Below are 111,912 nucleotides of genomic sequence, written 5' to 3'. Positions count from 1 at the left end.
CGGGCACGAGCGGCGCGGGGAGCACCTCGCGCAATCGGGTGGTCGCGGCATCCGTGTCGAATCGGGACTGCGGGTCGACCGGCGCGAGGTACCCCACGAGAACGCTGTTTCCGGCGGGGGTGCGCTGCACGACGGTCGCGGCGCCGGCGACACCCGGGAGTGCGGCGAGAGCGGCGTCGATCTCGCCGAGCTCGATGCGGCGGCCGCCGAGCTTCACCTGGTCGTCGGCACGCCCCTGGAACACGAGGCCCTCGGGGTCGAAGCGCACGAGGTCGCCCGAGCGGTAGGCGCGAGCCCAGCCGAGCGACTCCATGGGGGCGAACTTCTCGGCGTCCTTCGCGGGGTCGAGGTAGCGCGCGAGACCGACGCCGCCGATGATGAGCTCGCCGACCTCGCCGGGGGCCACAGGGTGGCCGTCGGCGTCGACGACCGCGAGATCCCAGCCGTCGAGGGGCAGACCGATGCGCACGATGTCGGAGCCGTCGAGGAGCGCGCCGCACGCGACGACGGTGGCTTCAGTGGGTCCGTAGGTGTTCCACACTTCGCGGCCGTCGACGGCGAGGCGCTCGACGAGCTCCATCGGGCACGCCTCCCCGCCGAAGATGAGCAGTCGCACGAGTTCGAGCGACTCGACGGGCCACAGCGCGGCGAGGGTCGGCACAGTCGAGACGACGGTGATGCCGTGCGCGATGAGCCACGGGCCGAGGTCGACACCCGACCTCACGAGCGAGCGCGGAGCCGGAACGAGGCACGCTCCGTGGCGCCACGCGAGCCACATCTCCTCGCACGAGGCATCGAACGCGACAGACAGTCCGGCGAGAACGCGATCGCCGGGTCCGAGCGGTTCGCCCTGCAGGAACAGTCGCGCCTCGGCGTCGACGAGGGCCGCGGCCGAGCGGTGGGTGACGGCGACACCCTTCGGCACGCCCGTCGACCCCGAAGTGAAGATGACCCACGCGTCGTCGGCGGGCGTGACCTCGGGGAGGAGAGTGATCGCCGCGGTCATCGGCGTCGTCGCGGGAATCGACTCTGCGGGGGCGGCGTCCGGGATGCCCGCACCCTCCCGCCGCGCGAACACTCCCCCGGCGCCCACGACACCGACCACTCCCGCTTCGCCGAAGACGAGGTCGGCGCGGTCGTCGGGATCGTCGGCATCCACGGGCACGTAGCTCGCCCCCGCCCAGATGATCGCGAGGATCGACACGTAGAGCGAGCGCTGCCCCGACGGGGCACGAACCCCGACGCGGTCTCCCCGCCGCACTCCGGAACGCACGAGGTCGACGGCGGCGTGCTGCACGAGGCGCACGAGTTCGCGATAGCTCACGCTGCCCTCGGCATCCGCGATCGCGGGCGCCTCGGGGTTCTCGGCCGCGGTCGCGCGCAGGATGTCGACGAGGGTGCGCGGTTCGGGAGCCCGCTCGCCGGCGAGCAGAAGACCCGTGCTGCCAGACCCTGTGCTGCCAGACCCCGTGCTCCCAGACATCCTCACGACCCCTCCGCCAGAGCGTTGGTGCTCGTGCTGCGCCGGGAGTCTATCCAGCCCCGGTGACGCGGGAGTTAACGGCGCGGCGGGCGACGCAGAACGCGATCGCGATCGCCGATCGCGCTCGCCGATCGCACTACCCGATCGCGGTCGCGACCACGCGCGCGAGCCTCTTGCGCACGAGATGGTCTCCCGCCTCGACCTTGTGCACCGACACGTGGCGCATCTGCTCGATGATGCGCAGCCCTCCGGGCATGAGAAACGGGTCGAGGGTCCCGTAGACGACCTCGACGGGAATGCTCACCGAGGCGATGTCGCTCACGCTCGTCTGCGACTCGATCGCCTGCTGGAGCGAGAGCACGAAGGCGTTCCAGTTGCGTTCGCTCACCTCGAGCACGTTCTTGATGGGCGACATCCGAGCGAGGAACGTCGCGTTGCGGATCGTGAACTCCTTGTTGGTACGCAGGTACTCGTAGGCCTTGAGGTAGAGCCCCATCGCGGCCCGTTCGACAGGGTCGCCGAGCGCATCGGGGTCGACGTAGACGGGCGGGCTCACGAGCACCAGTTTCGCCACGTGCCTCTTGTGGGTGGCGGTGTAACGGGTCGCGATGAGACTGCCCATCGAGTGCCCGACGAGCACGAACGGCCGCCTCAGCCGGAGCGAATCGATCGTGTCGCTCAGGGTCTCGACGTGCTCCTCGATCGTGAACGTGGCCGACTCGGGGGCCACCGACTCCCCGAACCCGAGGAGGTCGATCGCGACGACCCTGTGGGTGTCGAGGATCATCGGGATCAGCTTCTCGAAGGTGACCGACGACGACGCGATGCCGTGCACGAGGATGACCACGGGGCCGCTGCCCTCATCGAGAGCGATGTGCAGCGGGGGTGTGCGCCGGGATCGCCACCGATCTCGCGCGCGCTCCCACAACCCCATGCCCCGAGTATGGCAAGTGTTCCGAGAACAGGGTCCAGCGCGGCGTGCCGCGGCAGCGGTCGTATCACGCCGCATGTGCCGCTCAGTCGACTTCGGGCACCGCGAACCAGGGCGGGTGCACGGCCACGCGAGGTGAGTGCGGGGTGTCGGCGAGCATCTCGCGCACCAGACCCCGGGCCCGATCGTTCGCGACACCGATGAGCGTGATGGCCTCGAACGGCACGGCGTGCTCGACGAGCAGCTCGGCGCGGTGGACGGCGGTCTCGTCGCGCGCGAGCCGCGCGATGAACATCGACGCGGTCTCCTCCGTCGCCGCGAAACGGCTGCGCGGATCGGCCGCGTCACCCTCCGCGACGACGAGGGGGGTGTCGACGGCATCCCGAACGAGCGCGACGGTCGTGACGAGGATGACGAACTCCGAGGCGGGGAGGGCGCGCACGGCGTCGCTCACGCGGGGGTCGTTGCTTCCGGCCCGCATGCCCGTCCACACGGTGCCGTCGGGGCTGAGCGAGAACGGAACATGCTCGGCGACCGTCGCGGAGCCCTCTCCCGCCACCCGCGCCAACCTCCGGATCGACCGGTTGTCGGGCGACGACGCGTCGACGACCGGCGTCGCGAGGATGTCGGCGACGATCGACCCTCCCGCGAGGATGCCCGGGAGGTTGCTGATGTGCGTCACGTGGTGCAGGCGCTGGGCGGCGACATCCACGGGCTTGGGGGCGGTTCCGGCGATGCGACCGGTGGACGAGGCGCTCGAGCGGCTCTGCGCGCGGCCCGCGGTTGCGGTGCCGGCGGTCGTTGCTCCGTCGCTGCGCAGCGACGGGGTGGACCGCAGCGACGTCTTCTGCACTCTCGGCGCGCGAACGACGGGCGCAGACGGCGCCGCGACCTTCGGGCTGCAGATGTCGCAGAGCGCGGGATCGAGCTCGTGGATGCACTCGTCGATCACTCGGTCACCTGGCACGCGGTCGTCGAAACGGAGCGGGAACAGCTGGGCGGGGACGTCGGATGCAGGGTCATGCGGGGGGAGCTCACACAGTGACTTTACGCGCGGTCTCGGGCGTCGTGTGACGGTCGCCCGACCATCCGAGCACGGGCGAGATGTGGCGCACGACCGAGTCGAGCAGGCTCGCGTTGAAGTCGACCCCGAGCTGGTTCGGCACCGTGATGAGCAGTGTGTCGGCGGCGTCGATGGCCGCGTCGTTCGCGAGCTCTTCGGCGAGCACATCCGGCTCACCGATGTAGCTGCGACCGAAGCGCGCGAGCCCCCCGTCGAGGTGACCGACCTGGTCTTTGCCCTCGACCTGGGCGCGCAGCCCGAAGTAGCGGTGGTCGAGTTCGGTCACGAGGGGGATGATGCTGCGACTCACCGACACCCGACCGGTGCCGGGGTGACCGGTCGCGGCCCACGCCTCGCGATAGATCGCGATCTGCTCGGCCTGCAACTCGTCGAACGGAACCCCCGTGTCTTCGGTGAGAAGGGTCGAGCTCATGAGGTTCATGCCCTGCTCGCCCGCCCAGCGCGCCGTCTCTCGGGTGCCCGACCCCCACCAGATGCGGTCGGCGAGACCGGGCGATTGCGGCTCGATCGCGAGAAGCCCCGCGGGGCCCATGCGCGGGTTCGCTTGCGCCATCCCGGCCCCCGAGATCGCGGCGCGGAAGATCGCGGTGCGGTTGCGGGCGTCGTCGGCGTCGGTCGAGCCCTCCGCGGGCACGTAGCCGAACGACTCGTAGCCGCGGATCGACGTCTCGGGTGACCCACGGCTCAGGCCGAGCTGCAGTCTGCCGTCGCTCATGAGGTCGACCGCCGCCGCCTCCTCCGCCATGTAGAGGGGGTTCTCGTATCGCATGTCGATCACGCCCGTGCCGATCTCGATGCGGCTCGTGCGGGCCGCCATCGCGGCGAGCAGCGGAAACGGCGACGCGAGCTGCCGGGTGAAGTGGTGCACGCGCACGTAGGCGCCGTCGACACCGATCTCCTCGGCGGCCTCGGCGAGCTCGACGGACTGCACGAGGGCGTCGCGCGCGGTGCGCACGTGCGACCCCTCGACATCCTGGTAATGGCCGAACGACAGGAACCCGATGCGCTTCATGCCCTCCTCAGCGTCGACACGGCTCGCGCTATTCCCACTCCTCTAGGCTCGAAAGTCATGCGCCTGCTTCTCATCCGCCACGGCCAGACCCCCTCCAACGTCGACGGTCTGCTCGACACCTCGCGCCCCGGCGCGCCCCTCACCGGTCTCGGCGAGCAGCAGGCGGCCGCGATACCCGAGGCCCTCGCGGGTCAGCGCATCGACCACCTCGTCGTCTCGCCGCTGCTGCGCACGCACCTCACCGCCGCACCGCTCGCCGCCGACCGCGGACTCGAGGTCGGGACGGATGTTCCCGTCGTCGAGGGACTCGAAGAGATCGGCGCCGGCTCGCTCGAAATGCGCAACGACCCGGAGGCCCACCGCGCCTACCTCGAGGCCGCCTTCGCGTGGGGTGCGGGAGACCGGGATATGTCGATGCCCGGCGGTGACGACGGACACGCGTTCTTCGATCGCTTCGACCGTGCCGTGCGCGAGGCGATCGCGGGCGCGGGCGCCGGTGCGGCGGGGGCCGACCCCGACACGACGGTCGCGATCGTGAGTCACGGAGCCGCGATCCGGGTCTGGGTCGCGGCGTGGGCCGACAACATCCACCCCTCGTTCACGGCCGAGAACGACCTGCCCAACACGGGCATCGTCACGCTCGAGGGCTCGTTCGAGTCGGGCTGGACGCTCGCCGACTGGCTCGGCACACCCGTCGGTGGCGCGGCCCTCGACGATCCGGCCGCCGACGACTTCTCGGGCGAGACACTCGACGAGGTGGAGTCCGACGCGCACCCCGACGCGGCCGTCGATCGGCGTACCCTCGACTGACATGATCACGAGACGCGACGCGGCACAGCGACTGGACATCCCGCTCGAGATGGCTCAGCGCCACGGCATCCCGTCGCGGCTCTCGGAGGCGGACCTCGCCGCGATCGAGGCGAACCCGCCCGTGTGGCTCGCGCAGTCCCGCGCCAACCGCACCGGCAAGAAACCCGTGTGGGTGCAACTGACGTGCAGCATCTGCGGGGCAACCGAGTCGGCGAGGCCCAAGAAGTGGTGGCCCGAGTTCACCTACCTCAGTTGCGAGTTCCACGATCCGAGCGAGCTGCCGACCGTCACGGCGGGCTACATCCGTGCCGAGTTCGACGGCGTCGGCTCCCGTTTCGTCGGCATCGTCGACGACCCGCACTGACCCGCCCCCACTGTGCGCAATTTCCGCGAGCGTGCGTCGGATCCGACGTACGCTCGCGGAAATTGCGTACTTGGGCTAGACGCCGCCGCCACCCCCGCCGCCACCGCCGCCGCCCGCCGAGATGCCGCCGCCGGTGCCCCCCGAGGGGCTGCTGTAGCTCGACACGCTCGTCGAGACCGACGAGATGGTGGATGCGAAGACCGCCGCGTTGAAGGTCGTCGAGCCCGAATACCACCCGGGTTCGGTGCCGTTCTGCTCGTAGAAGCGTCCGAGCTCCGCCGCCCACTTCTTCTCGACCCCGAACAGCACGGCGTAGGGCAGGAGCTTCTCGTGCAGACGCACGACCTCGGCCGGGTCGTCGACCGAGACGCGCGCCCGCTCCGCACCCTCCGGCGACTGCAGATAGCGCAGCCTCTCGGCTTCGGCGAGGTCGATGTAGGTCTTGAGGCCGAGCAGGTGGTCGCGCACGCGCACACCGCGCGCCCCGAGCGGAACCTTCGTGACGGCGGTCAGCGCGACGACGATCGCGGCAGCGGAGGCGAGGAGGAACAGGATCGGCACCCCGCCCCCGAACGCGCCGCCGAGCGAAACGGCGGCGAAGACGGCCGACACTAGCCCGGCGACGAGCGCGACGGTGAACGCGATGCCCGGCAGGGCGTGCGAGACGCGCTTGAGCGTGTCGTCGGTTGCGGCATCCTTCTTCACCCGCTCGGCGAGTTTCGTGAACCGCTTCGCCGACTTCTCGTTGGCTTTCTTGAGGCTGCGGTTCTCCCCCGGGGTCAGGGTCGCCCCGAAGAGGGCGTGCAGAGCTTCGCGCTGATCGGGCGTCGCGCCCTCGTCGGTGAGGTAGTCGAGGCGGTAGCGCGGTTTGGATGACGTCGACTCGTCGACGATGCGCACGTGACCGGTGACGGCGAGGTCGAGGATCTGCGCCGTCGTCGCGACACTCTGCTTGTGCAGCACGAGGGCGGCGACGGCCACGCTCGCGTCTTTCGGGGGGAGGTATTCCGCGACGATGGTGCCGCGCCCGGGAGCGTCGGCGAGCATGGTTCGCCGCAGCACGAGCGCCCACACGGCCGCGGCGAGCGCGACGATCATCGCGACGAGCGAGATGGTCGGCCACGGTGCGGCCCCGAAACTGTTGTCGCGAGGCACGAACGTCTCGGGCTCGAAGGCGATCGCGATGGTGAGGGTCTCTTCGGGGTCGAGGTCGGTCGCGCTCGCGACGAGGCCGTCATCGGTCGCCTCGACGACCGCGCTCGAGTCCGATGTGATGTTCGCGTTGCTGAGGGTGGCACCGGTCTCGCCGGCGATCGCGGCGATGTCGCCCGTGAGCGAGTCGACGAGTTCGGGGTCGACGACGACCGTCGCCGACACCGAGTCGAACGGTTGCGCCCAGTCGACGCCGTTGACGTCCCAGTAGAACTCGTCGACGCCCGTGTCGTCGGCGAACCGCGTCACGTTGCGCGCCTCCCACGTGATCACGTAGGTCTGCTGACCCCGCACGAAGTCGTCTCCCGCGATGGTGACCTCTCCGCCGTCTTCGCTCTCCACTTCGCGCGGCTCCGCCGATTCGTCGGTGACCGAGACGATCTCGAGGTCGATCGGATGCCCGTCGTAGCGATCCGGGATGACGCGGAAGATTCCGCGGTTCTGGTCGAAGTCCGGAAACTCGGCGACGATCGTCTCGGTGACTCGCAGCTGCGAGCGGCCCTCGTCGTCGGCCGAGAGCTCGTAGACGGCGTCGAAGCTCGAGAACGTGAAGTCGTCGACATCCGCGCGAAGCGAGCTCGCCGACGCCGGTGCACTCGCCGCACCTCCCCCCGTCAGGAGAGCAACGAACCCCAGTGCGGCGAGGGCTGCTGATGATCGGGTGAGCACGGAGCGAGCGGACATGCCCCCGAGCCTAGGGGCCGGGCGCTCCGCGCCCGCGAGTCGGGCGAGCGTGGCGGCACTGCGAGACTGGGGGCATCGACCCCACAGATCTCGTTCCCGACTGGTCGGCGCTGTTCTCCCGCGCCGATCCGATCGACGTGCCTCCGACGGTGCTCGCGGTCGTGCTCGTCGCGGCCGCGCTCGTGAGCGTCCCGAACGCCACCTGGCGGTATTTCGGCCTGTTCACGACTCTCGTGCACGAGCTCGGGCACGCCGTCGCGGGGGTGCTCACCGGTCGCACGGTGCGCGGCATCCGCATCCGGCGCAACCACTCCGGCGAGGCTCTGAGCAGCGGGCGCGGAACAGCGAGCGCCGTGGTGAGCGGGGTCTTCGGCTATCCGGCCCCCGCGATCGTCGGTGCCGCTCAGCTGTGGAGCGTGTTCGCGGGCTACCCGTCGCTCGCTCTCTTCGCGGGAGGTGTCGTGCTCGTCGTCACCCTGCTCGTGATCCGCAATCTCTTCGGCGTGCTCGTGGTGCTCGCGTCGATCGCGGCGAGCGCCGCACTGTGGTTCTTCGCGACACCGGAGTGGCAGAGCTACGCGCTCCTCGTGCTCGGGGTCGCTCTTCTCGTGGGGTCGGTGCGTGCGCTCGTGGGCGTCGCGAGCGTGCACGTGCGGCACCGGTCGCGTCTCTCGAGTTCGGATGCCTACCTGCTCGCGCGTCGCACCGGGGTGCCCTCTGCGGCTTGGCTCGTGCTCTTCGCGCTCATCATCGGGGCGAGTTGCGTGTTCGCGGTCGCCTCCTACCTGGGTTCTGCGGCCGTCTAGGACTGCGCGTGCGGGGCGAGCCTCAACACCATGAAGACGCTGTACGGGTCGAGCTCGTACGAGCCGAACGGTTCGGTCTCGACGAAACCCGCGCGCTCGTAGAGTCGTCGGGCGGGCGCGAACTCCTCGGGCGTTCCGGTCTCGAGATAGATCGCGCGGTGGCCGCGGTCGACCGCGAGGTCGACGAGGTGTCGGAGGAGTGCTGCCCCCACGCCGCGACCGCGCGCGGCGCCACGCGTGCGCATCGACTTGAGCTCTCCCGTGCCGTCGCCGAGGTCGGCGAGCGCGCCGCACGCGAGCAGCTCCCCATCGGCGGCCCGGACCGTGACGAACGAGATCTCGGGGGCCTCGAGCGCCGACACGTCGAGGGCGTGCACGCTCTCGGGCGGCGAGGTCGCGTGCATGTCCGCGAGGTGCTCGAGCAGGAGTGCCGTGACGTCGGGAGCCGACGGACTGTCCGACCCGATCGTGAGGGTGCGGTCGGTCATGCGTCGATTCTCGCCGACAGCTACCCCGCGTTCGGCAACCGCACCTCGACCTCGCCGTGAACGACGCGCGTGGTGAAGCGGGGCTGGGGTGAGGTCGCGGGTCCGTGCACGACCTCCCCCGTCGTCATGTCGTAGACGCTGCCGTGCCACGGATCCGTGACGAGCGGGGTGTCGGTGTCGACATCCGTGAGCCGTCCCTCGTCGAGCGGCCCTCCGAGGTGGCTGCCCACGTTCGACAGCACGTCGACGCTCTCGCCGCGTCGCAGCACGAGCAGCGGTTGCCCCGCGACATCCACTCGCGTGAGCTCTCGGTCGGGCAGGTTCTCGAGCGAGGCGAGAGGATGCCACCCGGGCGGGAACACGTGGGGCACGTGCTCGACGTGGTTGGCCCCCGCGGCCTGGCGATAGCTCAGGTGGCCGCCGAGAAAACCCGAGCCGGAGACGACCGCGAGCCCCGCGTAGGCGAGCACTTTGCCGCTCGTGTGTTTGCCGCGCTTGCGCTGCATCCACGACGCCCCGTAGAGCACGATCGCGACGGCGTTGGCGGCCGCGTGAACGATACCGACGCGTTTCTGCTGCGGGTGCAGCTCCGACCAGTCGGTGAGCCCCGCGGCGGATGCCGGCACCGCACTGAGCACGCCAAAACCGACGAGCGTGCGCGCCGCCCGCGTCGTCCCGGGCACGACGTCGAGCACGGCGGTCGACACCCACGCGCCCGCCGGGAGCAGGATCGCGAGGGGGTGGAACGCGTGGCCGATCGGCACCCCGTGGAGGGCGTCGCGAACCGGTTGCGGCTGGATGACGCGCATGACTCCCCCGCGCACCTTCGCGATGAGGGGGTCGAGGGCGTTCGCGTTCTCGAGCACTTCGAGGGCTTTGACGATCCGGAGCTCTTTCATGGTCCCAGACCACTCGCTCGGCGGGCATCTGACAAGACCCTTGTCTTCCGCGGCGCACACACTACGCTTGCCGCCCCGTGCATCGCACCCCCTTGCTCGCGACGTCGAGATCGGCTGAGCTTGATCCAGTCCGATAATGAACGACCGCGACGAAGGTGACGACGATGAGTGATCCCGACATCCAGGCTGTCGAGTTGGACGGCGGCGTGCCGAACGCCGCCACCGACGGAGACCTCGAGGCAGCGACGAACGACGCGCTCGGGGAGACCGACGCGACACTCGACGACGAGTCGCCGGCCGTCGACTCGCCCGCGGCCGACTCCCCCGAGGCCCCGTCACCCGACGCCGTCTAGGCGCTCCGAACGCTCGCACCCCCGGGCCCCGCACGGTCGGCCCCCGCCGAGGTGCGAAACTGTCGGTGTGAACGACGAGAGACCGCGCCTACCGACCACCCGTTTGCAGGTCGTGCTCAACCTGGGTGACAAGAGGGCCGCGAAGCTTGCCCTGCCCCGCACCCTCGACCACCCCGAGCTCGATGCCGAGTGGGACGAGGAGACGAGGTCGACCGCCGTGTCGGTCGACTTCGCCCGCGGGCAAGTGCACCTCGATGTCTCGGACGACGGCATCGAGCACCATTTCCACACCGCTTCGGGGTCGGCGACCGACCGCAACCCGTTCTCGCGGTCCGACGCCGACGCCGTTCTCACGTGGGCGCTCGCGTTCGCGGCCGACGTGCACGCGCTCATGCCCGGACTCGAAGAGGATGCCGGTGAAGCGGCGGCCTGGCACGACGAGGGCTACACGATCTACGTGTGCGAGACCGAGCCCGCGCAGCTCGATCTGCTCGAGATCGACATCGAGGGCGAGATCCTCACCCTTCCGTGGCTCGGCTCGGGGCAGGTCGACCAGCAGCACGTCGAGGGCGACAATCACCCCATCGAGTTGCTCTGGCACCCGACCGGCGAACCCGACCGACCGATCGCGCGCGCGTGGCTCGACCCGCGCACCGAGGAGCCGAAGTGCGCGAGCATCCCCGGCGTCGACTGGACCGAGGTCGGTCTCGCCGAAGCCGAAGTTCTCACGTGGCTCGAAGACATCTACCTCAACCACCACGTGATCGAAGACCCGGCGTCTGCCGTCTTCATCGCGGCTCTCGAGCGCATCGCGGGCATCGACGGGGCCGAGCGCGACGAGGCGTAGCCGCCGCGGCAATCAGTGGTCGACGATCTCCTTGCCGAGGGGCAGGAGCGCGACGGGCACCATCTTGAAGTTGGCGATGCCGAACGGGATGCCGATGATCGTGATGCACAGCGCGATGCCGCTGAAGATGTGGGAGAGGGCGATCCACCAGCCGGCGAGCAGAACCCAGATGACGTTGCCGATCGCCGACCACGCACCCGACCGGGGCCTCTCGACCACGGTCTTGCCGAACGGCCACAGCGAGTAGACGGCGATGCGCGCCGACGCGATGCCCCACGGGATGGTCACGATGAGGATGCACATGATGACGGCGGCGAGCATGTATCCGAGGAAGAGCCAGAACCCCGAGAGCACGAGCCAGATGATGTTGAGCAGTGTCTTCATGATGCGGCCAGTCTGACAGGCGGGCCTGACAGCGAACAGGCGGGCAGGGTCACCCGTCGCTAGCGGGCGTCACCCTCCCGCGCCATGGCCGCGAGTTCGGCGAGCTCGCGAGACAGCGCGGCGATCCGGTCGGCGAGCGTCACACCGGGCGACCCGGGCTCTCCGGGCGCAGAGGTCACGCCGGGCGCAGACGTCACCCCGGGCGCGGCGGCGACGTCGTCGAACGCCGCGGTGCGCGCATCCGATCCGGGCACGACGTCGATGTCGAAGACGACCCGGTCGGCGCGGTGCCACGTGCGGAACACCTCGACGGGCCGGCCGTTCTGGTCGACGCTCGTGCCTTCGAGCAGCAGGAGCGGCGCCCCCGCCTCGATCTCGAGGTGGCGGGCGAGGCTCGCGGATGCCGCGACACCGCGCACCTGGCGTCGACCCGCCACGACGGTGACACCGCGGGTCCGCTTGAGCGTCGCGTGCAGCGAGGCGTCGGTGAGCTCCTCGGCACCGAGGTCACCCGCGAGGGCGCGGGGCAGCCAGGTGTGGATGACCGCGATCGGTTCGCCGTCGGTCGAGCGCACGCGGCGCAACTCGACGACCGTCTCGACACCCAGTGCCTCGCGAGCACGCGTGTCGTCGGCCTCGCCGAGGGAGAGCACGCGAGTGGTCACGTGGGCGAGCTGCGTCGAGAGACCGGAGATGCGCTGCACGAGCCTGTGGTGTTCGCCGCGCGGCGCGACGACACTGCCGCGCCCGCGACCGCGGGTCACGAGGCCTTCGGCCGAGAGGGCGAGGAGCGCTTGCCTCACGACCGAGCGAGAGATGCCGAACTTCTCCTGGAGCTGCGCTTCGGTGGGGAGGCTCGAGCCCGCCGGAAGCGATCCGTCGGTGATGCGCGCGCGGAGGGCGGCGCTCAGCTGCTGGTGCAGGGGCGCTCGGCTCTGCGGGTCGAGGGCGTCATCCGCGAGTTCGTCGAGCCACACGGGCGCCTCCTCTTCACGGTCGGACATGTCGTCGTCGTTCGGGCCGACGATCGGGTGCGTCCGCGATCCGAGCGTACAAGGCGGCGAACTCCCCCGAGGGACCACATGTCCGGACCGGTTTCTCAGGATTCACCTGTACGTTAGCCGGGTGTTTACCGGGATGAGTGCTGCGCGGATCGGCTTCGAGCCGACCCACCGCGTTTTCGGGTGCCCCGGCACCAACGGGTACCTCTCGACATGGGGCGCCATTCTCGCGGGAACCTCCCCCCACTCGATCGTCGCGTCAGCGTCGATCGAAGCTCACTAAGCGCCTCGCGCGAGTGGGCGGACCCCCGTCTCGGGTTCGATCGGCAGCAGTTCTCTGTCGTGTCAACCCGAATGGTCTCCGTTGCTTCTCGCCTCCCTCGCGCTTCTCGCTGCCGCGTGCATCGCCGCCGCCCTCCTCGGTCGCGCCCTCGGGCGGGAGAACGGCTTTCTGCTCGCGGCACCCCTGCTCGCCGCCGCCGGGCTCCTCGCGGCGGCGAGCACGGGCGCATCCGGCTCTGCGGCCCCCGAGCAAGCGTGGTCGTGGATGCCGTCACTCGGCATCTCGTTCGCCCTGCGGCTCGACGGCCTGAGCCTGCTGTTCGCCCTCCTCGTGACCGTCGTCGGCGCGGGGGTCTTCGCCTACGCCGCGCGCTACCTCGGCAAGGGCGGTCACCGGCGCTTCTTCGTGCTCATGTCGGTGTTCGCTCTCGCGATGCTCCTGCTCGTGCTCGCCGACGATGTCGTGCTGCTGTTCGTCGCGTGGGAGGCGACGACGCTGTGCTCGTTCTTCCTCATCGCGCGCTCGGGCGAGCACGCCAACGAGCCGGCGATCCGCACGCTGCTCGTGACGGCCCTCGGCGGGCTGAGCCTTCTCGGCGCCGCCGCCACGATGGCCGTCGCGGCCGGCACCACTCGCTTGAGCGAGATTCTCGCGGCCGACTTCTGGTCGGATGATTCCGCGCTCACCGCGTGGGTCGTCGTTCTGCTCGTCGTCGCGGCGTTCACGAAGTCGGCCCAGTTTCCCTTCCACGCGTGGTTGCCCGACTCGATGGTCGCGATCACCCCCGTGAGCGCCTACCTGCACGCCGCGGCGATGGTCAAGGCGGGCATCTACCTGCTCCTGCGCTTCTCACCCGTGCTCAACGACAACGCGCTCTGGTCGACCCTCCTCATCTCGAGCGGCCTCATCACGGCGATCATCGGCGGCATCGCAGCGCTGCGCTGCACCGACCTCAAGGCACTTCTCGCCTACTCCACGATCAGCCAGCTCGGGTTGCTCGTCGCGCTCATCGGGGTCGGCACTCCCGCCGCCCTCACGGCCGCCGTCGCGCACACGGTCGCCCACGCCCTCTTCAAGGCGGCCCTCTTCATGATCGTGGGCATCCTCGACCACCGAGCGGGAACGCGAGACATCAACGCTCTCGCGAAACTGCGCATCCGGATGCCCGTGACCCTCACGGTCGCCGCGATCGCGGCCCTCTCGATGGCCGGGGTTCCGCCGCTGCTGGGCTTCGTGAGCAAAGAGAGCATGTTCGACGCCCTGCTCGAGACTCCGGGGCCCGCGTGGCTCGCGGGTGTCGTCACGACCGCCGTCGCGGTGACGGCAGTGCTCACCTTCGCCTACGCCGGTCGGTTCGTGATCGGCGCGATGGGCGGGCGCACGGGCCGCATCGTGCGCGAAGCCGCCCCCTCGTTCTGGATCGTGCCCGCCCTGTGTGCCGCCGCGGGCCTCGGTCTCGGTGTCGCCCCCTTCCTCCTCGACCCCCTCGTGAGCCCTGCGACGACCGACGCGAGCGGAACGGTCGTCTCCGCCGACCTCGCCCTGTGGCACGGCCTCAACCTCCCGCTCCTCATCTCGGGCATCGTCATCGCCTCGGGTGCCGCTCTCGTGGTCTTCCGCTCGCGCGTCGAGACGGTCACCGCGCGCATGACGTTCCCGTTCTCGGCTCTCGCGGTCGTCGACAGCGTGCGCGCCGGCATCATCGCGGCCGGTGGTTTCGTGGGGCGTCTCACGGCGACCGACGCCCCCCGGCGCCACCTACTCCTTCCCGTCGTGAGCCTCCTCGTGATCGCGGGCGCCGTGTCGCTCCTCCTGCGTGACCTGCCGGCCGTGGTCGGAGACCCGACCCGCCCGCTCGACTGGGTGCTCGTGGCCCTCATCGCCGTCGGCACGGTCGCTACGGTGCTCGCGCGCACCCGCGTCGCGGCCGTCGTCGTCGTGGGGGTGACCGGTTTCGCGATGACGCTCTGGTTCTTCTGGTTGGGTGCGGCGGATGTCGCGCTCACCCAGCTCCTCGTCGAGATCCTCACGGTCTGCGTGCTCGTGCTCGTGCTGCGCCGACTGCCGCGGACTTTCCGCCGTGACAGCACGCGTCGGCGCGTGTCGTCGGCCGTCGTCGCGGTCGCCGCGGGCGTCGCGACCTTCGCGGCCGTGCTGGCCTTCACGGGTCGTCGCGAGCTCTCGAACGCCGCCGACTATTTCCTGCGCAACGCCGAGGCCGAGACGGGCGGGGCCAACATCGTCAACACGATCCTCGTCGACTTCCGTGCACTCGACACACTCGGCGAACTCGTCGTGCTCGGGTTCGCGGGCGTCGCCCTCGCGGCCCTGCTCTCCTCCCGCCGCGCGATCTCCCCGCCGAGCGACGACACCGAGGTCGATGAGACCTCGCCCCTCGCCGACGCTGAGAGCAACGCGGTCTTCGCGCGCTCCCTCACGCGCTGGGCCGGCCCGCTCATCATCGTGCTCTCGATCGTGCTGCTGTGGCGTGGGCACCAGGAGCCGGGGGGCGGGTTCATCTCCGCCCTCGTCGGCGGGGCCGGGTTCACCCTGCTCTACCTCTCGGCCTCGACGGATGAGAGCGCCCGCATCCGTCTGCCATACATCCCGCTCATCGCGGCCGGGGTCATCGTCGCGACCGCGACCGGTATCGCCGGGTTCACCGAGGGCTCCTTCCTGCGCCCGCTCGAATTCGAGGTGCTCGGCTACAAGCTCACGACGGCGCTCATCTTCGACATCGGGGTCTACCTCGCGGTCATCGGAGTCGTGCTCGCCGCGCTCAACCTGCTCGGCGTGCACCGGCACGATCCACCAACGACTCGCGACGACGACACCGACACCGCCACCGCCGAACCGACACCGACCCCCGAGAGGAGCCTCACATGACACTCGCCATCACTGCAGGAGTGCTCGTGTGCGGAGCGGTTTACCTCTTGCTTCGGCGCGAGCTGCTGCGCGTCATCCTCGGCTTCGTGCTGCTCACCCACGCCGTCAACCTCATCCTCTTCGCCGCGGGGGGCACCGCGAATCGCGACGCACCGTTCGGCACCTTCGACGACACCGCCGGGGTCGCCGACCCTCTGCCGCAAGCGTTCGTGCTCACGGCGATCGTCATCGCGTTCTCGATCACGATCTTCCTGCTCGGCCTCGCGGTGACCGGTCGCGTGGACGACGACACGGTGGGTGACGACACGGTCGACCCCGATGCCGACGAGGACGCCGACGCGGATGCCGCCCACGCGGATGTCGCCGCCGCAGATCGGGCGGACACTGCTCGCCCCGCCGACCCCCGGGAGCGCACCTCGTGACGACCGCGCTGCTCCCCCTCTTCGTCGCGGCCCCGATGCTCGTCGCGGTCGTGCTGCTGCTCCTCGGGCGCCGCCCGCGACTGCAAGCGGGCATCCTCCTCGCGGGGTCCCTCGCCTCGATGGCGGGAGGCATCGCCCTCATCATCGCCGTGAGCGACGGCGGCGCCGTCGGGCACGGCGTGGGCGGGTGGCCCGGAGGAATCGCCATCCCCTTCGTCGCCGACATGTTCACGGCGCTCATGATCACGGCCACGGGGTTGCTCACGGCCGTGTGCTCGCTCTTCGCGATCGCCGCGGGCACCGCCGACGGGCGCTATTTCACGCCCCTCGTTCTCGTGCTCATGGCCGGGGTCAACGGCTCGCTCCTCACCGCCGACCTCTTCAACCTCTTCGTCTTCATCGAGGTCATGCTCCTGCCGTCGTACGCCCTGCTCGTGCTCGCGAGGCCGGGCGAGGGTCGCGCTCGTCAGGTGCGCGGCGCGCGGCTCTATGTGACCGTGAACCTGCTCACGTCGACGATCTTCCTCGCGGGAGTGGCGTTCATCTACGGCACCGCGGGCACCGTGAACCTCGGCGAGCTGCAGGGTGCCGCTCACGAGTCCGACTCGGTCGCCGCGGCGACGGGCATCGCCCTCTTCGCCCTCGCGATCAAAGCGGCGATCGTGCCGGTGCACGGATGGCTCGCCCGCGCGTATCCCTCGACCTCGCCCGCCGTCACGGCGCTGTTCTCCGGCCTCCACACGAAGGTCGCGATCTACGCGATCTACCGCATCTACGCCCAGGTGTTCGACGGCGACGACCGCTTCCTCACGATCGGCATCGTCGTGTTCAGCATCACGATGGTCGCGGGGGTGTTCGCCGCCGTCGGCGAGACGACGACACGGTCGATCCTCTCGTTCCACATGGTCAGCCAGATCGGCTACATCCTCATCGGTGTCGCGCTCTTCACCGGGGCGGGGCTCGCGGCCGGAATCTTCTACCAGATCCACCACATGGTCGTGAAGGCGGCACTCTTCCTCTCGACGGGCGCGATCGAAGTGCGTTACGGCTCCGGCACTCTCAAGAGACTCGGCGGCATGGCGCACCGCGAACCCGTGATCGCGGCGGTGTTCTTCGTCGCCGCGCTGTCGATGGCGGGCATCCCCCCGTTCTCCGGGTTCGTCGCGAAACTCGCCCTCGTGCTCGCGTCGCTCGAAGCGGGTCAGATCGCGGTCGTCGTCATCATGCTCGTCGTGAGCCTCATCACGCTCCTCTCGATGCTCAAGATCTGGTCGGGGGTGTTCTGGGGGCGCTTGCCCGACGACCACGAGTTCGCCCACGAGCACAGCCACGACGAGCAGGCTCGGCCGCCTCAGAAGGTCGGGGTCGCCCTCGCGGCTCCCGCGATGATCCTCGCGCTCATCACGATCGGGCTCGGACTCGGGGGCGAGGGGCTACTCGGTCTCGCCGACATCGCGGCCGAGTCGCTGCTCGACACGACCGACTACACCGAGGCGGTGATGGGCTCGTGAGCTGGCTCACCTGGGCGCCGCGCCTCGCCGGCTTCGCCGGATGGTTCGGCGTGGAGATCGTGCGCACCAACGTCGCGGTGCTCTCGGACAACCTGACACCGGGGCAGAACTCCGCACCGGGAATCGCGCGCTACGACACGCGGTGTCGCACCGAATTCGAGATCACCCTCCTCGGTTCGCTCATCACGCTCACGCCCGGCACCCTCACGCTCGGCACGACGCGAACGGATGCGGGCGACTGGGTGCTCTACGTCCACGGGATGTACAACGCCGACGCCGACGACCTCCGCTCGTCGCTGCACCACATGGAATCGCGGATGCTCGGAGCCGTGCGAAGGAAGGGGCTCACCGAATGATTCTCGCGATAGACATCGCCATCGCCATCATCGTGCTCGTCGGCATCGCCGCGACCTATCGGATGCTCGCGGGGCCCACCGACGCCGACCGCGCCGTCGGTGGGGACCTCCTGCTCTTCGGCCTCATCGGCCTCGTCGCCCTCGTGGGTGTGCGCATCGGCAGCACCGCGACCTTCGACATCGTGCTCGTCGCCGCTCTCCTCGGCTTTCTCACCGCGATCTCGCTCGCCCGCATCCTCACGAGAGGCAGACGATGACCGCCTTCGACATCATCGGCAGCGTGCTCGTCGTTCTCGGCGCCCTCGTCTTCGCCACGGCAGCACTCGGCGTGCTGCGATTCCCCGACGTCTACACGCGCGCCTCGGCGGTGGGCACGGCGGGCGGCCTCGGAATCGTGCTCGTCGTTCTCGGCGCCCTCGTTCTGCAACCGACGGTCGCCGATGCGGTCAAGGTCGTGATCATCGTGATTCTGCAGCTCGCGACATCCGCGATCGGCACCATCGCGATCGCGAGGTCGGCCTACCTCACGGGCACCGAGGCGAAACGACTCGAGTTCAACGAGCTCGAATCCGACGAGCTCGAGCGATGACCCTCTCCGTCGCGATGGTGCGGCACTGGCCGCGCTGGGCCCTCGACGGGCGCCACCGCTGGGGATACAGCAGGCTGCGATCGAGACGCTACGGAGCACAATCGCTCGCCGTGCACGTATACCAGCCCGGTGAGCCCCGCGTGCTGCGCCGCTGCGCACACTTGAGCCGCATGTGGACGCCGATCTCGGCCGTCGGCACCCTCACGACGGCCCCGACGGTCGCGGTGGTCGCCGAGATCTCGATGCTCTCGGCGAGCGCGGGGCCTCTCGCCCTGCTCATCCTCGCGGGCACGTCGCTCAATCGCATCTCGGCTCCCGTGCGCGCACGACTCATCACCGTATCGGCGAGACGCGCGGCGGCCCAAGGCGATGTCGCGGCCGACGCCGAGTTCCACGCGGTGCACGACATCCTCGACGCGCTGCGCGACGCCGAACGCCAACTCGACGCCGGTGCCATCACCGGCGCCGAGTTCGACGAGACGTGGGCGGGCGTCGCCGCGCGGATACCCCGCTAGTCGGCTCCGCCCGCCCAACGCGCGCCCGACGCGCTACTCGGCGGCGTCCATCTTCTGCGCGGTGCGCCACACGTGGTCCCACCCCGGGGCGAGGGCTGCGGCACGCTCGAGCGAGAGCACGAGGCTCGCCTCGCGCGCGATGCCCCGGCCCGCGATGTCGAACGCGGTTCCGTGGTCGACCGACACGCGCACGACGGGGAGCCCGACGGTGATGTTGACGCCGTCGTCGCCGTAGACGGCCTTGAACGGCGCGTGACCCTGGTCGTGATAGCAGACCACCACGAGCTTGAATTTGCCGCGCACGGCCGCCGGAATGAGGGCATCCCCGGGGAGAGGCCCCTCGACGGTGAGACCGCGCGAGCGCGCCTCCTCGACGGCGGGGGCGAGGATGTCGGCGTCTTCGTCGCCGAAGAGACGGTTCTCGCCCGCGTGGGGGTTGAGGCCCGCGAGGCCGATGCGCTCGTCGGGGGTGCCCATCGACTTCGCGAACGCGCCCGCGAGCTCGAGCACGTTGACGGTGCGGTCGAATGTGATGTTCTCGATCGCTTGCCGCATCGACACGTGGGTCGTGAGATGGAAGAAGTAGAGCTCGCCCGCGCTCAGCACGAGGGAGAAGTTCTCGACGCCGAACTCGTGGGCGAGCAGCTCGGTGTGGCCGGGCCACTTGTGCCCGCCCGCGTGCATCGCGGCCTTGTTGAGGGGCGCGGTGACGATGCCGTCGACCTCGCCCTCGCGAGCGAGACGGCAGGCTTCGACGACGAATCGGTAGGAACCGTCGCCGGCCTGGGCGCTCAGTTCGCCCAGCTTCACGTCGGCGAGCGACGGACCGGTCTGGATGAGCTCGATCGTGCCCGGCGTGTTGGTGGCGTCGGAGACACGCTCGATCACGCGCACGACGTCGGGGTCGCCGCCGACGTTCGAGACGCCGCGGCGCATCGCCGCCTCGTCGCCGATGACGACGGGAATGCACTTCTCCCGCACATCGTCGTGCCCGAGCAGTGATTTCGCCGTGATCTCGGGACCGATTCCGGCCACGTCACCGAGGGTGAGGGCGAGGCGGGGCAGCGGTGTGGTGGTGAGAGACGAGGTGGGGGTCAAGGTGTTCTCCTAGCGTCGAGCAGTGAAGCGGTGTGGTCCGCGATGTCGAGGGGCACGGCGGTGAGCGGCATGGCGGCGAGTTCGGGAACGATCTCGGTGAGGGATGTCTCCGTGCCGAACCCTCCAGCCTTCGTGACGACCGTGAGGCCGTGGGAGCGTCCACCCTCGACCACCCCGATGGGAATCCCCTCGCGGATCGCGTCGGTCACGCGCACGGCGTCGGCGTCGAGGCGCGCGAGCACGGCTCGAGCACCCTCCCCGCCCATGAGCACGAGGGCGTTCGCCGCGGTGTGCGCGATGACGGCGTCGGTGATGGTCGCGAGCCCCGCGGCGACGCGTTCGCTCGCGTCGGGGTCGGTTCCCCGCTCGGCGGGGGCGAGAACGGCGACGGCGGTGAGGCCCGAAGCTGTGCCGGGCACGCCTGCGCCGGGCACGCCTGCGCCGGGCACGCCTGTGCCGGGCACGCCTGAATTCAGGGCGTCGAGCTCGGCGCGGATCCACCGGGTCGCGGCATCCGTCGAGCTCACGTCGTCGAGGGTCGGGGCGAACGTGTGCACGGCCGTCGAGCTCGCGGCGAGGTGCGCGTGCTGGGCGCGCGAGACATCGTGGAGGGAACTGACCTGCACGACGACGACGCCGCCGGCGCCGGTCGACGGCGGCGGCGGGGTCACCGCGCTCGTCGAGGCGCCCGAACCCCACACGCTCGCCATGACCACCGCGAGACCGGCCGACCCCACGGGCACGACGCGCGCCCCGAGCGCGAGGATCGCGTCGCCGATGGTGTTCACTTCGGTGTCGGTGACCGCGTCGACGACGATCACGCGGTCGCCGTCTTCCGCGACCCCCGCGATGAGGTCGGCGAGCTCAGCGGCGCCGCGGCCGGCGGCCGACACCGAGGTGCTCGACGGGATGAGGTCGGCGAGCACGCTCGTGGTCACGGGGGTGACGGGGTCACGCCCGACCGACGTCGTCTCGACACCGGCTCCGTCGACGAGCAGTCGCCCGCCATCGACCGTGCGCCCCATGGCCGGATAGGCCGGGCACACGACGGCGATGGCGTCCGGGTGAACGAGGGTCCAGGCGTCGAGAGCGCCCTCGATCTGCGCGCTCACCGTTCCGCGCATCGTCGAATCGATTTTGAGGAAGACCCGGTCGATGCCCGACGCCGCGAGGGCGTCGACGGCGTCGCGTGTCTCGCGCTCGGCCTGGGGAGCGGAGTGCGCTCGCGCGTCGGTCACCACGGCCGTGACGCTGCCGTCCGCGGTCGTCACGCCCGCGGGGTCGGTGAGCACGAGCCTCGCGCTCCACCCTCGGCGAGAGAACTGCACCGCGGAGTCGTTCGCTCCCGTGAGGTCGTCGGCGACGATGCCCACCGAAACGGGCGCGGTCGTGTCGGCGAGCGCAGCGGTCTCCGATCGCTCGACCACGGCACTCTCCACGGCGCTCTCCTCGGGGCGCCCCGCGCGATGTCGGCCGGTCACGCGGTGTCGCCTCCGCGCGCACGACGGTCGCCGTCACTGTCGCGGTCGCGGTCGGCCTCGGGAGCGGGAGTGGTGTCGGTGTTGAGCGCGCTCGCGTCGGACCGCGACCCGAGCGCCGCGGCATCCGCCGCCACCTCACGATCGGTCACGTCGTCATCGGCGCCGGCGACGGGCGCATCCCGCAGTCCGCCCTGCTTCTTGAGCACCCACGCGGCGAGCAGCGGGGCGAGCACCGCCGACACGAGCACGGCCGCGGCGACCTGAGCGGTCGCGACCTCGACGAACGGCGCGAAGGTGGGGTCGGCCGCTCCGACGATCGCGGGGGTCGCGATGGCGTTGCCCGCGGTCGTGGCCGAAGCGATGCCGATGCCCGACTCCTTGCCGCGGCGCAGCAGCCAGCGGTAGCCGAAGTAGGCGATCGTTCCGGTGAAGAGGGTCGCGACGATGCCGACGAGGATTCCCGAGAGACCCCCGGTCACGACGTTGCCGAGGTTGATACCGGTGCCGAGCGCGAAGGCGAAGAACGGGATCACGATGTTGGGCACGGGTCGCATGACCTCGGTCCAGCGGGCGTCGAGGTTGCCCACGATGATGCCCGCGATGAGCGGGATCACTGCCGCGATGAGGAGGGTGATGGGGATGTCGGCGAGCCCGGCGACCCCGAGGAAGAGCAGCGAGAAGAAGGGGCCGTCGTTCACGGCCGAGGCGATGTAGGCACCGCGGTCGCGCTCGCGACCGTAGCGACCGGTGAAGGCGAGCCAGAGGCCGCCGTTGCTGTTGTCCATCGCGACGAGCAGGGCGAGGATCGAGACCCCGAGGATGCCCTCGATGCCGACGATCTGGCCGAGGAGCACGACGATCGTCGCGGGGATGATCGACTTGCAGAGCAGGAGCACACCGGATGTCGCGAGCACCGGCCCCGAGGTGCGGAGGGTGATCTGCATCCCGGTCGCGAAGATGAGCACACCGATGAGCGGGAGAGCGCTGTCGCGGAAGAGCGCCGTCGTGAAGTTGCCGAGTTCGAGGAATCCGGGTGCGAACGTGCCGACGATCGATCCGAGGATCAGGGGGATGAGCATGAGCCCGCCCGGGATCTTGTTCATCCCGTCGAACAGGGGGACTTTGCTGGTGACGTGCGATCCGGCTGCCATGGCGAATCTCCTCGAGTTGTGGCGTCTCTGCCTCGGTCGCGCCGTCGTTGTACGGACACGATGTACTGACATTAGGTGGGGTGCGGCATCCTGTCAACGCACAGCCGCACCCCCTTGCGGTCGCCCCTCCGATCGACTGGGCTTGCACGGGCGCGGGTGGTTGCGATCAGACCGAACCACCAGCACCGATTCATAAGCAGCACCGATTCGTAACCAGCACCGATCCCTACCTCCGAGAGGCTCACCCATGAGCGACACGACCGTGAACATCCCCGACGACGCCGACAACCCGCTCGTGCAGCCCGGAATCGACAAGCAGACGGTGACGAACGACGCCGTCGCGGGCGAGACCGTGATCGACACCGGTCACTACGCGGGCCCGACGGGCTCGGAGCCCCTCGAAGGAACCCCGACCCTCGGCGAGAACGACCTCGCGGGCGAGGACATCGACCTCGACGACGGCGAGTAGAGCGCACCGCCACGCCGCGCCGGGCCGCTAGGGCACTACAGTGTGATCATCCGGCCCAGCCCCCGCCGTTTCGCAACGGAGGGGACTCGCCATTCTCACGACATTCGATCGACTGGTCGCGCGTCCTCTCGTGCGCCTGTGGCTCCGGCACTCCTCCGACTCGTGGCAGCGACTGCCGGTTCCGCACGACTCGCCCCACGTGCACACCGTCGGCAGTGATGCCGATCGCGTGCTCATCGCGGGAGACGGCGCGGCGACCGGTCGCGGCGTCGTCACCCACGACCTCGGTCTGCCCGGATACCTGGCGCGCGCCGTATCGGAACGCACGCGGCGTGCGACCGACGTCGACATCGTCGTCGCGGGAGACATGACGGCGGCGGCGTGCCTCGAGTCGATCGCGAACCTCGAGCTCTCCCGCTTCGACTGTGTGCTGCTCGCCGTCGGAGGGGTCGAGGCCCTCGCGTTCACGCCGATCGAGGCGTGGGAACGCGACCTCGGTGCCCTCCTCGACCGCATCGACGCGGATGCCGCCCCCTCGACCGGCACGTCTCTTCTCTCGATCCCCCTCTTCGAGCCGCGACATCTCCTCCCGCGCTTTCTCGCGCGGGCCGTCAACCGTCGGGTGCGACTCATCAACGACGCCACGCGGCGCGTGCTCGCCGATCGTCGAGACGTGCACCTGATCACCGTCGGGCACACAGAAGTGCTCGAGTCGTCGGGAGCCCACACCTACGCCGTGTGGGCTGCGAGCGTCGCCCCCCACCTCGCCGCTCAGCTGCCGCTCGGCGACGAGGAGAGGCGCTCGCGTCGCGAAGAGACCACGAACGAGGCCGCGAGGCAAGCGGCCGTCGATCGCCTGGGCGCGCTCGCGAGTCGCGGGGACCCCGTGCTCGACGTGCTCACCGCGCGGGCGCGCGGACTCTTCGGCACCGCATACGCGGCGGTCACGATCATCGACGTCGACACTCAGAAGTCGGCGTCCACCGCCGGAGCCACAGACCTCGCGATGCCACGCAGCGAATCCTTCTGCGAGATGACGATCAGGCGGGCCGAGCACTTCGCCGTCGAAGACGCGACCCTCGACCCCCGGTATCGCGACTTCCGGTCTGTGACGGGTGACCCCCACTTCAGGTTCTACGCGGGATACCCGATCGAGTCGATGGACGGCGAACGCGTGGGTGCGCTGTGCGTCATCGACACGGCGGCGCGCGAGTTCACGCGCGACGACTCCGCGCTCCTGCGGTCACTCGCACTCCAGGCGCAGGAGCGCGTGCAAGAGCTGAGCGAGCCGCTCGACCCCTGACCGCGCGGTCGGGTCGACGCTCGCCCGGCGGCGCGAGGGAGAGTACCGTGGACGTCAGGTTCATGCCCGCCCAGATATCGCGTCATGAAAGCCCCCATGTCCCACCCGTTCGATCGCATCGTCGCGAGGCCGCTCATCGCGCTGTGGCTGCGGTTCTCGCCGCACTCGTGGGACCGTCTGCCCGTTCCGACCGACGAGCCGCGGGTCTTCGCCCCGGGGCGCGACCCCGACCGCATCCTGATCCTCGGCGACGGTCCGGCGACCGGGCGCGGGGTCATCACCTACGACCTCGCACTCCCGGGGGCGCTCGCGCGCCGACTGTCGGCACTCACGGGGCGCGGTGTCGACATCGAGATTTTGGTCGACGCGCGGATGACCGCCGCCGCTAGCCTCGCGGCGCTCGACGGGGTCGACCTCTCGCGGTTCGACGCGACCGTCGTCTCGGTCGGCCCCGTCGAGGCGCTGCGGTTCACGAGCATGGGCCGATGGGTGCGTGACCTCACGGCACTGCTCGACAGGCTCGACCGCGCGGCCCCCAACGCCATCACGTTCTTCATGGGGGTTCCGTTCTTCGACTCGCACCGCCACTTTCCGACAGCGCTCGCGCGTGCCGCCGACCGTCGTGTCGAGAGACTCAACCGGGCCGCGCGCGCCATCATCGCCCGGCGTCGCTCGACCGTCTTCGTGCCGATCGAACGCACGGCGTCTCTCGAAGCCGCGGATTCGGCGCGCTACATCGACCCCGCGACCATCGTCGCCGAGCACATCGTGCCCGCGCTGCCACCCCACGAGGTGAGGGAGGCGATCGCCGCGCGCACGCTCGCTGCCGACGGCGCCGCCCCGGTGGATGCCGCCACCGCGGCCGCCGCTGACGACGCCTACGAGTCGCAGCGCCTCATCGCGCTCGGCGCTCTCGGAATGACCGCGTCGATCGACGACCCCGTGCTCAACGGTCTGACCCGTCGGGCGCGCGAGCTGTTCGGCACGTCGATCGCGATCGTCAACCTCGTGGGTGAGCGCCGACTCACCTCCGCCTCGACGAGCGGCTATCCCGCCCTCGACGAACCGCGCGAAGAGACCTACTGCGACCTCACTATCCGCGAGGCCAAGCTGCTCGTGCTCGAAGACCTCGAGTCGGATGAGCGCGCCGCCCACTTGCGGGCCGAGTCGGCCAGGCACGGGGTGAGGTTCTATGCCGGCTACCCCATCGAGTCTCCCGACGGCCATCGCGTGGGCGCGTTCTGCGTGCTCGACTCGCAACCGCGCACCTTCTCCGACGACGACGCGATACTCCTCCGGTCGCTCGCGCTCGAAGCGCAGCGGCGACTGTGGGAGCTGTCACGCCGCCCCAGCGCCGACTAGCGCGCGACCGAGCGCCGGCTAGCGTTCGACCATGCCCGACGATCCGAGCACGCTCGTCACGGCGATCTCGATGACGACGCGCTGAGGGTTGATGCGGGGTTGCCGGTAGCGGCCGGCGTAGAGCTCCACGGCGTGGGCGACGGCATCCGGGTCGCGGTTGATGGTCGCGGTTCCGATGAACGAGATCCAGCGCCCCCCGTCGACCTGGCCGACGGTCGCGTGGCCGCCGCGTTCGACGTTGAGCACTTTCTGGGTGCCGTCAGACGTGATGATGCGCACGACACCGTTCTCCACGGTGAACCCCACGGGCACCGAGTGGATGCTCCCGTCGGTGCTGTGCGTCGACAGGATCGCGAGGTGGCGGTCGGTCGTGAATGCGACGGCGTCGGGGGTGAGCTCGAGAGTCACGGTGCTCCTGGGGTCGGGGGTTCCTCGGGTCGGGGTTCCCCGGCTCGGGGTTCCATTCTCGCGGTGCGCGCCTGGGCGCTCGCGATCGGCCCGCTACGGCAGCAGCGCTCCCGCCACCATCGACCACAGCATCGGACCCACGGCAGGCACGGCGATGAGCGACGCCGCCACGACCCCGAGCCCCCACATCACGCGCACCCGGCGTGCTGCCCGCACGGAGCGGTGCAGTCGGGCGAACTCCGCGACGGCGTGCGGTGCGGCCGGGGCGTCGTCGCGCCAGTTGCCCGGGCTGTCGAGTGCCGCGACGGTGGCGGCGAGGGCGTCGGGTGCGAGCATCCGCTTCTGTTTCATGATCCAGCGCCGCAACCGTGCCGCGTCGAGCACCGTCACGTCGGCGGGAGCGGCTGTGATGCGCAGTTGTTTCGCCCCGACGACGGCGATCACGCCGCGCGCGGCGGGCGCTGCGGGGAGTCTCCGGCGCAGTGTCGCGGTCACGCCCGCGGCTTCTCTCGAGGATCTCCGGATGTGCGGCTGCCGCTGACCCGACACCATGAAGGTTGTTCCGGCGACCCACACGTTTCTGCCGCGGTGGTGTTTGGTGTTGATGGTGAACACGCCTCCCGGGCCGACCACGAGGTGGTCGATGTCGGCGCGTCCGGTGCCGACGGGCACGGAGTGGAACACGGTGTAGTCGTCGGGCAGGGCCGCGAGCATCCGTCCGACCTCGAGTTCGCCGAGCGCGCCCTGATACCAGGGGTGCATCTCGTCGCTCAGGGGCGGCATGCCGGGGATGCGTGCGAGCAGCCGTCTCATGTGGGTCCGCCGTTCGTCGGATGTCGAGCAGCGCCCGTCGTCTGTGGGTGAACGACTTCGTGACCGCACCCCACGCGCGGCGATCCCTGCTGTGCGTCAGCTCACCACACGCTGTGCGTGCGCGGATAGACCCACGTGAGGGGGTCAGCGACGCGGTCGGTGATGGAGCGTCACACGCTCCCGCGCGCCGTTCCAGGTGACGAGTAGACAGTCGACGCTCGGTGGGGCGGGCGACATGACGCGAGCACAACTGCGTCGGGTGCGGAAGGATGGAGAGGGGCACCGTTGCGCTCATCCTGCCCGACGACGTGGAGGCCGCATGACCGACCGGTTCGAGTTCTCGCCGTGGGATTTCTGGCGCGGTGCCGACGCCTCCGCTCGCGACGCACAGCTGACGCGACAGGGTGAACTCACCTCCGGTCCGTCACCGATTTCCCTCGGTGAGCGGTGCTTCGTCGCGCGCGGGGCGGCGGTCGACGTCGACGGGCTGCGGCTGGGTGACCGGTCCTACGTCGCGGCCGGCGCCTACCTGACCGGCGACCTGACCGTCGGCGACGATGTGAGCGTCAACCCCTACACGGTCGTGCGCGGCCGAGTGACCATCGGTGACGCCACGCGCATCGGTGCGCACACCTCGATCCTCGGTTTCAACCATCGGATGGACGACCCCGACCTCGAGATCTTCCGTCAGCCTCTCGTGTCGAAGGGCATCGTGATCGGCAGGGACGTGTGGGTGGGGTCGCACGTGGTCGTGCTCGACGGCGTGACCGTCGGAGACAAGGCCGTGCTCGCGGCCGGAGCGGTCGTGACCAAAGACGTTCCCGCGGGCGCGATCGTGGGCGGCAACCCCGCGAAACTGATCCGATGGCGCGTGGCCCCCGCGACACCCGAAGGTGGCGAGCGGGTGTCGCACGCGCCCGCCGATCTCGCCGAGCGGCTCGCGCGGTTCGGCAGGCGCGCTCGCGACGAGGCGACATCGGTTCTCGAGCGAAGTTGGGACTCGACCCTGCGCCTCTTCGTCGACCGCCCGGGCGACGCCCCGACGGTGCGAGCGCAGTGCGACGCGGTCGAGCTCGCCGACCTGCTCCTCGGCAGCGCACCGCCGCAGTTGCCGAGAGCCGAACAGATCGACCGTCTGCTCGGCTGGCACGATCCGGCGAGCGGCCTCGTCGGGCGGCTCGACACGACGCGGGGGTCCGCCACGGTTCAGCAGTCCGCCACGACGCTGCCTCCCGACCCGACCGACGGCGACACGGCCTACCACGTGCTGTGCGTGGGCTACGCGCTCGACCTCCTCGGCGTCGACCTCGGCGCTGACGCCCCCCGACCCGAGCTGCTCGACGCACCGAGCGCTGAGGTGTTGCTGCGGTCGATCGCCGCGTTGCCTTGGCACGACGACCCGTGGAACGCGGGCCACTGGGTCGACGCCCACGGGACCGCGGCGCTCCGCCGGGCGGATGCGGCCGACCCGCGACTGTCGGCCCTCCTCGGGTGGCTCGTGCTCAACGCCGACCCGCGCACGGGCATGTGGGGATCACCGGATGCTCCCGGCGGGCTACGCCAGCTCGTCAACGGCTACTACCGCGCGACCCGGGGGACTTTCGCGCAGTGGGGCGTGGCCGTGCCGCATCCCGAGCGGGTCGTCGACACCGTGCTCGAGCACGCTCGTGACCCGCACTGGTTCGCTCCCGACCGCCTCGACGCGTGCAACGTGCTCGACGTGGCCCACCCGCTGTGGTCGACCCGCGCGAGCGGGCACCGTCGCGCCGAGGTGCTCGCCGTCGCGACCGCGCTGCTCGAGCGCGAGCTCGACGGCTGGGTGGAGGGGGCGGGGGTGTCGTTCCGCGCGCGAACACCGCAGACCGCGAGCCTGCCCGAGGCGCAGCCGGGGCTGCAGGGCACCGAGATGCATCTCGCGATCGTCTGGTATCTCGCCGACCTGCTCGGGCTCGCCGGCTCGCTCGGATACCGCCCGCGCGGGGTGCACCGGCCGGAGCCCGCGCGGCGCACTGGGTGAGCGCTGCCGGGCATCCCGGCAGGAGCGGGTGGCTACCGCTGCGCCATCCCGCGGCTCTCGGTGATCACGGCGGCGAGAGCGTCGAGTTGTGAGGCGTCTTCGAGCGCCGAGCCGACGGCCGCCACGCGCACGCCGGCCTCGAGAAACGTGGTGACGTTTCGCGCGTCGAGACCGCCCGTAGCGACGAAGCGCACGTGCGGAAAGGGGCCGCGCATGTGGCGGAACCACCCGGCACCGAGCCACTCGGCGGGGAACGCCTTCATCCAGGTGAGGCCGAGCGCGACCGCGGCCTGCACTTCGCTCGGTGTCGCGACGCCGGGCAGAATCGGGATGCCTCGCTTCTGGGCCGCGCGCACGATCTCGGGATCGGTGCCGGGCGAGACGAGGTAGGCCGCACCGCACTCGGCCGCACGATCGACCTGATCCGTTGTCAGAATCGTGCCCGCACCGACGAGCTTGCCCCGCAAAGCGCCGAGACGCACGACCTCCCGGAGGGCCCGCTCGTCTTCGTCGGTCTGCAGCGGCACCTCGACGGCATCGATGCCGAGATCCCACGCGGTGGTCGCGAGCCGCACGGATCGCTCGAGCCCCATCCCCCGGAGGATCGCCATGATCGGGGCGCCGGCGAACGCCTCGTCGAAGAACTCGGTGCTCATCGTGGTGCCTTTCGTCGGGCTGTCTCGGTCTCTGCTGTCTCGGTCGGTGCTGTCTCGGTCGGTGCGGGGCTCGTCGATCGAGTCGCCCCGCGTTCTCAGGGTCGTCGCGGCACGGGCGTGACCGGCTCGCAGCCGGTCGCTCGGTGGTGCGCCGGCGAGGAGCGCGGCGAGGTATCCGCCCGCGAAGGCGTCGCCCGCGCCGACGGCGTCGACGACGTCGACCCGCTCGCTCGGCACGAAGAAGACGTCGTCTCCGATGTGCGCGGATGCTCCGACGTGGGCGTCTTTGACGATGACCTGCGGCACCTCGGCGAACCGCGCCCGGATCTCCGATGCCGTGGAGTCGCCCCACAGCGACTCCGCTTCATCGCGCCCCACGAGCAGAGCGTCGGCGCGACGCGCGAGCGCCTCGAGAGCGCCCGCGGCATCACGTGCACCCCACAGCGCCGGTCGATGGTTGACGTCCACGCTCACGAACACGCCGGCGTCACGCGCGCGCACGATGACCTCGTCGAGGAACTCCGCAGCTGAGGCGGAGAGGGCGAGAGTGATGCCGGAGATGTGCATCACCGCGACCCCCTCGAAGTCGAGGCCGCGCGCATCCGCCGCCGACAGGGTCGACGCCGCCGACCCCGCGCGGTAGTAGCGCACGGGCGCACCGGGGTCTTTGACGTAGAGCCCCGTCGGATGCTCGCGATCGATGATGACGCCGCGCGTGTCGACTCCGCGGCGGGTCAGCTGGTCGAGGATGCGCGCGCCGAGCGCATCGTCACCGAGGCGACTGAACCAGCGAGCCTCCCCTCCCGCTGCCGCGACGTGGGCGGCGACGTTCGATTCGGCACCCCCGGCATCGACGAGGAACGTCTCGGCCGTGCGCACTCCGCCGTCGACCGCGGGCGTGACGACCGCCATCGTCTCGCCGATGGCGAGCAGTGCGCCCGTGAGCGCCACCGTCATCTCAGCTCGGTGACGGGCGCGGCATCCATGTCATCGAAGGCCTGGTTCTCTCCCGCCATCGCCCACACGAACGAGTAGGCCGCCGTGCCGACGCCGGAGTGCAGCGACCAGCTCGGCGAGATCACCGCCTGCCGGTCGGCGACGACGAGGTGTCGGGTCTCCTGTCGTTCGCCGAGCAGGTGGATGACGCGCGCCTCCTCCGGCAGGTCGAAGTAGAGGTAGCACTCGGTGCGGCGATCATGGGTGTGCGCGGGCATGGTGTTCCACATCGACCCGTCGTGCAACTGGGTGACGCCCATGACGATCTGGCACGAGCGGATGCCGTTCTCGTGGATGTACTGGTTGAGGGTGCGCCGGTTCGACGTGCTCTGGTCGCCGAGCTCGCGCACCGTTCCTTCGCCGGGCGAGACGAGAGTGGTCGGGTAGCTCGTGTGCGCGGGCGCAGAGAAGAGGTAGAACTGGGCCTCGCCGTCGCCGTCGGCGAACGAGATGTCGCGCACACCTCGACCGAGGTAGAGGCACGCGCCCTTCACGAGCGTGTGGGTCTCGCCGTCGGCGGTGACCGTGCCGGTTCCGCCCACGTTGATGACGCCGAGTTCACGGTGCTCGAGAAAGGTCTCGCTGCGGATCTCGGGGTAGCCGGTGAGCTCGAGAGTCCCGCCGGCGGGCACGGCGCCCCCGAGCACGATGCGATCGTGGTGGGTGTAGGCGAGTCGGATCTCCCCCGCGACGAAGAGCTCGGGCAGCAGGTACTGCTGGCGCAATTGCGCGGTGGTCCAGCCGGGGATCTGCTCGGGGTTGGTCGCGTAGCGCTGTTCCATGTCTGTGGTTCTCCTTGCGTTGTGGTTCGAGGTCACCGGACGAGCCAACCGCCGTCGACGGGAACGATGGCGCCCGTCACATAGGAGGCGGCGTCGGAGGCGAGGTAGACGAAAGCGCCCTGCAGGTCTTCCGCCTCTCCCCAGCGCCCCGCGGGGATCCGACCGATGATGGTGCGCTCCCGTTCGACATCTGCGCGGATGGCCGCGGTGTTGTCGGTCGCCATGTAGCCGGGCGCGATCGCGTTGACGGTCACGCCCGAGGCGGCCCACTCGTTGGCGAGCGCCTTGGTGAGGCCGGCGACGGCGTGCTTGGATGCCGCGTATCCGGGCACGAGGATTCCGCCCTGAAAGCTCAGCATCGACGCGACGTTGATGATGCGACCCGAACCGCGGGCGAGCATGTGTCGCCCGGCCGCCTGCGAGAGGTGGAAGACGGCGTCGAGGTTGACCGCGAGCACCTCGCTCCACGCGTCGGCGGGATGCTCGGCGGCCGGCGCCCGGCGGATCGTGCCCGCATTGTTGACGAGGATGTCGACGGCCCCGAGTTCGGCGATCGCTTCGTCGACGGCGGCCGCGAGTTCGGTTGCGCCGGCCGACGCGAAGTCGCGGCGGATGAGGTGGACGCGGCGCCCGAGCGAGCGGATGCGCTCCGCCGTCTCGGAGGCGTCCCCCCGGTCGAGGAGCACGACGTCGGCACCCGCCTCGGCGAGACCGACTGCCGCGGCCTGGCCGAGCCCCTTCGTCGATCCTGTGACGAGGGCGACGCGCCCGTCGAGTCGAAAGCGGTCGAGGATCATGATCGGACTCCTTCGGTGCGGGGCGCAGCGGCCGCGAATCGGGTGGTGAGTTCGCCGAGACCGGCCACACGGATGGTGACCGAGTCGCCGTCGGCGAGGGGGCGATGGGCCGCGAGGGCGTCGGGTAGTTTCTGCGGGCTGCCCGTGGCGATCACGTCGCCCGGTTCGAGCACCATGACCTGGCTCAGGTAATGCACGATGAACGCCATTGGGAACACGAGGTCGGCGGTGCTCTGCGACACGGTGACGAGCCCGTCGCGCACGACTTCGACCGTGAGATCGTGCGGGTCTGCCACGGCGTCGGATGTCGTGATCCACGGGCCGAGCGGGCCGAACCCGTCGAAGCACTTGCCGAGCTCCCACTGGCTCGAGCGCCCCTGCCAGTCTCGCGCCGACACGTCGTTGAAGAGCGTGTAGCCGGCGATGTGCGATGCGGCGTCGTCGAGGCTCACCGCGTCTGCCCGTCGACCGATGACGAGGGCGATCTCCCCCTCGTAGTCGACATCGTCGCTCACGCGGGGCAGCGTGACGACATCCGCGGGCCCACGAAGCACGTTCGGAGTCTTGACGAAGACGTCGGGGTACTCGGGGTCGGGGTCGCGCTCGGAGGCCCCGGCGCGAACGTGGCCGCGGTAGTTGTAGCCGAGGCACAGGATGCGGCCCGGTTGCACGGGGGCGAGCAATCCGACCTCGGCGAGCGATCGCGTCTGCTGCCCCGCGGTTGCGAGCTCGCGGGCTTCGGCGAGCGCGGCGGTGTCGGCGAGCAACGCCTCGAGACTCTCGGCGATGCCGCTGAGGTCGACGACCCGCTCGCCGTCGACGACCGCCCCGGGCCGAGGGCCGTCGTCGGAGCGATACGTGACGAGCCTCACCAGTAGCCCCGCCAGTTCGGTCGGGATGCCCGAGTGAGCGCCTCGAGGTAGAAGTAGTCGCCCCACAGGCTGCCCTCGTCGACACCGACGCTCTTGGGCAGGTCGTAGACACCGTGGAGCAGCAGCGCGTCGGAATCCTCGGGGTGCTCGGGGGTGTAGTTGGCGATGAGCGACCCGAGGATCGCTCGCGCGGTGTCGACCGCCCACGCGGCCCGCTCGGGGTCGGTCTCCACCTCCGCGAGGGTGAACAGTCCGCACACGGCGATCGCGCCCGACGAGCTGTCTCGAGGCGCATCGGCGCCGTCCGTGAAGACGAGGTCCCAGAACGGAACACGGTCGGCGGGCAGGCGGGAGACGAAATAGTCGGCGCACCGACGAGCCGCGTCGAGCAGCCGCGGGTCGCCTGTGGCCCGAAAGTTCATGGCGAAGCCGTACAACCCCCAGGCCTGTCCGCGGGCCCAGCACGATTCGTCGCCGGCACCCTGCTCCGTGCCTCCCCGGAGCGCCTCCCCCGTCTCCGCATTCCAGTAGAACGTGTGGAACGTCGAGTCGTCGTCGCGGAGGATGTGGTCGTGCAACTGCACGGTGTGTCGCCTCACCGCGTCGGCGTACCTGCCGTCACCGGTCTGCTCGGTCGCCCACGTGAGCAGCGGCATGTTCATGAGGCTGTCGATGATGGTGCGGCCGCGCTGCTTCGGATCCTGCAGGTCGCCCCACGCCTGGATGATGCCGGCCGGTTCCAAGAAGCGCCGCATGAGGTGGTCGGCGGCGAGCACGCCGGCATCGCGCGCGTCGCTGTCGCCGTCGAGGCGCCACGCCGCAACAGTGGTGAGGCTGTAGAGAAAACCGAGGTCGTGGGTGTAGAGGTCTTCTCCCGCCCGCACGCGCCGCGAGAAGTCCGCCGTGTCGACCCGCGCCGCCTCGCGGAAGCGGTCGTCGCCGGAGAGCTCCCACGCGAGCCACCGCAGTCCCGTCCAGAAGGTCGTGGTCCACCCGCGGTTGGCTCCGAGCGCGAACCCCTGGCCGGCCGGCCGGAGGAGATACCGGTCGTCCGTCGTCGTGTCGTCGGGAAACTGCGTGCCGAAGGTGGCGATGTTGCGGCGCACCGAGCTGAGAGCGTCGGTGATCGCCCTGTCGAGCGTCGCCGGATCGAGGGCGGTGCCCGTTGCAGGCGTGAGGTATGTCATGGTTTCCAGTCCTTGGTCGAGAGCGTTGATTGCGCGAGCACCGCTCACGCGGTCGCCGGCTCCACGTGCAGCACGGGCTGCAGGGCGAAGCGGGAGTTGGCCCACGCGAGATAGAGGGCCGCAGACGCGGTGATGCCGATCCCGATCGCCGGCAGGTTGACGAAGAGAGCGGCTTGCGTGGCGATGATGAGCAGGGAGACGACGGTGAGATACCACCGGCGCAGGGCGAGAACCGCGCTCGCCGCGAGAACCGCCCCGAGTCGGGCGCCGGGCACCTCCGAGATCGCGACGAGAGCGAGTAGGCCGACGGAGACGGCGAGCACAGCCAAGACGCCGAGCAGCGGCACCGTCATGACCGCGACATCCGTTCCCGCGAGCAGGCTCAGGTCGACCAGGAGCACGACGACGACCGCGACGACCATCGCGCCGATGGCGAGCGATCGACGCCAGCCGTCGCGAAGCCCCGCGAGGTAACCGCGCACGGGTCCGAGCCCTCCGGCAGCGTGCTCGCGGAAGGCGCGGAACGCCGCGGTCACGGCCGGCGCCGCGAAGACGGCCGCCACGGCCAGCACCGGCCACGACCGCGTCGGGTCGGTCGTGATGAGCAACACGACGAGGGGCAACGCCGTCACGAGCATGAGCGCGTTGACGAGGAGACCGAGCGCGACCACTCCGATGGTGCCGGAGACAGCCTCGAACGAGATGCGTCGCATGCGCTCAGCCCTTCAATCCGCTGGTGGCGATGCCCTCGACGAAGTACCGCTGGCCCAGCATGAAGATGATCGCGATGGGCACGATCGAGATCGTGAGTCCCGCGAACAGGAGGGCGTAGTTGGTGTCGTAGAGGTTGCTGACGAAGCTGCGCAGACCGAGCTGCATCGTCCACAGTTCCGGGTCGCGCAGGTAGATGAGCGGGCCGAGGTAGTCGTTCCAGGTGTTCACGAACGTGAGCAGCGCGAGACTCGCGAGCGCGGGCACCGACAGCGGGAGCATGATCTTGCGCCAGATGGCGTACTCGGTCATGCCGTCGATGCGGGCGGCCTCGCTCAGCTCCTCGGGGATCGTCTCGTAGTACTGCTTCATCAGGAACACGCCGAAGGCGCCGAAGGCCTGGAGCAGCATGATCGAGATGAGGCTGTTGGTGAGGCCGGCCTCGGTGAGCAGGATGAACTGCGGGATCATGTAGGACTGCCACGGAACCGCGATGGTTCCGATGTAGAGCAGAAACAACACGTCGCGACCGCGAAAACGCATCTTGGCGAAACCGTAGGCGGCGAACGATCCGGTCAGCACCTGCAGGAGCGTCACGACGGTCGACACGACGAGAGTGTTCCGGGTCCACGTCACGATGTCGGAGCGCGACCAGATCTCGATGTAGTTGCTCCAGATGAACGTCTCCGGAAACCACTGCACGGGCACCGAGAAGACCTCGTTCGCCGACTTCAGCGAGCTCATGAGCATCCAGAAGAACGGGGTGAGCAGGGCCGCCGCGAAGATGATCATCGCGATGTAGCCGATGGCCCGGCCGACCCGATAGCGCGCGGTCTGCTCCCGCGGGGTGCGCATCGGGCGCGGATCGTCGAGCTTGCGCAGGGTCTGCTGCGTGATGTTCCGATCGAGGAGTTCAGACATCAGACGCTCCGTTTCTTGTTCCAGAGGAACTGGACGACCGTGACGGCGATGCAGAGGAAGAAGAGAGCGACGGCAGCCGACGAGGCGAAGCCGAACTGGTTCTCTTCGAAACCGCGACGGTAAATGAACTGGGAGATCACGAGGGTGGACTGCCCGGGGCCGCCACCGGTCATCACGAGGATGAGGTCGAAGATCTTGAGCGAGTTGATGGTGAGCATCACCATGACGAAGAACATCGTCGGTCGCAGGCACGGGAGCGTCACGTTGACGAAGCGCTGCCATACGCCCGCGCCGTCCATGCGAGCGGCCTCGTGCAGTTCGCGGGGCACGGTCTGCAACCCGGCGAGGAACAGCACCATGTAGTAGCCCATGTCGCGCCAGGTGCCGACGATGACGACGGCGGGCATCGCCCACTCGGGCGATGTGAGCCACCCGGGAGGTTCGGTGATGCCGATGAACCGCAGCGCCTCGTTGATGGGCCCGGAGTCGGGGCTGAAGAGCAGGTTCCAGACCACGGCGATCGCGACGATCGAGGTGATGTAGGGGAAGAACGCGGCGGTGCGGAAGAACGAGATGCCGCGCAGCTTGTTGTTGAGCAGCAGCGCGAGCCCGAGCGACGCGACGATCGTCAGCGGGATGTGGAGAACCGTGTAGTAGAGCGTGTTGATGAACGAGATGCGAAAACTGCCGTCGCTCATCAGGCGCTCGTAGTTGGCGAACCCGACCCAGTCGGCGGTGCCGAAAGCGTTCCAGTTCGTGAACGACATGTAGAAGAGCACGACGATCGGGATGAGCGTGAGCAACCCGAACCCGATGAAGTTGGGCAGGATGAAGCTCCAGCCGACGATGGTGTTGTGTCGGCGGAGCTTCGAGCCCGGTCGATGCTGCGGAACCTTCCGCGACGCCGGCGCTGCGGCGGTTGTGGCGCTGGTCGCCATGGGGTCCTCCGGTTATCTGACGATGGTCGGTGCAAACGGTGGTCGGTGCCGGCCCGGGCGATCACCCGGGCCGGCGGGGTGGGTTATTCGGTTCCGACCTCGCTTGCGACTCGCGCCTCCGCCTCCTCGATGGCGGCGTCGATTGGGGTCGAGCCCGAAAGGATCGCGCTGTGCATGTCGGCGAGGATTCCCTGGATGGCCGCCGTCTGGCTCGACGTCGGGTTCTCCGGAAGGGTCTCGTGCTCGGCGAAGGCGAACGTCGAGAGCTCGTCTGTCGGGGCGCCGTCGATCGAGAAGTAGGTCTCGACCACCGAGTCGTTGAGAAGCGCCGGGGTGATTCCGATGCCCGCGAGCACCTGAGCGGCATCCTCACTCGCAGCGAACTCGAGGAACGCCTTGGCGGCGTCGATCTTGTTCTCGTCGATGCCCGCGTTGATTCCGAAGCCGGTCGGGTCACCGAAGGTCACGGGCTCGGCATCGAGTCCGGTCGTCGATGCGTCGTCCTGAGGAATCGGGGCGATACCCCACTCGAAGTCGTTCGCCTCCCCCGATTCCTGCTGGGCGATGAGAGTCGCGACGTACCACGTGCCCATGGGGAGCATGGCTGCCTTCTGGGTGCCGAACTCGCCCTGGTAGGTGAGCTGGTTCGCGGTCGCGGTGTTGAAGGCGACCTCGGAGCCCTCCTCCTCCATGGCCTGCACGCGCTCGTAGTACGGCGCGAAGTGTCCGAAGTCACCCTCGAGGATGTCGGCGCCGCTCTGCGCGCTCGCGAACCCCTGCACCGTCGACTGCCACGTGTGCAGGTAGGCACCCTTGACGTCGGCGGTGGTCAGCTCGGCTGCTGCAGCCTCGTAGTCGTCCCACGTCCACGAGCCGTCCGGCTGCTCTACGCCCGCGGCGTCGAAGAGGTCTTTGTTGTAGAAGAGAACCCAGGAGTCCTGGCGATACGGCACGGCGTACGACGCCCCGTCGATCTCGTACGACGACGTGCCGCCGACCTCCTCGGGCAGTTCGACGTCGGAGACGTCGAGCAGCTGGCCACCCTCCTGGAAGGTCGAGACGAACTTGACCTCCTTCTGGGTGATGATGTCGGGGCCGGAGCGGGCCGCGAGGTCCGCTGTGAGCAGGGTGTTGTATTCGACCGGGTCGTATCCGACGAGGTCGAAGGTGATGTCGGGGTTCTGCTCGGTGAACGCGTCGGTGATGGCCTGGAACTCGGGGGTCGTGTCGAGGCTCCACCCCGACAGGGTGAGCGTGACGGGACCGTCGGGGTCGCTGGCCTCGGAGCCGGAACTGCACCCGGTGAGAACGATCGCCGCGGTGGCGACGACGCCGGCGACTGCTGCGAATGAACGCTTCATAGTTGATTACTCCTTCGTAATGGATGGATGTGATCGCCCGCGGCGCGGACGCTCGGTGCTACCGGTCTGCCGCCTCGGCGGGTCCGGGGGTCGGGTTGCGGCCGGTGGTGACAGCACCGTCCGGCCAGGTGATGGTGGCGACGCCGTCGACGAGGTCGACACCGGTGTCGGTGACCTCGACTCGATCGATTCCGCTCAGTTCGATGAGGCTCGCGGTCCACGCGCCGACGGTCACCGGCAGCTCGAGCACGGGCACGGCGGAGTCGGGCCCGAGCGGGCTCGCATCCGCCCGACGGACGATGGCTCCACGAGCGTCGTCGATCGAACCGACGGGCAGCGAGCCGACGGGCAGCGAGCGGATGCGGCTCCGCACCGCGCCGCAGTGAGCCTCGGCGGTCGCACCTTCAGCCGAAGCCTTCACGGTGTCGCCCGATACGGCCCACCCGCCGATGCGGAGGCGCACCTGCGCGGGTTCGACGTCGAACCCTTCGAGCCCGCGGAGCGCATCGACGCGAGCGAGTCGCACCTCCCACGCTCGACGCACGAACGACACCACGGTGATGTTTCCGGCGATCTCGATGTCACCCTCGATGCCCGACCCGTGGCGGTGCGCGGCGACGCGTGCAGACATCCAGTGGGCCGGCCACGTCGAGGCGGCGACACCCACGGGCTCGTCATCCTCACCCTCGATGCGCACGTCGAGGAGCGTCATCGCCGCGCGATGGGTGGCCCTGCCCGCGTCGTCGACGAGTGCGACGGACTGTTCGAGAGGGTGCTCCCAGGCCGCAGCATCGGCGAGAGGAGCCGCCGCGGTCGCGTAGCCGATGCGCGCATAGAGCGGGGAGTCGCCCGTCACCGCTCCCTTGAGCGCGTGGTCGGTGCCGTGGTTGACGACGCGCGCGATTCCGTCGTCGGCGGTCGTCGCGATGATCCACCCCGCGGAACGCACGGCCCGCAGCGCATCCGCTTCGCTCACCGGAAGCGGCTCGGCTGCGGCCGTCCAGACCGGATGCTCGGCGGGCAGAATGAGCCCGAGAAAGCCCTTGACGGCCCAGTAGGGCGAGCCCGGGCCCGAGTAGGACTGCGCGAGTGCGGGCCACGCGTGGTGCCACCCGAGGGTGAGCTGCCCCTCGTCGGTCGGCGCCCCGTGCTCGGCGAAGTGCCCGACGATGCGTTCGGCGATCGTGCGGAGGCGCCCGGGAGACACCGACGGGACGTCGGCGATGGCGCCGATCCAGAACGGCGCCGCGGCGGCGAAGCGGTAGATGAGGCTCCGCCCCTGAATGAGAGGCGACCCGTCGGCACCCACGAGGTGGATCGCATCCTGCAGGTACCTGTCGAGGGCGGCGACATCGCTCGCGGTCCGCCCGCCGGCAAGGTCGGCGGCCCCGCGCATCCGCGACCAGAGCACGGGATACGTGTGCAGGGCCCAGCCGACGTAGTGGTCGTAGGAGCGCTCGACGCCGTCGGAGATCCAGCCGTCTTCTCGCGCGAGCTCGTCGTGCAGCGCGAGGTCTGCCGCGACATCCGATTCCGACCACGGGCCGCCGACCGAGCGCAGGAAGGTCTGAACGACGATCCGGAACCAGAGCCAGTTCGTTCGCGGGTAGGTGTCGTCGCCGACCACGGGAGCGAGATAGTCGATGACCCGCTCTTGCGTGAGGGCGTCGAGGCGGTCCCAGATCCACTCCCGGGTCATGTCGAGCACGAGGGCGATGGACGCGGCTTCGACCTTGGCTTGAGCGTGCTCGTCGAGGCGCACCCAGCGGTCGGGGGCCGCGGGGTCGACCCCCGCGGTGATGCCGCGTCGATAGAAGTCGGCGAGTTCGTCGAGTCGCGAGTCGTGGGGGGCGTCGATCGATTCCGCGGAGAGACGGAAGCCGGCGAGGAGCAGGGTGCGGGCGAAGCCTTCGAGCCCGTCGACGTCTCGTCCGTAGCCGCCGACCTCGCCGGGAGGGATGATCTGTGAGCCACTCGGCGACGCCCACGCCCGTGCCGCATCGAGGAGGCGATCGGCTGCCGCAGCCCAGTCCGCTCGGGCCCAGCTTGTCGCTGGTCCGGCTGCTGCGTGCACGACGTCGTCCACGAATCTCCTTTGATCGAGCTCCGGTCAACCGGAACTAGAAAGGACGATAACAATCACTTTCGTCATGTTCAAGACTTTTATCGATTGGTTGTGATCGTTTATGATCGCTTTATGGTCATCCCGAGCGACGAACCGTGACGCCGACATCCGCCGACGGTCGCTTCGCGGGCCCGCTCTCGGCGCAGATCGGGATGTTCGCCGACGCCGACACTCTCGCAGATGCCCTGCGTCTGCATCTCGTCGACCCCGCCGAGTCGCTCGACATCCCGCACGATGCCGAGGCGTGGAGTGAGGGCGGGGTCGCCGACAGGGCGACGCTCCTCCACCTGCTCGACCTCGCGAACGCCGAAGCCGCGACACCGTGGCCTCAACCGCTCGCATCTCTCGCCGCGCGCGTGCACGACGACGGCGACCGCGATCGCTGGGAGCAGCGCGCGTTCGAAAGGCAGCGACGGCTGAGTCGAGCCGTCGTCGCGGCTCTCGCCACAGACGACGACCACCCCCTCGAGGCCGTGCTCGACGGGGTCATGCTGCTGTGCGAGCAGAGCTCGTGGTGCTGGCCCGCCCACGACGACGTGCGAGATCAGACCGGTCACGTGCTCGCCGACGTCGAGCGCCCCTTTCTCGACCTCGGGGCGGGCGAGGTGGTCGGTCAACTCGCCGCACTCGATCACGTGCTCGGGCAGCGCCTCGAGAGGCGATACCCCGGCACGCGCGCGCGGATCCGGCTCGAGGCGAAGCGGAAGATCATCGACCCCTTCGTCTCGCGTCGGGATTGGCACTGGATCGGCCTCGACGGCGACGTGCACAACTGGAACCCGTGGATTCACGGCAACGTGCTCCTCGCGGCGCTGCGGCTCCTCGATGATCCCCGGGATGCCGCCCTGCGCGTGCACGTCGTCGACCTCGTGATCGAGGGGCTCGACCGCTACCTCGTCTCCCTGCCCGACGACGGCGCCATCGACGAGGGCTACGCCTACTGGTGGAACGGCGCGTGCCGCGCGATCGAGGCGGTCGACGCCCTCGATCACGCGCTCGGTCGTCGCCTCCGCATCGCGCAGATCTCCGCGCTACGCGAGACCGTGGCGTTCCCTCACCGCATGCACCTCGGTGCCGAGTGGTATCTCAACCTCGCCGACGGCCAAGCCCGCCCCTCGGCCGACCAGCCCTGGCACGCCCTCCATCGAGCCGCGCGAGCGGTCGGCGACTCCGACGCGCTCGCGCACGCCGCGGCCCACCGCACACCGGACAGTCCGGCGGCATCCGAGCACGAGGGTCTGCCGCGATTGCTGCGCGGAATCACCGACCGCGCGTGGGTGGACGCCCTCCCGCAGGCATCACCGCTGCCCGCCGAGGTGTGGTTGCCGTCGACCGAGGTGCTCGTCGCTCGCGAGACCGCGGGCGACTCCCGCGGCGTGTGTCTCGCGGTGAAGGGCGGGCACAACGGCGAACACCACAACCACAACGATGTCGGCTCTTTCGTCGTTGCGTCCGACGGCGTTCCGGTGATCGTCGATGCGGGCCGCCCGACCTACACGCTGCAGACGTTCGGGCCGGAGCGGTATTCGATCTGGACGATGCAGAGCGGATGGCACAACACGCCCGTGCTCGCCGGGTCGGAGCAGCGCGCGGGCTCCGATGCGGCCGCGCGCGACGTGCACCGAACGTCGTCGCCTGACGCAAGCCGGTTGAGCCTGGACGTTCTCGCCGCGTATCCTGACACCGAATTTACATCGTGGCACCGCACGGCGGCGCTCGACCGATCCACGGCGACGATCGTCGTGGAGGACCACTGGACGACAGGGGACGACGCGGGTGCTCCAGATGGCACGAGCGTGCGGATGCTGATCGCCGGCGAGGTCGAGCTCGGCGAGGGCACAGCGCTCATCACCCCTCTCGACGGGGCGAGCCCCCTGCGTGTCGGCTGGACCCCCGCGGCTCCGGCGACCGTCGTGGTTCGCGAGCTCGACGACCCTCTGCTCACGGATGTGTGGGGCCCTCGTATCCGGCGCCTCGACCTGGATGTCGCCGGCCGCGACGGGCTCACGGTCGTCATCGAGCAGGCCCGCACCACGGAAGGGCGCGTTCGATGACCGATCAGCCTCCGCTCGCCTCCGAACGCCGGTCGCACGTGCTCGCGACTCTCGCTCGCGACGGTGCCGTGCGTCTCTCCCAGCTGATCGACGATCTCGGTGGTTCGCCGGTGACGCTGCGCCGCGATCTGGCTCAGCTCGAGCGCGAGGGGCTGCTGCAGCGCGTGCACGGGGGCGCCGTGGCGACCGAGGCGACGGCCGGTAGTGTGCGCGCCGCGCGAGCTCAGGGCGGAGCGATCGCGGTGCTCGTGCCGTCACTGAACTACTACTGGCCGGGTGTTCTGCGGGGGGCGGAGCGCGCGGCGAAGCGGCACGGTCTCGATGTTGTTCTGCGCGGGGCGTCGTACGACTTGCAAGACGAGCGCCCCGTGCTCGAGCGGCTCGTGCGCGACGAGCGGGTGCGCGGCCTCATTGTGGCGCCGAACACCGACACCCCTCACGCTCACGACGTCGTGCGGTGGCTCGCCGACGCCGCCGTGCCGAGCGTGCTCGTGGAGCGGGATGCCGTGCTGCTGCCGGAGGGCACCCCCGTCGAGTCGGTCACGACCGACCACGCACTCGGGGCGGTGCTCGCGGCTCGGCACCTGGCGAACCTCGGGCATCGGCGGGTGGGGCTCATCAGTTCGCGCGACTCGCCCACCTCGCGCAAGATCCGGGCCGGCTGGGAGGCGGCGTGTGCCGAGCTCGGGCTCACCCCGTCGGATCACTTCGAGACGGTTCTGCCGCCCCGATCGAGCCAGGATTTCTCCACCGTCATCGAGCAGACCCTCGACACCGCGCTCGGCGCGCGGGTGAGCGCTCTCGTCGTACACTCCGACCCCGAGGCGATGGCGTTCGTCGACCTCGCGCTCGACCGCGGCATCCGTGTGCCCGACGACCTGTCGGTGATCGCGTACGACGACGAGGTGGCCGAACTGTTCACCCCGGCGCTCACGGCGGTGAGCCCGCCGAGGTCGGATGTCGGTGCCGCCGCGGTCGAACTGCTCGCGCAGCGTCTCGACGACCCGAACCGGCCTGTGCACCGCGTCGTGCTCAACCCGAGCCTCAACGTGCGCGGTTCGACGGCGCCCCCACCTGCCGACTGACGGGGCTGACCTCACGCCGTCACGCGGTCACGCCACGAGCTTCGTCCGTTGTCGCCCGAGTGGCCGCCAGATCTGATCCGGGTCGAGCCAGGGTGGTGCCAATAGTCGGGGTCTGCCCCGGATCATCGCCATCGTGAACTCGGACGCATGCAGCATGTGGTGATGCGCCGAACACAGCAGTGCACCGTTGTCGATGTCGGTCGGACCACCGTTGGCCCGTTCGATCACGTGGTGGGCTTCGCACCATGACGGGGGCGCCTGGCACTGCGGCCACACGCACCCACCGTCGCGAACCGCGAGCGCTTTACGTTGGGCGGTGCTGAAAAACTCCCGCTTGTGGCCTAAATGAAGCACTTCGCCGGTCTCCCCGAGCAGGATCGGCTGATACCCGGCGTCGCACGCGAGCTGTTGCATCGTGACGGCGGAGACGGGTTCGGCGACGTCGTCGAGCCACCCCACTCCGCGCCCGGTCTGCAGCGCGTCGAGGGTCGTGACCGCCATGACCGTGACCGTCGGCCGCAGACCTCCTCGAGTGCTCTCCGCGGCCCGAAGCCCGGCGGTGAGTGTGCCCATCACGATGTCGTACTGCCGCTGCTCGCGAGTCCGAGGGTCTCGCACGCGCTCGACGATAGCGGCGTCGGCGTCGGCATCGCCATCGCCGTCGGCGTCAGCCCCGGTGCCCCCATCCGTTTCGCCCCCGTCCTCTGCGCTCAGAAACCGCGGGGTGACGCCCGGCGCCGAGCCGTCGGCGAAGACGGCGCGCAAGAGCGCGCCGCCGACCGAGTCGCACGTGCCGCTGAAGCGGGTGAGCCCGTTCATCTCGCGCCCGAGGTGAAAGCTGCGGCGCTCGCGAATCTCGGCGTCGCGCGGCTCGGCGCCATCGGGGTCGAGGGTCTCGCGCCAGGCTCGCGCCTGCACCGCGACGAGGTCCGCCGACTCGGTGCGGGCACTCGTCACGAGCGCGCGCTCGGCCGCGGCGACGCTCTCGGGGCCGGCCGTGCGGGAGGCCTGCGTGAGGCTGCGGATGATGACGGATGCCGCCTCCACGCCGATCGACCCCAACCGCAGCGCCTGCGCCACCGCCGGATATTCGCGCGGAAGCTGCTCGCCCTGCAGCGTCGACCTCGGCGACACGGCGGAACCGAGCCGGATGCGTCTGGCCGCCTCCGCTTGCGACACCCGCGTGTAGGCCTCGACGAGGTGCACTCCCTTGGCGTGGCCGAGGCGCTGGGCGAGGCCGTCCTGGCCGAGGCCGTATCGCGAGCGAGCGTCGACCTCCGCCGCCGCAACCGCGCGGACACCGTCGACGAGACGGCCGACCGCTTCGGAGCGCGTCATGAGGGCGCACGCATCCTCATCGCTGAGCTCGCGCAGAGCTGCGCCCGAGCTCACCCGCGCGACGCGCGCGAGCAGCTCTTCGGCCTGCTCGAGGAGGGCGATCGCTTCGTTCATGGTCATACTGTGACAGTGGCCACCGACATTCGAATATCCCAGGCCAGAAGCCTGTTTTGCTGTGGACAATACGAGAAATACGAACCTGTGGAGGAGAAGAGCGAGGCCACCCGAGCACGGGCCCGCGACCCCCGATCGCCGTCAACCGCGCCCCCACCCCCACCCGCTACCCTCCCCTCATGACCTACATCGGCGTCGACCTCGCGTGGGGTGAGGGCACCGCGGCCAAGCGCGCGAACGAGACCGGCCTCGCCCTCCTCGACGAGTCGGGTGTCATCCTCGATGCCGGCTGGGCGCGCGGCATCGACGCCGTCACCGAGTGGGTCGTCGACCGCGCGGGCCCCGGCACGGTCATCGCCATCGACGCTCCCCTCGTCATCCCCAACGAGTCCGGCATGCGGCTCGCCGAGCGCCAGGTGGGCATGGCCTACGGCAACAGGAAGGTCGCTGCGAATGCGAGCAACACGGCGATGGGCTGGCAGGGCGGTGTCGCGCTGCTGCAGAGACTCGAGGTGGCGGGATTCGCGTACACCGACGGCATCCGTCCTCCGACCGACGAGACCCCGGTGTTCTTCGAGTGCTACCCCTACACGACGCTCGTCGGGATGGCGGAGCTCGGCTACGACGTCGAGCGCCCCCGCTACAAGCGACTCGACAAGACCCTCACGGCCCCTCTCGGCAGGGAGCGTCGAGCGCGGGAGTGCGACGAACTCATCAGGCGGATGCTGACGCTCGACGATGCTCGCCCGCCGCTGCGGTTGGCGTCGCACCCCCTCACTCGCGAGCTGGCCGTGACGCCGTCACCGATCGATGACGTGCCATACAAACACCGCGAAGACCTTCTCGACGCGGTGCTGTGCGCCTGGACGGCCGCCATCTGGCACCGCTTCGGCGACGAGCGCACCCAGATTCTGGGGGCCGACGACACTCCGGATGCCCGCGGCCGCCGCGCCACGATCGTCGCCCCCGCTCGCCCGGAGCAGAGGGTCGCGGGCCGCCCGATGCGGGCACCGACGGCCCGCCGCGGCCCGACCGTTCGCCACCCCGTTTCCGCGCGGCCCGCCCGACCCGCGACAACCGGCTCGCGCACGACAACCGGCTCGCCCGCTGCTCCTCCGTCACCGGACTGACGCGCCGAACCACCCTGCCGACACCGCGAGCAGCACGCCGACATTCACGACGACCGACAGCCAGAAGGCCCACTGGAAGCTGGCTTTGCGCGTCTTGTGACGCAGGATCTGCTGCGCCAGCACCGCGCCGGGCCACCCGCCCAGCAGTCCGATGACGATCAGGGTCGTCTCAGGCGTGCGCCATCGGCCGTTCTGCGCCGCCGACTTGTCGACCGCGTAGGTGATGACGGCGAGCAGGCTGAGCGCCAGGTAGCCGAGCGCGACACCGACTGGCACTGCTCGCTCGAGAACGAGGAAGCCGAGCAGCACCCCGAATGCCGCGACCACGACGAAGGGCAGCGCGCTTCGCTTGCCGCTGAGCTTCTTCGCCGGCGAGCGAGCGGGCGCGCGCCCCGACCCGACTGACCGCCCCGACCGCTCAACCGCCCTGGCCTGCTCCTTTCCGTCGGATGTCAGCACCGTCTCGTAGCTCACCACCTCGCCGACCCGCGGGGTGGGCGTTCTGGCCGCGAACGAGGTGATGTGCACGAACACGTCGCGCCCACCACCCGTCGGGCTGATGAACCCGAAGCCGCGTTGCGCATTCCACGTGACGACCGACCCTTCGACTCGGGTCGCCCCCACTGCCACTACCCCTCCACCAGCCGGATGAATGCGCTCAGCTGCGCGAGCCCCGCCACGTTCGTCGGCAGATGGTCCGTCAGCCCGGGCGAGTAGATGAGGTAGGCCGCCCACTGCGCCCGCGAGATGGCGACGTTGAGCCGGTTGGCGAGCAGCAGAAACTCGAGCCCGCGCGGCACGTCGTGCGCCGACGACGCCGCGAGCGACACGATGGCGATCGCCGCCTCCCGACCCTGGAACTTGTCGACCGTTCCGACCGGAACCGCCCCGAGCCCCGCCGCCGCAAGCCGAGCGCTCACCAGTTCGACGTGGGCGTTGTACGGCGCCACGACGATCACTTCGGTCTCGACGAGCGGGCGCGACATCCCGCCCTCCTCCCACGACAGCCCGAGCACCGACTGCACGCGCGCGACCACCGCGTCGGCCTCTTCGGGTGAGGATGTCGAGTTGCCGCCGTGCTCGAGCGGCACCGCGTGCAGCCCCGGTTCGACGCCGGCCAGGCGCCGATCGGAGGCGTGTGATGTGAGCCGGCCGAGGTACGACAGGTCGGAGACGCGCGAACAGAGGGCCGGATGCATCCGCCAGCTCGTGTCGAGAAAGAAGCCGTATTCGGCGGGCAGGACGTCTTCTCCTGCCGACAGCCACCCGAGGGCGGACTCGTCCACAGGCTCGGGGTGCGTGCCCTGGCTCACCTGGGGCAGCTGCTGCGGGTCGCCCAAGAGCAGCAACCGCGACGCCGCGACCGATGCGGCGATGGTGCTCGCGAGCGAGAACTGCCCGGCCTCGTCGACGACGAGCAGGTCGAGGGATGCCCGAGGCACGGTGTTCTCGTTGCTGAAGGTCCACGCGGTGCCGCCGAGCACGAACCCGCCGTCGGGCAGCGCGGTGGGCGAACCGCTCCACTCGACCTCGATCGACTCGTCGCCCTTCTTCGGCTTCTTGGCGACGCGGGCGGGATCGAGTCCGGCCTTCACGACGCCGCGCAGCATGTTCTCGACGGCCGCGTGCGACTGCGCGACCACGCCGACGCGCCAGCCGTGGTTCACGACGAGGTCGGCGATCACGCGCGAACCCGTGTAGGTCTTGCCCGTTCCGGGCGGGCCCTGCACGGCGAGGTAGGAGCGGTCGAGACCGAGCAGGGTGTCGCGAATGGCGTCGACAGTGGAGGGGCGGCGGATGATCGCATCCGCCGCTCCAGCCGCCCGCGGCGGTGTGCGCCGCAGGATGTCCATCGCGGGGTCGGCCAATATGCCCGGAGCGGCATCCAGCACTCGCTGCCCCCACTCGGCGATAGCTGACACCTGCGTTCCGGGGTTGGGGCTCGGCGCGGGGGTGATCGCCATCGGCAGCTCGGCGTAGGGCGGGGCGCCCTGCTCGAGCTTCTCCTCGAGAATGAAGCTCGTCGCACTCAGCACCTCGACGATCGCCGTGCGGTTGTGTGCGGTGCGCGCTCCGGGCGTCGTGCTCGGTCGGATGGGCGGCAGCGGCGCGTCGTAGAGCACGAAGAACTGGCTGTCGCCGGCGCGGAGTGCGCTGCCGGGCGCGATGGTTCCGGTCACCCGCAGGTGGCGTCGATCCTGTCGCTGTCTGCCCTCGCGAAACCAGTCGCGCTCGACGTCGATACGGTCGATCACAACCACACCGCGGGTGTCCGACCACTCGTCCACCGGGCTGCTCAGACGCGTGAAGTGCTCCCACCAGAAACTCTTCGCCTCGCGGCGGTGGTAGTCGATCGCGGCCGCGGCGAGCGCGAGAGCCGTGTCGTCGGCGGTGCGGTCGGCGAGGGGGATGTCGGCGAGAAGGGCTTCGAGCGCGAGGTAGACGGGGTCGGGCTCCCGCACCGGCACCTCGAGGGGCAGCTCGGCCGCGGCGGTGGTGGCGATGGCGGCGTCGGAGCCGAGACCGCGCGCGACCGCCCGCAGCCAGTCGCGCAACCGCAGTGTGGAGATGCAGTCGTAGGTGTTGTAGCGCTCGATGTCTGCCAATACGGTTGCCGCCGCATCCGCCTCCCCCGCGTCGAGCAGGTCGCGATACCGCACGTATTCGCTGATCGAGTCGGCAGCGTTCGCGACACCCGAGCGTTCGAGCGATCCCATATAGAGGGGCTCGAGTTTCTTCAGGGAGTAACTCGGGCTTCCGATGCGGAGACCCTGCCGCACGACGGGATAGAGGTCGACGAGCACGTTGTTGCGCAGGAGGTCGTCGACCGTCTCCTCCCCCACCCCGTGGCGCGCGGCGAGGCTCAACAGGTGGGTGCGTTCGTAGGCGGCGTAGTGGTAGATGTGCATGCCCGGGTGGGCGGCGCGGCGGGCGGTGACGTAGTCGAGAAACTCGATGAGCGCCCGGCGCTCTTGAGCGAGGTCGTGGGCCCAGAACGCGCGGAACGTCTCATCCGGTTCGACGAGGCCGAACAGGTAGTCGAGGCCCCACACCGGCCGCGCACTGTCGCCCTCCTGGTGCAGCGGATCACCTTCGAAGTCGAAGAAGATGTCGCCGGCATCGGGTTCGGGCAGCCCGTCGAGCCTGCTGCGGTCGAGCACGCGCCAGGCGGGGCGGTCGGGGGTGGACTCGAGCTGCACCGCAGCCTGGTCGCGCAACGCGGCGAGGGTCGAGGCCGACATGTCGGCGACCGGATGCGTGCGTTCCGCGAGTTGCTCGATCGTGAGCACCCCCGCAGCGTTGAGCCGTGCGCGCTGGGTCAGGCGGAGTCCGGCGACGAGCAGCACGTCGCGGTGGGCGGCGATCTCGGCGGAGCACGTGTCGCAGTGCCCGCACGCGGTGTAGCGCGGGTCGCCCCACTGCACCGGCTCGAGGTCCGCCGCACCAGCACCAGCACCAGCACCAGCACCCGCATTCGCACCGGCATCCGCACCAGAACCGATCCGCGACGCGATGAGCTCCCCCAGTCGCTCCCGCCGATGGCGATACACGGGGAGGATGTCGCGAATCTGGTGCGCGCTCGTGGAGCCGTCTCCGAGCAGCACCGACACCGTGTCCGACCGTCGGATGCCGAGTGCCCCGAGCTGCTCCCAATACGCGGCCAGTTGCAGCAGCGCGGTCACTTTCGCCGAGCGGGCGAGCTTGGTGTCTTGCACTTCGTAGCTGCCGTCGGCGGTGCGCACGATGAAGTCGGCGAACCCGACGAAGCTGCCGTCGAAGAAGGTGGCCTGGAACACGACGTCGGCCCCGCCCGCGAAGGCCGCCGTGGTCTGGGCCACCGCCTCGGCGAGCGACGCGCGGTCGCGCACATCCGGCCTCTCGATCTCGACGACTCCCGCTCCGAACTTCTCCCGAAGCGCATCGAGCACCCGCTGTTCGTGCACGTCGCCGAGGGCGCCGGTGCGGGCGAGCATCTCGTCGGGCACCGTGTCGACGGCGTCGATGCGCCCGAGCTTCACGTCGATGCCGCGCGCGAACGCGAACTCGCACGCCGAGGCGGCGCTGAGGTCGCTCGCGCTCGTGATCACGCTGCCGTCGAGAAAGTACATGGCGCCTTTCGGGGAGTGGCGCTCATGAAGCGCGGGCCGGATGTCTGCACCGTATCCCGTGCGGGCGACAGCGGCGTGCCGGTGCGATCAGGCGCGTTCCACGGGAAGCCACAGTTCGCACGTGGCGGTGCTGAAGTCGTCGGAGCGGTCGAGCACCGCGACGATCGAGGGGCCCGGGCGAAGCTGCCAGGGGTTGGACGGAAACCATTCCGTGGCCGTGGCCGCCCACGCCGATTGCAGCGCGCCCGGGTGCTCACCCTCGGTGCGGAACACCGCCCACGTGCCGGCCGGCAGGTCGATCGTGTCGAGGTCGTCGGCGACCGGCGTCGCCTCGTCGACAGCAACGCCGTGCAGATAGGTCAGTTCGCTGCCCTCCGTGTAGTCCGGGTCGACGTCGGCGCTCACCTGGAGCAGTCCCGGCGGCTCGGTGTTGCTCAGAGCTGTGAGCCTGGCGTGCTCCGTCGCGGGCAGCGACGTGATGTGCGCCTGGATGTGGGGGTTGATGCCCTCGTGGATGAGCGGAACCCGGGCCGCGTGTCCGATGAGGCGGAATGCCGGGCGTTCGGTGATTCGAGTGTCCATGCTCGTGTTCCCTTCTACTGTCAGGCGAACCCTGAGCTGCGATTGCGATCGAAGGGGGCCGCCATCTCTACGAACCTCGGCGGGGCCGACGCCGTGCACCGAGCGGAAGGCCCGACCGAACGCTTCGGCCGAGCCGTAGCCGTATCGGGCAGCGACGCTCAGCAGGGTGTCGCCCGCGACCACGTCTGCTGCCGCCACGGTCATCCTGCGCCGGCGGACGTATTCCGACAGCGGCATCCCCGCGAGCGACGAGAACATCCGGCGCACGTGGTACTCGGTCGTGCCGAGCCCGGCCACCAGTTCGGCCACGTCGACGTCGTCGGCGAGACGATCCTCGATCTGGTCGATGAGCTGGTTCAGTGCAGCGATCACGGCTCTCCCTTCGTCATCCACACTGCCGGGTGGCGTGGCTCGGCACCCTACTATCGCGGTCCGATCGGATCGTGGTCGTGGTTGCGGTCGCCGCTGCGGTCGCATCTGCCGCCGCGGCCCGCTGTTCGCAATGGCGGGCGTCAGCGCACCCGGCAGGGTTCGGCACTAACGCGGATGCTGGCGCAGACGTGTCGAGTCACGCACGCGCATGCGCTGCTCGAACAGCCCGATCCCGAACGCGGCCGCGAACCCGCCGATGAGGGCGACGAAAGGGATCAGCAGAAGCGATTCGGGGCTCTCGGCCCAGTCGCTCGAGAGAACAAGCAGGCACGTCGTGGCGGCCAAGGTGATCGCTGCACCGACGCCTGCGGCGATCATCCGGTATCGGGGAGGCTTCTCTCCCCATCGGTCGGCGACGAGCAGTCCGACGATCGAGCCGACCCCCGCGACTGTCGCGATGACCGCCCCGGTGGCGCCCGCAACGATGATGACGATGATGAAATACGCCAGGGACCAGGTGATGAGCATCAGGGCGTATCCGGCAATCGCCCCGAGAACTGCCCCGGTGGCGATGCCCAGGCAGAACAGGCCGGCCACCCGCTGAAGAGACCACCCGGGCCCGGCCTCGATCGTGTGTTCGCTCACCCGCTCAGTCTCTCCCAGCAGAACGAACTCGACCACGCCGACTCTGCTGAGGCAGCCGTCACACGGATGTCGGCGGGGCGGGCGTCTCGGGAAGGCCGGACTGCAGCGCTCGCAGCTGACGCACGAAGTCTCGGTGGCGCATCTGCCGCTCGAACAGTCCGAGGCCGAGCCCGGCGATGAGGCCGACGACAAGCGACGCGAAGATGACGAGCAACGGTGTCGACAGCCCGGCCGACCAGGTTTCGGCGCCGATGAAGATCCGGCACCCTGAGGCAACCACCCCCGCAGCCCCGATGCCCGCGGACACCATCCGATACTGCGGAGACCTCTCATCCCACCGATCGGTGACCAGCAACGCCGCGAGCGACCCGACGGCCGCGAGCGTGGCGACGAAAGCACCTGCGGCCCCGGAGAAGACGATGTAGAGAGGCGCGTCTTGCCATGACCCGGCGACGACCGCGAGCGCGGCCCCGGCAAGCATCCCGAGCACAGCTCCGCCGACGATGCCGAGGCAGAACAGGGCGAGCACCCGCAGTAGCGACCGCCCGCTGCGGGTCTGTGGTGCGTGCGGTGCGTCGTCGGTCACCCCCTGATTGTGTCGCGCTCGCGCGCCATCCCCCTAGCGACGTCGGCGGCTTCGACGCAGCTTCTCAGGAGCAATCACATTCGACTCTGGCGCGCGGCCGTCGGCGCCGCGAGAACCAAGCCAGCGTCCGCGCTTGACCCTCCCGTTACTGCAAGCCTCAGGATGAAGTCATGCCCATTCCGATCAGCGAGTTCGCGCTCCTCAGCCAGATGACCCCGCAGACCCTGCGGCACTACCACTCCGAGGGGCTTCTCGTGCCGGAGGTGGATTCCGACAACGGCTACCGTCACTACACGTTCGACCAGGTGCACCGGGCGGTCGTGATCTCGACACTGCGCGACGCCGACGTGAGCATCGCCGACATCCGCTCGGTGCTCGACGATCCGACCGAGCTCGCGGCGCTGCTCGAGCGTCACCAGCGCAAGCTCGACCTCGAGCGAGTGGCGCAGGACTCCGCGATGAGCCGAGCGCACGAGCTCGCGGCAGGGTGGCCGGCGGGAGCAGAGCGCCACATCGCCAAGTCGACAGCCGTGCGCATCCGTGTTCCTGGCGAGGCGATGGCGGCCGATGGCAGCGTCGTTCCGTCGCCCGTCGAAGACGCCGCTCACGCTCTGACGGCACAGCTCGCGTCTGCGGGCATCACCCCGCTCAGCGCCCCGTGGTGCACCTACGCGCTCGCGATCGCTGATGACCGAGCGAAGACGCGCACGACCGCAGGGCCGGATTGGTTCTGCTTCGTCGCAGTCGACAGTGCCGCTGACGAGCGGATGCTCTCGCCCGACGCAACGCTCGTGACGCTGCCTGCTCGCACCGAAGTGGTCATCTCCGTGGCCGAGGTGCCGAGCATGAACATCTTCGCCGCCATCCTCGACCACGTCATGCGCTCGACGATCGAGCGTGACCTGGTGCCGGATGTCGCGGTGCCGCGCTACGTCCTGGGCGAGGAGCGCGTCGAGGTCTGTTTCACCATCGAGCCGCTCACCGACGCTGACCGCGAGACGCTCTAGTTCAGGGGCCGCACGTGTGTTCGACGCGCTGTGGCGGCGAACCGGGCAGCTGCGGCGCGTCCGAGGGCGGCTGCCGCGGAGTCGGCCGCGGTCATGCCTGCCCGGGAGGCGTGAGACCGAGTCGGGGCAGGGCCTGCCGAAGGATTTCGGCCGCCGGGGTGCGGACTTCGTGCGCCGCGGTGGTTCCGCTGGCCTCGAGGTAGGCGGCGACGAGTCGCGAACCCGCGGCGTATCCCGCTCCGGTCGGCAGGCCGACCGGCTGACCACCGAACAACCGAGCCGTGGCGTCGCCGAGCACCCACGCTGCGAAATCCTGCATCCCCGTCACACCGAGTCCGGAGGCGACCTTCGCGAGCACCTCATCGCTACGCCGGGTCGCCGGGTCGACGAAGTGCGTGGGGCCGGTGTCGCCGAACAGTTCTGCGGCGAAGGTGTCGGCCAGACCCTCGGAGACGACGTGTTCACCGACCGTGACGGTGGCCGGGTTCCACACGACACCGCCGGGCGAATAGCGGATGTTGTGGTGCAGCTCATGAACCGCGATCGCTTCGAGGCGCTCGAGCACACGTTCAGTGGGCCACACGGTGATCGCGATGTAGCCGCTGATGCCGCCGAACCCCGACATCCCCTGAACCTCGTCGACGAAGTGCCTGTTGCGGGGGTCACCCAGCACGAGCAGCACCGTCAGGTCGGGCACTGTCACGCCCGGGTCGGCCGACCTGAGCGCTGCGACGCCCGCCTCGAGGGCGTCGCTGATGCGCGTCCAAGCGTTAGCCGCTTCGAGCGTTTCGAGGCCCTCTCGCAGCCGGTCGGACGAGTCGTCCCAGTCGAAACCGAAGTTCTGTCGGTGCACGTCGGCCAGGTCGACCCCGCCCGGGATGAAGTGGTACATCCCCGCCATGGGCGCCCACATCTCGCGCACGAGGGTCACACGCTCGTCGGAGGCGGCCCCCAGAATGCGCGCCATGGCCGAAGCGCTGTCGATCAGTGAAATGGTCATGACACCCGACGTTAGAGGGTGACGCTAGGGCAGGGTGCGCAGAACATCCCGAGGCACCGGAAACGGAACGGTGTAGTAGATCTGCGGAGCATCGATCGCACCCCAGTCGTCTTTCTTCACCCGGATGCGCTCGGGCGTCACTTCGGCCACTCGCACCCGCAACCAGTCGCCGTTCTCGAGCCGCAGCTCGTAGAGGTCGGCGAGGTAGCCGATGCCGAGCGCGTCGAGGGTCTCTTCGCCGACCAACCAGTCGATGACCTCGGTGCGGGGCCACCCGAGAAGGTCGATCGCCACAAATCCTTCGCCGACGGGCTTCATCCAGCCGAGCAATTCGCCGTCGGTTCCGCGTCGGTGCTCGATCCAATCGGCCTTCATGCCACCCAGTGTACGGATGCCGACACAAAACACTTGCCGCATCGGAAACTCTCTGTTTAGACTTGCCACCATGGAAAACGACTTCTCGAACCGACCGTCAGCCGCCGAGGCCGCCGCGAATCTCGACGACCTCGAACTCGACCGCCACACTCTCGCCGAGGGCGCACGGGTGCCGCGAGTGCTCACGGCAGCGCTCGGCGGTGTCGCCGCCTGGTGGGTCGGGATGGCGGCATCCACGACTCCCGGCGCCGACTACGAACCCCCGAACACCGCGTGGCTGGCCGTGGCCGCAGTTCTGGTGATCGGCTACTTGATCCGCCGCGAGCTCGGAGTGAAGTTCCGCGCGATCGGCGCGAAGGCGGTCGGCGCCCTCATCGCCATCCTCGTGCTGTGCCTGGCGCTCTACTCGGTGTCGCTCGGTTTCGTCTCGTTCGGGCTCACGTGGGCGGTCGCCCTCACGAGCCTCGCCGCATTCGCGCTCGTCACCTGGCTTTCCGGCATCGCCTACCGGTCGGCCCTCGACCAGCTCCGCCGTGGCTGAGGCGCGCTTCGACGAGGTCATCCACGCGCCCATGCGGCTCCGCGTGTGCGGACTCCTCCGCCGCGTCGACGGCATGGACTTCGCCGTGCTGCGCGACACCCTCGAGGTCTCCGACGCGACACTCTCCAAGCACCTCAAAACCCTCACCGAGGCCGGCTACGTCGCCCTGAAGAAGAGCGCGTCGACTGCACGATCGGATGCTCGGCGCATGACGTGGGTCAGCCTGACGGGTGTCGGGCGCAGCGTGTTCGATGCGCACATCCGGGCATTGCGTGAGATCGCGGGCGCGGCGGACTAGCGGAACGGACCGGTCGACCGCCCACAGGGCTCCTTCAAAGTGGATCTATTGAGCGGACGGCCGCAAACCACTCATCTCGTCCATTCAACGCCATATTGGTCATGCCGCATCGCCGAACTCCACGAGCTAGCCAGTCATACGACCCGTGCGCGCCAGTAAAGTCTCGAGCACCGAAGACCGGCTCGACCGCCGGCCGAATTCGCGTGATGGACCCACCCGTACCATGGCGAGATCGCTCGTTCGACAGTGGCCTCCACCCATACGAGCTGCCAATTACGTCAGACCTGGTCGAATGCGACCCAATCTTGCAAGGTTTCTCTCATGACCCACCGCCCACGCACCCTTGATGTCTGACGAACAGCGTGCCGCCATCGTTGTTGTCGAGACGCCCATAGGCCTACTCGAATGCATGCGCAAGAAGACCACGCACATCCAATATGAGCCTGACACTCAACAAACCTGGCCAAAGAGAAACGCACGCAATCGAACTCCTGCCGAGGCGTTGCGGTGGCGATCATTCATGCCTCGGAAGGGCAATGGTGGCGTCCCCACGACTTATGACGTCGACCGCTTCCTACGCGAGACTACGAACGAACCCGAACTTGAGCTGAAGGTGCTCAGCGAGCTTAGAGAGCGTGCGTTGAACGCGCCAGCGGACCATCTCGGCGTTGGCGCAGTGGGGTTAGCCACGGTGGCAATTGTGATCACATCCGCCGCGGCGATCTCCGCAGACGGACTGCCTGCCGACGCCGTGGTGATTTACACAGCGGCAGCGACCAGCCTGTTTGTCCTGACAACTTCCGTTTCGCTCTACACCAGCGGGCGTGCGCGTCACGCCGCATCGTGGCTCGCCGCATACTCTGACGGTCTCCATCGCGGTCAATCTGCACTTCCTTGCGGAGTGTTGTTCTGGCGCCTCAACGGCTGGCTCAGCAGCAAACGCAAGCGCGCCCGATACGTCAATAAAATGCCAGCGGGCTACGGACCACGCGCCGGGTCAAACTGAAGTAAATATGCAGGGCCTAGAGCCCACCGCAGCGGGCGGGAAAGCGGTCGGACTGATAGATGATCTCAGACGGCTGACACTTCCGTAGCGCTTTGGTATCCGTTTTGGTTGCGATCGCGGTAACATTGTCTAGTGACGACGCGAGAAATTTATGCAAACCCGCCAATCGTCCTGATGGCTGTCGAGGTTCGCCACCCAACCTGCGATCCGCTTGAACGAAGGCAGATCAATCAGCTTTCAACACTTCTGCGACAGGCGTGGCCGCTGCCGGGCGAGATAAACGAGGTGTCCGTTGAATTCCAGGCTGGCGCCGGTGTCCCAGCTATGCAGCAGACGGTCGCAACCCACCCGCGATGGACGACCCGTGACCGGCGAACTGCGCTAACCGTTCGCCAGAACAGCCTCGTAATCGAAACGACCCTGTACGGCAGTTATGAACGCGTGCGCGGGCTACTCGAGCAGGCGCTTGTTGCACGCATCTCCGTCGCGCCACCGGCTGGAGTCGAACGCATCGGCCTACGCTATGTCGACGAGATCCGTGCGCCCGCCGAGAACGGCAATGCGATGCCAGATTGGATGAACTGGGTAGATTCAGCCCTGCTAGGACCCACTCACATTGGTGGTGAACTCAACTTGATTCCGGCGGCAAATGAAGGCGTCTTGGTCTTCTCAAGCCCACACAATCGCGCACTGGTGCTTCGTTACGGCGCTCAGGACGCGTACGCCGTGCAGTCAACTCCTGAGCTTCGCCGTCCCTTGCCGCCTCCCGGGCCGCTGTTCAAGCTCGACATCGACAGTTATTGGCAGTCAGACGACGAAGTCCCGGAATTCACCGTCGATCGGATTCTCGGGCAAACAGATGCCCTACACGAGCCTGTTCGAGGAGTCTTCGAAAGCTTGATTACAGATCGACTTAGGAAGGAAGTGCTGCGCCATGACTGAAGCCACTGTGCCAAACGCCGCCGTAGCCTCAGCGCTGACCAAGCCTGGTACCGCGGGAGACTCAATCACAGCCTCAGCGCTTTCAGAGACCCAGTTAATGGCATCTCGTCTCACGGAGGATGTTGGCGGGGGCCGGAACGAAGTAAAGGTCCTGCACCAGCAGTATGACGACCTGCATCAACGCAGCCATGACGTCGAGTGGCGCGCCGCAACGGCCGCACGAGCCAAGTCTGGCGTGACCACATTGTTGTCCGAGCTTGCCGATCTGGGATTTGCCTGGCGCGATATTGCGCGACTCGTAGGAGTCAGCGTCCCTGCTGTGCAAAAGTGGCGGAAAGGAGAGAAGGCCTCCGGCGAAAGCCGCAAGAGGCTCGCAAGCCTCTTAGCCACGTGCGACATCATCACCAACCATTACATGGTCGAGGAGATTGCCTCCTGGTTCGAAGTTCCCCTGTCATCGTCAGCTCCAATAACGCCGATCGATTTGTACGCGGACAATCGCGCAGACCTCGTATTCGAGTTTTCGAGCGGTCATACAGATCCTGAAGGCATCCTCACCCAGTTCCTGCCCGACTGGCGGGAGCAGTACCGTTCAGACTTCGAAGTATTTGAGGCGAGCGATGGCAATTTCTCCATTCGAGCTAAAGGCTGACCTTGGGCAAGGACCTCGAATCGCCGCATCCGAGAGGCAAGGCCGACTGGGATGCCCTTTATCGAGCGCGTGGCAATGAGGTTTCAGCTTCACGACCAGTTTTCACTGGGGACGTTTTTACCGGCATCGCATTGCCCGGAAGCACCGGCAAGATAAAGGACCGGACCGTGATGGTCATCCAGCACCCGTGCTCCATGCGAACCAACGGAGTTGACCTTGCTTGGCAGGTGCTTGTCGCAGAGGTCACGAACCGAAAGGAACTCTCCGAGGACGAGTGGACGACTGGACACTTCAACTTGATGCCGCTCCCTAGCCTGCGTCCAGAGCTGACGTCACAGGCTCAACACCAAGCCGCTAACTTCGACAACCTCTATATGGTGCCGCCTGATCGGCTAACTACGCGGATTGCAGCACTCTCTCCCCTTGGGGTCAACCTGCTTCTACAGCGCTGGGTCAATTTCAGTTCGCGCGTCATCGTCCCGTCCTACGACTTCCATGCGCAGACTGTGGTGTTTTACGAAGAAGCGGACCTTGTCGAAGAGTGGTGCGATGAAGTAGATAGTGGCGACCGACTCACGGACGCGAAAGATTGCATGAACTGGCTACGTGCAGACATCGGGCCCCGTTCATATCAGGAAGCATTGAAGGACGTTCAATCACACAGCGTCGTTAGGAAAGCGATGCGAGCCGAGCTTAAGTCGCGTCGCGAAACCTTCTAACTTCCCCCCGTAACCGCGAGCAGGTTCGCGAAGCGGCCACGACCGCACCCACACAGTCCGCAGGGAAGCCCGCCCTGCCGACCTACGGCCGCCAACCCTCCTGCTCGCGAATGGCCTTCTGAACCCGCACGCTGATCTCACGCAACTGCCCACGCTGCGCCTTCGTCAGCGGGTCGAGCACCAATTCCCTCACCGACCGAACGTGCGCCGGAGTCGCCGCCTCGAGCACCTCGAGCCCCGCCGCGGTAATCGTCGCCAGGGTGGACCGCCCGTCCGCGGGGTCGCGACTCCGCTCGGCCCACCCGCGACCTTCGAGCCGGGACACCGCCCGCGAGAGCCGCGAGAGCGAGCTGTTTGCGAAGCCCGCGAGAACGCTCATGCGCAGCGTGTGGTCCGGCGCATCGGCGAGCGCAAAGAGGATGCCGTATTCGAAGTGGGTCAGATCGAAGCCGCGAACCAGCGGGGCGTCGAGTGCGGGCGGCAGCCATTCCAACAGGGTCGCGAGCGACGCCCACGCGTCGAGATCCTCGCCGGTGAGACGCTGCGGGCCGTTGGGATCGCTCATGCCCCCAGCCTACGTCGTTAGTTGACTGAGCAAGCAAACATCCGTAGGTTGTCACTTGCTCAAGCAACTAACTCGGGCACCAAGACGAAAGGTCGATACGACCATGGACATGCAACTCACCGACAAGTGCGCCTTCATCAGCGGGTCGACCCAGGGCATCGGATACGCGATCGCCCGTGCCCTCCTGCGCGAGGGCGCCGCGGTGGTCATCAACGGGCGTGACGAGACGCGCGTGCAACAGTCGGTCGCGACGCTCCAGGCCGAGGTGCCCGGCAGCACCGTGACGGGCATCGCCGCCGATTTCGCGAACGCAGCCGACGTGCGCCGTCTGCTCGACGAGCTCGGCAGCGTCGACATCCTCGTCAACAACGTCGGACTCTTCGACGTCACCCCTTTCGCCGACATCCCCGACGACGATTGGGCGCGCTACTTCGAGGTCAACGTGATGAGCGGCGTGCGACTGTCGCGCGAGTTGCTGCCCGCGATGCTTGAGTCCGGCTGGGGCCGCGTCGTCTTCGTCGGAAGCGAGTCGGGCGTCAATGTGCCCGCCGACATGCTGCACTACGGCGCGACAAAGGCGGCGTCGCTCGCGGTGAGCAACGGCCTCGCCAAGCTCACCCGCGGCACCGGCGTCACGGTCAACACGATCCTCGGCGGACCCACCTTCTCCGACGGGGTCGCCGCCACGGTCGAGTCCATCGCCGAGACCCAGGGGATGCCAGCGGATGCACTCAAAGCGGCCATCATTGGACAAAACCGCACCACGCTGGTCGAGCGCTTTCTCGAGCCCGACGAGATCGCGAACCTCGCGGTCTACCTCGCGAGTCCCCTCTCGTCCGCGACGAACGGGGCGGCAGTCCGGGCCGACGGCGGCGTACTCACCGGGATGCTCTAGACGCAGGGGCGGGCCCCACAGTTCTCACGCCGACCGTCTGCACTGTCTACTGTGTCGCCATGACCTCTCGATTGCAGATGCGCCTCATCCTTATCTTCGGAGTCATTCTCACGGTGGCTGGCCTCGCGCTCCTCGTCGTGACGCTGTCGCAGCCAGTGATCTTCGGATGGTTCGGCTCCACGCCACTCTCGCCCAATGTGTTCGCGCCCGGCCTCAACGTCTATTCCACCCCGCAGGTTATGAGCGCCGCCGTCCTGATCATCGGCCTGTTGGTGCTGACGTTCTGGACGGGGTTCCGCGTCGGGAGTCACCGTCGGGTAGCCACCGGGCCCCGGTCACCGATTGACTAGTGGCATGACGAAGGCATCCGACTCCGCCATCTGGAACGCCGTCCACACCGAACGGCGCGCGTTGATCCGCGACCTGGAGTCGCTCGAACCGGCACGGTGGACCACCGCGTCGCTGTGCCCCGGGTGGGATGTGCACGACGTTCTCGCCCACCTCGTCGACTCAGCCAAGACGACCCGGCTGGGCTTCATCAAACGGATGCTGACTGCCCGTTTCGACTTCGACCGCGACAACGCGGCGGGAGTCGCCCGCGAGAGGGCGGCGGATCCGGCACGCACCCTCGACAGGTTCCGAGCAGTGAGTTCGAGCACGTCCACCCCACCGGTGGCTCTCGCCACACGCCTGGTGGAGGCGTACGTGCACGGCGAAGACATCCGTCGCCCGCTCGGTATCGACAGTGACTATCCGCCCGAGCACGTCGCGAAAGCGTTGACCTACCAACTCACAACGAGCGTGAAGATCGGCGGAGGAAAAGAGCTCGCCCACGGCTGGCGCCTGGTTGCAACAGACACGGAATTCGTGCACGGCGACGGACCGGAAGTGCGCGCACCCGCAATCACGCTGTTGCTCGGGACCTCCGGGCGCCCCGTGCCTGCCGCTGAGCTCGGCGGGCCTGGAGGGCCTGTCTTCGCCACAACGATCACGCAGCCGTCGTGACGGGGTAGCAGAAAAGCCCGCACCGAGCGGCGAATGGTTAAATCAGACCATGACCGACCCCGCCGGTGACGAGCTGCGGGCGCTGCGCCGCAGAGCCTATGGGCCCGCCGCAGACATCCACCTGGATCCCACGGCTGCGCAACGCCTTCGTGAACTCGAAAGCGGTGGGGCAACGTCGGAGTCTGCGGATGCCGTCGCCCCCGACACTGAGGCGAGTCGGATCGAGTCGCCGCCTGACGACACGGCACACGCCCCTTCCCCGGAGCACCAGTCAGAATCAGCAGCCTCGGAGGGGCGCACGATGCGATTCGCGCCTCGCCGGTCAACGGTTCTGATCGCGGTCGCCGTGGCCCTCGTGGCGGTCACGGCGATCGTGTCGCTCACGCTCGTGCAACGGGTGCAGACCGACCCGCTCCAGGTCGGCGCTACCCAGGTGGCGCGATTGTCGGTCGATCCCGACTACGACGCGCCCGCCATACTGAGCGGCGCTCGAGCCAGGGGCCTGGTCGCTTACGACGACTTCTACGGGCTCCGCGCCGTCGTGCAAGAACGCAGCAGAACCAGCCCGGACGACGAGTGCATGATCATCTACCAACCCGAGCTACTGGAGGTCTCGGACTCGGGCTACTCCTACTCGGGTCAGATGTTGCTCCGGGCATGTGCGGCAGGGGTCTTTCCCGCCGCTATCGCTCTCCCTGTGCCAAGCGACTTCCCCGAAGAGTTGCGCGAGGCCTACCCCGAGGGCACCCCGCTTCAGTTCGTCTACGACAGAGGCAACAACGAGATCGTCGTTTTCAAGGGGTAACCCAGTCGAATCGATTCAGCGCGCTCTCCGGGAACTCGAGACGACCGTCACGACCGACGCGAACACCAGCGCGACACCCACCCCCTGAACCCACGTGAGGGTCTCCCTTGCGGCGAGCCCGCCGATGAGCAGCGCGACGATCGGGCTGAGCAGGCCGAGGAATGCGGGCATCCGGGTCGGCAGCATTGCGATGCCCCGGAACCATAGGAGGTAGGCGAGGGCGGTGCCGACCAGGGTGAGATAGAGGTACCCGGCGATGTTCGTGGGCGACGGCGCGCTCGTAGGCAGAGGCTCGAAGACGGCCGTGAGCGCGGCGAGCAAGACTCCACCGGCGATGAGCTGCCACGCCGTGGTGGCGATCGGCGGGTGCCTGTCTGACCACTTCTTCGCGAGCACCACTCCAACCGCCATCGAGATCGCTCCAGCTACTGCCGCTGCGACACCGATGAGATCGAGACCGGCTTGCGAGCGCAGCACGATGAGCGCGACACCGACGAATCCCCCGGCTCCCGCCGCGATCACCGTGCCGCTCATGCGCTCGGAGAGCACTCGCGACGCGAGAATCGCGACGAGCAGCGGTTGGATGCCACCCACCACTGCGGCCACACCGCCGGGCAGACGGTCGGCCGCCACGAAGAGGAACGCGAAGAAGGCACCGATGTTGAGCGCCCCGAGCACCGCCGACTTCCACCACCAGGCACCCTGCGGCATCCGTCGCGCGACGCACAGCAGCAGCAACCCCGCGGGTACAGCCCGCAGGGTCGCCGTGAGGAGCGGGTGGTCGCTGATGAGAAAAGTGGTGGAGGTGAAGTACGTCGTTCCCCACAGCAGGGGCGCGACCGCCGTCACCATGAGAACCGACCAGTATTTGCTAAGCACTTAGCAATACTACCTAAGTACTTAGCGATATGATGGTGGGATGGATGCAGTCGATCGAATAGTCGAGCAGTGGCGGGTAGAGCGACCCGACCTGGACCCCTCCCCCATGGTGGTGATCGGACGCCTGAGCCGTGCGTCCGCAATCGTGGACGCGCGACTGGCCGCCACCTTCGCGACCCACGGCATCGACGCGGCGACGTTCGATGTGCTGGCAACCCTGGCGCGCCAGGGCGCGCCCTACCGGATCACCCCCGCCGAGCTCGCCGCGAACAGCATGATCACCACGAGCGCCGTCGCCCAGCGATTGAACCGCCTCGACAGCCTCGGGCTCGTGACCCGCGAGCCCAACCCCGACGACGGGCGCGGCAAGTTCGTGCAGCTCACTGCCGCCGGTCGCAAGCTCGTCGATGCCGTGCTGCCCGACCATCTCGCGACCGAAGAAGAATTGCTGTCGCCTCTGTCACCGGACGAGCGGAACACGCTCGCCGAGTTACTGTCTCGCCTTGCGACGCGGGGCTGAAGCTCCTGCGCTGGCCCATTTGGCGCGCCAGAAAGGTACTCAATGGGTCACCGCACCATGTGAATAGCGGCATGACGAAGGCGTCCGACTACGCCCTCTGGCCGCCGTCCACCGCGACGACGACCGCGAAGCATCGATCCACGACCTCAAGTCGCTCAATCCCCACCCTATGGACCACCCCGTGGTTGTGCCGCGAATGGCATTTGCAAGACGTTCTCGCCCACGCAGTCGAGTCGGCGAAGACGACTCGACTGCGCTTCTCCAGGCGGATGCTCTGCAGACTTCGACTTCGACCATGACAACGCTGAGCGCGCGCTGCGGTGGAAACACTCGACCCGACCCAACCCCGGGACAGGTTCCGAGCCCGAAGCTCCAGCACGTCCACCCCGCCGGTCGCCTTGGCGACTTGCCTGGTGAAGGCGTACGTGCACGGGGAGGACAGTCATCGCCCGCTCAGCATCGGGGCCGAAGGTACGGGCGCCCTTTATGAATCTGTTGCCTGCTATCTCGGGGCGCCCCGTGTCTGCAGCTGCGCTGACCGGCCCAGGAGCGCCCCGTTCGTCACCTGGTCGAACACCGCGCAACGATGACGCGGCCGAACTAAAGCGCATAACTAGCAATGGCGTTCAAATGACCCCACACGGAGGTGATGCATCACGAAACACATTGAGACCGCCAACAAGTTTTGACACGCTTAAGTTACGTGACACCACCTGCCGGGAAAAAGCAAGGGCGATACCAACTCTCAAGAGTATGAGCAACGGAAGCACGAACCTGGACTTTCGCGTCGTCGTACCCGCGCTGGCCCCTCAAACTGGGGGACTGATTCTGTCCGCATCTTGGGGGACCCCGGGTATTGTGAACCCAATCGCCTGCCGCAAGTACGCATATGCGAACACGCCCGGCAAGCCATTTCTGCATCAGTAAAGCCGAGTCCGGCGAGTGGGCTCTGAAGTCCTACATGTCGTTGACCCCAAGAGAGGCCCCTTGTGCGCACAGCCACCGTCGCCCCCGCCGTTGTTCTCGCCCTTACCATTGTCTTGACTGGCTGCACCGCCGCACCGGCGACTCGTGAATCATCGGAAAGCGCCGCAGCCACGACTGCCCCGACTCCAGACCCGGGCGCTGAACAGTTCGCGACCATCGAAGCTTTCGTAGGTGCAGCGTTCCAGGGACGTTACGACGAAGCTGCTCAGCACGCATCGCCCGGTTCCGCAGCGGAACGGTACGTGTCACATCAACGAGCTATGAACACGGGCTACAACGCCAACGGCGATGGTCAGGATGACCTCACAACACTGCCAACATTGAGCTTCGACGACGGTTTAGTGACGGTCGTCGAAGGCGATTCCGAACCGTACAACCTCAGTGACTTCACCTTCGATGACGAGGGGCTTGTTACTGGATGGGCCGGCAAATCCGGGCCTGTCGCTGAAGCTCTGTGGACTCAACCCTGGTCTGGGCAAAGCGGTGGAAATACGATCGACCTCACGTCGGCCTATAGAGCAAATAGCGGAAACCTGTTCGTCGTTATCAAGGTCGCAGCGAACGAACGGGCGACAGCGCCCTACAGCTACAGCGCGACGTACTCCGCCTCGGACGGAATCACATACAGCGCTGCATACGCATCTCAGCCGGACGAGATCGCAGCGGGGTCGGCAGGGTACATCGTCGTCGTATTCGAAGGTGCACCCTTTGGCGGCACCGTCAATCTTGACGGAGCCAGTCCCGACGACTTTTCGGCAACTTGGACCGCGTCCGTGCCGGTCGCTTAGGCCAATTCCCCTTAGTCTTCTTGGAGCTCTCGAAACCGAGTCGACTGTGTCGAGACACCCGTTATTCGTCCACCCAAAACTCGCCGGCCCGCAGGATGGAACGTGTCTGCCGCGCATAGCGAGGAAGTACGCAGACCCCAGAACCCTCAGCTCGCGTCGTCCCCATGCACCAGGTCGGAGATCTGCTTCTTGATCTCGTTGAACGCAGGCGAGTTCACATCGCGCTCGAGCTCGCGCGGCACCTTCACGATCTCTTTCACGTACCCCAGGATGCCGCGCGACGCTCCGCCGATCATCACGACAACCCGGTCGGCGAGAAACACGGCCTCTTCGATGCTGTGCGTCACGAAGATCACGGTGGTGCCCGTCGTCTTGTGGATGCGTGACAGCTCCACCTGCAGACTCGACCGGGTGAGGGCGTCGAGCGCTCCGAACGGTTCGTCCATGAGCAGCACCGAGGGCTCGTTCGCGAGCACGCGCGCGATGGCCACGCGCTGCTGCATTCCGCCCGAGAGTTCGTGCGGATAATTGCCCGCCACGCGCCCGAGCCTGACGACGTCGATGAGCCTGTCGGCGATCGTGCCCGCGTTCGCTCGAGCAGATTTACGCTGCTACGGCCCGCACATCACGTTCTCGCGCACGCTCAGCCACGGAAACAGCCCGTAGTCCTGAAACACGACGCCCCGCGACGCACCGGGGTTCGTCACGGCATCACCGTCGACCGCGACCGAACCCTCGGTAGGTGTATCGCAACGACGTCCTCTCTCCTGGCAGAGAATGCACTACGGCGAAGCGCCTCTTGGTAGGCACCACTTCTCCGAATTGAGAAACCGCAACGCGGCTCACTTCAATTCTCTATCCGCAACGTCGACCCTGGGCCTAGTCGATCCGCAGAATCTCCCTCGCCGATGGGTGCCCTGCGAAATTGAGGGTTGATCACTCATAGTTCCATCTCCACCTTAGAGATGAGCGACTGACGTACGTCGGCAGCTCGACTGACTCCGGCAGGGTGGCGTATGTGGGGTCGAGTGCGGTAGACCGCGCCATCCGCAGAGTGCCGTCACTCCAGATAGATAGGTTGCCCGAGTCAAAAAGTGTGTGTACGTCGGATCTGAGACAAAGCCCGTTCGATTTGTCGTCCGTACCCCCTCTCGACACGGGACGAATATGCGCCGCCTCCAAAACCGAGGTCGTCTTAGTGCCCGTCACCAAGCACACGCCGGAACTCGCTTTGAGCACATCACGTCGAAACTTGGCTTGACCCGGACGTGAAAGTATCGAGACAAGCTGGCGCGCGCGGTCAATCTCCCCCACCAAGTCATCAACTTCAGCTTCATGCACGGGCGCAAATGCCGGGCGAACGGTCGATGCCGACGGGACTAACGCACCTTCCGTGGACAGCCAGTATCTCTTCTGCGAGCCCTCGAACCGTAAAGTCATGAAACCGTAGTTCGCGAGGAACAGAAAGAACTCGTTGGCCATGCGTCGATCGTTCGCTCCGTTGAGGGGAGACTCCCATTTGTCAGGTTCCAACTCCCCGGCCCGGAAGTCGAGAATGGCGTCTGCATATTCCTGTAGCTCTGCCTTGTGCCCGGAAAGCGGCTGAATGATCAGCACAGCTTCATCCAACGTGAGGTAGCCCTCGTCACGGCTAGTTGTCTGCAATGATGCAGCAATCTGCAGAAGCAGAAGTAGAGGACGCACGCTCAAACCTGCCGCGGCCCAGGAGCGCTGAACACGAGCGGGTTGAAACACACTCGGCAATTCGCGTTCCAGTACAACTTGAGTCGCAAATTGAAGCGCAGTCAGATCCTTACGCGCATACGCCCGGCCGAGTGTTGTGAGTCGGATCGGGCTGGTATCGGCGAGAACTCCCGCAAACTTCCAGTACTGACCCGAGTTCCTTATCAAGTTGCGGTCTGCTTGCCTTGCGAGACTCACATTTGTGTCGACCTCGTCCTGCACTCTTTCGAGATCCGCCAATAAGTTAAGGTCGCTCGGGTGCTTGCCTTCGTTGTTTGCGAGCGCGCCGAGAACACCTTTAAAGACGGCAGGGTCGTTGAGGCCCTCAGTCGGCTGAAGAGTCGCCCACTGCCACTTGAAGCCGGCGAATGGAGGGCGACGAGGATCAGCTCCGTTCGCGAGCCTCAACGCTTACTCCTTCCGCGAACGTCGATCCGGCTGCGAGGAGTGCACTTCTGAGGGCGGTCGCAACCGCCTCAGCGACTCGCGGGGCTACTGCGTTCCCGATGAGTCGATATGCGGCTGACTGATTGCAATCGAAAAAGAAATCCAGGGGGAACGATTGGACGGTCGCTAGTTCTCTGACAGACATTCGCCGTTCGTTCGACGGATGATGCAGTACGACGACGCCCCCGCGATTGTCTCCACGCGCCGTGATCGTCGGCGCTGGTTTGTCCGGGTCAATCATGCGGTGACCGAGGTAGCCGTTGAAGCGCAATTTGTACTTCGAGTAAGTGTGGTTCGAGAGAGTGTGATGCAGGTCTGGGTCTGGCAGCGGCATCAGCGCTTGTCCTACGGAGACCCACTGCGGCAGTCCTGTGTCGCGCTCGTTACTGTGTGTGGGTTCCGGATATCGGAACTGCGCCCTCAAATCCTTCCGAAGGCCGACGATGAACACTCGTTCTCGGCGCTGGGGGACACCGTAGTCAGCAGCGTTCAGAATTTTCCAAACGACGTCGTAGCCGGCGAGCTCGAAATCCTGAACAATTCGGCGAAGCACTTCGCCGTCTTCCATATAAGTCAGGCCTTTGACGTTCTCGGCGACGAAGGCGAGAGGTCTCTTCGCCTCAATCACGCGAAGCATTTGCAGATACAACGCGTTGCGGGCGTCATCTGAACGGCGACCCGTGTTCGCAACGGAGAACCCCTGACACGGGAAACCGCCAAGCACAATATCGGCGTCGGGAATTTCGGAGGACGCAATGGTGCTGATGTCTGCGAGGACGCAGCCACCCCCGAAGTTGGTGTTGTAGGTCCGAACCGCGTCTGGGTCGTTGTCATTAGCCCAGGTGAGGACAAAACCAGAGGTGTTCTTGAAGCCGAGGTCCAAACCACCGGCTCCGGCAAATAACGACACAACCTTCATCTCAGGCCGCCCTTCCACTTTCGCTTGGAATCTGACGGTGCGCGACGCTTGCCGCCGACCCTAGTGCCTCTGCGAATTTGACCGCGACGGCGTTGCCAACCTGGCGGTAGGCGGACCCTAGTTTTCCTTCAAACTCGAAGTCGAGTGGAAAGGTTTGAACCGCGGCGCTCTCACGGACACTCATGCGTCTTGTTCCGTCAGGATGAGGCGTCGCGTTGACTCCTCCGCCTCCATTACCTCGAGCAAGAATGGTGGGAGAAGGTCGATCTGGGTTCGTAGCGCGATGACCGGTGAAGTCTCGCTCGACTACCCGGTATCGAGAATATTGCTGGTTAGGTACCGCCAGCGGAAACTTGATTGGATCTGGGACGGCGGCCAGGCATTCACCCAGAGTTCGATGCGGCTGCAAACCATCCTCAGGTCGGGACGAATGAGTCGGTAGGGGATGGCGAAGGTCCGCAACGTTCGGCAAGTCGATTCGGGTCCCCAAGAAAATCATTCGATACCGGTTCTGCGGAACCCCAAAGTCCGCTGCATTGAGCACCTTCGCCGCAACGCGATAACCTGCCGCCTCGAATCCGGCCACGATGAGCGCCAGGGCCGACCCGCCACCGAGTGACGATATTCCTCGGACGTTCTCGGCCAGAAAATAGAGTGGCTGTTTGTCAGTAATCACTCGAACGAACTCTTTGTAGAGCCTATTCCGCGGATCCTCGATAGTCCGTCTCAGATTTGCTTGCGAAAAACCTTGACATGGGAATCCCCCGACGATTAATTCCGCCTCGGGAATGTCGTTCGATGAGATCGCCTCTATCGGCGCATGAATGACGTGGTCACCGATGTTCTTCCGATACGTCGAAACAGAATCCTTGTCGAAGTCATTGGCCCAAATGAGTTCATGGCCCGTCGCGGCCAAGCCGAGATCGAGACCCCCAGCCCCAGAAAAGAGCGAAACCGTATCCAATACATTTCCTAACCGTCCCCACGAGAATAGAACGGCCCGCTGACATCCCTCGGCTCTGCGGTCCGACTATGTCGCGTGGCGCGAAAGAAAGGCCCCCACTCGACGTGACGACTTCGACATCGGAATTCGCAAATCTTCTCGGTACCCCCATAACTGGCCACACCCGACATCCGCTCACTATGGGAGGCTGAACTAGCAGTCGGCGGCCAGGGTCGACGCGTTCGGGGGAACGTCAGTGGGTGCAGGACATTCGGCCGCGGGGCAAGCCGCGCTATTTCAGCTTGAGGCGGAGCAACTCGCCTACGCGCAGCAGACCGCACTCGAGATGCACCGCCGGTATTCGGCTGCTGCAAGCAGCGAAGCTGCACTCGGAGCGGCGCTCGAACCACTCGAGGAGCGGGGCTTCCGGGTGTTCGCCGACCGTGCGTGGCCAGGCACCCGGAGCGGCGCGCAGGTCGACTTCGTCGTCGTCGGGCCGAGCGGGGTGTGGATCGTCGACGCCAAGAGTTGGCGCGACGTGCGTGTGCAGGGCGACCGCGTCTTTCAGGGGCAGGATGACGTCACCGAACGCCTCGACAACCTCACGTCGCTTATCGCCACTACCCAGAGCGACCTCGCAGAGATCGGAGTCGCACCGGGTGAGATCCACGCCGCTGCCGTGTTCACCAACAAGGGCGGGGTACTTGGCCGCATCAACGGCATCGACCTCGTCGGCATCGACCGCGCGCTCAAGCTGATCCTCGGGCGTGGGCAGCGACTCGGCCCTGTCGAGCTCGCAGCCACCGCGGACCGCGTCGAGCTGCTGTTTGCTCCGCTTGCCGAGCGGCGCAGGTTCTTTCGATCTGTTCCGCGGGAACCCGTGGTTCCGGTCAGCCTTCCGCAAGCGCTCATCACCGTCGACGAGCTCGAAGCGTCGCTCCTGGCCTTCGAGCGCGCCAAGCCGATCGAAGAGTGGATGGCCTTTCTTCACCCCGATCAGGCGCGGCTTGCGAAGCGGTCGTTCAACGGGCCGTCACGAATCCGAGGATCCGCGGGCACCGGCAAGACCGTCGTCGGGCTGCACCGAGCCGCCCACCTCGCGCGCACCACGCCGGGGCGCGTCCTCGTCACCACCTTCGTGCGCACCCTGCCCGACGTGCTCGAATCGCTCATGCAGCGGATGGCGCCGGAAGTTGCGCACCGGGTGGACTTTATGGGCGTGCACGAGTTCGCTCGTGAGGTGCTGAAGGACCGCGGCATCCGACTATTCGTCGATCAGAAGAAAGCCGACATCGCCTTCGATGCGGCCTGGCTCGCCACCGGCTCGACCGCGGTTCTTTTGCGGGTCGACCGCAGCGAGCGCTACTGGAAAGAAGAGATCTTCAGCGTCATCAAGGGTCGCGGCATCAAGCGGTTCGAGGACTACGCGCAGCTCTCTCGCGTCGGCCGCCGTCGCGGGCTGAACCCCGAGCAGCGTCACGCGGTCTGGGAGCTCTACTCCGCCTACGACTCGCTCATGAGAGCGCGCGGACTCAACGACTACGCCGACCTCATCCTGCGCGCCGAGCGGAGCCTTCGCGACGAACCGCTCGACACCTACAGCGCGGTCGTTGTCGACGAGGCACAGGACCTCAGCTGCTCGATGATCCGCATGCTGCATCACGTGGTGGGCGATCGCCCTGACGGGCTGAACCTCATCGGTGATGGCCGCCAAACGATCTATCCGGGCGGCTACACGCTGTCGGAGATGGGCATCTCCATCGCCGGACGCGGCGTGATCATGACGCAGAACTATCGCAACACCGTCGAAATCGTCGACTTCGCCGGAACCCTCATCGCCGGCGACGACTACGTCGACATCGAAGGCGAAACCTCGCCGAAGGATGCCGCGGCACTCGTCTCGCGCCGAGGTGCGGCACCGACCGTCACCCGGTTTCCCTCGCGGTCGGCGCACGACAAGGCCCTCGTCGCCCACGTGGTCGAGCTCCTGCGCACCGGATGCGCGCCCGGCGACATCGGAGTTCTTGCGCCGCACACCTGGGCGACGCGCGACATCCGCAAGGCACTCGAACTGGCGGATATCGCCACAATCGACCTGCTGAACTACCGGGGAGCCGTCGACGACAAGGTGAAGGTCGGCACGATCAAGCGAGCGAAGGGCCTCGAGTTCAAGCAGGTGCTCGTCGCGCGCACGCCGGCCGCGCTGCTCGACGACTCGAGCGTGGCGCTCGACTCGTCTGAGGGTGAGCGGCGTGAGTTGGATCGGCGCGAATTGTATGTGGCGATGACCCGGGCACGGGATGGGTTGTGGGTCGGGGTGGCTTAGGCGGCCAATCGCCTGCGGCCGTCCGGCAAATGAGGTTGGTATTGCCACTCGTCGCGTTTTCCTGTCCGAACTACTTGCGGCACATGTCGCGAAACGGCAAAAGTGGCGCGCCAGACGTCTGAGAAACGGCCACAACCTTCAGAACACTCAGGTCGCCTCCCGATGCGCGAACAACAGCTACGGACGGCGGCGCGGTGCGGTCACCACTCATTGAGGCCGCATTGCCGACGAGAACACCATTCAGCGCGACTTCGAGGGAGAATCAGGTTCATGAGTGTTCTTTACAGAGCGGTGTGGTCGGACACAACTACTGCGGATCGCGTGCCCGTAATCGAAACCCTCCGCAACTGCGTCGCTGTGTGGACTCAAGAGCGGTCCGATCCGGAACCGATGCCCGAGGGCGAGAGCCATTTCCAGGTTTCGCAGGGGCGAGATAGAACGGTGTCCCTCCGATCCATCGGTTCAGAGGCATTCGAGCTGACAGCGGTGGACATAGTTCCGGGAGACCCAACTGAGTGGGTAACGGCGATCCGCGCAGTCGCTGACGGCACCGGCATACACACCCTTGTCGAGCTGAGCATGTCGTCCGACGACCTTGCTCGCCGCGTGTCGGTCGGTAGGCCAAGGATCGTGCATGAACTGCTCGGAGTGGCGGCGAAGCCACATCTGGGCGGGAGTCGACTTGTGCGGGAGCCCCTCGCGCTGCCCTCCAACGGGATATCGATTCTGACGGATCTGCTCGCCGACGAAACTAGACGCCTCCCGATCATCGTGTGCGCCCAACCGAACGGTGAGAACACCGACGCCTGGCAGCGTGTCGCAGCCACGATCGCGTCGCGTGCCGAAGGGGTCGCAGTCGTTATCACCCTCGACTCGAGCGCTGTTACGCAATTCCGCGATGCGTTCGGTTCACTTGCAATCTGGGATGGGGGTGTGCGAATTTACGCGCCCGGCGCGGTATCGAAGGATTCTGACGGATGGCGGCATCGCTACTACGTGAGGTCGCGACTTGAAGGGGCCCGTCATTCGACAGTTGACCGGATCGTCTATTCCGTCGCGCAGCTCTCGACGAGGCGTCGTGTGCCTGACGCCTTCGCTATTTTCGGCCAGCAGAGCGGGCTTCCCCTGGATGCTCTCGATGAGATGGTTCCAGCAAGTGCGCTAGTCGAGGCGCGCGAGCGTTGGGAGTTCGACAGCGAGGTGGCTCGCGACGAGCAGAGCTCCGTGGAGAGAGAACTTTCCAGCGCCAACGGGCATCTGTCACGGCTCAAGAAGGTGCTCATTGACAGTGGGCAGGCCGACCTGCTGTGGGGTACTCAGCATGAGGATTCGGCGTCAATTCCCGACGCGGTGCAGTACACCTCGGAAGCGGCAATGGCCGCTCAGGCTTACCTATCTGAATGGCTCGTGCTTCCGGACTCCGCAATTCGAGAACTTGAAGACATCGACAGCTCGCCGGAAGCGTACAACTGGGGCAACAAGACTTGGCGCGGTCTTCGCGCGCTCGCAGCGTACGCCGAGGACCGTGCCGCGGGCTGGGACAAGGGCGGGTTCTGGGAGTGGTGCGCGTCAGGCCCGTTGCTCGGATGGCCAGCAACGACCAAGAAGTTGTCCATGACAGAGAGTGAATCCGTTCAAAATAACGACAAGCTGAGCCGCACGCGCATATTCAAGGTCGATCTGGCGGTTAATAGTTCAGGTGAGACGACCATGCTCGCGCACCTGAAAATCTCCGAAGGCGGAGGGAGTCTCGCGCCTCGCGTTTACTTCTACGACGACACGAGCGGGCCGACAAAGAAGGTACACATCGGCCTTGTGGGACCTCACTACCTGGTTCCGAACAAGTCGTCGAACTGACACAAGCCAGAAGACAATCTCCTCTGGTCTTGATGCTTGCTGTGCACCACCGCGAAGTGCGAGCGCTCGAACCGTTGCATTGCGTGGGGCTCGTGGAAGGCGCGGCACAGTAAGGGGCGGGTCGTCAGACTGATGGTCGGCGGGCCACTTTGGCCGTGGTCCACTCGTCGCATCCTCGAGTCCGAGTCCAGTCGCATAACCCGTTGCCTGCCGTCACCCATCGACGTGTCGTAAAAGATGCTGTGGCTCTGCGTTTCGGGGTTGAGCGGATGCGCGGCCACCCCCGTTCGGGCTGGCTGGGGGCGTGCACGCTTGCCCAGCGCTTACGGGGCCGTCTGCGCGAGGAACGCCGGCAGCAGAATGTGCATGACTGCGAAGTAGATGGCACCCATTACTGCTGCTGCACCAACAAGCCGCAGGCCTAGCTCGAAAAACGCGAGCCCGATGCGGCGACCAAGCGACGGCTTCGCGCGCGCCCGTCGTGATCGCGACGGCGCGGTGACGGTGGTGACCGGTTTGGGCGACACCGTCATGCCCCTCGCCGACTTCCGTGACGTGCCGAACGGTGCCGACGAAGGCACGGACGTGGCCGCCCACGGCACCGGCCCGGGAGGTGTCACGCGGGCCGCCGTCGCCGCGGCGTTGACCGCACGGTTGTGCACCGAAGCATCCGCCGCCATCTTTGCGAGAAAAGCGATGAGGCTGTCGCGATCGCCATCGGGGGCGAGAGGTTTGGAGCGCCAGGTCGTCGAACGGGCTGCGGCCGCGTCGATGCGCTGCACCTGCTCGTCGCTGAACTCGCGGCGGCGGTCGCGCAGCTTCAGCAGGTCGGTGTGCGGCATGACCAGCACACCCTCGGCAGGCGGGGCCTCGCCGCTGAACTTGTCAGCACCCACGACCGCAATGATCGCGACCACCGGAACAGTGAGACCCGCCGCCTCAGACAACAGCTTCTCGGCGCGCTGCGCCTCGGCGACCGCCTTCGGGATGTGACCCGTCTTCGAACCATTGACGAAGAGGCCCCAGCCGCCAGTCCAAATCGAGGCGGATGCGTGGTGCTTCGAGTTGATGGTGAACACCCCGGGCGGCCCGACCACCACGTGATCGATATCGCAGTCGGCATTGCCAACGGGCACCGAGTGCAGCACCGTCCAGCCCTCGCCGAGACCGGCGAGCACCCCGGCGACCGTGAACTCGCCGAGCGCACCGGTGTACCAGGAGGAGCGAGCCTCCGACGTGTCGCCGGTCACGCCCGACCCGCTCGCCTCGGCCATGAGGCCCTGCGCAGGCATCCGTGCACGAAGATCCGACATGACCACCCCTGGTTCGCGCCGCCCCCGGCTGTTCGAGAATACGAGCGGGGCTCGGATGTCGCGATCCCCCGAGCGGGGGTGGGGTGGGGCTGTTCTAGCCTGGTGGCATGAACGCGTTCGAGATTGTCACCGTGCTTATCGGAGTCGCGCTTCTCGTCGCCGGGTCTGTTCTCATCGCGCGGCAACGACGACGCGTCGGGCCTCCCCCGACGAATCGCGAGGCGACGATGACCATCGTTCTGTTCGCCGCGGGCGGCTCCCTCACGACGATTGCGCTCGCGAACGCCTTCATCCTTTAGCGTCAGGCTTCGGTGCGTTCGCAACAGGGAGTCCCCCGCGCGACGGAGTCGCCGCAAACATCCGCTCGTTACCGTGGAGGCATGAGCGAGACGCCGAACCACGAGAAAGCAGAGCCGCGACCCGACCCGCGGGTGACATCGAGGGCAGAGTCGAGCGCGATCGCGGCGGAGCAGGCCCGAAAGGCGGTCACCGTCAACCTGTGGATCGGGGTCGTGTTCGTGGCTGCCGGGATCGCCGTCGTTCTGACGGTCGAGAACTGGGTCATCGGCATGCCGTTCGTGATCCTCGGACTCTCGTTCGTGTGGACGGCTCAGAGCGCGAGGAAGAAAGCGAAGTCGGGCCGGTAGTTACGCGGCACTGGCAACGTGGCCGAACCTCACCATCACCACCCGACGAGCGCGAGCACGCCGGTCGCGGCGAGGGCGATCGCGCCCGTCCACAGCACGATGGCGATGACCTGCCACAGGATCACCCACTGCTTCGACACCCCCGAGCCGACGAAGAACGCGGCGGTCAGCATGGTCGGAAGCGCGAGAGGGGCGAGGATGCTCGCGCCCGGAACGCCGAAGCGCACCATCCAGCGCGTGAGGCGCGCGCGTCCCTTCGCGCGCCGGGTCGGCTTCGCGTTCGGGTCGGCGGGCCCGGTGTCGGATTCGGTCGACGCGTCGTTCGGGTTCTCGAGCGTGATCACGCTGCCGTCGGTGCCGACCAGGCTCGTCGCCGAGGTTGTGGCCGCGCGCTTCGCCTCAGCACGCTGCGCGGCCGCACGCTTCGCCACGACCCGTTCGCGAATGCGCGAGCCGAGCAGCACCACGCCGATCACGCACAGGATGTTGCCCGCCATGGCGGCGAGCGCGGCGACGATCGGGTTGATGCCGGCGATGATTCCGAACGCCGCGGCACCCTCGCCCTCGATGTAGGGGATCGCGGCGGCGAGCGCCACGATCACGGGTTGGAGAATGCCGGGCACCTGGTCGATGAAGTTCTGAAGCCACTCGTAGGGGTTGTCCATGTCCGTTCTTTCTGCAAAGTCGGTTCGCGGGCGGCCGGTCGGCCATCCGCGGGTATGACTGCAGTGAAGACCGTGTTCTCGGCACAGGGTCAAGCGCTGCGTCGTTCTCCATGAGAGAACGACGAGACCTCTTGACCCGGTTGTCGGAACAGGGTCTTGAATGGGCTCACGACTGCGGCGCAGACATCCGCGTGCAGTAGAGAGAAGGAGGCGTCATGCCGTGGAGTACGAGCGAGATCGCCGAGCTCGCGGGCACGACCGTGAACACGGTGCGCCACTACCACCGCGAGGGGTTGCTCGCCGAGCCGGACCGCACGAGCAACGGCTACAAGCAATACGGTGCTCGGCACCTCGTGCGGCTGCTGCAGATCCGCCGCTTGCGCGACCTCGGTGTGCCGCTCGCGCAGATCGAATCGGTGGCGGGCGGCGGGGAGACCCCGACGGCGGCGCTCCTGTCGATCGACGCCGACCTCGCCGCGACCATCGAACGGCTGCAGCGCGCCCGCGGCGAGATCCGGGCCATCCTCGCCGGGTCGACCGCCACGGATGTGCCACCCGGTTTCGAAGACATCGCCGGCCGGCTGTCGACATCGGAGCGGTCGCTCATGCTCGTCTACTCCCAGCTCTACGACGAGTCGGCGATGACCGACCTCAAGAAGATGGTCGAGTCGGAGCCCGAAGACACCGACGCCGAATTCGCCGCGCTGACCCCCGACGCCGACGACGCCACCCGACAGCGGATCGCCGAGATCTTCGCCCCGCAGATCGCACAACACCTGAGGGACTACCCGTGGCTGACCGACCCGGCCGAACACCTCCCGCGCGGCCCCCGCGTCACCCAGGAGACGTTCGCCGAAACCATGGTCGAGCTCTTCAACGAAGCCCAGCTCGATGTTCTCGCGCGCTCGAGCATCCTGGCGCGGGCGGAGAGCGACGCGGGTGGTGCGACTGCAGACCCCACACCCCCGACCGAAGGAGACGACCACGATGCCGGATGACCTCACCACACGCTCGGCAGACAGCGGGCCTCGGCCCCCGGCCGACGCACCCCTCCTCATCGAAGACGTTCTCCTGCTGCTCTTCCAGCCCGACTCGGGCTCCATCGCGGGCGAGAACATTCTGTTCTACGTGCTCGGCGGGGCTGTTCTCGGCGACCTCGCGCTCGCCGAGCGGGTCGAGCTGCACAAGCATGGCGCACTGAGCACGCGGGTGCATCCGATCGGCGATGCGTCGCCCGGCGACGAGCTCCTCGCGCCCGCGTGGTCGTACATCACCGAGAAACCTCGCGGCGTGCAGACTGTGCTCGCCGCGATCGGCCCTCAGCTGCGCGAACCCGTTCTCGACCGGCTCGTCGATCGGGGCGACCTCACCCGCACGAAAGGCAAGACGCTCGGCATCTTCCCGTCGACGAAGCTCACCCTCGGCAGCGACCGGCGCGCCGAGCTGATGACGGAGGTGCGGGCGGCACTCGTCGACGGCGAGGCACCGAGCCCGCGCACCGGCGCGAGCATCGCGCTGCTCTCGGCGAGCGGCACCCTGCCGCAGTTTCACAGCGAGATTCCGTGGAGCGGCGACGTGTACACCCGGGGCAAAGAGCTCGAGCGCGGCGACTGGGGCGCGGCCGCGGCATCCGACGCCGTCACGCGCACCCTCGCGGCGGTCATCACCAACGCGGTCGTCGCGGCGACGATCCTGCCGCGCACGTAGGCCGCGGGCGCGGGGTCTGGTGAGCGCGGCGGCGGGCGCGCCGGGGCGGGCGCGGGGTCTGGTGAGCGCGGCGGGGCGGGCGCGGAGTAGGAGTCGGGGCCGGACACGCCGTGCTTCGCGCGCACGGGGCGGCGCGCCACATCCGGAGTCCTACTCCGCGCACGTGTTCGAGCGCGCGGGCGGGCGGGCGAGCGGGCGAGCGGGCGACGCTCACCCGAGCGCCCGAGCGCGCTTTCCCCCGCGCGACGGAGTTGCCGCCGACATCCGCTCGCTACCGTGGAGGGATGAGCGAATCGCGGAACGACGACAACGCCGCCAAGAAGAAGGCCGACGCGAACAGCACCTATCCGGCACTCGGGGTGGTGTTCTTCGCCGTCGGCTTCGTGTTCTTCCTCACCATGGACAACTGGGCCATCGGGCTGCCGTTCGTCGCCCTCGGGCTCGCGTTCTTCTCCATGGGAGTTGCGAGGATGAAGAAGCCGAAGCCGCCGAAAGGACCGCTCGGCACAGACCCCGACGCCGACGGCCCGCTCGCCGGTGGCGCGGCCACACGCCCGGGCTCCGCGGCAGCACGGGCGAAACGCCCCGACAAGGCCGGGGGCGAGGGTGGCGCACCGGCGATCGACGGCGGCACACACGCCAAAGACTCGACCGGGCAGGCGGGCGACGGCAACGATGGCGGCGGTGGAGACGGCGGGGGCGGTGGCGGCGGCGACTAGCCCCGCTCATGCCGTCCACGCCGCCCCGACCCCGCCGTAGACTCCCGCACATGTCACGACCTGTCGCAGTGATCACCGGGGTCGGCCGCCCCGAAGGCATCGGCGCGGGCATCGCGCGCACCCTCATCGCCGACGGGTGGACCGTCGCCGTCAGCTACTTCACCCCCTACGACGACCGCGTCAACGGCGGAGCCACCGGCCTCGAGGGTCTGCTCGCGGAGTTCGGCGAGCACGCCATCGCCGTTCCCGTGGACCTCGAACGAGCGGATGCCGCATCCGTTCTCTTCGGCGAAGTCAGCGCGCGACTCGGCACCGCGTCCGCCCTCGTGCTCAGCCATGCGGAGAGCGTCGACTCGAGCATTCTCGACACCACCGTCGAGAGCTTCGACCGGCACTTCGCGGTCAACACCCGCGCGAGCTGGCTGCTCATCGCTGAATTCGCCCGGCAGATCGAGGCCGCTCGCGGTGCAGACGAGTCGCTGGATGGCGGCGCGATCGTCGCCCTCACGAGCGACCACACGACGCACAACCTGCCATACGGCGCGAGCAAAGGCGCCCTCGACCGCATCGTGATCGCGGCCGCCCGCGAACTCGGGCACCTCGGCATCCGCTCCAACGCGCTCAACCCCGGCCCCGTCGACACCGGGTGGATGACCGACGAGGTGCGGGCTGCTGCTCTCGCCGCGCAACCGACCGGGCGCCTCGGAACGCCGGCGGATGTCGCCGACCTCGTGTCGTTTCTCGTCTCCCCTCGCGGCGCGTGGGTGACCGGGCAGCTGCTGCACGCCGACGGCGGGTTCGCGGCGCGGTACTGAGGGCGTGGCGCGGCGAGGCGCGGCGCGGCGCGGCGCGGCGGCGCGGGCTTGCAGGAGTTTCTGTTGAACCCGCACCTCTCGCAGGAGAAATGGGACGCCGCACGCACAGAACTCCTGCGCCCACGCCACTCGTGTCAGGCGAGTGGCGCGCGCCTACAGGTCGTCGAGCGAGGTGCGCGGGAGCATCGCGTTCGACGACAGTCCGCTCGCCGCACGCGTGACCGCCTCCCGCCGACCGACCGTGAGCAGGTGCTCGATCGCGCCCGGCATCGTGGGAAAGAGAGCCCAGGTGAAGTCGGCCCCGACCACCATGACCTCGAACTGGTCGTCGCGGATCTCGATGTACCCGAGGAGGTGGCGCGGGTCGTCGTCGCGGAGGAGGGAGTCGGAGACCCGCCATCCTCCGAGAGCCACCTGGCGCACGGTGGCTTCGGTGAGGTCGACCTCGGCGGGCCGATCGGTGCGGGCGAGCGTGTCGACTGCAACGTCTTTGATGGACATTTCCGGTCCTCCTGTCGAATGAACGAGTTTTGCCGAAGACCGGGGCAAGTGAGAAGAACGTAAGTCGGCGGCATCCGGCACGTCAACCGGTCGACGAGATGCGGGCGGATGCTTGACAGGTGGGGCCGGGCGTGCGGTAATCGGGTCTTTTCGCCGGCGGGATCAGGGGCGCATCAGCACCGGCGGAACACCCGGGGCCCGGCACCGCGCTCGAACCCGAGGCGCACATATCCGTCGGCGAGCGCGGGGGAGTCGGCGACCGCGACGACGAGCGCGCCCGGCGGCACCGCTTCGAGCAGACGGCGGGCCAACAGCAGTGCCGACATCCGCGTGCCGCGGCGCTGGGTCAACGCCATGACGGTCCATCGCTGCCCGGGCGGCGTCTCGGAGCCCACCGCCATGGTGAAGCCCGCGGTCGACATCATGGCGAGGGGGGCGATTCCGATGACCACGAAAAGCAGCGCGGCAGCCAGCACACCGAGCGGACCGACGGTCACCCACAGCGCGACTGCGGTGGCCACCATCCCGGCGAAGATGAGCAGCGCGAGCGCGATGGCCAGAACGAAGTCGAACACCGGGCGGTAGCGGCCGAAAATGACCATTCCGTTGCCGTCGCGCGATCGGTAGAGCACCCTGCGGAGCGCATACGGCAGCAGGGTCGCGACCGACATCGGCCACGATGCCACCGCGAGCGCCCGGTTGCGACTGAACGTGTGCGCCATCAGCCACGCCAGCTGCGGGAGGCGCGCGAGCGAGGCTGGCGCGACGACGGGGGGCATGGGTCCAGTCTTGCGCAGGGTGGGGCGGGGGCGGCGCGGTAGCGCAGGAGGAACTGCTGAGCAGGCGCTCGTTGCAGGAGGTTTCGGGGTCTTCGAGCGCGCAACTCCTGCAATTCCGACACCCCCTTCGACGGGCGTCACTGGTGCACGTCACCGGTTGACGCAACTATGGGGTGCATCCCGCACCGCAGAACCGAGAGGACCCCGTGTCAGACCTCATCACCCTCATCGACCCGCCCGAGCTTCCCCAGAACCCGGCGTTCAGTTCGGGGGCGATCACGCGCGCCGGCGCAACGCTTTACGTCGGCGGACAGAACGGCATCGACAGCGCGGGCGACCTCGTCGATGGCATCGCCGCGCAGACCGCGCAAGCACTCCGCAATGTGCTGAGCGTGCTCGCCGCCGCCGGAACAGGCCCCGAGCATGTCGCCAAACTGACGATCTACCTCGCCCCCGGCGTCGACCCGAGCGCCGGATTCGCCGCGTCGCGGGACGTGTGGGGCGACAACCGCACCGCGATCACGGCGCTGAGCGTGCACGCGCTCGCGCTCCCGGGTGCGCTCGTGGAGATCGAGGCGGTCGCCGCCATCCCGGAGTAGGGACCGCGCATCCGCCCCCGAACACACCCCCGAGTGGGGCCGCCATCTGCCCCGAGCATCAGAAAGATAGCCCTATGGATGCGAACACACCGAGCTCAAGACCCGACCCGCGGCCCGAACCGCGCCGCGACCCCCGGCCGAGAGTCTCCCGCTGGAACAGCGACCTCGTTCGCGTGTTCGTGAGCAGCGTCATCGCTGTGCTCGTCATGGTCGTCGTGCTCCTGTGCCTCATCAACTTCACGAGCTTCGACGGCAGCAACGAATTGCGGGTGCAGGTCACAGGCTTCGTGATTCTGTGGGTTGTTCAGACGAGCATCTACGTGGGGTGGGGAACCTGGGTCTACTCGCGACTCGACCAGACCACGCTCGCGTTGCAGACCGCCGCAGACGACGAGGGCGAACGCAAACTGCCCGCCCGCGTTCTCGGAATGAGCGGGGCGACAAACACGACCCTCTCCGCCGCAGTGCTCGCGGTGGTCATCACGATCGTGATCGCGCAGCGACCCGAGTTTCGCGGGGAACCGATCTACGTCATCGCCGCGCTCGTCACCGTGGCCACGTCGTGGATTCTCATGGTCTTCTCGTTCGCACAGAACTACCTTCGCCTCGGCGCGGCCGACGACGGCGAGCACCTCCGATTCCACTTCCCGGAGCGCCCCCGCTTCAGCGACTACCTCACCCTCGCGGCGCTCGTGTCCGCCATGGCCGCCACCACCCCCGCACAGATCAGCTCGCGCAAAGCGTGGGGTGTCGTGCGCGGAAACGTGATCATCGCCTTCGTCTTCAACTCGGTCGTCATCGCCATGATGGTGTCGCTGCTCTTCGGGGGGCTGCTGAACTGAGGTGGGGCGGGGCGCGGGCTCGGTGTCTGGGTGCGGGGTCTCGCGCGCAAGTTGCGGGCGCGGAGTAGGAGTTGCGGCAGCGGATGCGGCGTGGCGGGCGCAGGGGGCGGCGCGCCGCATCCGGAGTCCTAATCCGCGCCCGCGGACCTCGGATGCTCGCGGGGCGGGCGATGCGCGGCGAACACCGTGTGCGGCTCCCCCGATCGACCGCGCTGCAGGAGTTTTTGCTGACCCCACACGTGTCGCAGGAGGTTCTGACCTCCCGAACGCGGCAACTCCTGCAATTCGGTCGGCGACCGGGGCCGCGCGGTTCGCACCCGCGCCCGCGCCCTACTCCCCCGTCAACCCCGCGTCGTGCACGGTGCGGGCGATCTGCACGCGATTGCTCGCCTCGAGCTTGGTGAACAGGTGCCCGATATGTGTTTTGACGGTCGCGACTCCCATGTAGAGCTCGGCGGCGATCTCGGCGTTGGAGAGCCCGCGGCCGACGGCGATCGCGACGTCGCGTTCGCGGTCGGTGAGCCGCTCGAGCAGGGCGACGGCGTGGGTGCGCCGCGCATCCGACCCCCCGGTCACGGCGGCGATGAGTTGCGCCGTGACGCTCGGCGACAGGATCGACTCGCCCGCCGCGACCCTGCGCACGGCGTCGACGAGTTCGGCGGGCGGGGTGTCTTTGAGCAGAAACCCGACCGCCCCGTGCCGCAGGGCCGTGAGCACGAGCTCGTCGGTGTCGAACGTCGTGAGCACGATCACCCGCGCGCGGTCGCCGCGAGCGGTGAGGGCCTTGGTGGTCTCGAGCCCGTCGAGGCGGGGCATGCGGATGTCCATGAGCACGACGTGCGGTGCCGTCGCGGCGATGACCTCGAGGGCGTCCCGACCGTCGGAGGCCTCGCCCACGATGTCGATCGACGCGTCCCCGCCGAGGATCATCCGCAGTCCCGCCCGCACGAGGGCGTCGTCGTCGACGATCGCGAGGCGCGTGCGGGGTGCGGGCGCTCGCTCGCCCTCGCCACCCGCCGTCACTCCCATGGCAGCCTCGCCGTCACCACGAAGTGGTCGCCGCGGTCGACGCCGTGCGCGAGCGACCCGCCCGCGAGCTCCGCGCGCTCCTGCAGGCCCGTGAGGCCGACGCCGCTACCGCTGCCGCCTGATTCCCTGGTGCCAGCAACGGATGCCTGCCGCACCGGGTTGCGCACGGTGACACGCAGCTCGGCGTCCCGGCGTTCCAGCTCGACCGTCACGGGTGCGCCAGGCGCGTGCTTGCGCGCGTTGGTGAGTGCCTCCTGGATGATCCGGTATGCGGTGCGGGAGACCGACTCGCCCAGGCCCTCGAGGTCGACGGCGAGGGCGAGGTCGAGGTCGCCCGCATCCGGAGTCACGCCAGCATCCAGGGTCACGTCCGTTCCGGCCTCGCGGGAGTCGTCGAGCAGCGCGGGCAGGTCGGCGAGGGTCGGCTGCGGCGGTTCGACTCGGGCGTCGAGGCGCTCCGCGTCGGCGCGGCCGCCGTCCGCAGCATCCGCGCCGTCGGCGGCGCCCGCTCCGCCCGCGGCCCCCGAACCGCCCTCGCTCGACCTCAGCACCCCGAGAATCTGCCGCAGCTCGGTGAGCGCGAGCTGCGCGTTGTTCTGGATCACCGTCGCCGCCTGCGCGGTCTCGTCGCGCGTGAGGTCAGTGCGGTAGGTCAGGGCTCCCGCGTGCAGGGAGACGAGCGAAATGTGGTGGGCGAGCACGTCGTGCATCTCGCGGGCGATGCGGGTGCGCTCGGCCTCCCGGGCCGACTCCTCGCGCAGGGCCTGCTCGCGTTCGGCGTTGAGCGCGCGCTCCCGCAGAGACGCGAGGAGGTCGCGGCGAGCGCCGACGTAGAACCCCGTCGCCACGAGGATGCCGTAGACGGCGATCGCGATGCCGCCCGACGCCCAGCTCGAATACATCTCGGTTTGCTCGCCGGCCACGCTCGGGCGCACCACGAACTCGTAGACCACGGTGCACGCGATCCACACGACACCGACGGCGACCACGGGCCTCCAGCGACGCCGCGTGCTCATCGAGACGATGGCGAGCATCGCCGCGCCGATGGAGAACACGGAGACGGAGGAGAGCCCCGCGGTGATCACGGCGATCGTCACAGGGTGGCGGCGGCGAAGCGGGAGCAGCGCCACAGCGACGCCGCCGAGCACGAGGTCGAGCAGCATGAAACCGGTGATCACCGCGTTGTCGCGCTCCGACAGTTCGTCGGGCCCGAAACCGACGAACTCGGCGAGGGTGAAGATCCAGAACAGTGCGCCGGTGGCGAGCACCAGCAGGTAGCGCCAGATGCGCGACCACGCCTGCAGCGGCGGGGCGGGCAGCGCGGCCGGAAGCGGGGCGCGGGATGCCTCGGCCCCGGATGCCGCGACTGGCCGTGCTCGCGTCGACCGCTGCGGCGGCACGGAACTTCGCCTGTCGGTCACGGTCTCGAGCCTAGGGTGCGGCCGCAGGCATCCTCTCCCCTCTGGGGCTCGACCTGCTCCACCCAAAGTCGGAGACGGTCGAGACCGCGCTCCGATCCGCGGCGGCCGCGGCGCCGAGAGGCTGAACACCATGATCACCGCAACCAATCTCACGAAGCACTATCGCTCCCGGGCGGCCGTCGACGACGTGTCGTTCACCGCCCAGCCCGGGCGGATCACCGGATTCCTCGGCCCCAACGGTGCCGGAAAGTCCACGACCATGCGCATGCTCGTCGGCCTCTCCTCCCCCACGTCGGGGTCGAGCACGGTGCTCGGCGTGCCCTTCCGCCAACTCGACAACCCCGGACGCCACGTCGGCGTGCTGCTCGACGCCGCAGCCCAGCACCCCGGTCGCACCGGGCGCGAGTCGCTCGCGATCTCCGCCCAGCTCATGGGCCTCGCCCCGGGGCGTGCCGACGAGGTGCTCGACGTCGTCGGCCTCACCGCCAAGGAGGGGAGCGCACGCATCCGCGGCTACTCCCTCGGCATGCGCCAGCGCCTCGGTCTCGCGAGCGCGCTGCTCGGCGATCCCGCCGTGCTGATCCTCGACGAACCCAGCAACGGGCTCGACCCGGCAGGAATCCGATGGATGCGCGGTGTGCTCACGTCGTTCGCCGCGTCGGGTGGCACGGTGCTGCTGTCCTCCCACCTGCTGCTCGAGGTCGAGGCCGTCGCCGACGACCTCGTGATCATCGGGCAGGGCCGGATTCTCGCCCAGGGCAGCGCTGACGAACTGCTCGCGTCGAAAGGCACCCAGGTGCGCAGCCTCGACGACGCCGCCCTCACGCGCGAGCTCACCGCCGCCGGGTTCGACGTCACCCCCGCCGGCGACGGCATCTCGACCTCGGCGACCGTCGACGACGTGGGGCGCCTCGCGCTCGCCGCGGGCGTCGTCGTTACCGACCTGCGCCCGGCAGCGAACGCCGGGCTCGAAGACCTCTTTTTCTCTATGACCGCCCAGCACGGGCGAGAGGATGTGCCCGCATGACCACCCCCAGCACCTCGACCTCGACGTCCCTGTCGGCCCCGCCCGACGACCTGTTCGCCGCCCGCACGTCGGGCACGAGCATCCGCCCGACCGGGGGTATCCCGTTTCTGAGACTGTGCGCGGTGGAGCTGCGCAAACAGCTCGACACCCGCGCCGGGCTGTGGCTGCTCGTCGCCATCGCGATCATCAGCGCGGGCTTCATCGCCCTCAACCTGTTCACCGCGGACGCCGAGTTCAACACCTGGACGAACCTCACGGCCTCCGCGTCGACCGGGCAACTGCTGCTGCTGCCGCTCATCGGGGTGATGGCGGCGACGAGCGAGTGGTCGGCCCGCACGGCACTGTCGACCTTCACCCTCGAACCGCGGCGCACGCGCGTGAACCTCGCGAAGCTCGCGTCGGCGAGCTCGCTCGGGGTCGCTGTCATGTTCGTCACGCTCGCCGCGAGCGCGATCGCCAACGTCATCGGCCTCGTGTGGCTCGACGGCGACGGCTCGTGGGCGCTCGACTGGGGAATCGTGGCCGGAACCGCGCTCGCACTCATCCTGCTCGTGTGGCAGGGCGTCGCGTTCGGGCTCGCGTTCTTGAGCACCCCCATCGCGATCGTCGCCTACCTCGCGCTGCCGACGGTGTGGTCGATTCTCACCTTCACGATCGAAGCGCTCGCGGAACCCGCGCAGTGGCTCGACATGAGCCTCACCCTCGCGACCCTCATGGGCGGCGAGATGACCGGTGAAGACTGGCCGAAGCTGCTCGTGTCGCTGCTCGTGTGGGTCGGCATCCCGCTCGGCATCGGACTGTGGAGGACCGCTCGCCGCGAGCCGTAGGCGGAGGAGCCCTCGCTCGCGGGCGCGCGCGTGCGCGGAGTAGGAGTTGCGGCACCCGATGCGGCGCGGCGGGCACACAGCCCGGCGCGCCGCATCCGCCGTCCTACTCCGCGCACGCGACGACCTGCTCCGCGCACGCGACGACGTGCTCCGCTCACGCGGGCCGGATGTTCGGGTGCCGGCCGTTCGCTCGCGACACCGGCTCTCGCCCTCGGGTTCATCCCCAGCGCAGGAGTTTCTGTTGATCCCACACGTTCTGCAGGAGGTTTTGCTCCGCGAATGACGCGAACTCCTGCAGCTCCGACAGCAGCACCAGCACCACCCCGCCCCCACCTACCGCCCGCGGCTCTCGAGCGCGAGGGTCAGCGTGACGCGGTCCCCGAAAACCGTCGGGTCGAGCCCCGTGATGGTTTCGACCCGCGCGAGCCGGTTGCGCACCGAGTTGACGTGCAGAAACAGCTCTGTCGCGGTTGCCGAAACCGATCCGCCGCTCGCGAAGAAGGCGTCGAGGGTCTGCACGAGCTGGGTTCCGTGCCGGGCGTCGTGCTGTTCGAGCGGGGCGAGCACGTGGTCGCGGAAGGGCGCGAACTGGTCTGACGACATGCGCCCGAGCAGGCCCGAGAGTGAGGCGAGGTCGCGCGGACCGGCCGAGCGACGCCGCGACGTCGCGATCGCGAACGCCGCAACGCTCTCTTTGAGTGAGTGGTGCAGTTGGTCGAGCGGCGCCATGCGTCCGACACCGACCACGCCCGCGGCATCCGAATCGAGAAACGCCTGCAGGTAATCGTGCTCGGCCACGACGACGGTGTGGCTGTCGAGGTCGCCGACGACCGTGAGCCCACCGATCGCCACATCGGTTCCCGCCGCGAGACACACGGTGCCGAAGGTCGAGGCCGCCGCGAATTCCCCGCCGAGCTGGTCGCGCAGCACCCACGGGCTCGCGAGACCGCGGCGGATGTAGTCGAGCAGGAGACCGTTGTCGCGTCGCCGTTGCACGCGCTCCCGTGCCGCCCCGTGCAGCGCCGCGAGCTTCTCGGTGAACGCGACGAACGGCAGAGTGTTGGGCACGGTGAAGAGCGCGAGGCCGCGGGCGTCGGCGAGCGCGGCGAGCCCCGCGGGAGGGGTGTGGTCGACGACATCCACGGCGAGTCCGATCGCGGCGGCGTCGCTCGCGATGAGCGCGTCGACGAACGCGGCGCACTTCGCGGCCGTATCGAGGTCCGACCCGACGGTGAGGATGATCTCGTCGCCCCGCAGATAGGGCGACGGGTCGACGAGTTCGGTCGCTTGCGCCCAGCGCACCCGGTGGTCGACGCCTGTCGCACCGGCCACGAGCGTCACGTCGAAGCCCGGCCACTCGAGCACGTCGGCGACGGTGATGGCCGCGTCGAACGCCTCGGTCGGGGGAGTTTCGGGCGAAACCATGGCGAAACACTAGGGCGGCAATGTGTCAGCCGTGTGTCACCGCATTGTGCGCGAGCACACTGTGGCACCCGGTCGCGCTATGACCTCCCCCACACCTCGATCAGCGGATGCCGCGGCGCTCCTACTCTGGGCGCACCCTCCTCCCCAGCTCCGCCCAGCCGAAGGAACCCCACCACCATGACCGCGACGACCTCCGCGCCCGGCTCAGCCGAGACATCCGCCCCCATCGACCCCGACTACCCGCTGGCCAGGGTTCCGAAAGAGCACCGCAAGACCAACGCCTCGGTCGTGATCGTGATCGCGGGCTTCCTCTTCTTCACCCCGACGATGTTCGCGGGCGGGCAAGTGGCGGTGGAGTTCGCGTTCGGCGAGTTCCTCGGCCTCGCGGCGGTCGCGACCCTCGTGCTCGCGACCTACATCGCGCTCATCGGCGGCATCAGCGCGCGCACCGGTCTCACCGCGGTGCTGCTCGCTCGGGCGGTGTTCGGCAAGATCGGCGGCAAGTGGTCGTCGATCCTCCTCGGCGGCACGCAGATCGGGTGGTACGGCATCACGCTCAGCACCCTCACCGACTTCGTGGGCCGCGCGTTCGGCCTCGACTACACCTGGCCGCTCGCCGTCATCGGCGGAATCGCCATGGCGACGACGGCCTACTGGGGCTTCAAGGGCATCGAGGTGCTGAGCTGGGTGTCGGTTCCGCTCATGCTCGCGCTGTGCGTCTGGGTGCTCGTGCTCTCGCTCGACGAGGTCGGCGGCCCCGCGGGCATGCTCGCCCTCGAGGGCAACGGCGGCCTGAGTGTCGGCGCGGCGCTCACGATCATGATCGGCACGTTCATCAGCGGGGGAACCCAGATGGGCAACTGGACGCGCTTCGCCCGCAACGGCAGCGTCGCGATCGCCGGAACCTTCGTCGCCGTGATCGTGGTGCAGTTCGCGATGCTGTTCTTCGGTGGCGTCGGCGCGACGGCGTTCGGCCAGAGCGACTTCGCCGAACTGCTCGTGCAGCTCGGACTCCTCGTGGCCGGCCTCTTCCTCCTCGTCGCCAACCTGTGGACGACCAACGACAACACCGCATACGCCTTCGGTCTCGCCGGCGCAGAACTCTTCAACAAGAGCGACAAGCGACCGTTCATCATCGCGGGCGTCATCCTCGGAATCATCATCGCGATCATCAACGCCGGCAGCGTGCTCATCCCGTTCCTCTCCCTCCTCGGGGTGCTCATCCCGCCGCTCGGGGGCGCGCTCATCGGCTACTTCTACCTCGTGTGGAAGGGCACAGACCCCGGCATCGTCTACGGGTCCGAGCCCCTCGTGCGCTGGAGCGGACTCGCCGCCTACCTCGCCGGCGTCGCCGCCGCGGCCCTCGGGTCGACGTTCGACTTCGGCATCCCCGCGGTGCAGGGCATCATCGTCGCGATCATCGTCGCGCCTCTCGCAGCCATGATCGAGAAGCGGATGTCTGGAGCTCGCGTCACCGCCTGACCACCCCTCCTCATCCCCGAGTTCCATCTCGGCCGCGCACCCCCGCACCACCACGAATCGAGCACACCTATGAGCACGTTCATCTCCTCGGCCACCGTCATCACGATGGACCCGGTCACCGGCAGCACACCGATCACCGCGAGCATCCGCATCGATGACGGCCTGATCGTCGCGATCGGCACCGACCTCGTGCCCGGCGCGGGTGACACCGTCATCGACGGCACCGACCGGCTCGTGGCCCCGGGCCTCGTCAACGCGCACACGCACTCGTGGGAGACCCTCTTCAAGGGCCGCTACGACAACCTGCCGCTCGAACTGTGGATGCTCTTCTCCTACCCGATCCTCGGCAACAGCCACGTCTCCCCCGATCTGGTTCGCCTCCGCACGCAGCTCTTCGCGGCGGAGAGTCTGAAGGCGGGGGTGACGACGGTCATCGACGATGTGCTCGAGAATCCGACGCAGGACTTCGATCAGCTCGACGCCGTGTTCGAGGTCTACGGCGAGGTCGGCATCCGCGCCAACATCTCCGGGCACATCATCAACAAGCCGTTCGTCGACACCCTGCCGTTCGTCGCCGACCTGCTCGACGAGTCGGTGCTCGCCGAGGTGCGCGGCGCCGACATCCCGACCACCGACGACTACCTCGCGTTCAGCCGCGAGGCGTTCACGCGTTACCACGGTGCCCACGGCGGGCGGCTGCGATACATGGTCGCGCCGTCGGGTCCGCAGCGGTGCACCGACGACCTGCTCGTCGGCGCCACGCAGCTCGCCCTCGAGAACGACGCGGAATGCCACATCCACGTTCTCGAAACCCAGGTGCAGCGCGTGACCGGGCAGGAGTTCTACGGCAAGACCCTCCCCGCCCACCTCGCCGAGATCGGCGCTCTCTCACCGAACACGACGTTCGCGCACGGAATCTGGGTGAGCGACGACGACATCGCCCTCATGGCCGACGCGCAAGTGTCGGTGTCGCACAACCCGATCTCGAACATGAAGCTCGGCTCGGGGCTCGCACCCTGGCGCAAATACCAGGATGCCGGCGTCAACCTCGGTCTCGGAAGCGACGGCGCCTCGAGCAGCGACACCCCCCGCATGCTCGAGGTGCTCAAAGCCGCGGCCCTCCTCCACAAGGTCGGCGACAGCGACTTCGAGCTGTGGCCGACCGTCGACGAGGTGCTGCGCGCCGGCACGATCGGTGGCGCGCGCAGCGGCGTGCTGCACGAGACCACGGGCTCGCTCGAGGTGGGCAAACGCGCCGACCTCGTCGTCTACAACCTCGACACCCTCGCCTTCACGCCGCGCAACAAGCTCGACCTGCAGCTCGTCTATTCGGAGAACGGCAGCAGCATCGACTACGTCATGGTCGACGGAAAGATCGTGGTCGACCACGGCGAGCTCACGACGATCGACGAGCACGCGATCATCGCCGAGTTCGCGTCCCGCCGCACCGAACTGCAGTCGTGGCAGGACGACCTCGAGAAACTCAACCGCGTGTTCGTGCCCGGCTTCACCGAGATGTACCACCGGTGCACGGGGGCGGCGTCGCTCGCGGGGGTGTGAGTGCGGGGTGCGGGTGTGGTGTGGGTGCTGAGCTCGGGTGCGGGTGCGGGTGCTGATTGCAGGCGCGGATGCGGGTGCTGAGCGCAGGCGCGGGGCAGCTTTGAGCTCGCCGAGTCGCGCCTGACCCCTCGAACGTGGGCGGAGTAGGACGTGGGGCACGGCACACGGCGTGGCGGGCGCTGACCTCGGCGCGTCGCATCCGCTCTCCTACTCCGCGCACGGCGGGGGCGGATGTTCGCGCCCGGCCGGTCACCTCCCGCACCGGTGCTCGCCCCCGGGTCCATCCCGGGTCCATCCCCGCTGCAGGAGGTTCTGTTGACCTCACGCCCCCTGCAGGAGGTTTTGAGCTCGCGAACCCGCGAACTCCCGTAATTCGGCGCGGCAACCATGCCCACCGGCACTCCGAACCCGGGTCCATCCCCATCGCACCAACCGGCCTCGCCCCCGGGTCCGTCCCCGCTGCAGGAGTTTCTGTCGACCTCATGCCCCTCGCAGGAGGTTTTGAGCTCCCGAACCCGCGAACTCCCGCCATTCGGCGGCAGCAGACCGCCTCAGCCTTCGAGCGCGTGCTTGACCGCGTCCTCGACGATGTGCACGACGTGCGCGTCGGCGATCGCGTAGTGGGCTTCGCGGCCCGACCGTTGCACGCTCACGAGCCCGGCGGTGCGCAGAATGCGGAGGTGCTGGGAGACGAGGGGTTGCGACATCCCGCTGCGGTCGGCGAGATCGCCGACGGTGGCCTCCCCGCTCTTGAGCGCCTCGAGGAGGGTGAGTCTGGATGCCGACGACAGCGCCTTGAAGAGTTCGGCGGCGGGTTCGAGGTCGGCGGTCACCCTCATATATAAGCGCACTTTTATGGGTCGCGTGGCGCCCCAGGGTGAGAACACAAGGCATCACACAATGAAGGGCCCGACCATCCGGTCGGGCCCTTCATCGCTGTCGAGCTGCTGGCTTACGCCTCGCCGTGCTCGTCGTAGTGGTCGTCGTGCGCCGCGTGGCGGTGTCCGTCGTGCACGTAGTCGACGTGGTCGCCGTGTGTCACGGTCTCGTGGCCGCAATCGGCGCCGTGCGCGTGGTCGGTGACGGTGTGCTCCGCGAGGGTTTCTGTCTCAGCCATGGGTGCTCCTTGTTTCGTGTGGTCTGGGTGCCCGGTGCGGGCTGACTCCAGTAGAGCACAATACATAAACACTTTGCAATGTGTTTATCTAATTGATAACGGTGATCACTCCGGTGCTCGATAGCGAGCGGCTGACTCGTCCTCCCCAGGGCGAGTCACCGCCGCCGCAGCACCGATCCCACTCGACCCCGCTGGGCCCGCCTCACGCCTCCGTACCGTCGACGACACGTCGCCGATCGGCGACACCCCCCGCGCCGAGAGGACTCGCATGCCGCGCCAGCCCGACCCCATCGCTCCCCGCCCCGACCCGCAACCACCCGCACGCGCTCGACGCACCATCCGCACCCTCCTCGCGACCGTCGTCGTGCTCGCGTGCGCCCTCGGAGGAGCCCTCGCCGTGCCGCACGCGGCTGCAGCCGCCGAGATCGGGCCCGGCTACCAGCAAGCGGGAAAACCGCTCAACCATCTCGGGGGCTATCGCACGCCGAACGGCACGATCGCCTATTGCATCGAGGCCGGCCTCCCGAGCCCCGTCGGCGGAGCGACGACCGACCGCGGGGTGCGCGACCGCATCAACGGGCTCGGCCCCGTCAAGATGCAGCGCCTCGGCGTCGTGCTCGCGCGCCACGGGGCCACAACGGATAACCGCACCGCCGCCGCCGTCGCGATGACGGTCTGGAGCATTGCCGACGCGAAGCGGTATGCCGCGGCAGGCGGCGACTCGCGAGCGCTGCGCCGCGCGCCCGAGTCGCAGAGGGCGCGAATCGCGGCGCTCGCGAAGAAGTTCCGCGCCGAGGCAGCTGCCTACACGCCCGTGACCCCACGAGCAGAGCTGCGCCTCACGATCGACGAGCACGACGAGCGCCGCGGCTTTCTCGAGGTCGAGCTCGACCCCGCTTCGGCGAGCGCGACCGTCGAACTCGAGGGGGCTGTGTTCGGCGAGATGGACATCGAGAGCGAGGCAGAGAGCGGAAACGACCTCGAGGGCCCGTCGGCCACCGCAGACAACGCCGATGACCACACCTCCGACCCCGCGAGCACCGACCCCGCAGCGACGTCCACGACCACGTCTCCCCGCGCTCGAGTGTCCGATGGCGACCGTCTGCCGATCACCGCGGTCGCGCCAGACGCCGCCGAGTCGTGGTCCGTCTCGGCTTCGAGCGACGACATCACGGTCACCGGGATTCCGAGTTCGTCTGTCCGGGTCTTCGCGACACCGCGCGCCCAGACCCTCGTGGCGGCAGCGCCGCCGACCGCAGCGGTCGCATCGGCCACGGCGGCGGATGTGCGCGACCGTCGCGTTCCTCTCCTGTCGACCCTCGCGCAACCGACGGCCGTCGCGGGCAGCACTGTTCGCGACGTCGCGACCCTCGCGGGCGTGCCCGTCGCGGGGCTCCGGCTGACGTTCGCCGGATACCTGCAGCCCGCCGATGCGACTGAACCCGTCTGCACCGACGAGACCGTCATCTACCGATCGACGGAACCCTCGATCGTCGACAGCGACGGGGAGTTCCCCTCCGAGGAGTTCGCGACGACTGCCGACCACGTCGGCACGATCTTCTGGATTGCCACCGCGTCGACAGCCGACGGTGTCCCCCTCGCGGTGGGCGCGTGTGGCGATCCGGCGGAGATCACGACGATCGCCGCGCCACCGACCCCACCCGCACCCCCGGTCGAGACCCCACCAACTCCGCCCACCCAGACACCGCCGACACCGATACCGCCGACCGCAACTCCGCCGACCCCGTCGACGCCGCCTCGCCTGCCCGTGGTGAGCGGATGACCGCGCGCGCCGGCATCCGCCCCCGACTCGTCGTGGGTGCGAGCGTCACCCTCGCCCTCGCGGCGGTCGCAACCGCGGCCGCACTCACCCTCGGTGCCGCGTTCGGCGCCGGCGGGTGGGGCGGGTCGGGCAATAGGTCGGGCAGCGACCGCGCACCCGGCCACCCGGGCGCCGACACCGTAGACATCCGCGAGGTCGGCGACTCGGGCTCGGAGGGTGCGACAGACACTCCGACCGCATCCGGAGACGTGCCCCCGGTGCCCGGCCCGCTCGACGACCACGAGCTCGCCGCCCTTCCCGAGGCTCGCTACGACGCCGTGATCGCGGGGCTCATGGCGACGAGCGGCGCCGAGCCTCTCCCCGATCGCCGCCACACGATCGACGGCACGATCGCGCTCTACGGCACCGATCGGGCGACCCCCGTCGCGACCCTCCCCGCGCTGAACTTCCTCGGCGAACCGACGGTGGTCGTGCCACTCGAGACCGAGGGCGGCTGGGCCCGCATCCTCACCCCCGCGCGGCAGGCCCTCCCCTCGGAGAACGGCGGCACCGCGCCGGCGCAGACGTCGGCGTGGATCGACTCCAGCACGCTCGACCCGGCGACCGGGTCAGCCTCGCAGTCCCTCGAGCACGCCATCACCGTGTCGGTGTCGGAACAGACCCTCACCATCACCACCGCGGGCCGCGTCACCGAGAGCTTCACCGTCGGCGTCGGAACACCCGAGACACCGACACCCACCGGCGTCACGGGCTACCTGCAGGCCCGCTACCTCGACCCCGCCCAGAATCAGAGCGTGCACCCCGTGCAACTCACGTCACTGCACGCGGCCGACGACGACGAACCGTTCGGCGGCAGCGACGGCGGCCTAATCGGACTCCACTACGCCGAGAGTGCGTCGGGTGCGGTGTCCCACGGATGCATCCGGCTCAGCGCCGAGGCGATCGCCGCTGTCACGGCTCTCCCCCTCGGCACCCCCATCACGATGGAGGAGTGACGTCATCCCATCCGGACTGCGGGGTCTCACACGTTCCCCGGAAGACGTACTGCGATGGGAGCTTGCGCTGATGGCTCGACCAGTCGATCGCCGGACGCCGCTGCTCGGGCGGCAGGTAGCCGAGTCGGTAGACGGCCATGAGTTCGAGCTCGTCCGGCACCCTCAGCAGGTCGACGATCTGCTCCCACTTGCCCTCGACCTCCATCGGAAACGACACGAACTGGATGCCCATGCCGAGCTCGGTCGTCGTGAGCCACACGTTCTCCATCGCCGCCCCCATGCTGAAGAGCGAATAGAACGACGACAACTGGCCCGGGCGGTACTCCGAACGATCGAGCATGACACCGAGGAGCAACGGCGACCCGGCCACGAGCTTGCGGTTCTCCTCGCCGAGAGTCTGCGGAACCCGGAGGGTGTTGAGCATCCGCTGGCCGCGCTTCGTGAACACCTGGCTCGTGAACGGGCGCAGCGGCGCGGGCAGCTTGTCGAAGAGCATCCCGTCGCGGCGGCGCTCCATCTCCTCGGCACTGAAACGAAAATAGGGCTTGTACCGCTCGAAGAATGTGCCGTTCGACATCGCCGACGTCATGCTCTCGCCGCTGATCGACGCGATGCGCTCGATCGTGTCGCGCTCCTCCACGATCACGAAACGCCACGGTTGCGAATTCAGTTGAGACGGCGCGCGCCCGGCCACCTCCATGAGCACCCTCTGATGCTCGAGCGACACCGGGTCGGGCAGAAAAGCGCCGTTCGTCGTCTTGCGGCGACGAATCGCGTCGAGCAGATCCATCAGACCCTCCTAGACCGGACGACACCGGCGACGAAAAACGGCGCCGCCGACAGCGACACCGCGACATGCTTGCGCGACCGCGACCCCAGAAACGGGATGAGCGCGAGGGGAACGACAGCGGGCGCGAGGGCGACAGCGGCAGCAGGCCCGCGCGCACCCCCGCATCCGCGTCTTCGCCCGCGCGCGCGTCCACCCCGGACGGCACCCGAGACGATCGCCGCACCGGCGAGCGCGAACGTCGACACATACAGAGCGTGATGCACCCAGCGGAACCCGCTCGAGTCGACGAGCTTCAGCGCGACACTCGACCCGAGAGCGCAGTTCGCCGCATAACTGGTGAGGGCGGCCACGAAAAGAGGCGCCGACGACATGACCCGAGTCTCCCCCTCCCCCACCTGCCAGACAAGTGGTTGCGGCCGGGGGCGCGACCTGACACGCACACCGATCCGATAACGACCGGGGCCCCAATTGCCGCGCGCCGACCCACACGGCCCCGCACACCGGATACCGTCGGAGAAACGAATCCTGGGGGACGAGTGCTCACACAAACCACCGCCGTGCTGGCCATGCTTCTCGGCGCCTTCCTCGCGGCTGTCGCCCTGCCACTCGTCGCCGTCGTCATCCTCGAAGGAATCGTGTCGGTGATCCGCCGCGCCGGCATCCGCACCCTCATCATCGGCGTGTTCGTCACCGCCGGGGTCGCGGCGGCGAGCTACTTCCTCTGGACGTTCGGCGTCGGCGAGCTCGCGGGCGAGGCCGACGACGACGCCTACATCCAGTCCATCCGCGACCTCGTGCGCACGATCCTCAACTACACGGTGCCCCTCGCGCTCGTGATCTTCGGCATCCGACTGCTCGTGCTCGGTGCGCGCCGGCGGCGCCAGCGATCCCTCGAGCGGTTCGAAGAGGAATACGCGCCGCGCCGCTAGCGAACGCCGAGTGTGCCCAGCAGCCCAGCAGCTCAACCGGACGACTGCGCAGGCCTCCGCACCTTCGGGCGCACGAGCCGGTGGCTGTCGGTGATCAGCTGCTCCACGAGATCGTCGGGCACCGCACCCGCACCCGCACCACCGAGGTCGATCGTGATCCAGTGCTTCTTGTTGAGGTGGTAGCCGGGGGTGATCTGCGGGTAGGCCGACCGCAGGGCGACGCTCTCGTCGGGGTCGCACTTGAGCGACACCGAGAAAGCGCTCGCTCCGAGGTCGCTGAGCGCGAAGATCTTGCCGTTGCCGCTCGTCTTGAACACCGACGTGGACTCGTCGAACGGAAAGGTCTCGGTCGCTTGCGGCAGCGCGAGACAGAACTCGCGCAACTCGTCGGGGGTCATGCGCGCTCGTAGGCGCGGCGCAGCCAGTCGACGACGTCGGCGTCGAGGTCGTCGGATGCGCGCAACCCCACCCTGTGGGTGACCATGCTGTTCCACGAGCCCGCGGCGGCGAACCTCTCGGTGGTCGCGGCATCCGGGAGCTTGATTCCGAGGTCGAGCCGGGACGCACTCGGCTGCACGATGGCGAACTTCGCGGTGCCCTTGAGGAGACTCACGTAGGTGTTCGTCGCGGCAAGCGACACCTCACCGAAGCCGCGCGCCGTGTCGACGAGAGAGTCGAACAGCGGACGCCACTGCGCCTTCGACCCCGCGAAGAGCGACTCGAGTTTCTCGTCTTTCGACAGCCCGGCCTTCGCGGTCTTGCCGAGGGTCGCGACGATCGCCATCGCGTGCCCTTTGCCGAGCCCGAAATCGCGCGCGAGCCACTCGACGATCTGCGCGGGTTTCACCCCCGGCTCGAGCAGGCCCTGCTTCTCGGCGAGCACGCGGAAGTCGGCGGGAGTCTTGCCCGTCTTGGACTTGATGGTGTCGAGGTAGGCCTGGAATGTCATCGGCAGCTCCTTCGCTCTCGGCGGTGTGCGCCCGGGGCACGCCGGTCGCGCCGGTGTTCGTCGCGCCGGTGTTCGTCGCGCCGGTGTTCGTCGCACGCGGGTTCGTCGCACCAGTATCGTGCGGGCCGACGACATCGTCCATACCCATCTGAGCTCTCGGAGCGCGCCGTAGATTGGTCGGATGCCCGACCTCGCCGCACCCACCGCCCACCGCACCCCCGATTGGGTCGCGCACTCGATCTGGTGGCACATCTACCCGCTCGGTTTCGCCGGCGCCGACACGACGGGTGCCGACCGCACCCCTCCCGCCGACGCCGCCCGTGCGAACGCCTTCGAGCGGATGTCTGCGTGGCTCGACTACGCGCTCGAGCTCGGTGTCTCGGGCATCCTGCTCGGTCCCGTCTTCACATCGGAGACGCACGGGTACGACACGACCGACTACTTCGAGATCGACCCGCGATTGGGCTCGATGGACGACTTCCGCTCGTTCTGCGCCGACGCCCGCGGCCGCGGCATCCGGATCATGCTCGACGGGGTCTTCAATCACGTCGGTCGGAGTTTTCCCCCGTTCGAGCGCGCGCAAGCGGGTGGGGAGGAGCTGTCGTGGTTCCGTCCGATCGAGGGCGGCGACGACGCAAGCCCCCGGTTCGAGAACTTCGAGGGCCACGACGCCCTCGTCGCCCTCAATCACGACGCTCCCGCCGTGCGGGATCTCGTCGTCGACGTGATGAACCACTGGCTCGACGCGGGCGCCGACGCTTGGAGACTCGACGCGGCCTACGCTGTTCCGAGCGACTTCTGGGCCGAGGTGCTGCCGCGCGTGCGCGCCGCGCACCCCGACGTGTTCGTCGCGGGCGAGGTGATCCACGGCGACTACGCGCAGCTCGTGGTCGAGGGAACGCTCGACGCGGTGACGCAGTATGAGGCATGGAAGGCCACGCGCAACTCGATCGCGGAGCGCAACTTCTTCGAGCTCGCCTGGACCCTCGAGCGCCACAACGAGTTTCTCGACACTTTCGTGCCGTTCACCTTCGTCGGAAATCACGACGTCACGCGCCTCGCGAGCGCGGTCGCCGAGGAGTCGAACCTGCCGCACGCTCTCGTCGTGCTCTTCACGATCGGCGGCACGCCGGCGATCTACTACGGCGACGAGCAGGGGTTCGTCGGCGAGAAAGAGGATCGCGCGGGCGGTGACGACGCCGTGCGCCCCGCCTTTCCCGACAGTCCAGCCGAGCTCGCCGATGAGGGATGGCCGCTCTACCGCGTGCACCAGGAGCTCATCGGGCTGCGGCGACGTGCGCCGTGGCTGCACTCGGCCCGCGCGACCGCGCTGCACACCGCGAACACGGTGTTCGTCTACGAGGCGCGGGCGGCGGCATCCGACCCGGGTCGGGGTGACGACGCGGGCAGCGCGGGCGCCGCGTCAGCCGACGGCGCCGCGGGGCGTTCGATCGTCGTCGCGCTCAACATCGGCGACGACGAGGTGACGGTGACCGCAGACGCGGATGCCGCGGCCTCGGCTCTGCGCGCAACCCCGACGCTCCTCGCGGGGACCGCCCACCTCGACGCCTCCGACCCGGGCGGGCGCGGCGTCATTCTCACGATCCCCGCGCACGGCTGGGCGGTGCTCGGGCAGTAGTCGATCGGCAGTCGTCGTTCGGCGGGGTGGCGGGATGCGACGCGACGCGACGCGACGCGACGCTGCGCTACACGACCCCGAGCGCGACGTGCGGTTCGGCGGGCAGCTCGACGCGGATGTGGTCGCCCGCGCGCACCTCGCCTCCCGCGACGACGACGCTCATGATGCCCGACTCGCGCAGCACCTCGCCGTCGGGTCCTTTCGACACGAGCGCTTTCATGAGCCCGGCCCGCAGACCGTTGATGAGTTTGCACGGGCTGCGCAGCCCGGTCACCTCGACCACGGCGTCCGCTCCGAGGTGCAATCGTGTGCCGAGCGGGAGCGTCAGAATGTCGAGGCCCGCGGTGGTCACGTTCTCTCCGAGCTCCCCCGCTGCGACGTCGAAGCCGCGGTCGACGAGCTCGCCGAAGAGTTCGGAGTGCAGCAGGTGCACTTGCGTGAGGTTGGGGCGCCCGGGGTCTTTGCGCAGGAGGTAGCGGTGCTGGGTGGTCGCGCCCGCGTGGGCGTCACCCTCGACACCGATGCCCTCGATGAGGCGGATGTTCGGCACCACGGCTTTGCTGAAATCGTGTTCGGGGGCGCGGCTCACCGACACCACCCGCGGGCCACGGGTCGCGTCAGTCACCGCGGCCGCCGGTCGGGGCGAGGAACTCGCGCATCGCCGCGGAGAGTGCGGCCGGGTCATCCGCCCCGCACAGTTCGCGCGCGGAGTGCATCGAGAGCAGCGGGATGCCGACGTCGACGGTGCGGATGCCGAGCCGCGTCGCCGTGATCGGGCCGATCGTCGACCCGCACGGGAGGGCGTTGTTCGACACGAACTCCTGAAACGGCACCCCCGCCGCGGAACACGCGCGCACCCACTCGGCCGCGCCGACGGCATCCGTCGCGTAGCGCTGGTTGGCGTTGATCTTGAGGAGCGGTCCGCCGTTGACGATGGGACGGTTGGCCGGGTCGTGCCGCTCGGGGTAGTTGGGGTGCACGGCGTGGCCGGCATCGGCCGAGAGGTGCATCGAGCTCGCGAATGCGCGCGCCCGCTGCGATTCGGTGGCGCCTGTCGAGACGCGCGCGAGCACGTCGGCGAGGAACGGCCCCGCGGCACCGGAGGTCGTCGCCGAGCCGACTTCCTCGTGGTCGAAGGCGGCGAAGACACTGATGACGGGAGCGTCGGATGCGGCGCTCGCGACGTCGAGGATGGCGGCGAGTCCGGCGTGCACCGACGACAGGTTGTCCATGCGGCCTGCGGCGAAGAGACGCTCGTCGGCGCCGAACACCGCGGGCGCGGCGGTGTCGGCGACGGAGATGTCGTAACCGGCGACATCCGCTCCCGTTTTGCCCGCGAGCGAGGCGAGGTGCCCGACGATGTCGGATCCGCCGTGAGCGTCGTCGGCGCCCGCAACCCCGATGATCGGGTTCAGGTGCTTCTGCGGGTCGAGCCGCAGTCCGTCACTGTTGACGCCGCGGTCGAGGTGCACGGCGAGCTGCGGAAAGCGCAGGTAGGGCCCCGTGCGCACGAGCGCCGTCGTTCCATCGGTGAAGGCGAGGCGCCCGGCGAACTCGAGCTCGCGGTCGAGCCACGAGTTGTAGAGCGGGCCGCCGTAGACCTCGACCCCCGCCTGCACCCACCCGTGGGCGGTCGTCGACGGTTTCGGCTTGAGCTTGAAGCCGGGCGAATCGGTGTGGGCCCCCACGATGCGGAACGGCGTCGTCGCGGTCGCCCCGGCCGGCACGACCCACGCGATGATCGCGCCGTCGCGCACCACGAACCGCGTGGCTGCTCCGTGCGCGGATGTCTCGTCCTCCTCGCCCGGCCACGCGTCGGGCTCGGCGAGCTGCGTGAACCCGGCCTCGACGAGGCGGCGCGCGGCCTCATCGACCGCGTGGAACGACGACGGCGACGCCTGGAGGTATCGAGCGAAGTCGTCGAGGTGGGCGCGGGCCGGCGTGATGGTCATCGTGCCATTCAAGCACCGCGGGTGAGGGCGAGCCGTCGACACCGAAATCGCAGGAGTTTCTGTCGAACCCGCACCCCTCGCAGGAGAACCTGCCCCTCGGATGCCGCGAACTCCTGCAATCCGCACACCCCCGGGCCGCACACATCCGCCGCCCCGCACGCCCGCACCCGCACTTACGCCCACCTCCGCACCCGCAGCCACGCCCACCTCCGCACCCGCTCCGTCACCGGTATCCCGCAACCGCACCCGTCACCCGTAATACAGCGCGATGCGCTGACCGTCGATGTCGCGAACATCCACGTCGACCTCGTACAGCGAGCCGAGCACGTCGGATCGCATCACTTCGAGCGGTGTGCCGTGTGCGACGACTCGACCGTCTTTCATCGCGATGATCTCGTCGGAGTGAACCGACGCGAAGTTGATGTCGTGCACGACGATGACGATGCGCTTGCCGGTCTCGATTGCCGTGCGGCGCAGCAACCGCATGATGTCGACGGCGTGCTTCACATCGAGGCTGTTGAGGGGCTCGTCGAGCAGCACGTAGTCGGTGTCTTGCGCGAGAACCATCGCGATGAACGCGCGCTGTCGTTGGCCACCCGACAGCTCGTCGAGAAAACGCGATTCGAGTGCCGCGAGGTCGAGGTAGGCGAGGGAACGTTCGATGATGTTCTGATCCTCGACCGTCAGGCGCCCCTTCGAATAGGGGTAGCGCCCGAAACCGACGAGGTCACGCACGGTCAGTCTCGCCGTGAGGTGGTTGTCTTGTCGGAGCACCGCGACCCGCGTGGCGAGGGTCCCGGTCGGGGTCGTGTGCACGTCGTGGCCGTCGATGGTGATGGCTCCGACATCCGTCGGGATCAGTCGAGCGATCATGCCCAGCAGGGTGGATTTGCCGGCGCCGTTGGGCCCGATGATCGACGTGACTCCAACCGCTCCGAACTCGATCGACACGTCGTCGACGACGCGCTCCCGGCCGTACGACTTGCTGACAGACGCGACGGTGATCATCGCACTCCCCTTCTCACGAGCAGAACGATGAACAGGATGCCCCCGACGAATTCGACGATCACGCTCAGCGCGGTGTCGAGACCGAACGCGCGCTCGAGCACGAGTTGCCCACCGACGAGGCAGATGACCCCCAACAACACTGTCGCCGGCAGGATGCTCGCGTGCCGGTGCGTGCGCACGAGCGCGTAGGCGAGGTTGGACACGATGAGCCCGAAGAACGTGACGGGACCGACGAGAGCGGTCGACACCGCGACGAGAACCGCGATGAGAACGAGCATGAGGGTGACGACGCGTCGGTGGTCGACCCCGAGCCCCGTCGCGTGGCTTTCGCCGAGCCCGATCACGTCGAACACGCGCACGAGCCGCAGCGCGATCGTCGAGACGATGACCACCACGATCCCGGAGATGAGCACGAGGTCTTCGTCGACCGCGTTGAAGCTCGCGAAGAACGAGTCTTGGAGCACCGCGAACGAGGCGGGGTCGAGCATGCGCTGAAACAGGCTCGAGACGCTGCGGAACAGCACCCCGAACACGATCCCCACGAGCACGAGCAGATGGATGCTGCGGCGAACGCCCGCGAACAGCCACTGGAACAGCAGCGTCGAGAACGCGACCATGAGCGCGACCTCGACGACCCACGACACCCGCGGGTCGGCAACGGCGAGCGCGGTCGACCCGAAGAAGAACACGACCACCGTTTGAATGAGCACGTAGAGCGAGTCGAAACCCATGATCGACGGTGTCAGGATGCGATTGTCGGTGATGGTCTGGAAGAGCACGGTGGAGATCCCGATCGCGAAGGCGACGATGACCATCGCGACCACTTTGCGCGCGCGGAACGGGATCGCGAACGAGGGACTCCCGACGATGCCGACGGTGAGGAAGAGCACGATCGTGGCGGCCGCGACGATCGCGAGCACGGTGAGGAGCACGATCGGGCGCTGGACGAACACCATCGCCCGAGCGACAGGCGAGGGCATCCGCGAGTCGACGACCTCCGTCTGGGCGCGGCTGTTCGCGGGGACGTCAGTGCGCACGTGCGGGCCTCCTCAGCAAGAGGTAGAGGAAGAGTGCGGCCCCGACGACCCCGACGACGACTCCCAGCGGAATCTCGTAGGGAAAGCGGATGACGCGACCGATGATGTCGCACGCCATGAGGAACGCGGCTCCGAGCGCGGCGACCCAGGGAATGGAGCGCCGCACGTTGTCGCCCATCATCATGCTCACGACGTTGGGCACGATGAGCCCGAGAAACGGGATGACCCCCGCGGTCACGACGACGATGGCTGTGACGGTCGCGATGATGAGGAGCCCGAGGGCGAGCACTCGCCCGTATCGGAGCCCGAGGCCGGTGGAGAACTCCTGGCCGAGGCCGGCGACACTGAACCGGTCGGCGGCGATCCACGCGAGGACTGTCATCGCGAAGGCGAGCCAGAGCATCTCGTATCGGCCGCGGAGGATTCCGGAGAAGTCGCCGGTCATCCAGGTGCCGAGGGTCTGCAGCAGGTCGAGCCGATAGGCGAAGAAAGTGGTGACGGCACCGATGACCCCACCGAGCATGATGCCGACGAGGGGCACGAGCACGATGGAACGAACCGGGATGCGCCGCAGGATGAGGAGGAAGAGCGCTGTTCCGGCGAGCGAGAACACGGCGGCGACGGCCATCTTGCCGAACAGACTCCAGGTGGGGGCGAAGACGGTGACGACGAGCAGGCCGAGCGCTGCCGACTCGGCGGTTCCGGTTGTGCTCGGTTCGACGAATTTGTTGCGCACGAGCATCTGCATGATGAGACCGACGATCGCCATCGCCACCCCGGTGAGGATGAGCGCGACGGTGCGCGGCACCCGACTGACGGCGAGGAGCCGCGCGGCGACGCCGTCGTCTCCCTGGGCGAGGAGACTCGCGGGCGTCACGTCGCTCACCCCGATGAAGGTGCTGACGACGCCGAGCAGCACGACCACACCCACCACGGCAGCGAGGCCCGCGCCGCCGGTGAGGGTACGTCGCTCGCCAGTGAGAGGGCGGGGTCGCGGATGCCGCGGCGCACGTGTCGACGAGGCCTCGGCATCCGTTCCGCTCGCGCGGCGCGCAGGATGGACGTCGATCAGCCGAGGCTCTCGGTGATCTGGTCGACCATGTCGTTGACGGCGGTGAGGCCGCTCATCACGATGTACCACGGCTCGGAGTCGAGGTAGACGATCTGATCCTCGCTTCTCGCGGTCATGCCCGCGACGACCTCGTTGTCGAGAACCTGCTCGGCCGACGACCCCGACTCCCCGATTGCGGCGTCGCGATCGATCACGAAGAGCCAGTCGGGGTCGCTTTCGAGAAGGAACTCGAAGGACACAGGGTCACCGTGGGTGGCCTCTTCGACGTTGTCGACGGCGGTCTCGACCCCGAGCTCGGTGTAGAGCCAACCGAACCGCGAATCGTCACCGTAGGCGGTCACCTCCCCCGCGCTCGTCATGACGACGAGCCCGGTGCCTGCGTCTGCCGTGATCTCTTGCGCCTCGACGATCTTGTCGTCGATCTCCGCGAGGGCGGACTCCGCTTCGCTCTGCTTCTCGAAGATCTCGCCGAGGGTCGTGACGTTGTTCTCGAAGCTGCCGCGGTAGTCCGCCCAGTCGAGGGTGAGGTCGATGGTCGGTGCGATCTCGTTGAGTTCGGCGAGCGCTTCAGCCGACCTGTTGGCGACGACGATGAGATCGGGTTCCGCTGCGTTGACCGCTTCGTAGTCGGGCTCGAAGAGCGTGCCGGCGTCGAGGTATTCGTCGCCCGCGTACGACTCGAGGTACGACGGAACGTTGGCCTGGGGGAACCCGGCGACCTCGACTCCGAGCGCATCGAGAGTGTCGAGGGTCGCCATGTCGAAGGTGATGACCGTCTCGGGGTTGACCGGCACGGTCGTGGTGCCCTGAGCGTGGGTCACCTCGATCTCGGTGGCGGGGTTCGAGTCGCCGTCGGTCGACGATTCGACAGCGGATGGCGACGCGCACCCGGCGATGCTGAGGGCGGCGACGGCGATGAGAGCTGCCGCCGCACGGGGGTGGCCGGTCGCGGAGGTAAGGGTTTTCATGGGACTCCTGTTGTCGGCGGTGCAGCGGGATCGCTGAACACGGTCGTTTTACTGAGGATAGGCTAGCCTAACTTCGCGCCCTCGCCGCGAGCGTTTCGTCTCCGTCTGATCCAAGGAATCGCATGCCCTTTGAGCTCGTTCGCACGCCTCTCGATCTCCTCCGACGCGAGGCGACGCTCACGGAACGGGTCTGGGTCACACCGAATTACGTGCGTGTTCGGCTCGTCGGTGAGGACCTCCGCGAATTCACGACACTCGGCTCGGATGACCACGTTCGCGTGTTCTTCCCCACCGAATCGACCGACTCGGCGAGTTGGCCGAGCAGGGAGTACACCCCGATACCCGTGCCACCCGGATCGCGCGAACTGGGCACGGCTACGAACACCCCGGAAACCACAGACACCCCGGGAGCCCTCGACCTCGAGTTCGTCGTGCACAGCCACTCAGCGCCGTCGGCCGAGTGCGACCCGGCCTCGCTCACCGGCGTCGGAAGCACCTGGGCTTCGACCGCTCCGCTCGGCGCGTCGGTGGTCGTCGGCGGCCCCCGCGGCAGCCTCGTGGTCGACGGCCGCCCCGACGCGTGGTTGCTCGCCGGCGACGAGACGGCGATTCCCGCCATCCGTCGCTTCATCGGGCTCATGCCCGCCGATGCTGTGGGGCAGGTCATCGTCGAAGTCGTCGACTCCGACCACGAGCACGACCTCGACGCACCGGAGGGCGTCGACGTGAGGTGGGTGCACCGCGGAAACCACGGGCGGGAATCCGCCGCGTTGGCTGCCGCGCTCGACGGAATCACGGCCCACGAACGACCCGAGGGCGACGTGTTCGGTTTCGTCGCGGCGGAGCAGTCGATCGTGCGTGCCGGGCGCGCTCTGTTGCTCGAGCGTTGGGGTCTCGAGGCTGACCACACCATCATCAAGGGGTACTGGAAGCGCGGCGACGACGCCTTCCACGCGCCGCACTGACGACCGGCAGCCACCCCGCCCCGACTCAACCCACCCGAGCCGCCGGGCTAGCCTGGAGCAATGACTTTCGACGCGCCATCCGCACCCCTCGACACCCGCTCGGCCGAGACCCTCGCCGAACGCGGATTGCGACTCGGACTCGTCGACACCTCGGATGCCTCGGCGTTCGACACCTGGCTCGAAAGCGACTCGCGCGGCTTCCACGGTGGTGTGCCGTCGCCGGAGAGCCTCGCCGCCCAGCGCGCCGGTCTCGCCTACCGCCGCACGACGGGGGTGTGGGACGAGACCGCAGCCGAATCGCACGCACCCGTGTCGACCGTGAGCTCGTGGGTGAGCGACCTCACGGTTCCGGGCGGATCGGTGGACGGCTGGGCCATCAGCGCCGTGACGGTCGCCCCCACCCACCGTCGCAAGGGGATCGCGCGCGCGATGCTCGAGTCGGAGCTGCGCACCGCCTCGGCAGCCGGCATCCCGCTCGCGATGCTCACGGTCTCGGAGGCGACGATCTACGGTCGCTACGGTTTCGCCCCCGCGGCGATGAGCGCGAAGTGGTCGGTCGACCCTCGCCGGGGATCGTGGACGGGGCCCGAAGCGACCGGTCGCATCCACTTCCTCTCTCGCGAGGCGGCACGCGATCAGCTCGGCGAGATCATCGCGCGAGCGCGCGAGGAGAACCCCGTGCCGGGGGACATCGAGCGGTGGGAGTACCTGACGACGCGCACGCTCGGCTTCGACGAGCCCTCGGGCGACCGCGCGAAGAAGGCGCGCATCGTGCGCTACGACGACGCCGAGGGCACCGCCCAGGGCTTCGCGGTGTTCAGTCTCGCCGAGACCGATGAGAACAACTTCTTGCACACGGTCACTGTGCACGACCTCGTCACGGTCACCGACGACGCCTACGCGGGTCTGTGGCGTTTTCTGCTCGAGATGGACCTTGTGCAGGAGGTGACGGCGGATCTCCGCGCCGTCGACGAGCCCCTCGCGTGGCTGCTCTCCGACTTCCGCGCCACCCGCCTCGCCGATCAGCGCGACTTTCTGTGGCTGCGCATCCTCGATGTCGTCGCGACGCTTGAAGCGCGCCGCTACAGCGCACCCGGTCGGCTCGTTCTCGACACCGCCGACCCCCTCGGGTTCGCCGACGCTCTCGTTCTCCTCGAGGTCGCGGCCGACGGCACCGCCACGGTCACCCCGCTCGACGGCGAGGCTCCGGATGACGCGGCCGCCGTCTCGCTCACCGTCGGCGAGCTCGGCTCGATCTACCTCGGCGGGGTCACCGCTCGCTCGCTCGCGCGCGCCGGTCGCATCGAGGAGCTGCGGCCCGGGTCGGTCGACCGACTCGACGCGATGTTCCGCTGGTCGGACGCCCCTCGCTTGAGCGTCTGGTTCTAACCCTCCCCACGCAGCTCCGCTTCCGCTCCGTGCGCAGATCCAGCACGCGGCGGGCAAGGGGCGGCGCACCGCGACGACGATGGCGGCATGAAACCTCCCCGCTACGACGACGAACTCGCTCCCCTCACGTCGGACTCCCTCATCGAGTCGCGCATCGCCGCGCTCATCGGGCGCGCCTCGCGCCGGCAGGTGTGGTTCCTCTTCGTCGATGAGGCCGCCCGACAACTGCCGATCCTGCTCCCCATCGACGACCACCCCGCACGACCCGACCCCGACGACGCTGCACGGTTCGCCGCCCTTTTGCGAGAGATGGGCGAGACGACCGACGCGGTCGGCACGATCATCGTGATCGAGCGCTACGCCGACGCCACCCTCACGGCATCGGATGTCGCGTGGGCGAAGACTCTGCACACGGCCACGGGCCTCGCATCGTTCGGACTGTGCGGCATCCTCGTGAGCCATTCGCGCGGGGTGCGCTGGGTCGCCCCCGACGACTATCTCTTCGAGGGCGACGGCGACGGCGCGTCAGACGATCAGGCCGAGGCGGTGTGATGCCGCGCGGACTGCGCGCCGAAGACGACACCGTGCGCGACCTCGAGTTCGGCGCGCGCGTCGGCCACCTCGCGGGAGCGCGCCTGAGCATCCCAGCCGAGGGCAGACCCGACGACATCGCCGAGCTCCTCGAGCAGCTCCGCCGTGACGCTCCCGGTGAACGCGAGGCTCGTGCGGCGCAGCAGCACGTCGATGAGGTGCGCGACCGACTCCGCCGTCGCGAGGTACTCGATCTCGGTGCGCGAGTACTCCGCCGTCGCAGCGAGCGCGACGTCCCCGTGCTCCTCGAGGTAGTCGATGACCTCGGTCGCGCGGGTGCCGTAGCGCTCGAGCAGTTGCTCGGCGCGGAGCCGCCCCACGCGATCGGTCGGGTCGGCGAGCCACACGCGGCGGGCCGCATCCGTCGTCGGGTAGGCCTTGCCACCACCGATCGCGAGACCGACGGTGCTCACGGTGCGCGACCGCCCGAGAAGCTCGAGGACGTCGTTCGTCATGTGCTCGGCGAGGGCGCGGAACGTCGTCCACTTGCCGCCGACGAGACTCACGAGGGTGCTGCCCGCGCGCTGCTCGATGGGGGTCTTCACGATGCGGTAGTCCCGCGAGACGAAGCCCGGCTGGGTGTCGTCGTGCTTGGGCAGCGGACGGATGCCGGCGAACCGGTAGACGATCTGCGAGCGGTCGAGGGTGAAGGTCGGGAAGACGTGCTTCACGAGGTCGAAGAAGTAGTCGACCTCCTCCTCGGTGCACACGCTCGGTTCGCGAACATCCGCGTCGATGTCGGTCGTGCCGACCATGACGCGCCCCTTGAGCGGGTAGATGAGCACGATGCGCCCGTCGTTGTTCTCGAAGAACAGTTCGCGCCCGTCGAGCTCGGCGAGGAGTTCGGGGTGGTCGAGCACGATGTGCGACCCCTTGGTGCCGCCCATGTACTCCGTCGACATGCCGAGGGCCTCGTTGGTGAGGTCGGTCCACGGCCCGGACGTGTTGACGACGACGTCGGCGGCGATCGCGAACTCCGCGCCCGACACCCGGTCGCGCACGACGACGCCCTCGGGAGTGAAGCCGACAGCCTCGACGTAGTTGGCGCTCCGGGCGTGCTCGCCGGCGGCGAGAGCGTCGTGGAGCACGTCGAGCGCGAGGCGCTCGGGGTCGTGCATGGAGGCGTCGAAGTAGGTGGCGGTGTACTTCACGTCGGGGTTGAGGGCGGGCAGGTCGGCGAGCGAGGCTTTGCGCCCGCGGAACTGGTGGCGGGGAACCGAGCCGCCGTCGCGACTGAAGGAGTCGTAGAGCGAGAGGCCGACCTTGATGAGCAGCGCACCGCGCTCCTTCGTCGAACCGCCCTTGTGCGTGAGGAATCGCAGCGGGGCAGCGACGATGCCAGACACGGTCGAGAAGATCGGGATCGTGGTCCGGAGTGGCTTCACGTAGTGGGGGGCGGTCTTCAGCAGACCGTTGCGTTCTTGCACCGACTCGCGCACGAGACGGAACTCGCCGTTCTCGAGGTAGCGCACCCCGCCGTGGATCATGTGCGACGACGCCGACGACGCGCCGGAGACGTAGTCGCCGCGCTCGACGAGGACCACGTCGACCCCCTGCAGCGCGAGGTCGCGGAAGGTCGCGAGACCGTTGATACCGCCACCGATGATGACGACGGATGCACGCGGGTTGGACGCGATGCGGGCGACATCCGTGCGCGTGGCCGGGGTGCCGTCGGGGGCGGTCGACGCGGACGGCGTCGACATCGGAGGAGTGGTCATGGGTGCCTTCTTCGTGATGCGAGGGGCTGTCGACCCCGAGTAGTTCGGTGCGAACCAGCGCGCGGGTTGCGCTGGCACGAATGCTGTGACTCAATAAGTCTCGACCCCCGTACACGAATGTTCAACAGCACTGCACATACGTGCAGGAAAGCCGCTATGACCGACACGATCCGCGACCCCCACGCCGACAAGACCCGCGACGCTCTCGCCGCCGCACACCTCTACTACCTGCAAGACCTCACGATGGACGCCATCGCGAGCGAACTGAACACCTCGCGGTCGTCGGTATCGCGCCTGCTCAGTTTCGCCCGATCCACGGGGCTCGTGGACATCCAGATCAAGTCGCCGCTGAGTGGGATAACCCACCTGCAGAACGAGATCCAGAACCGATACACCGTGACCGCGCACATCGTGCCCGTGCCCGACCACGCGAGCGAAGTCGACAGGCTCGAGCGGGTCGCGCTCTCCGCTGCACGGATTCTCGGGTCGTTCATCGACTCCAACATGACGATGGGCATCGCTTGGGGGTCGACGATGACCGCGATGAGCCGCCACCTCGTGAGCAAACCCATCCACAACGCTCAGATCGTGCAGCTCAACGGCGCCGCCAACACGCGCACGACGGGCATCGTCTACGCGAGCGAGATCCTGCGCCGATTCGGTGACGCCTACAGCGCGTACGTCCAGTACTTTCCGGTGCCCGCCTTCTTCGACGACCCGGCCACCAAGAGGGCGCTGTGGCGGGAGCGCAGCACGCGCTACGTGCTCGGCGTGCAAGCGACGATGGACATCGCGCTCTTCGGAATCGGGAGCCCCGACGCCGACGTGCCGAGCCACGTCTACACGAGCGGCTACCTCGACGACGACGACGTGCGACTGCTGCGAGAAGAGAACGTCGTCGGGGACGTCGCGACCATCTTTCTGCGCGAAGACGGCTCGTGGCGAGACATCTCCCTCAACGCCCGCGCCACCGGCCCCGACCTCGACACCCTCCGGCAAGTCGCGCGCCGCGTGTGCGTGAGCTCCGGCACATCGAAACTGCTCGCCCTCAAAGGCGCCCTCGCCGCCGGACTCATGACCGACATCATCATCGACGAAAGCACCGCGCGGGCGCTCCTCGACTAGAGCCCCCGATAGCCTTCTCACGATGCCGCCGTTCCTCGACCCCGCCACCCGCGACGCACTGCAGCGACTCGCCGAATCGGAGAACGCCCCGCCCGCGGACGCCGCCGAGCCGCCGAGCGCGCACGCCGCCCTCGCCCGCGTTCGCGACATCCGCACCCTCGCCGCTGCGCTCGAGAGTGAGCCCGCGGTGATCGCGAGCGTGCGTGACGCCCTCGAGCAGGGCGCAACGTGGGACGACGTCGCGGCTGCCGCGACCCTCCGAGTCGCCGCCGCCAAGTGGCGCTGGCAGGGCACCGACGCCGACATCGCCGAGCGTCACGCGGCAGGACGCAAGCGAGCGGCACGGCCGAGCAGCAAGCCATCCGACCTGCCCGGCCACTCGGTCGCCGACGCGGCGCGCCTCCTCGGCGTCACCGCACAAGCGGTCTACCTGCGCATCACCCGCGGCACCCTCCGCGCCGAAACCATCACCCTCGACGACGGCCGCAGCTACAAACGCGTGTTCCTCGACGACGCGGCCGAACCGCCGACCGCACCGTCGCCCGCACAGCCGACCGCCTAGCCGTCCGACAGACGATGAGCGACGAAGCGGGGGCAGCGAAAACCGCCCGCCGCTCGCGGTGCGACAGAATCGGTCGAACACCATCGACGAAAGGACTCCCGTGCGCCCCCGCAAATCGAGTTCATCGACGACCGTCGAGGTGCGCCGCGTCTACAGCGAGACCGGCGACGTCTACGCGCGAGTGAACACCGTCGGTCACACGGGTGACCGCGCCTTCGTGCTCGTCCCCGGCATCGGGGTCTCGTCGACCTACTTCGAGCGCCTCGCGCCCAACCTCAACGAGTTCGGCCCCGTGCACGCCCTCGATCTCCCCGGCTTCGGCGGGGTGCCACACCCCGGCAAGGCCATGTCGATCCGGCAGTA

113 protein-coding genes and 2 pseudogenes (2 of these 115 only partly in view) are annotated in these 111,912 nt (G+C 68.4%); 57 read left to right on the top strand and 58 right to left on the bottom strand.

From position 1 onward, the window contains the following. From ACLHIH_RS12600 to ACLHIH_RS12585, 4 genes are all read right to left on the bottom strand, one after another. A protein-coding gene (locus ACLHIH_RS12600; RefSeq protein WP_411317170.1) for a Pls/PosA family non-ribosomal peptide synthetase crosses the window boundary here: on the bottom strand, window positions 1–1,483 show its 5' end (the start). Its footprint begins 2,525 nt before the window's first position; the window shows 1,483 of its 4,008 coding nt (coding positions 1–1,483); its start codon is at window positions 1,481–1,483; its stop codon lies off the left edge, out of view. A 136-nt stretch (window positions 1,484–1,619) separates the two neighbouring features. Beyond that, on the bottom strand, window positions 1,620–2,417 hold the full coding sequence (locus tag ACLHIH_RS12595; RefSeq protein WP_411317169.1) for an alpha/beta fold hydrolase: 798 nt from the start codon (window positions 2,415–2,417) through the stop codon (window positions 1,620–1,622). 82 nt (window positions 2,418–2,499) lie between these two features. Then, complete coding sequence (locus tag ACLHIH_RS12590; protein ID WP_411317168.1) at window positions 2,500–3,366, bottom strand: DarT ssDNA thymidine ADP-ribosyltransferase family protein; 867 nt, start codon at window positions 3,364–3,366, stop codon at window positions 2,500–2,502. An 82-nt stretch (window positions 3,367–3,448) separates the two neighbouring features. Next, window positions 3,449–4,510, bottom strand: a complete 1,062-nt coding sequence (locus ACLHIH_RS12585) for an LLM class flavin-dependent oxidoreductase (protein WP_411317167.1) — start codon at window positions 4,508–4,510, stop codon at window positions 3,449–3,451. A 57-nt stretch (window positions 4,511–4,567) separates the two neighbouring features. Here ACLHIH_RS12585 and ACLHIH_RS12580 point away from each other — a divergent pair, with 57 nt between their 5' ends. Together ACLHIH_RS12580 and ACLHIH_RS12575 are read left to right on the top strand one after the other, a co-directional pair. Continuing rightward, window positions 4,568–5,320, top strand: a complete 753-nt coding sequence (locus ACLHIH_RS12580; protein WP_411317166.1) for a histidine phosphatase family protein — start codon at window positions 4,568–4,570, stop codon at window positions 5,318–5,320. Window position 5,321: 1 nt separating this feature from the next. Next, window positions 5,322–5,684, top strand: coding sequence for a hypothetical protein (locus ACLHIH_RS12575; RefSeq protein ID WP_411317165.1), 363 nt, complete (start codon window positions 5,322–5,324; stop codon window positions 5,682–5,684). A gap of 75 nt (window positions 5,685–5,759) precedes the next feature. On the opposite strand, the gene ACLHIH_RS12570 is transcribed toward ACLHIH_RS12575, so the two are convergent. Then, window positions 5,760–7,580 carry a DUF2207 domain-containing protein gene (locus ACLHIH_RS12570; RefSeq protein WP_411317164.1) on the bottom strand — a complete coding sequence of 607 codons (1,821 nt, stop codon included), beginning with the start codon at window positions 7,578–7,580 and terminating at the stop codon, window positions 5,760–5,762. 137 nt (window positions 7,581–7,717) lie between these two features. Between ACLHIH_RS12570 and ACLHIH_RS12565 the strand changes: the two genes are divergently transcribed. Beyond that, entirely contained in the window at window positions 7,718–8,386 is a 669-nt protein-coding gene (locus ACLHIH_RS12565) for a M50 family metallopeptidase (RefSeq protein ID WP_411317163.1), read from the top strand. Here ACLHIH_RS12565 and ACLHIH_RS12560 read toward each other — a convergent pair. After that, window positions 8,383–8,874: a GNAT family N-acetyltransferase gene (locus ACLHIH_RS12560; protein ID WP_411317162.1), complete on the bottom strand. Its 492-nt coding sequence runs from the start codon at window positions 8,872–8,874 to the stop codon at window positions 8,383–8,385. The two genes, ACLHIH_RS12565 and ACLHIH_RS12560, sit on opposite strands and share 4 nt — an antisense overlap. Before the next feature lie 20 nt (window positions 8,875–8,894). After that, window positions 8,895–9,773 carry a Rieske (2Fe-2S) protein gene (locus ACLHIH_RS12555; RefSeq protein ID WP_411317161.1) on the bottom strand — a complete coding sequence of 293 codons (879 nt, stop codon included), beginning with the start codon at window positions 9,771–9,773 and terminating at the stop codon, window positions 8,895–8,897. A gap of 164 nt (window positions 9,774–9,937) precedes the next feature. On the opposite strand from ACLHIH_RS12555, the gene ACLHIH_RS12550 reads away from it, so the two are divergent. Then, window positions 9,938–10,126, top strand: coding sequence for a hypothetical protein (locus ACLHIH_RS12550; protein ID WP_411317160.1), 189 nt, complete (start codon window positions 9,938–9,940; stop codon window positions 10,124–10,126). Window positions 10,127–10,193: 67 nt separating this feature from the next. After that, the gene (locus ACLHIH_RS12545; RefSeq protein ID WP_411317159.1) at window positions 10,194–10,973 is read left to right on the top strand and encodes a hypothetical protein; all 780 of its coding nucleotides are present in this window, start codon (window positions 10,194–10,196) and stop codon (window positions 10,971–10,973) included. Window positions 10,974–10,985: 12 nt separating this feature from the next. Here the strand turns inward: ACLHIH_RS12545 and ACLHIH_RS12540 are convergent, their stop codons facing one another. Further along, window positions 10,986–11,357 carry a YccF domain-containing protein gene (locus ACLHIH_RS12540; protein WP_411317158.1) on the bottom strand — a complete coding sequence of 124 codons (372 nt, stop codon included), beginning with the start codon at window positions 11,355–11,357 and terminating at the stop codon, window positions 10,986–10,988. 59 nt (window positions 11,358–11,416) lie between these two features. Next, entirely contained in the window at window positions 11,417–12,361 is a 945-nt protein-coding gene (locus tag ACLHIH_RS12535) for a GntR family transcriptional regulator (protein WP_411317157.1), read from the bottom strand. Between the two features lie 361 nt (window positions 12,362–12,722). On the opposite strand from ACLHIH_RS12535, the gene ACLHIH_RS12530 reads away from it, so the two are divergent. From ACLHIH_RS12530 to ACLHIH_RS12500, 7 genes are read left to right on the top strand one after another with little or no spacing between them, the layout of a single operon-like run. Further along, the gene (locus ACLHIH_RS12530) at window positions 12,723–15,527 is read left to right on the top strand and encodes a DUF4040 family protein (RefSeq protein WP_411317156.1); all 2,805 of its coding nucleotides are present in this window, start codon (window positions 12,723–12,725) and stop codon (window positions 15,525–15,527) included. After that, a complete protein-coding gene (locus ACLHIH_RS12525; RefSeq protein WP_411317155.1) occupies window positions 15,524–15,949 on the top strand; it encodes a sodium:proton antiporter in 426 nt (141 codons plus the stop codon). The genes ACLHIH_RS12530 and ACLHIH_RS12525 overlap by 4 nt, the downstream gene beginning before the upstream one ends. After that, entirely contained in the window at window positions 15,946–17,460 is a 1,515-nt protein-coding gene (locus ACLHIH_RS12520) for a monovalent cation/H+ antiporter subunit D family protein (protein WP_411317154.1), read from the top strand. The genes ACLHIH_RS12525 and ACLHIH_RS12520 overlap by 4 nt, the downstream gene beginning before the upstream one ends. Further along, on the top strand, window positions 17,457–17,816 hold the full coding sequence (locus ACLHIH_RS12515; RefSeq protein ID WP_411317153.1) for a Na+/H+ antiporter subunit E: 360 nt from the start codon (window positions 17,457–17,459) through the stop codon (window positions 17,814–17,816). The genes ACLHIH_RS12520 and ACLHIH_RS12515 overlap by 4 nt, the downstream gene beginning before the upstream one ends. After that, a complete protein-coding gene (locus ACLHIH_RS12510; protein WP_411317152.1) occupies window positions 17,813–18,073 on the top strand; it encodes a monovalent cation/H+ antiporter complex subunit F in 261 nt (86 codons plus the stop codon). Before ACLHIH_RS12515 ends, ACLHIH_RS12510 begins: the two co-directional genes overlap by 4 nt. Then, complete coding sequence (gene mnhG / locus ACLHIH_RS12505; RefSeq protein WP_411317151.1) at window positions 18,070–18,405, top strand: monovalent cation/H(+) antiporter subunit G; 336 nt, start codon at window positions 18,070–18,072, stop codon at window positions 18,403–18,405. Before ACLHIH_RS12510 ends, mnhG begins: the two co-directional genes overlap by 4 nt. Next, complete coding sequence (locus ACLHIH_RS12500; protein WP_411317150.1) at window positions 18,402–18,920, top strand: DUF6611 family protein; 519 nt, start codon at window positions 18,402–18,404, stop codon at window positions 18,918–18,920. Before mnhG ends, ACLHIH_RS12500 begins: the two co-directional genes overlap by 4 nt. Window positions 18,921–18,953: 33 nt before the next feature. On the opposite strand, the gene pdxA is transcribed toward ACLHIH_RS12500, so the two are convergent. From pdxA to ACLHIH_RS12485, 3 genes are read right to left on the bottom strand one after another with little or no spacing between them, the layout of a single operon-like run. Continuing rightward, entirely contained in the window at window positions 18,954–20,018 is a 1,065-nt protein-coding gene (pdxA, locus tag ACLHIH_RS12495) for a 4-hydroxythreonine-4-phosphate dehydrogenase PdxA (protein ID WP_411317149.1), read from the bottom strand. Beyond that, complete coding sequence (locus ACLHIH_RS12490; RefSeq protein WP_411317148.1) at window positions 20,015–21,499, bottom strand: four-carbon acid sugar kinase family protein; 1,485 nt, start codon at window positions 21,497–21,499, stop codon at window positions 20,015–20,017. The genes pdxA and ACLHIH_RS12490 overlap by 4 nt, the downstream gene beginning before the upstream one ends. Then, entirely contained in the window at window positions 21,496–22,650 is a 1,155-nt protein-coding gene (locus ACLHIH_RS12485) for a 2-keto-3-deoxygluconate permease (RefSeq protein ID WP_411317147.1), read from the bottom strand. The genes ACLHIH_RS12490 and ACLHIH_RS12485 overlap by 4 nt, the downstream gene beginning before the upstream one ends. A gap of 247 nt (window positions 22,651–22,897) precedes the next feature. Here ACLHIH_RS12485 and ACLHIH_RS12480 point away from each other — a divergent pair, with 247 nt between their 5' ends. The 3 genes from ACLHIH_RS12480 (at window position 22,898) to ACLHIH_RS12470 (ending at window position 25,784) form a co-directional block, all read left to right on the top strand. Then, a complete protein-coding gene (locus ACLHIH_RS12480) occupies window positions 22,898–23,119 on the top strand; it encodes a hypothetical protein (RefSeq protein ID WP_411317146.1) in 222 nt (73 codons plus the stop codon). Window positions 23,120–23,249: 130 nt separating this feature from the next. Next, a complete protein-coding gene (locus tag ACLHIH_RS12475; protein WP_411317145.1) occupies window positions 23,250–24,422 on the top strand; it encodes a GAF domain-containing protein in 1,173 nt (390 codons plus the stop codon). 96 nt (window positions 24,423–24,518) lie between these two features. Beyond that, entirely contained in the window at window positions 24,519–25,784 is a 1,266-nt protein-coding gene (locus ACLHIH_RS12470) for a GAF domain-containing protein (RefSeq protein WP_411317144.1), read from the top strand. An 18-nt stretch (window positions 25,785–25,802) separates the two neighbouring features. Here the strand turns inward: ACLHIH_RS12470 and ACLHIH_RS12465 are convergent, their stop codons facing one another. Both ACLHIH_RS12465 and ACLHIH_RS12460 read right to left on the bottom strand, forming a co-directional pair. After that, complete coding sequence (locus ACLHIH_RS12465) at window positions 25,803–26,192, bottom strand: TIGR03618 family F420-dependent PPOX class oxidoreductase (protein ID WP_411317143.1); 390 nt, start codon at window positions 26,190–26,192, stop codon at window positions 25,803–25,805. 93 nt (window positions 26,193–26,285) lie between these two features. Beyond that, the gene (locus ACLHIH_RS12460) at window positions 26,286–27,005 is read right to left on the bottom strand and encodes a nuclease-related domain-containing protein (protein ID WP_411317142.1); all 720 of its coding nucleotides are present in this window, start codon (window positions 27,003–27,005) and stop codon (window positions 26,286–26,288) included. A gap of 235 nt (window positions 27,006–27,240) precedes the next feature. On the opposite strand from ACLHIH_RS12460, the pseudogene ACLHIH_RS12455 reads away from it, so the two are divergent. Next, window positions 27,241–27,636: pseudogene (locus tag ACLHIH_RS12455) on the top strand (DapH/DapD/GlmU-related protein); the annotation flags it as partial. 81 nt (window positions 27,637–27,717) lie between these two features. After that, window positions 27,718–27,876: pseudogene (locus ACLHIH_RS12450) on the top strand (DapH/DapD/GlmU-related protein); the annotation flags it as partial. Between the two features lie 1,178 nt (window positions 27,877–29,054). Here ACLHIH_RS12450 and ACLHIH_RS12445 read toward each other — a convergent pair. The 10 genes from ACLHIH_RS12445 to ACLHIH_RS12400 all read right to left on the bottom strand — a co-directional run bounded on the left by ACLHIH_RS12445 (window position 29,055) and on the right by ACLHIH_RS12400 (window position 40,329). Continuing rightward, entirely contained in the window at window positions 29,055–30,635 is a 1,581-nt protein-coding gene (locus ACLHIH_RS12445; protein WP_411317141.1) for a PfkB family carbohydrate kinase, read from the bottom strand. Beyond that, window positions 30,632–31,456 carry a 5-dehydro-4-deoxy-D-glucuronate isomerase gene (gene kduI / locus ACLHIH_RS12440; RefSeq protein ID WP_411317140.1) on the bottom strand — a complete coding sequence of 275 codons (825 nt, stop codon included), beginning with the start codon at window positions 31,454–31,456 and terminating at the stop codon, window positions 30,632–30,634. The genes ACLHIH_RS12445 and kduI overlap by 4 nt, the downstream gene beginning before the upstream one ends. Before the next feature lie 32 nt (window positions 31,457–31,488). Further along, complete coding sequence (kduD, locus tag ACLHIH_RS12435; RefSeq protein ID WP_411317139.1) at window positions 31,489–32,253, bottom strand: 2-dehydro-3-deoxy-D-gluconate 5-dehydrogenase KduD; 765 nt, start codon at window positions 32,251–32,253, stop codon at window positions 31,489–31,491. Beyond that, window positions 32,250–33,125, bottom strand: coding sequence for a fumarylacetoacetate hydrolase family protein (locus tag ACLHIH_RS12430; protein ID WP_411317138.1), 876 nt, complete (start codon window positions 33,123–33,125; stop codon window positions 32,250–32,252). The genes kduD and ACLHIH_RS12430 overlap by 4 nt, the downstream gene beginning before the upstream one ends. After that, the gene (locus ACLHIH_RS12425) at window positions 33,122–34,312 is read right to left on the bottom strand and encodes a glycoside hydrolase family 88 protein (protein WP_411317137.1); all 1,191 of its coding nucleotides are present in this window, start codon (window positions 34,310–34,312) and stop codon (window positions 33,122–33,124) included. The genes ACLHIH_RS12430 and ACLHIH_RS12425 overlap by 4 nt, the downstream gene beginning before the upstream one ends. A gap of 44 nt (window positions 34,313–34,356) precedes the next feature. Next, complete coding sequence (locus ACLHIH_RS12420) at window positions 34,357–35,025, bottom strand: DUF624 domain-containing protein (protein ID WP_411317136.1); 669 nt, start codon at window positions 35,023–35,025, stop codon at window positions 34,357–34,359. Between the two features lie 4 nt (window positions 35,026–35,029). Further along, window positions 35,030–35,944: a carbohydrate ABC transporter permease gene (locus ACLHIH_RS12415; protein WP_411317135.1), complete on the bottom strand. Its 915-nt coding sequence runs from the start codon at window positions 35,942–35,944 to the stop codon at window positions 35,030–35,032. After that, on the bottom strand, window positions 35,944–36,882 hold the full coding sequence (locus ACLHIH_RS12410) for a carbohydrate ABC transporter permease (RefSeq protein WP_411317134.1): 939 nt from the start codon (window positions 36,880–36,882) through the stop codon (window positions 35,944–35,946). The genes ACLHIH_RS12415 and ACLHIH_RS12410 overlap by 1 nt, the downstream gene beginning before the upstream one ends. 83 nt (window positions 36,883–36,965) lie before the next feature. Then, window positions 36,966–38,243 (bottom strand): extracellular solute-binding protein, encoded by a 1,278-nt coding sequence (locus tag ACLHIH_RS12405; protein ID WP_411317133.1) that lies wholly within the window; start codon window positions 38,241–38,243, stop codon window positions 36,966–36,968. 58 nt (window positions 38,244–38,301) lie between these two features. After that, window positions 38,302–40,329 carry a DUF2264 domain-containing protein gene (locus ACLHIH_RS12400; protein WP_411317132.1) on the bottom strand — a complete coding sequence of 676 codons (2,028 nt, stop codon included), beginning with the start codon at window positions 40,327–40,329 and terminating at the stop codon, window positions 38,302–38,304. Window positions 40,330–40,463: 134 nt separating this feature from the next. On the opposite strand from ACLHIH_RS12400, the gene ACLHIH_RS12395 reads away from it, so the two are divergent. Together ACLHIH_RS12395 and ACLHIH_RS12390 are read left to right on the top strand one after the other, a co-directional pair. Beyond that, entirely contained in the window at window positions 40,464–42,422 is a 1,959-nt protein-coding gene (locus ACLHIH_RS12395) for a heparinase II/III family protein (RefSeq protein WP_411317131.1), read from the top strand. Then, on the top strand, window positions 42,419–43,507 hold the full coding sequence (locus ACLHIH_RS12390) for a substrate-binding domain-containing protein (protein ID WP_411317130.1): 1,089 nt from the start codon (window positions 42,419–42,421) through the stop codon (window positions 43,505–43,507). The genes ACLHIH_RS12395 and ACLHIH_RS12390 overlap by 4 nt, the downstream gene beginning before the upstream one ends. A gap of 27 nt (window positions 43,508–43,534) precedes the next feature. On the opposite strand, the gene ACLHIH_RS12385 is transcribed toward ACLHIH_RS12390, so the two are convergent. Then, complete coding sequence (locus tag ACLHIH_RS12385; protein ID WP_411317129.1) at window positions 43,535–44,959, bottom strand: DUF222 domain-containing protein; 1,425 nt, start codon at window positions 44,957–44,959, stop codon at window positions 43,535–43,537. Between the two features lie 179 nt (window positions 44,960–45,138). On the opposite strand from ACLHIH_RS12385, the gene ACLHIH_RS12380 reads away from it, so the two are divergent. Beyond that, the gene (locus tag ACLHIH_RS12380; protein WP_411317128.1) at window positions 45,139–46,089 is read left to right on the top strand and encodes a DUF429 domain-containing protein; all 951 of its coding nucleotides are present in this window, start codon (window positions 45,139–45,141) and stop codon (window positions 46,087–46,089) included. On the opposite strand, the gene ACLHIH_RS12375 is transcribed toward ACLHIH_RS12380, so the two are convergent. From ACLHIH_RS12375 to ACLHIH_RS12355, 5 genes are all read right to left on the bottom strand, one after another. Further along, entirely contained in the window at window positions 46,078–46,713 is a 636-nt protein-coding gene (locus ACLHIH_RS12375) for a DUF1294 domain-containing protein (protein WP_411317127.1), read from the bottom strand. The two genes, ACLHIH_RS12380 and ACLHIH_RS12375, sit on opposite strands and share 12 nt — an antisense overlap. 5 nt (window positions 46,714–46,718) lie before the next feature. Further along, a complete protein-coding gene (locus ACLHIH_RS12370) occupies window positions 46,719–50,198 on the bottom strand; it encodes a TM0106 family RecB-like putative nuclease (RefSeq protein ID WP_411317126.1) in 3,480 nt (1,159 codons plus the stop codon). An 87-nt stretch (window positions 50,199–50,285) separates the two neighbouring features. Then, the gene (locus ACLHIH_RS12365; protein ID WP_411317125.1) at window positions 50,286–51,152 is read right to left on the bottom strand and encodes a GyrI-like domain-containing protein; all 867 of its coding nucleotides are present in this window, start codon (window positions 51,150–51,152) and stop codon (window positions 50,286–50,288) included. Window positions 51,153–51,317: 165 nt separating this feature from the next. After that, the gene (locus tag ACLHIH_RS12360; RefSeq protein ID WP_411317124.1) at window positions 51,318–51,797 is read right to left on the bottom strand and encodes a hypothetical protein; all 480 of its coding nucleotides are present in this window, start codon (window positions 51,795–51,797) and stop codon (window positions 51,318–51,320) included. A 58-nt stretch (window positions 51,798–51,855) separates the two neighbouring features. Next, window positions 51,856–52,383 carry a hypothetical protein gene (locus tag ACLHIH_RS12355; RefSeq protein WP_411317123.1) on the bottom strand — a complete coding sequence of 176 codons (528 nt, stop codon included), beginning with the start codon at window positions 52,381–52,383 and terminating at the stop codon, window positions 51,856–51,858. Between the two features lie 170 nt (window positions 52,384–52,553). Between ACLHIH_RS12355 and ACLHIH_RS12350 the strand changes: the two genes are divergently transcribed. Continuing rightward, the gene (locus ACLHIH_RS12350) at window positions 52,554–53,390 is read left to right on the top strand and encodes a MerR family transcriptional regulator (protein WP_411317122.1); all 837 of its coding nucleotides are present in this window, start codon (window positions 52,554–52,556) and stop codon (window positions 53,388–53,390) included. Between the two features lie 91 nt (window positions 53,391–53,481). Here the strand turns inward: ACLHIH_RS12350 and ACLHIH_RS12345 are convergent, their stop codons facing one another. Together ACLHIH_RS12345 and ACLHIH_RS12340 are read right to left on the bottom strand one after the other, a co-directional pair. Beyond that, the gene (locus ACLHIH_RS12345; protein ID WP_411317121.1) at window positions 53,482–54,390 is read right to left on the bottom strand and encodes a DUF2268 domain-containing protein; all 909 of its coding nucleotides are present in this window, start codon (window positions 54,388–54,390) and stop codon (window positions 53,482–53,484) included. 24 nt (window positions 54,391–54,414) lie between these two features. Next, the gene (locus tag ACLHIH_RS12340; RefSeq protein ID WP_411317120.1) at window positions 54,415–54,765 is read right to left on the bottom strand and encodes a hypothetical protein; all 351 of its coding nucleotides are present in this window, start codon (window positions 54,763–54,765) and stop codon (window positions 54,415–54,417) included. Window positions 54,766–54,835: 70 nt separating this feature from the next. Between ACLHIH_RS12340 and ACLHIH_RS12335 the strand changes: the two genes are divergently transcribed. The 6 genes from ACLHIH_RS12335 (at window position 54,836) to ACLHIH_RS12310 (ending at window position 58,923) form a co-directional block, all read left to right on the top strand. Continuing rightward, entirely contained in the window at window positions 54,836–55,306 is a 471-nt protein-coding gene (locus ACLHIH_RS12335; RefSeq protein WP_411317119.1) for a hypothetical protein, read from the top strand. Next, the gene (locus ACLHIH_RS12330) at window positions 55,299–55,604 is read left to right on the top strand and encodes a transcriptional regulator (protein WP_411317118.1); all 306 of its coding nucleotides are present in this window, start codon (window positions 55,299–55,301) and stop codon (window positions 55,602–55,604) included. Before ACLHIH_RS12335 ends, ACLHIH_RS12330 begins: the two co-directional genes overlap by 8 nt. A 346-nt stretch (window positions 55,605–55,950) precedes the next feature. After that, window positions 55,951–56,610, top strand: coding sequence for a hypothetical protein (locus tag ACLHIH_RS12325; protein ID WP_411317117.1), 660 nt, complete (start codon window positions 55,951–55,953; stop codon window positions 56,608–56,610). A 132-nt stretch (window positions 56,611–56,742) separates the two neighbouring features. Beyond that, on the top strand, window positions 56,743–57,552 hold the full coding sequence (locus ACLHIH_RS12320; RefSeq protein ID WP_411317116.1) for a TIGR04255 family protein: 810 nt from the start codon (window positions 56,743–56,745) through the stop codon (window positions 57,550–57,552). Next, window positions 57,545–58,204 (top strand): hypothetical protein, encoded by a 660-nt coding sequence (locus tag ACLHIH_RS12315; protein WP_411317115.1) that lies wholly within the window; start codon window positions 57,545–57,547, stop codon window positions 58,202–58,204. The genes ACLHIH_RS12320 and ACLHIH_RS12315 overlap by 8 nt, the downstream gene beginning before the upstream one ends. 2 nt (window positions 58,205–58,206) lie before the next feature. Then, complete coding sequence (locus ACLHIH_RS12310) at window positions 58,207–58,923, top strand: hypothetical protein (protein WP_411317114.1); 717 nt, start codon at window positions 58,207–58,209, stop codon at window positions 58,921–58,923. Window positions 58,924–59,005: 82 nt separating this feature from the next. On the opposite strand, the gene ACLHIH_RS12305 is transcribed toward ACLHIH_RS12310, so the two are convergent. Next, window positions 59,006–59,488 carry a MarR family winged helix-turn-helix transcriptional regulator gene (locus ACLHIH_RS12305; RefSeq protein WP_411317113.1) on the bottom strand — a complete coding sequence of 161 codons (483 nt, stop codon included), beginning with the start codon at window positions 59,486–59,488 and terminating at the stop codon, window positions 59,006–59,008. 103 nt (window positions 59,489–59,591) lie between these two features. Between ACLHIH_RS12305 and ACLHIH_RS12300 the strand changes: the two genes are divergently transcribed. The 4 genes from ACLHIH_RS12300 to ACLHIH_RS12285 all read left to right on the top strand — a co-directional run bounded on the left by ACLHIH_RS12300 (window position 59,592) and on the right by ACLHIH_RS12285 (window position 62,193). Beyond that, entirely contained in the window at window positions 59,592–60,383 is a 792-nt protein-coding gene (locus ACLHIH_RS12300; protein ID WP_411317112.1) for an SDR family NAD(P)-dependent oxidoreductase, read from the top strand. Between the two features lie 59 nt (window positions 60,384–60,442). Beyond that, window positions 60,443–60,733 (top strand): hypothetical protein, encoded by a 291-nt coding sequence (locus ACLHIH_RS12295; RefSeq protein ID WP_411317111.1) that lies wholly within the window; start codon window positions 60,443–60,445, stop codon window positions 60,731–60,733. Window positions 60,734–60,737: 4 nt separating this feature from the next. Further along, a complete protein-coding gene (locus ACLHIH_RS12290; protein ID WP_411317110.1) occupies window positions 60,738–61,388 on the top strand; it encodes a maleylpyruvate isomerase family mycothiol-dependent enzyme in 651 nt (216 codons plus the stop codon). Window positions 61,389–61,689: 301 nt separating this feature from the next. Beyond that, window positions 61,690–62,193 carry a hypothetical protein gene (locus ACLHIH_RS12285; RefSeq protein ID WP_411317109.1) on the top strand — a complete coding sequence of 168 codons (504 nt, stop codon included), beginning with the start codon at window positions 61,690–61,692 and terminating at the stop codon, window positions 62,191–62,193. 15 nt (window positions 62,194–62,208) lie between these two features. On the opposite strand, the gene ACLHIH_RS12280 is transcribed toward ACLHIH_RS12285, so the two are convergent. Beyond that, window positions 62,209–63,072 carry an EamA family transporter gene (locus ACLHIH_RS12280; protein ID WP_411317108.1) on the bottom strand — a complete coding sequence of 288 codons (864 nt, stop codon included), beginning with the start codon at window positions 63,070–63,072 and terminating at the stop codon, window positions 62,209–62,211. Between the two features lie 40 nt (window positions 63,073–63,112). On the opposite strand from ACLHIH_RS12280, the gene ACLHIH_RS12275 reads away from it, so the two are divergent. Then, window positions 63,113–63,592: a MarR family winged helix-turn-helix transcriptional regulator gene (locus ACLHIH_RS12275; RefSeq protein ID WP_411317107.1), complete on the top strand. Its 480-nt coding sequence runs from the start codon at window positions 63,113–63,115 to the stop codon at window positions 63,590–63,592. A gap of 989 nt (window positions 63,593–64,581) precedes the next feature. Further along, the gene (locus ACLHIH_RS12270; RefSeq protein ID WP_411317106.1) at window positions 64,582–65,367 is read left to right on the top strand and encodes a hypothetical protein; all 786 of its coding nucleotides are present in this window, start codon (window positions 64,582–64,584) and stop codon (window positions 65,365–65,367) included. Window positions 65,368–65,513: 146 nt separating this feature from the next. On the opposite strand, the gene ACLHIH_RS12265 is transcribed toward ACLHIH_RS12270, so the two are convergent. From ACLHIH_RS12265 to ACLHIH_RS12250, 4 genes are all read right to left on the bottom strand, one after another. Then, window positions 65,514–65,906 (bottom strand): ATP-binding cassette domain-containing protein, encoded by a 393-nt coding sequence (locus tag ACLHIH_RS12265; RefSeq protein WP_411317105.1) that lies wholly within the window; start codon window positions 65,904–65,906, stop codon window positions 65,514–65,516. A 397-nt stretch (window positions 65,907–66,303) separates the two neighbouring features. After that, window positions 66,304–67,518 (bottom strand): HNH endonuclease, encoded by a 1,215-nt coding sequence (locus tag ACLHIH_RS12260; protein ID WP_411317104.1) that lies wholly within the window; start codon window positions 67,516–67,518, stop codon window positions 66,304–66,306. Further along, on the bottom strand, window positions 67,496–68,476 hold the full coding sequence (locus tag ACLHIH_RS12255) for a DNA cytosine methyltransferase (RefSeq protein WP_411317103.1): 981 nt from the start codon (window positions 68,474–68,476) through the stop codon (window positions 67,496–67,498). Before ACLHIH_RS12255 ends, ACLHIH_RS12260 begins: the two co-directional genes overlap by 23 nt. Window position 68,477: 1 nt before the next feature. Continuing rightward, window positions 68,478–69,440, bottom strand: coding sequence for a DNA cytosine methyltransferase (locus ACLHIH_RS12250; protein WP_411317102.1), 963 nt, complete (start codon window positions 69,438–69,440; stop codon window positions 68,478–68,480). Between the two features lie 235 nt (window positions 69,441–69,675). On the opposite strand from ACLHIH_RS12250, the gene ACLHIH_RS12245 reads away from it, so the two are divergent. After that, complete coding sequence (locus ACLHIH_RS12245; protein ID WP_411317101.1) at window positions 69,676–71,745, top strand: UvrD-helicase domain-containing protein; 2,070 nt, start codon at window positions 69,676–69,678, stop codon at window positions 71,743–71,745. A 270-nt stretch (window positions 71,746–72,015) separates the two neighbouring features. Then, window positions 72,016–73,602, top strand: coding sequence for a hypothetical protein (locus ACLHIH_RS12240; protein WP_411317100.1), 1,587 nt, complete (start codon window positions 72,016–72,018; stop codon window positions 73,600–73,602). Between the two features lie 323 nt (window positions 73,603–73,925). On the opposite strand, the gene ACLHIH_RS12235 is transcribed toward ACLHIH_RS12240, so the two are convergent. Continuing rightward, on the bottom strand, window positions 73,926–74,876 hold the full coding sequence (locus ACLHIH_RS12235; protein WP_411317099.1) for a nuclease-related domain-containing protein: 951 nt from the start codon (window positions 74,874–74,876) through the stop codon (window positions 73,926–73,928). A 146-nt stretch (window positions 74,877–75,022) separates the two neighbouring features. Between ACLHIH_RS12235 and ACLHIH_RS12230 the strand changes: the two genes are divergently transcribed. After that, on the top strand, window positions 75,023–75,214 hold the full coding sequence (locus ACLHIH_RS12230; protein ID WP_411317098.1) for a hypothetical protein: 192 nt from the start codon (window positions 75,023–75,025) through the stop codon (window positions 75,212–75,214). 81 nt (window positions 75,215–75,295) lie between these two features. Further along, window positions 75,296–75,562, top strand: coding sequence for a hypothetical protein (locus tag ACLHIH_RS12225; protein ID WP_411317097.1), 267 nt, complete (start codon window positions 75,296–75,298; stop codon window positions 75,560–75,562). A 35-nt stretch (window positions 75,563–75,597) separates the two neighbouring features. On the opposite strand, the gene ACLHIH_RS12220 is transcribed toward ACLHIH_RS12225, so the two are convergent. Next, entirely contained in the window at window positions 75,598–76,227 is a 630-nt protein-coding gene (locus ACLHIH_RS12220) for a small multidrug efflux protein (protein WP_411317096.1), read from the bottom strand. Window positions 76,228–76,442: 215 nt separating this feature from the next. Here ACLHIH_RS12220 and ACLHIH_RS12215 point away from each other — a divergent pair, with 215 nt between their 5' ends. From ACLHIH_RS12215 to ACLHIH_RS12200, 4 genes are all read left to right on the top strand, one after another. Then, the gene (locus ACLHIH_RS12215) at window positions 76,443–77,225 is read left to right on the top strand and encodes a MerR family transcriptional regulator (RefSeq protein WP_411317095.1); all 783 of its coding nucleotides are present in this window, start codon (window positions 76,443–76,445) and stop codon (window positions 77,223–77,225) included. Next, window positions 77,215–77,934, top strand: coding sequence for a GOLPH3/VPS74 family protein (locus tag ACLHIH_RS12210; RefSeq protein WP_411317094.1), 720 nt, complete (start codon window positions 77,215–77,217; stop codon window positions 77,932–77,934). The genes ACLHIH_RS12215 and ACLHIH_RS12210 overlap by 11 nt, the downstream gene beginning before the upstream one ends. Window positions 77,935–78,218: 284 nt before the next feature. Beyond that, a complete protein-coding gene (locus tag ACLHIH_RS12205) occupies window positions 78,219–78,653 on the top strand; it encodes a hypothetical protein (protein ID WP_411317093.1) in 435 nt (144 codons plus the stop codon). Window positions 78,654–78,703: 50 nt separating this feature from the next. Then, window positions 78,704–79,468, top strand: coding sequence for an SDR family oxidoreductase (locus tag ACLHIH_RS12200; protein ID WP_411317092.1), 765 nt, complete (start codon window positions 78,704–78,706; stop codon window positions 79,466–79,468). 153 nt (window positions 79,469–79,621) lie between these two features. On the opposite strand, the gene ACLHIH_RS12195 is transcribed toward ACLHIH_RS12200, so the two are convergent. Together ACLHIH_RS12195 and ACLHIH_RS12190 are read right to left on the bottom strand one after the other, a co-directional pair. Then, complete coding sequence (locus tag ACLHIH_RS12195) at window positions 79,622–79,969, bottom strand: hypothetical protein (protein WP_411317091.1); 348 nt, start codon at window positions 79,967–79,969, stop codon at window positions 79,622–79,624. A gap of 173 nt (window positions 79,970–80,142) precedes the next feature. Further along, window positions 80,143–80,748: a hypothetical protein gene (locus ACLHIH_RS12190; RefSeq protein WP_411317090.1), complete on the bottom strand. Its 606-nt coding sequence runs from the start codon at window positions 80,746–80,748 to the stop codon at window positions 80,143–80,145. A gap of 206 nt (window positions 80,749–80,954) precedes the next feature. Here ACLHIH_RS12190 and ACLHIH_RS12185 point away from each other — a divergent pair, with 206 nt between their 5' ends. Both ACLHIH_RS12185 and ACLHIH_RS12180 read left to right on the top strand, forming a co-directional pair. Further along, complete coding sequence (locus tag ACLHIH_RS12185) at window positions 80,955–81,347, top strand: RidA family protein (protein WP_411317089.1); 393 nt, start codon at window positions 80,955–80,957, stop codon at window positions 81,345–81,347. Between the two features lie 74 nt (window positions 81,348–81,421). Beyond that, window positions 81,422–82,189, top strand: a complete 768-nt coding sequence (locus ACLHIH_RS12180) for a DUF1345 domain-containing protein (protein WP_411317088.1) — start codon at window positions 81,422–81,424, stop codon at window positions 82,187–82,189. A 330-nt stretch (window positions 82,190–82,519) separates the two neighbouring features. Here the strand turns inward: ACLHIH_RS12180 and ACLHIH_RS12175 are convergent, their stop codons facing one another. Together ACLHIH_RS12175 and ACLHIH_RS12170 are read right to left on the bottom strand one after the other, a co-directional pair. Then, entirely contained in the window at window positions 82,520–83,218 is a 699-nt protein-coding gene (locus ACLHIH_RS12175) for a response regulator (RefSeq protein WP_411317087.1), read from the bottom strand. Then, window positions 83,209–84,639, bottom strand: coding sequence for a sensor histidine kinase (locus ACLHIH_RS12170; protein WP_411317086.1), 1,431 nt, complete (start codon window positions 84,637–84,639; stop codon window positions 83,209–83,211). The genes ACLHIH_RS12175 and ACLHIH_RS12170 overlap by 10 nt, the downstream gene beginning before the upstream one ends. A gap of 130 nt (window positions 84,640–84,769) precedes the next feature. On the opposite strand from ACLHIH_RS12170, the gene ACLHIH_RS12165 reads away from it, so the two are divergent. After that, on the top strand, window positions 84,770–85,666 hold the full coding sequence (locus ACLHIH_RS12165) for an ABC transporter ATP-binding protein (protein WP_411317085.1): 897 nt from the start codon (window positions 84,770–84,772) through the stop codon (window positions 85,664–85,666). Continuing rightward, a complete protein-coding gene (locus ACLHIH_RS12160) occupies window positions 85,663–86,493 on the top strand; it encodes an ABC transporter permease (RefSeq protein WP_411317084.1) in 831 nt (276 codons plus the stop codon). The genes ACLHIH_RS12165 and ACLHIH_RS12160 overlap by 4 nt, the downstream gene beginning before the upstream one ends. A gap of 333 nt (window positions 86,494–86,826) precedes the next feature. On the opposite strand, the gene ACLHIH_RS12155 is transcribed toward ACLHIH_RS12160, so the two are convergent. Further along, window positions 86,827–87,918 carry a PucR family transcriptional regulator gene (locus ACLHIH_RS12155; protein WP_411317083.1) on the bottom strand — a complete coding sequence of 364 codons (1,092 nt, stop codon included), beginning with the start codon at window positions 87,916–87,918 and terminating at the stop codon, window positions 86,827–86,829. A 177-nt stretch (window positions 87,919–88,095) separates the two neighbouring features. Here ACLHIH_RS12155 and ACLHIH_RS12150 point away from each other — a divergent pair, with 177 nt between their 5' ends. Further along, window positions 88,096–89,400: a cytosine permease gene (locus ACLHIH_RS12150; protein WP_411317082.1), complete on the top strand. Its 1,305-nt coding sequence runs from the start codon at window positions 88,096–88,098 to the stop codon at window positions 89,398–89,400. A 69-nt stretch (window positions 89,401–89,469) separates the two neighbouring features. Continuing rightward, window positions 89,470–90,960, top strand: coding sequence for an amidohydrolase family protein (locus tag ACLHIH_RS12145; protein WP_411317081.1), 1,491 nt, complete (start codon window positions 89,470–89,472; stop codon window positions 90,958–90,960). Window positions 90,961–91,511: 551 nt separating this feature from the next. Here the strand turns inward: ACLHIH_RS12145 and ACLHIH_RS12140 are convergent. After that, entirely contained in the window at window positions 91,512–91,799 is a 288-nt protein-coding gene (locus ACLHIH_RS12140; protein ID WP_411317080.1) for an ArsR/SmtB family transcription factor, read from the bottom strand. 113 nt (window positions 91,800–91,912) lie between these two features. Continuing rightward, on the bottom strand, window positions 91,913–92,077 hold the full coding sequence (locus tag ACLHIH_RS12135) for a zinc transporter permease (protein WP_411317079.1): 165 nt from the start codon (window positions 92,075–92,077) through the stop codon (window positions 91,913–91,915). A gap of 268 nt (window positions 92,078–92,345) precedes the next feature. Between ACLHIH_RS12135 and ACLHIH_RS12130 the strand changes: the two genes are divergently transcribed. Next, window positions 92,346–93,860 carry a hypothetical protein gene (locus ACLHIH_RS12130; protein ID WP_411317078.1) on the top strand — a complete coding sequence of 505 codons (1,515 nt, stop codon included), beginning with the start codon at window positions 92,346–92,348 and terminating at the stop codon, window positions 93,858–93,860. Continuing rightward, window positions 93,857–94,855: a L,D-transpeptidase gene (locus ACLHIH_RS12125; protein WP_411317077.1), complete on the top strand. Its 999-nt coding sequence runs from the start codon at window positions 93,857–93,859 to the stop codon at window positions 94,853–94,855. The genes ACLHIH_RS12130 and ACLHIH_RS12125 overlap by 4 nt, the downstream gene beginning before the upstream one ends. Here ACLHIH_RS12125 and ACLHIH_RS12120 read toward each other — a convergent pair. After that, on the bottom strand, window positions 94,839–95,645 hold the full coding sequence (locus tag ACLHIH_RS12120) for a nitroreductase family protein (protein WP_411317076.1): 807 nt from the start codon (window positions 95,643–95,645) through the stop codon (window positions 94,839–94,841). The two genes, ACLHIH_RS12125 and ACLHIH_RS12120, sit on opposite strands and share 17 nt — an antisense overlap. Then, window positions 95,645–96,016: a hypothetical protein gene (locus ACLHIH_RS12115; protein WP_411317075.1), complete on the bottom strand. Its 372-nt coding sequence runs from the start codon at window positions 96,014–96,016 to the stop codon at window positions 95,645–95,647. Before ACLHIH_RS12115 ends, ACLHIH_RS12120 begins: the two co-directional genes overlap by 1 nt. Before the next feature lie 165 nt (window positions 96,017–96,181). On the opposite strand from ACLHIH_RS12115, the gene ACLHIH_RS12110 reads away from it, so the two are divergent. After that, window positions 96,182–96,574 carry a hypothetical protein gene (locus ACLHIH_RS12110; protein ID WP_411317074.1) on the top strand — a complete coding sequence of 131 codons (393 nt, stop codon included), beginning with the start codon at window positions 96,182–96,184 and terminating at the stop codon, window positions 96,572–96,574. Window positions 96,575–96,606: 32 nt separating this feature from the next. Here the strand turns inward: ACLHIH_RS12110 and ACLHIH_RS12105 are convergent, their stop codons facing one another. Both ACLHIH_RS12105 and ACLHIH_RS12100 read right to left on the bottom strand, forming a co-directional pair. Continuing rightward, the gene (locus tag ACLHIH_RS12105) at window positions 96,607–96,972 is read right to left on the bottom strand and encodes an MmcQ/YjbR family DNA-binding protein (RefSeq protein ID WP_411317073.1); all 366 of its coding nucleotides are present in this window, start codon (window positions 96,970–96,972) and stop codon (window positions 96,607–96,609) included. Then, window positions 96,969–97,523, bottom strand: coding sequence for a DUF4287 domain-containing protein (locus ACLHIH_RS12100; RefSeq protein ID WP_411317072.1), 555 nt, complete (start codon window positions 97,521–97,523; stop codon window positions 96,969–96,971). The genes ACLHIH_RS12105 and ACLHIH_RS12100 overlap by 4 nt, the downstream gene beginning before the upstream one ends. Window positions 97,524–97,704: 181 nt before the next feature. Between ACLHIH_RS12100 and ACLHIH_RS12095 the strand changes: the two genes are divergently transcribed. Further along, window positions 97,705–99,162 (top strand): alpha-amylase family protein, encoded by a 1,458-nt coding sequence (locus tag ACLHIH_RS12095; RefSeq protein WP_411317071.1) that lies wholly within the window; start codon window positions 97,705–97,707, stop codon window positions 99,160–99,162. A 67-nt stretch (window positions 99,163–99,229) separates the two neighbouring features. Here ACLHIH_RS12095 and ACLHIH_RS12090 read toward each other — a convergent pair whose 3' ends face one another. From ACLHIH_RS12090 to ACLHIH_RS12065, 6 genes are all read right to left on the bottom strand, one after another. Continuing rightward, complete coding sequence (locus tag ACLHIH_RS12090) at window positions 99,230–99,787, bottom strand: MOSC domain-containing protein (protein ID WP_411317070.1); 558 nt, start codon at window positions 99,785–99,787, stop codon at window positions 99,230–99,232. Then, window positions 99,780–101,114 carry a M18 family aminopeptidase gene (locus ACLHIH_RS12085; RefSeq protein WP_411317069.1) on the bottom strand — a complete coding sequence of 445 codons (1,335 nt, stop codon included), beginning with the start codon at window positions 101,112–101,114 and terminating at the stop codon, window positions 99,780–99,782. The genes ACLHIH_RS12090 and ACLHIH_RS12085 overlap by 8 nt, the downstream gene beginning before the upstream one ends. 249 nt (window positions 101,115–101,363) lie before the next feature. Continuing rightward, window positions 101,364–102,122 carry an ABC transporter ATP-binding protein gene (locus tag ACLHIH_RS12080; RefSeq protein WP_411317068.1) on the bottom strand — a complete coding sequence of 253 codons (759 nt, stop codon included), beginning with the start codon at window positions 102,120–102,122 and terminating at the stop codon, window positions 101,364–101,366. Continuing rightward, window positions 102,119–103,159: an iron chelate uptake ABC transporter family permease subunit gene (locus ACLHIH_RS12075; protein ID WP_411317067.1), complete on the bottom strand. Its 1,041-nt coding sequence runs from the start codon at window positions 103,157–103,159 to the stop codon at window positions 102,119–102,121. The genes ACLHIH_RS12080 and ACLHIH_RS12075 overlap by 4 nt, the downstream gene beginning before the upstream one ends. After that, window positions 103,149–104,078 (bottom strand): ABC transporter permease, encoded by a 930-nt coding sequence (locus tag ACLHIH_RS12070; protein ID WP_411317066.1) that lies wholly within the window; start codon window positions 104,076–104,078, stop codon window positions 103,149–103,151. The genes ACLHIH_RS12075 and ACLHIH_RS12070 overlap by 11 nt, the downstream gene beginning before the upstream one ends. Window positions 104,079–104,227: 149 nt before the next feature. Beyond that, window positions 104,228–105,199 carry a siderophore ABC transporter substrate-binding protein gene (locus ACLHIH_RS12065; RefSeq protein WP_411317065.1) on the bottom strand — a complete coding sequence of 324 codons (972 nt, stop codon included), beginning with the start codon at window positions 105,197–105,199 and terminating at the stop codon, window positions 104,228–104,230. 122 nt (window positions 105,200–105,321) lie between these two features. On the opposite strand from ACLHIH_RS12065, the gene ACLHIH_RS12060 reads away from it, so the two are divergent. The 3 genes from ACLHIH_RS12060 to ACLHIH_RS12050 all read left to right on the top strand — a co-directional run bounded on the left by ACLHIH_RS12060 (window position 105,322) and on the right by ACLHIH_RS12050 (window position 108,105). Further along, entirely contained in the window at window positions 105,322–106,164 is an 843-nt protein-coding gene (locus ACLHIH_RS12060) for a siderophore-interacting protein (protein ID WP_411317064.1), read from the top strand. Between the two features lie 60 nt (window positions 106,165–106,224). Continuing rightward, a complete protein-coding gene (locus tag ACLHIH_RS12055) occupies window positions 106,225–107,553 on the top strand; it encodes a GNAT family N-acetyltransferase (RefSeq protein ID WP_411317063.1) in 1,329 nt (442 codons plus the stop codon). A gap of 87 nt (window positions 107,554–107,640) precedes the next feature. Continuing rightward, on the top strand, window positions 107,641–108,105 hold the full coding sequence (locus ACLHIH_RS12050; RefSeq protein ID WP_411317062.1) for a hypothetical protein: 465 nt from the start codon (window positions 107,641–107,643) through the stop codon (window positions 108,103–108,105). Here ACLHIH_RS12050 and ACLHIH_RS12045 read toward each other — a convergent pair. Next, the gene (locus ACLHIH_RS12045; RefSeq protein ID WP_411317290.1) at window positions 108,087–109,847 is read right to left on the bottom strand and encodes an FAD-dependent oxidoreductase; all 1,761 of its coding nucleotides are present in this window, start codon (window positions 109,845–109,847) and stop codon (window positions 108,087–108,089) included. The two genes, ACLHIH_RS12050 and ACLHIH_RS12045, sit on opposite strands and share 19 nt — an antisense overlap. 171 nt (window positions 109,848–110,018) lie before the next feature. Between ACLHIH_RS12045 and ACLHIH_RS12040 the strand changes: the two genes are divergently transcribed. The 3 genes from ACLHIH_RS12040 to ACLHIH_RS12030 form a co-directional block, all read left to right on the top strand. Beyond that, on the top strand, window positions 110,019–110,987 hold the full coding sequence (locus tag ACLHIH_RS12040) for a sugar-binding transcriptional regulator (RefSeq protein WP_411317061.1): 969 nt from the start codon (window positions 110,019–110,021) through the stop codon (window positions 110,985–110,987). 22 nt (window positions 110,988–111,009) lie between these two features. Continuing rightward, window positions 111,010–111,549, top strand: a complete 540-nt coding sequence (locus ACLHIH_RS12035) for a hypothetical protein (RefSeq protein ID WP_411317060.1) — start codon at window positions 111,010–111,012, stop codon at window positions 111,547–111,549. A gap of 100 nt (window positions 111,550–111,649) precedes the next feature. Next, window positions 111,650–111,912 carry the beginning of an alpha/beta fold hydrolase gene (locus ACLHIH_RS12030; RefSeq protein WP_411317059.1) on the top strand. 775 nt of this gene lie beyond the right edge of the window, so only the first 263 of its 1,038 coding nucleotides appear in the window; the start codon lies at window positions 111,650–111,652; its stop codon lies off the right edge, out of view.

Origin of the sequence: Marisediminicola sp. LYQ134, assembly GCF_046599635.1 — a bacterium.
GTDB lineage: Bacteria > Actinomycetota > Actinomycetes > Actinomycetales > Microbacteriaceae > Marisediminicola.
Note: the sequence above shows the minus strand (reverse complement) of the source record. Positions and strands in the feature narration are given on the sequence as shown.

Coding starts and splice junctions, on each gene's coding strand:
- ACLHIH_RS12525 (WP_411317155.1), top strand. CDS start 15,524: ATGACACTCGCCATCACTGCAGGAGTGCTCGTGTGCGGAGCGGTTTAC.
- ACLHIH_RS12585 (WP_411317167.1), bottom strand. CDS start 4,510: ATGAAGCGCATCGGGTTCCTGTCGTTCGGCCATTACCAGGATGTCGAG.
- ACLHIH_RS12425 (WP_411317137.1), bottom strand. CDS start 34,312: ATGACATACCTCACGCCTGCAACGGGCACCGCCCTCGATCCGGCGACG.
- ACLHIH_RS12405 (WP_411317133.1), bottom strand. CDS start 38,243: ATGAAGCGTTCATTCGCAGCAGTCGCCGGCGTCGTCGCCACCGCGGCG.
- ACLHIH_RS12575 (WP_411317165.1), top strand. CDS start 5,322: ATGATCACGAGACGCGACGCGGCACAGCGACTGGACATCCCGCTCGAG.
- ACLHIH_RS12550 (WP_411317160.1), top strand. CDS start 9,938: ATGAGTGATCCCGACATCCAGGCTGTCGAGTTGGACGGCGGCGTGCCG.
- ACLHIH_RS12340 (WP_411317120.1), bottom strand. CDS start 54,765: ATGAAGGCCGATTGGATCGAGCACCGACGCGGAACCGACGGCGAATTG.
- ACLHIH_RS12335 (WP_411317119.1), top strand. CDS start 54,836: ATGGAAAACGACTTCTCGAACCGACCGTCAGCCGCCGAGGCCGCCGCG.
- ACLHIH_RS12420 (WP_411317136.1), bottom strand. CDS start 35,025: ATGCGACGCATCTCGTTCGAGGCTGTCTCCGGCACCATCGGAGTGGTC.
- ACLHIH_RS12140 (WP_411317080.1), bottom strand. CDS start 91,799: ATGAGGGTGACCGCCGACCTCGAACCCGCCGCCGAACTCTTCAAGGCG.
- ACLHIH_RS12345 (WP_411317121.1), bottom strand. CDS start 54,390: ATGACCATTTCACTGATCGACAGCGCTTCGGCCATGGCGCGCATTCTG.
- ACLHIH_RS12120 (WP_411317076.1), bottom strand. CDS start 95,645: ATGGATCTGCTCGACGCGATTCGTCGCCGCAAGACGACGAACGGCGCT.
- ACLHIH_RS12555 (WP_411317161.1), bottom strand. CDS start 9,773: ATGAAAGAGCTCCGGATCGTCAAAGCCCTCGAAGTGCTCGAGAACGCG.
- ACLHIH_RS12580 (WP_411317166.1), top strand. CDS start 4,568: ATGCGCCTGCTTCTCATCCGCCACGGCCAGACCCCCTCCAACGTCGAC.
- ACLHIH_RS12410 (WP_411317134.1), bottom strand. CDS start 36,882: ATGGCGACCAGCGCCACAACCGCCGCAGCGCCGGCGTCGCGGAAGGTT.
- ACLHIH_RS12285 (WP_411317109.1), top strand. CDS start 61,690: ATGCGATTCGCGCCTCGCCGGTCAACGGTTCTGATCGCGGTCGCCGTG.
- ACLHIH_RS12130 (WP_411317078.1), top strand. CDS start 92,346: ATGCCGCGCCAGCCCGACCCCATCGCTCCCCGCCCCGACCCGCAACCA.
- ACLHIH_RS12235 (WP_411317099.1), bottom strand. CDS start 74,876: ATGGCCGAGGCGAGCGGGTCGGGCGTGACCGGCGACACGTCGGAGGCT.
- ACLHIH_RS12165 (WP_411317085.1), top strand. CDS start 84,770: ATGATCACCGCAACCAATCTCACGAAGCACTATCGCTCCCGGGCGGCC.
- ACLHIH_RS12415 (WP_411317135.1), bottom strand. CDS start 35,944: ATGTCTGAACTCCTCGATCGGAACATCACGCAGCAGACCCTGCGCAAG.
- ACLHIH_RS12080 (WP_411317068.1), bottom strand. CDS start 102,122: ATGATCACCGTCGCGTCTGTCAGCAAGTCGTACGGCCGGGAGCGCGTC.
- ACLHIH_RS12205 (WP_411317093.1), top strand. CDS start 78,219: ATGAGCGAATCGCGGAACGACGACAACGCCGCCAAGAAGAAGGCCGAC.
- ACLHIH_RS12220 (WP_411317096.1), bottom strand. CDS start 76,227: ATGGACAACCCCTACGAGTGGCTTCAGAACTTCATCGACCAGGTGCCC.
- ACLHIH_RS12145 (WP_411317081.1), top strand. CDS start 89,470: ATGAGCACGTTCATCTCCTCGGCCACCGTCATCACGATGGACCCGGTC.
- ACLHIH_RS12125 (WP_411317077.1), top strand. CDS start 93,857: ATGACCGCGCGCGCCGGCATCCGCCCCCGACTCGTCGTGGGTGCGAGC.
- ACLHIH_RS12300 (WP_411317112.1), top strand. CDS start 59,592: ATGGACATGCAACTCACCGACAAGTGCGCCTTCATCAGCGGGTCGACC.
- ACLHIH_RS12195 (WP_411317091.1), bottom strand. CDS start 79,969: ATGTCCATCAAAGACGTTGCAGTCGACACGCTCGCCCGCACCGATCGG.
- ACLHIH_RS12180 (WP_411317088.1), top strand. CDS start 81,422: ATGGATGCGAACACACCGAGCTCAAGACCCGACCCGCGGCCCGAACCG.
- ACLHIH_RS12500 (WP_411317150.1), top strand. CDS start 18,402: ATGACCCTCTCCGTCGCGATGGTGCGGCACTGGCCGCGCTGGGCCCTC.
- ACLHIH_RS12485 (WP_411317147.1), bottom strand. CDS start 22,650: ATGGCAGCCGGATCGCACGTCACCAGCAAAGTCCCCCTGTTCGACGGG.
- ACLHIH_RS12290 (WP_411317110.1), top strand. CDS start 60,738: ATGACGAAGGCATCCGACTCCGCCATCTGGAACGCCGTCCACACCGAA.
- ACLHIH_RS12095 (WP_411317071.1), top strand. CDS start 97,705: ATGCCCGACCTCGCCGCACCCACCGCCCACCGCACCCCCGATTGGGTC.
- ACLHIH_RS12470 (WP_411317144.1), top strand. CDS start 24,519: ATGTCCCACCCGTTCGATCGCATCGTCGCGAGGCCGCTCATCGCGCTG.
- ACLHIH_RS12135 (WP_411317079.1), bottom strand. CDS start 92,077: ATGGCTGAGACAGAAACCCTCGCGGAGCACACCGTCACCGACCACGCG.
- ACLHIH_RS12225 (WP_411317097.1), top strand. CDS start 75,296: ATGAGCGAGACGCCGAACCACGAGAAAGCAGAGCCGCGACCCGACCCG.
- ACLHIH_RS12155 (WP_411317083.1), bottom strand. CDS start 87,918: ATGGTTTCGCCCGAAACTCCCCCGACCGAGGCGTTCGACGCGGCCATC.
- ACLHIH_RS12445 (WP_411317141.1), bottom strand. CDS start 30,635: ATGACGGTGGCGCTCACGGGCGCACTGCTCGCCATCGGCGAGACGATG.
- ACLHIH_RS12175 (WP_411317087.1), bottom strand. CDS start 83,218: ATGGGAGTGACGGCGGGTGGCGAGGGCGAGCGAGCGCCCGCACCCCGC.
- ACLHIH_RS12055 (WP_411317063.1), top strand. CDS start 106,225: ATGACTTTCGACGCGCCATCCGCACCCCTCGACACCCGCTCGGCCGAG.
- ACLHIH_RS12060 (WP_411317064.1), top strand. CDS start 105,322: ATGCCCTTTGAGCTCGTTCGCACGCCTCTCGATCTCCTCCGACGCGAG.
- ACLHIH_RS12480 (WP_411317146.1), top strand. CDS start 22,898: ATGAGCGACACGACCGTGAACATCCCCGACGACGCCGACAACCCGCTC.
- ACLHIH_RS12315 (WP_411317115.1), top strand. CDS start 57,545: ATGACTGAAGCCACTGTGCCAAACGCCGCCGTAGCCTCAGCGCTGACC.
- ACLHIH_RS12370 (WP_411317126.1), bottom strand. CDS start 50,198: ATGTACTTTCTCGACGGCAGCGTGATCACGAGCGCGAGCGACCTCAGC.
- ACLHIH_RS12190 (WP_411317090.1), bottom strand. CDS start 80,748: ATGCCCCCCGTCGTCGCGCCAGCCTCGCTCGCGCGCCTCCCGCAGCTG.
- ACLHIH_RS12200 (WP_411317092.1), top strand. CDS start 78,704: ATGTCACGACCTGTCGCAGTGATCACCGGGGTCGGCCGCCCCGAAGGC.
- kduD (WP_411317139.1), bottom strand. CDS start 32,253: ATGATCCTCGACCGCTTTCGACTCGACGGGCGCGTCGCCCTCGTCACA.
- ACLHIH_RS12350 (WP_411317122.1), top strand. CDS start 52,554: ATGCCCATTCCGATCAGCGAGTTCGCGCTCCTCAGCCAGATGACCCCG.
- ACLHIH_RS12065 (WP_411317065.1), bottom strand. CDS start 105,199: ATGAAAACCCTTACCTCCGCGACCGGCCACCCCCGTGCGGCGGCAGCT.
- ACLHIH_RS12115 (WP_411317075.1), bottom strand. CDS start 96,016: ATGTCGTCGGCGCCTCTTTTCGTGGCCGCCCTCACCAGTTATGCGGCG.
- ACLHIH_RS12510 (WP_411317152.1), top strand. CDS start 17,813: ATGATTCTCGCGATAGACATCGCCATCGCCATCATCGTGCTCGTCGGC.
- mnhG (WP_411317151.1), top strand. CDS start 18,070: ATGACCGCCTTCGACATCATCGGCAGCGTGCTCGTCGTTCTCGGCGCC.
- ACLHIH_RS12255 (WP_411317103.1), bottom strand. CDS start 68,476: ATGAAGGTTGTGTCGTTATTTGCCGGAGCCGGTGGTTTGGACCTCGGC.
- ACLHIH_RS12380 (WP_411317128.1), top strand. CDS start 45,139: ATGACCTACATCGGCGTCGACCTCGCGTGGGGTGAGGGCACCGCGGCC.
- ACLHIH_RS12160 (WP_411317084.1), top strand. CDS start 85,663: ATGACCACCCCCAGCACCTCGACCTCGACGTCCCTGTCGGCCCCGCCC.
- ACLHIH_RS12385 (WP_411317129.1), bottom strand. CDS start 44,959: ATGAACGAAGCGATCGCCCTCCTCGAGCAGGCCGAAGAGCTGCTCGCG.
- ACLHIH_RS12275 (WP_411317107.1), top strand. CDS start 63,113: ATGGATGCAGTCGATCGAATAGTCGAGCAGTGGCGGGTAGAGCGACCC.
- ACLHIH_RS12045 (WP_411317290.1), bottom strand. CDS start 109,847: ATGTCGACGCCGTCCGCGTCGACCGCCCCCGACGGCACCCCGGCCACG.
- ACLHIH_RS12595 (WP_411317169.1), bottom strand. CDS start 2,417: ATGGGGTTGTGGGAGCGCGCGCGAGATCGGTGGCGATCCCGGCGCACA.
- ACLHIH_RS12150 (WP_411317082.1), top strand. CDS start 88,096: ATGACCGCGACGACCTCCGCGCCCGGCTCAGCCGAGACATCCGCCCCC.
- ACLHIH_RS12105 (WP_411317073.1), bottom strand. CDS start 96,972: ATGACCCCCGACGAGTTGCGCGAGTTCTGTCTCGCGCTGCCGCAAGCG.
- ACLHIH_RS12295 (WP_411317111.1), top strand. CDS start 60,443: ATGACCTCTCGATTGCAGATGCGCCTCATCCTTATCTTCGGAGTCATT.
- ACLHIH_RS12230 (WP_411317098.1), top strand. CDS start 75,023: ATGAACGCGTTCGAGATTGTCACCGTGCTTATCGGAGTCGCGCTTCTC.
- ACLHIH_RS12210 (WP_411317094.1), top strand. CDS start 77,215: ATGCCGGATGACCTCACCACACGCTCGGCAGACAGCGGGCCTCGGCCC.
- ACLHIH_RS12540 (WP_411317158.1), bottom strand. CDS start 11,357: ATGAAGACACTGCTCAACATCATCTGGCTCGTGCTCTCGGGGTTCTGG.
- ACLHIH_RS12050 (WP_411317062.1), top strand. CDS start 107,641: ATGAAACCTCCCCGCTACGACGACGAACTCGCTCCCCTCACGTCGGAC.
- ACLHIH_RS12035 (WP_411317060.1), top strand. CDS start 111,010: ATGCCGCCGTTCCTCGACCCCGCCACCCGCGACGCACTGCAGCGACTC.
- kduI (WP_411317140.1), bottom strand. CDS start 31,456: ATGGAACAGCGCTACGCGACCAACCCCGAGCAGATCCCCGGCTGGACC.
- ACLHIH_RS12390 (WP_411317130.1), top strand. CDS start 42,419: ATGACCGATCAGCCTCCGCTCGCCTCCGAACGCCGGTCGCACGTGCTC.
- ACLHIH_RS12040 (WP_411317061.1), top strand. CDS start 110,019: ATGACCGACACGATCCGCGACCCCCACGCCGACAAGACCCGCGACGCT.
- ACLHIH_RS12100 (WP_411317072.1), bottom strand. CDS start 97,523: ATGACATTCCAGGCCTACCTCGACACCATCAAGTCCAAGACGGGCAAG.
- ACLHIH_RS12560 (WP_411317162.1), bottom strand. CDS start 8,874: ATGACCGACCGCACCCTCACGATCGGGTCGGACAGTCCGTCGGCTCCC.
- ACLHIH_RS12570 (WP_411317164.1), bottom strand. CDS start 7,580: ATGTCCGCTCGCTCCGTGCTCACCCGATCATCAGCAGCCCTCGCCGCA.
- ACLHIH_RS12305 (WP_411317113.1), bottom strand. CDS start 59,488: ATGAGCGATCCCAACGGCCCGCAGCGTCTCACCGGCGAGGATCTCGAC.
- ACLHIH_RS12535 (WP_411317157.1), bottom strand. CDS start 12,361: ATGTCCGACCGTGAAGAGGAGGCGCCCGTGTGGCTCGACGAACTCGCG.
- ACLHIH_RS12460 (WP_411317142.1), bottom strand. CDS start 27,005: ATGAGACGGCTGCTCGCACGCATCCCCGGCATGCCGCCCCTGAGCGAC.
- ACLHIH_RS12215 (WP_411317095.1), top strand. CDS start 76,443: ATGCCGTGGAGTACGAGCGAGATCGCCGAGCTCGCGGGCACGACCGTG.
- ACLHIH_RS12325 (WP_411317117.1), top strand. CDS start 55,951: ATGTCTGACGAACAGCGTGCCGCCATCGTTGTTGTCGAGACGCCCATA.
- ACLHIH_RS12240 (WP_411317100.1), top strand. CDS start 72,016: ATGAGTGTTCTTTACAGAGCGGTGTGGTCGGACACAACTACTGCGGAT.
- ACLHIH_RS12085 (WP_411317069.1), bottom strand. CDS start 101,114: ATGACCATCACGCCGGCCCGCGCCCACCTCGACGACTTCGCTCGATAC.